Annotated in this window: 99 protein-coding genes, 1 tRNA gene and 1 pseudogene; 57 read left to right on the forward strand and 44 right to left on the reverse strand. The window is 58.3% G+C overall.

Annotated features, from left to right (window positions below):
* Both HUO12_RS09785 and lgt read right to left on the reverse strand, forming a co-directional pair.
* On the reverse strand, nucleotides 1-742 hold a 742-nt coding region (locus HUO12_RS09785), incomplete at its 3' end, for a hypothetical protein (protein WP_217905189.1).
* Complete coding sequence (gene lgt / locus HUO12_RS09790) at nucleotides 658-1,506, reverse strand: prolipoprotein diacylglyceryl transferase (RefSeq protein WP_232367361.1); 849 nt, start codon at nucleotides 1,504-1,506, stop codon at nucleotides 658-660. The genes HUO12_RS09785 and lgt, both read right to left, overlap by 85 nt.
* A gap of 169 nt (nucleotides 1,507-1,675) precedes the next feature.
* Between lgt and HUO12_RS09795 the strand changes: the two genes are divergently transcribed.
* From HUO12_RS09795 to HUO12_RS09805, 3 genes are all read left to right on the forward strand, one after another.
* On the forward strand, nucleotides 1,676-3,379 hold the full coding sequence (locus HUO12_RS09795; protein ID WP_176273375.1) for a class I adenylate-forming enzyme family protein: 1,704 nt from the start codon (nucleotides 1,676-1,678) through the stop codon (nucleotides 3,377-3,379).
* A complete protein-coding gene (locus HUO12_RS09800; RefSeq protein WP_176273376.1) occupies nucleotides 3,376-6,135 on the forward strand; it encodes a [protein-PII] uridylyltransferase in 2,760 nt (919 codons plus the stop codon). The genes HUO12_RS09795 and HUO12_RS09800 overlap by 4 nt, the downstream gene beginning before the upstream one ends.
* A 76-nt stretch (nucleotides 6,136-6,211) precedes the next feature.
* Nucleotides 6,212-8,563: a TonB-dependent receptor gene (locus HUO12_RS09805; RefSeq protein ID WP_176273377.1), complete on the forward strand. Its 2,352-nt coding sequence runs from the start codon at nucleotides 6,212-6,214 to the stop codon at nucleotides 8,561-8,563.
* Between the two features lie 88 nt (nucleotides 8,564-8,651).
* Here HUO12_RS09805 and HUO12_RS09810 read toward each other — a convergent pair whose 3' ends face one another.
* A complete protein-coding gene (locus HUO12_RS09810; RefSeq protein WP_176273378.1) occupies nucleotides 8,652-9,326 on the reverse strand; it encodes a YggS family pyridoxal phosphate-dependent enzyme in 675 nt (224 codons plus the stop codon).
* Nucleotides 9,327-9,348: 22 nt separating this feature from the next.
* On the opposite strand from HUO12_RS09810, the gene HUO12_RS09815 reads away from it, so the two are divergent.
* The 5 genes from HUO12_RS09815 to HUO12_RS09835 all read left to right on the forward strand — a co-directional run bounded on the left by HUO12_RS09815 (nucleotide 9,349) and on the right by HUO12_RS09835 (nucleotide 15,485).
* Complete coding sequence (locus HUO12_RS09815; RefSeq protein ID WP_176273379.1) at nucleotides 9,349-9,885, forward strand: thiamine phosphate synthase; 537 nt, start codon at nucleotides 9,349-9,351, stop codon at nucleotides 9,883-9,885.
* A gap of 106 nt (nucleotides 9,886-9,991) precedes the next feature.
* The gene (locus tag HUO12_RS09820; protein ID WP_176273381.1) at nucleotides 9,992-12,352 is read left to right on the forward strand and encodes an FtsK/SpoIIIE family DNA translocase; all 2,361 of its coding nucleotides are present in this window, start codon (nucleotides 9,992-9,994) and stop codon (nucleotides 12,350-12,352) included.
* Between the two features lie 170 nt (nucleotides 12,353-12,522).
* On the forward strand, nucleotides 12,523-13,458 hold the full coding sequence (locus HUO12_RS09825; RefSeq protein ID WP_176273382.1) for a hypothetical protein: 936 nt from the start codon (nucleotides 12,523-12,525) through the stop codon (nucleotides 13,456-13,458).
* A 208-nt stretch (nucleotides 13,459-13,666) separates the two neighbouring features.
* On the forward strand, nucleotides 13,667-14,503 hold the full coding sequence (locus HUO12_RS09830) for a 7TM domain-containing protein (RefSeq protein WP_176273384.1): 837 nt from the start codon (nucleotides 13,667-13,669) through the stop codon (nucleotides 14,501-14,503).
* Nucleotide 14,504: 1 nt separating this feature from the next.
* Nucleotides 14,505-15,485, forward strand: coding sequence for a sugar-transfer associated ATP-grasp domain-containing protein (locus tag HUO12_RS09835; protein ID WP_176273386.1), 981 nt, complete (start codon nucleotides 14,505-14,507; stop codon nucleotides 15,483-15,485).
* A gap of 13 nt (nucleotides 15,486-15,498) precedes the next feature.
* Here the strand turns inward: HUO12_RS09835 and HUO12_RS09840 are convergent, their stop codons facing one another.
* Genes HUO12_RS09840 through HUO12_RS09850 form a run of 3 tightly spaced genes read right to left on the reverse strand, consistent with a single transcriptional unit; the run spans nucleotide 15,499 to nucleotide 19,354 of the window.
* Entirely contained in the window at nucleotides 15,499-16,776 is a 1,278-nt protein-coding gene (locus HUO12_RS09840; protein ID WP_176273387.1) for an NADH:flavin oxidoreductase/NADH oxidase family protein, read from the reverse strand.
* Entirely contained in the window at nucleotides 16,773-17,180 is a 408-nt protein-coding gene (locus tag HUO12_RS09845) for an acyl-CoA thioesterase (RefSeq protein ID WP_176273389.1), read from the reverse strand. Before HUO12_RS09845 ends, HUO12_RS09840 begins: the two co-directional genes overlap by 4 nt.
* Entirely contained in the window at nucleotides 17,177-19,354 is a 2,178-nt protein-coding gene (locus tag HUO12_RS09850; RefSeq protein ID WP_176273391.1) for a S9 family peptidase, read from the reverse strand. Before HUO12_RS09850 ends, HUO12_RS09845 begins: the two co-directional genes overlap by 4 nt.
* A 128-nt stretch (nucleotides 19,355-19,482) precedes the next feature.
* Between HUO12_RS09850 and HUO12_RS09855 the strand changes: the two genes are divergently transcribed.
* The 6 genes from HUO12_RS09855 to HUO12_RS09880 all read left to right on the forward strand — a co-directional run bounded on the left by HUO12_RS09855 (nucleotide 19,483) and on the right by HUO12_RS09880 (nucleotide 25,249).
* Nucleotides 19,483-21,288: an aminopeptidase P family protein gene (locus HUO12_RS09855; protein ID WP_176273392.1), complete on the forward strand. Its 1,806-nt coding sequence runs from the start codon at nucleotides 19,483-19,485 to the stop codon at nucleotides 21,286-21,288.
* Nucleotides 21,289-21,371: 83 nt separating this feature from the next.
* Entirely contained in the window at nucleotides 21,372-21,752 is a 381-nt protein-coding gene (locus tag HUO12_RS09860; protein WP_176273394.1) for a VOC family protein, read from the forward strand.
* 1 nt (nucleotide 21,753) lies between these two features.
* A complete protein-coding gene (locus tag HUO12_RS09865; protein ID WP_176273397.1) occupies nucleotides 21,754-22,170 on the forward strand; it encodes a cupin domain-containing protein in 417 nt (138 codons plus the stop codon).
* Between the two features lie 179 nt (nucleotides 22,171-22,349).
* Nucleotides 22,350-23,015 (forward strand): EF-hand domain-containing protein, encoded by a 666-nt coding sequence (locus HUO12_RS09870; RefSeq protein ID WP_176273398.1) that lies wholly within the window; start codon nucleotides 22,350-22,352, stop codon nucleotides 23,013-23,015.
* A 90-nt stretch (nucleotides 23,016-23,105) separates the two neighbouring features.
* Nucleotides 23,106-23,852, forward strand: coding sequence for a response regulator (locus HUO12_RS09875; RefSeq protein WP_176273400.1), 747 nt, complete (start codon nucleotides 23,106-23,108; stop codon nucleotides 23,850-23,852).
* Entirely contained in the window at nucleotides 23,849-25,249 is a 1,401-nt protein-coding gene (locus HUO12_RS09880; RefSeq protein ID WP_232367362.1) for a sensor histidine kinase, read from the forward strand. Before HUO12_RS09875 ends, HUO12_RS09880 begins: the two co-directional genes overlap by 4 nt.
* A gap of 29 nt (nucleotides 25,250-25,278) precedes the next feature.
* Here the strand turns inward: HUO12_RS09880 and HUO12_RS09885 are convergent.
* Nucleotides 25,279-26,904: pseudogene (locus HUO12_RS09885) on the reverse strand (helicase HerA-like domain-containing protein); the annotation flags it as partial.
* Between the two features lie 53 nt (nucleotides 26,905-26,957).
* On the opposite strand from HUO12_RS09885, the gene pabB reads away from it, so the two are divergent.
* The 14 genes from pabB to HUO12_RS09955 all read left to right on the forward strand — a co-directional run bounded on the left by pabB (nucleotide 26,958) and on the right by HUO12_RS09955 (nucleotide 39,123).
* Entirely contained in the window at nucleotides 26,958-28,772 is a 1,815-nt protein-coding gene (gene pabB / locus HUO12_RS09890; RefSeq protein ID WP_176273402.1) for an aminodeoxychorismate synthase component I, read from the forward strand.
* Nucleotides 28,773-28,881: 109 nt separating this feature from the next.
* Nucleotides 28,882-29,604: an RluA family pseudouridine synthase gene (locus HUO12_RS09895; protein WP_176273404.1), complete on the forward strand. Its 723-nt coding sequence runs from the start codon at nucleotides 28,882-28,884 to the stop codon at nucleotides 29,602-29,604.
* Nucleotides 29,597-30,013, forward strand: coding sequence for an alternative ribosome rescue aminoacyl-tRNA hydrolase ArfB (gene arfB, locus HUO12_RS09900; RefSeq protein ID WP_176273406.1), 417 nt, complete (start codon nucleotides 29,597-29,599; stop codon nucleotides 30,011-30,013). The genes HUO12_RS09895 and arfB overlap by 8 nt, the downstream gene beginning before the upstream one ends.
* 157 nt (nucleotides 30,014-30,170) lie before the next feature.
* Nucleotides 30,171-30,338 (forward strand): 50S ribosomal protein L33, encoded by a 168-nt coding sequence (gene rpmG / locus HUO12_RS09905; protein ID WP_010233410.1) that lies wholly within the window; start codon nucleotides 30,171-30,173, stop codon nucleotides 30,336-30,338.
* A gap of 80 nt (nucleotides 30,339-30,418) precedes the next feature.
* Nucleotides 30,419-31,102 (forward strand): LolA family protein, encoded by a 684-nt coding sequence (locus HUO12_RS09910; RefSeq protein WP_232367363.1) that lies wholly within the window; start codon nucleotides 30,419-30,421, stop codon nucleotides 31,100-31,102.
* A gap of 274 nt (nucleotides 31,103-31,376) precedes the next feature.
* Entirely contained in the window at nucleotides 31,377-32,171 is a 795-nt protein-coding gene (locus HUO12_RS09915; RefSeq protein WP_176273408.1) for an exodeoxyribonuclease III, read from the forward strand.
* Nucleotides 32,120-33,250: a GTP cyclohydrolase II gene (ribA, locus tag HUO12_RS09920; protein WP_176274401.1), complete on the forward strand. Its 1,131-nt coding sequence runs from the start codon at nucleotides 32,120-32,122 to the stop codon at nucleotides 33,248-33,250. Before HUO12_RS09915 ends, ribA begins: the two co-directional genes overlap by 52 nt.
* Nucleotides 33,247-33,762, forward strand: a complete 516-nt coding sequence (locus HUO12_RS09925; protein WP_176273410.1) for a GNAT family N-acetyltransferase — start codon at nucleotides 33,247-33,249, stop codon at nucleotides 33,760-33,762. Before ribA ends, HUO12_RS09925 begins: the two co-directional genes overlap by 4 nt.
* Before the next feature lie 151 nt (nucleotides 33,763-33,913).
* Nucleotides 33,914-34,240, forward strand: a complete 327-nt coding sequence (locus HUO12_RS09930) for a hypothetical protein (protein WP_176273412.1) — start codon at nucleotides 33,914-33,916, stop codon at nucleotides 34,238-34,240.
* Nucleotides 34,241-34,244: 4 nt separating this feature from the next.
* Complete coding sequence (locus HUO12_RS09935; protein WP_176273413.1) at nucleotides 34,245-34,427, forward strand: hypothetical protein; 183 nt, start codon at nucleotides 34,245-34,247, stop codon at nucleotides 34,425-34,427.
* Nucleotides 34,428-34,508: 81 nt separating this feature from the next.
* Nucleotides 34,509-35,693: an acyl-CoA dehydrogenase family protein gene (locus HUO12_RS09940; RefSeq protein ID WP_232367365.1), complete on the forward strand. Its 1,185-nt coding sequence runs from the start codon at nucleotides 34,509-34,511 to the stop codon at nucleotides 35,691-35,693.
* Nucleotides 35,694-35,813: 120 nt separating this feature from the next.
* Nucleotides 35,814-37,058, forward strand: coding sequence for a CoA transferase (locus HUO12_RS09945; RefSeq protein WP_176273415.1), 1,245 nt, complete (start codon nucleotides 35,814-35,816; stop codon nucleotides 37,056-37,058).
* On the forward strand, nucleotides 37,055-38,281 hold the full coding sequence (locus HUO12_RS09950; RefSeq protein WP_176273417.1) for an acetyl-CoA C-acetyltransferase: 1,227 nt from the start codon (nucleotides 37,055-37,057) through the stop codon (nucleotides 38,279-38,281). The genes HUO12_RS09945 and HUO12_RS09950 overlap by 4 nt, the downstream gene beginning before the upstream one ends.
* Nucleotides 38,278-39,123: an FAS1-like dehydratase domain-containing protein gene (locus HUO12_RS09955; RefSeq protein ID WP_176273418.1), complete on the forward strand. Its 846-nt coding sequence runs from the start codon at nucleotides 38,278-38,280 to the stop codon at nucleotides 39,121-39,123. Before HUO12_RS09950 ends, HUO12_RS09955 begins: the two co-directional genes overlap by 4 nt.
* Nucleotides 39,124-39,145: 22 nt before the next feature.
* Here the strand turns inward: HUO12_RS09955 and ppk2 are convergent, their stop codons facing one another.
* Nucleotides 39,146-39,943: a polyphosphate kinase 2 gene (gene ppk2, locus HUO12_RS09960; protein WP_176273420.1), complete on the reverse strand. Its 798-nt coding sequence runs from the start codon at nucleotides 39,941-39,943 to the stop codon at nucleotides 39,146-39,148.
* A gap of 56 nt (nucleotides 39,944-39,999) precedes the next feature.
* Here ppk2 and phhA point away from each other — a divergent pair, with 56 nt between their 5' ends.
* Nucleotides 40,000-40,941, forward strand: coding sequence for a phenylalanine 4-monooxygenase (phhA, locus tag HUO12_RS09965; RefSeq protein ID WP_176273422.1), 942 nt, complete (start codon nucleotides 40,000-40,002; stop codon nucleotides 40,939-40,941).
* Nucleotides 40,942-40,945: 4 nt separating this feature from the next.
* On the opposite strand, the gene HUO12_RS09970 is transcribed toward phhA, so the two are convergent.
* From HUO12_RS09970 to HUO12_RS09985, 4 genes are all read right to left on the reverse strand, one after another.
* Nucleotides 40,946-41,203 (reverse strand): hypothetical protein, encoded by a 258-nt coding sequence (locus HUO12_RS09970; RefSeq protein WP_176273424.1) that lies wholly within the window; start codon nucleotides 41,201-41,203, stop codon nucleotides 40,946-40,948.
* An 82-nt stretch (nucleotides 41,204-41,285) separates the two neighbouring features.
* Entirely contained in the window at nucleotides 41,286-42,080 is a 795-nt protein-coding gene (locus tag HUO12_RS09975) for an undecaprenyl-diphosphate phosphatase (RefSeq protein WP_176273426.1), read from the reverse strand.
* 206 nt (nucleotides 42,081-42,286) lie between these two features.
* The gene (locus HUO12_RS09980; RefSeq protein WP_332310398.1) at nucleotides 42,287-44,500 is read right to left on the reverse strand and encodes a M13 family metallopeptidase; all 2,214 of its coding nucleotides are present in this window, start codon (nucleotides 44,498-44,500) and stop codon (nucleotides 42,287-42,289) included.
* Nucleotides 44,501-44,653: 153 nt separating this feature from the next.
* On the reverse strand, nucleotides 44,654-46,384 hold the full coding sequence (locus tag HUO12_RS09985) for an ABC transporter transmembrane domain-containing protein (protein WP_176274404.1): 1,731 nt from the start codon (nucleotides 46,382-46,384) through the stop codon (nucleotides 44,654-44,656).
* A gap of 390 nt (nucleotides 46,385-46,774) precedes the next feature.
* Between HUO12_RS09985 and HUO12_RS09990 the strand changes: the two genes are divergently transcribed.
* Nucleotides 46,775-48,031, forward strand: a complete 1,257-nt coding sequence (locus HUO12_RS09990; protein ID WP_176273428.1) for a polyhydroxyalkanoate depolymerase — start codon at nucleotides 46,775-46,777, stop codon at nucleotides 48,029-48,031.
* Nucleotides 48,032-48,520: 489 nt separating this feature from the next.
* Here the strand turns inward: HUO12_RS09990 and HUO12_RS09995 are convergent, their stop codons facing one another.
* The 4 genes from HUO12_RS09995 to HUO12_RS10010 all read right to left on the reverse strand — a co-directional run bounded on the left by HUO12_RS09995 (nucleotide 48,521) and on the right by HUO12_RS10010 (nucleotide 52,252).
* Entirely contained in the window at nucleotides 48,521-49,405 is an 885-nt protein-coding gene (locus tag HUO12_RS09995; protein ID WP_176273430.1) for a phytanoyl-CoA dioxygenase family protein, read from the reverse strand.
* 368 nt (nucleotides 49,406-49,773) lie between these two features.
* On the reverse strand, nucleotides 49,774-50,373 hold the full coding sequence (locus tag HUO12_RS10000) for a DUF4126 domain-containing protein (protein WP_176274405.1): 600 nt from the start codon (nucleotides 50,371-50,373) through the stop codon (nucleotides 49,774-49,776).
* A 173-nt stretch (nucleotides 50,374-50,546) separates the two neighbouring features.
* Nucleotides 50,547-51,728 (reverse strand): acetyl-CoA C-acyltransferase, encoded by a 1,182-nt coding sequence (locus HUO12_RS10005; protein WP_176273432.1) that lies wholly within the window; start codon nucleotides 51,726-51,728, stop codon nucleotides 50,547-50,549.
* A 74-nt stretch (nucleotides 51,729-51,802) separates the two neighbouring features.
* Nucleotides 51,803-52,252: a MaoC family dehydratase gene (locus HUO12_RS10010; RefSeq protein ID WP_176273433.1), complete on the reverse strand. Its 450-nt coding sequence runs from the start codon at nucleotides 52,250-52,252 to the stop codon at nucleotides 51,803-51,805.
* 441 nt (nucleotides 52,253-52,693) lie between these two features.
* Between HUO12_RS10010 and gltB the strand changes: the two genes are divergently transcribed.
* Together gltB and HUO12_RS10020 are read left to right on the forward strand one after the other, a co-directional pair.
* Entirely contained in the window at nucleotides 52,694-57,346 is a 4,653-nt protein-coding gene (gltB, locus tag HUO12_RS10015; protein WP_176273435.1) for a glutamate synthase large subunit, read from the forward strand.
* Between the two features lie 21 nt (nucleotides 57,347-57,367).
* Nucleotides 57,368-58,804: a glutamate synthase subunit beta gene (locus HUO12_RS10020; RefSeq protein WP_176273437.1), complete on the forward strand. Its 1,437-nt coding sequence runs from the start codon at nucleotides 57,368-57,370 to the stop codon at nucleotides 58,802-58,804.
* 32 nt (nucleotides 58,805-58,836) lie between these two features.
* On the opposite strand, the gene HUO12_RS10025 is transcribed toward HUO12_RS10020, so the two are convergent.
* The 3 genes from HUO12_RS10025 to ung all read right to left on the reverse strand — a co-directional run bounded on the left by HUO12_RS10025 (nucleotide 58,837) and on the right by ung (nucleotide 60,625).
* Nucleotides 58,837-59,190 (reverse strand): helix-turn-helix domain-containing protein, encoded by a 354-nt coding sequence (locus HUO12_RS10025; RefSeq protein WP_269748045.1) that lies wholly within the window; start codon nucleotides 59,188-59,190, stop codon nucleotides 58,837-58,839.
* Nucleotides 59,191-59,379: 189 nt separating this feature from the next.
* The gene (locus HUO12_RS10030; RefSeq protein ID WP_176273441.1) at nucleotides 59,380-59,706 is read right to left on the reverse strand and encodes a TraR/DksA family transcriptional regulator; all 327 of its coding nucleotides are present in this window, start codon (nucleotides 59,704-59,706) and stop codon (nucleotides 59,380-59,382) included.
* Nucleotides 59,707-59,938: 232 nt separating this feature from the next.
* On the reverse strand, nucleotides 59,939-60,625 hold the full coding sequence (gene ung, locus HUO12_RS10035; RefSeq protein WP_176273442.1) for a uracil-DNA glycosylase: 687 nt from the start codon (nucleotides 60,623-60,625) through the stop codon (nucleotides 59,939-59,941).
* Between the two features lie 80 nt (nucleotides 60,626-60,705).
* Here ung and HUO12_RS10040 point away from each other — a divergent pair, with 80 nt between their 5' ends.
* The 3 genes from HUO12_RS10040 to HUO12_RS10050 are packed head-to-tail and all read left to right on the forward strand — an operon-like array spanning nucleotide 60,706 to nucleotide 62,619.
* Nucleotides 60,706-61,326, forward strand: a complete 621-nt coding sequence (locus HUO12_RS10040) for a ribonuclease D (RefSeq protein ID WP_176273444.1) — start codon at nucleotides 60,706-60,708, stop codon at nucleotides 61,324-61,326.
* A gap of 34 nt (nucleotides 61,327-61,360) precedes the next feature.
* Entirely contained in the window at nucleotides 61,361-62,026 is a 666-nt protein-coding gene (gene lptC, locus HUO12_RS10045; protein ID WP_176273446.1) for an LPS export ABC transporter periplasmic protein LptC, read from the forward strand.
* Between the two features lie 14 nt (nucleotides 62,027-62,040).
* Entirely contained in the window at nucleotides 62,041-62,619 is a 579-nt protein-coding gene (locus tag HUO12_RS10050; RefSeq protein ID WP_176273447.1) for an LptA/OstA family protein, read from the forward strand.
* 16 nt (nucleotides 62,620-62,635) lie between these two features.
* Here the strand turns inward: HUO12_RS10050 and HUO12_RS10055 are convergent, their stop codons facing one another.
* From HUO12_RS10055 to HUO12_RS10075, 5 genes are all read right to left on the reverse strand, one after another.
* The gene (locus HUO12_RS10055) at nucleotides 62,636-64,039 is read right to left on the reverse strand and encodes a sugar transferase (RefSeq protein ID WP_232367366.1); all 1,404 of its coding nucleotides are present in this window, start codon (nucleotides 64,037-64,039) and stop codon (nucleotides 62,636-62,638) included.
* Nucleotides 64,040-64,106: 67 nt separating this feature from the next.
* The gene (holA, locus tag HUO12_RS10060; RefSeq protein WP_176273449.1) at nucleotides 64,107-65,150 is read right to left on the reverse strand and encodes a DNA polymerase III subunit delta; all 1,044 of its coding nucleotides are present in this window, start codon (nucleotides 65,148-65,150) and stop codon (nucleotides 64,107-64,109) included.
* A 10-nt stretch (nucleotides 65,151-65,160) separates the two neighbouring features.
* Nucleotides 65,161-65,661, reverse strand: a complete 501-nt coding sequence (gene lptE / locus HUO12_RS10065) for an LPS assembly lipoprotein LptE (protein ID WP_176273450.1) — start codon at nucleotides 65,659-65,661, stop codon at nucleotides 65,161-65,163.
* Entirely contained in the window at nucleotides 65,658-68,180 is a 2,523-nt protein-coding gene (gene leuS, locus HUO12_RS10070) for a leucine--tRNA ligase (protein ID WP_176273452.1), read from the reverse strand. The genes lptE and leuS overlap by 4 nt, the downstream gene beginning before the upstream one ends.
* Before the next feature lie 25 nt (nucleotides 68,181-68,205).
* Nucleotides 68,206-68,658: a DUF3576 domain-containing protein gene (locus tag HUO12_RS10075; RefSeq protein WP_176273454.1), complete on the reverse strand. Its 453-nt coding sequence runs from the start codon at nucleotides 68,656-68,658 to the stop codon at nucleotides 68,206-68,208.
* A gap of 39 nt (nucleotides 68,659-68,697) precedes the next feature.
* Here HUO12_RS10075 and HUO12_RS14625 point away from each other — a divergent pair, with 39 nt between their 5' ends.
* From HUO12_RS14625 to phbB, 3 genes are all read left to right on the forward strand, one after another.
* Nucleotides 68,698-68,823 carry a hypothetical protein gene (locus tag HUO12_RS14625; protein WP_269748046.1) on the forward strand — a complete coding sequence of 42 codons (126 nt, stop codon included), beginning with the start codon at nucleotides 68,698-68,700 and terminating at the stop codon, nucleotides 68,821-68,823.
* A gap of 282 nt (nucleotides 68,824-69,105) precedes the next feature.
* Entirely contained in the window at nucleotides 69,106-69,825 is a 720-nt protein-coding gene (locus HUO12_RS10080; protein ID WP_232367367.1) for a hypothetical protein, read from the forward strand.
* 206 nt (nucleotides 69,826-70,031) lie between these two features.
* The gene (phbB, locus tag HUO12_RS10085; RefSeq protein WP_176273458.1) at nucleotides 70,032-70,754 is read left to right on the forward strand and encodes an acetoacetyl-CoA reductase; all 723 of its coding nucleotides are present in this window, start codon (nucleotides 70,032-70,034) and stop codon (nucleotides 70,752-70,754) included.
* An 86-nt stretch (nucleotides 70,755-70,840) separates the two neighbouring features.
* Here phbB and HUO12_RS10090 read toward each other — a convergent pair whose 3' ends face one another.
* Nucleotides 70,841-71,737, reverse strand: coding sequence for an OmpA family protein (locus HUO12_RS10090; RefSeq protein ID WP_176273460.1), 897 nt, complete (start codon nucleotides 71,735-71,737; stop codon nucleotides 70,841-70,843).
* Between the two features lie 459 nt (nucleotides 71,738-72,196).
* Nucleotides 72,197-73,006, reverse strand: a complete 810-nt coding sequence (locus HUO12_RS10095; protein WP_176273461.1) for a DUF4019 domain-containing protein — start codon at nucleotides 73,004-73,006, stop codon at nucleotides 72,197-72,199.
* Nucleotides 73,007-73,055: 49 nt separating this feature from the next.
* On the opposite strand from HUO12_RS10095, the gene HUO12_RS10100 reads away from it, so the two are divergent.
* Nucleotides 73,056-73,280 (forward strand): ribbon-helix-helix domain-containing protein, encoded by a 225-nt coding sequence (locus HUO12_RS10100; RefSeq protein ID WP_176273462.1) that lies wholly within the window; start codon nucleotides 73,056-73,058, stop codon nucleotides 73,278-73,280.
* A gap of 11 nt (nucleotides 73,281-73,291) precedes the next feature.
* On the opposite strand, the gene murA is transcribed toward HUO12_RS10100, so the two are convergent.
* Nucleotides 73,292-74,575, reverse strand: a complete 1,284-nt coding sequence (gene murA, locus HUO12_RS10105) for a UDP-N-acetylglucosamine 1-carboxyvinyltransferase (RefSeq protein ID WP_176273464.1) — start codon at nucleotides 74,573-74,575, stop codon at nucleotides 73,292-73,294.
* 102 nt (nucleotides 74,576-74,677) lie between these two features.
* Here murA and galU point away from each other — a divergent pair, with 102 nt between their 5' ends.
* Nucleotides 74,678-75,559: a UTP--glucose-1-phosphate uridylyltransferase GalU gene (gene galU / locus HUO12_RS10110; protein WP_176273465.1), complete on the forward strand. Its 882-nt coding sequence runs from the start codon at nucleotides 74,678-74,680 to the stop codon at nucleotides 75,557-75,559.
* 126 nt (nucleotides 75,560-75,685) lie between these two features.
* Here the strand turns inward: galU and HUO12_RS10115 are convergent, their stop codons facing one another.
* From HUO12_RS10115 to HUO12_RS10150, 8 genes are all read right to left on the reverse strand, one after another.
* A complete protein-coding gene (locus HUO12_RS10115) occupies nucleotides 75,686-77,431 on the reverse strand; it encodes a flotillin family protein (RefSeq protein WP_176273467.1) in 1,746 nt (581 codons plus the stop codon).
* Between the two features lie 36 nt (nucleotides 77,432-77,467).
* Entirely contained in the window at nucleotides 77,468-78,109 is a 642-nt protein-coding gene (locus HUO12_RS10120) for a YqiJ family protein (protein ID WP_176273469.1), read from the reverse strand.
* Between the two features lie 133 nt (nucleotides 78,110-78,242).
* The gene (locus tag HUO12_RS10125) at nucleotides 78,243-79,538 is read right to left on the reverse strand and encodes a cytochrome P450 (RefSeq protein ID WP_176273471.1); all 1,296 of its coding nucleotides are present in this window, start codon (nucleotides 79,536-79,538) and stop codon (nucleotides 78,243-78,245) included.
* A gap of 5 nt (nucleotides 79,539-79,543) precedes the next feature.
* Nucleotides 79,544-81,076: an acyl-CoA synthetase gene (locus tag HUO12_RS10130; RefSeq protein ID WP_176273473.1), complete on the reverse strand. Its 1,533-nt coding sequence runs from the start codon at nucleotides 81,074-81,076 to the stop codon at nucleotides 79,544-79,546.
* Nucleotides 81,077-81,291: 215 nt separating this feature from the next.
* A complete protein-coding gene (locus HUO12_RS10135) occupies nucleotides 81,292-82,020 on the reverse strand; it encodes a M23 family metallopeptidase (protein WP_176273475.1) in 729 nt (242 codons plus the stop codon).
* 137 nt (nucleotides 82,021-82,157) lie between these two features.
* Nucleotides 82,158-82,949 carry a ferritin-like domain-containing protein gene (locus HUO12_RS10140; RefSeq protein WP_176273476.1) on the reverse strand — a complete coding sequence of 264 codons (792 nt, stop codon included), beginning with the start codon at nucleotides 82,947-82,949 and terminating at the stop codon, nucleotides 82,158-82,160.
* A gap of 83 nt (nucleotides 82,950-83,032) precedes the next feature.
* Nucleotides 83,033-83,506: a peroxiredoxin gene (locus HUO12_RS10145; protein WP_176273478.1), complete on the reverse strand. Its 474-nt coding sequence runs from the start codon at nucleotides 83,504-83,506 to the stop codon at nucleotides 83,033-83,035.
* Nucleotides 83,503-86,217, reverse strand: coding sequence for a bifunctional [glutamine synthetase] adenylyltransferase/[glutamine synthetase]-adenylyl-L-tyrosine phosphorylase (locus HUO12_RS10150; protein ID WP_176273480.1), 2,715 nt, complete (start codon nucleotides 86,215-86,217; stop codon nucleotides 83,503-83,505). Before HUO12_RS10150 ends, HUO12_RS10145 begins: the two co-directional genes overlap by 4 nt.
* Nucleotides 86,218-86,338: 121 nt before the next feature.
* Between HUO12_RS10150 and HUO12_RS10155 the strand changes: the two genes are divergently transcribed.
* The 3 genes from HUO12_RS10155 to HUO12_RS10165 all read left to right on the forward strand — a co-directional run bounded on the left by HUO12_RS10155 (nucleotide 86,339) and on the right by HUO12_RS10165 (nucleotide 88,401).
* Nucleotides 86,339-87,325 carry an agmatine deiminase family protein gene (locus tag HUO12_RS10155; RefSeq protein ID WP_232367368.1) on the forward strand — a complete coding sequence of 329 codons (987 nt, stop codon included), beginning with the start codon at nucleotides 86,339-86,341 and terminating at the stop codon, nucleotides 87,323-87,325.
* Between the two features lie 36 nt (nucleotides 87,326-87,361).
* Nucleotides 87,362-87,502 (forward strand): hypothetical protein, encoded by a 141-nt coding sequence (locus HUO12_RS10160; protein WP_176273482.1) that lies wholly within the window; start codon nucleotides 87,362-87,364, stop codon nucleotides 87,500-87,502.
* A 146-nt stretch (nucleotides 87,503-87,648) separates the two neighbouring features.
* Nucleotides 87,649-88,401 carry a DUF1223 domain-containing protein gene (locus HUO12_RS10165; RefSeq protein ID WP_176273484.1) on the forward strand — a complete coding sequence of 251 codons (753 nt, stop codon included), beginning with the start codon at nucleotides 87,649-87,651 and terminating at the stop codon, nucleotides 88,399-88,401.
* On the opposite strand, the gene HUO12_RS10170 is transcribed toward HUO12_RS10165, so the two are convergent.
* Nucleotides 88,402-89,157 carry a sulfite exporter TauE/SafE family protein gene (locus HUO12_RS10170; protein ID WP_176273486.1) on the reverse strand — a complete coding sequence of 252 codons (756 nt, stop codon included), beginning with the start codon at nucleotides 89,155-89,157 and terminating at the stop codon, nucleotides 88,402-88,404. It lies immediately after the preceding gene.
* A 3-nt stretch (nucleotides 89,158-89,160) separates the two neighbouring features.
* Nucleotides 89,161-91,176, reverse strand: a complete 2,016-nt coding sequence (thrS, locus tag HUO12_RS10175; protein ID WP_176273487.1) for a threonine--tRNA ligase — start codon at nucleotides 91,174-91,176, stop codon at nucleotides 89,161-89,163.
* Nucleotides 91,177-91,604: 428 nt separating this feature from the next.
* Between thrS and HUO12_RS10180 the strand changes: the two genes are divergently transcribed.
* Genes HUO12_RS10180 through HUO12_RS10200 form a run of 5 tightly spaced genes read left to right on the forward strand, consistent with a single transcriptional unit; the run spans nucleotide 91,605 to nucleotide 93,862 of the window.
* Nucleotides 91,605-91,781: a hypothetical protein gene (locus HUO12_RS10180; protein WP_176273489.1), complete on the forward strand. Its 177-nt coding sequence runs from the start codon at nucleotides 91,605-91,607 to the stop codon at nucleotides 91,779-91,781.
* Nucleotides 91,778-92,380 (forward strand): hypothetical protein, encoded by a 603-nt coding sequence (locus tag HUO12_RS10185; RefSeq protein ID WP_176273491.1) that lies wholly within the window; start codon nucleotides 91,778-91,780, stop codon nucleotides 92,378-92,380. The genes HUO12_RS10180 and HUO12_RS10185 overlap by 4 nt, the downstream gene beginning before the upstream one ends.
* Nucleotides 92,377-92,796 (forward strand): hypothetical protein, encoded by a 420-nt coding sequence (locus HUO12_RS10190; RefSeq protein ID WP_176273493.1) that lies wholly within the window; start codon nucleotides 92,377-92,379, stop codon nucleotides 92,794-92,796. The genes HUO12_RS10185 and HUO12_RS10190 overlap by 4 nt, the downstream gene beginning before the upstream one ends.
* Entirely contained in the window at nucleotides 92,793-92,996 is a 204-nt protein-coding gene (locus HUO12_RS10195) for a helix-turn-helix transcriptional regulator (RefSeq protein WP_176273495.1), read from the forward strand. Before HUO12_RS10190 ends, HUO12_RS10195 begins: the two co-directional genes overlap by 4 nt.
* The gene (locus tag HUO12_RS10200) at nucleotides 92,993-93,862 is read left to right on the forward strand and encodes an alpha/beta fold hydrolase (RefSeq protein ID WP_176273497.1); all 870 of its coding nucleotides are present in this window, start codon (nucleotides 92,993-92,995) and stop codon (nucleotides 93,860-93,862) included. The genes HUO12_RS10195 and HUO12_RS10200 overlap by 4 nt, the downstream gene beginning before the upstream one ends.
* A 10-nt stretch (nucleotides 93,863-93,872) precedes the next feature.
* Here HUO12_RS10200 and HUO12_RS10205 read toward each other — a convergent pair whose 3' ends face one another.
* Nucleotides 93,873-95,546 carry an alkaline phosphatase D family protein gene (locus HUO12_RS10205; protein WP_176273499.1) on the reverse strand — a complete coding sequence of 558 codons (1,674 nt, stop codon included), beginning with the start codon at nucleotides 95,544-95,546 and terminating at the stop codon, nucleotides 93,873-93,875.
* A gap of 113 nt (nucleotides 95,547-95,659) precedes the next feature.
* Here HUO12_RS10205 and HUO12_RS10210 point away from each other — a divergent pair, with 113 nt between their 5' ends.
* The 5 genes from HUO12_RS10210 (at nucleotide 95,660) to HUO12_RS10230 (ending at nucleotide 104,798) form a co-directional block, all read left to right on the forward strand.
* On the forward strand, nucleotides 95,660-96,424 hold the full coding sequence (locus HUO12_RS10210) for an alpha/beta fold hydrolase (protein WP_176273500.1): 765 nt from the start codon (nucleotides 95,660-95,662) through the stop codon (nucleotides 96,422-96,424).
* A gap of 23 nt (nucleotides 96,425-96,447) precedes the next feature.
* The gene (locus HUO12_RS10215) at nucleotides 96,448-97,293 is read left to right on the forward strand and encodes a tetratricopeptide repeat protein (protein WP_176273502.1); all 846 of its coding nucleotides are present in this window, start codon (nucleotides 96,448-96,450) and stop codon (nucleotides 97,291-97,293) included.
* A gap of 331 nt (nucleotides 97,294-97,624) precedes the next feature.
* Complete coding sequence (locus HUO12_RS10220; protein WP_176273504.1) at nucleotides 97,625-102,322, forward strand: NAD-glutamate dehydrogenase; 4,698 nt, start codon at nucleotides 97,625-97,627, stop codon at nucleotides 102,320-102,322.
* A 60-nt stretch (nucleotides 102,323-102,382) separates the two neighbouring features.
* Nucleotides 102,383-103,627 carry an NAD(P)/FAD-dependent oxidoreductase gene (locus HUO12_RS10225; RefSeq protein ID WP_176273506.1) on the forward strand — a complete coding sequence of 415 codons (1,245 nt, stop codon included), beginning with the start codon at nucleotides 102,383-102,385 and terminating at the stop codon, nucleotides 103,625-103,627.
* 16 nt (nucleotides 103,628-103,643) lie between these two features.
* Nucleotides 103,644-104,798, forward strand: coding sequence for a CaiB/BaiF CoA transferase family protein (locus tag HUO12_RS10230; protein WP_176273508.1), 1,155 nt, complete (start codon nucleotides 103,644-103,646; stop codon nucleotides 104,796-104,798).
* Here the strand turns inward: HUO12_RS10230 and queG are convergent.
* Nucleotides 104,795-105,865 (reverse strand): tRNA epoxyqueuosine(34) reductase QueG, encoded by a 1,071-nt coding sequence (gene queG / locus HUO12_RS10235; protein WP_176273510.1) that lies wholly within the window; start codon nucleotides 105,863-105,865, stop codon nucleotides 104,795-104,797. The two genes, HUO12_RS10230 and queG, sit on opposite strands and share 4 nt — an antisense overlap.
* A 45-nt stretch (nucleotides 105,866-105,910) precedes the next feature.
* On the opposite strand from queG, the gene HUO12_RS10240 reads away from it, so the two are divergent.
* From HUO12_RS10240 to msrB, 4 genes are all read left to right on the forward strand, one after another.
* Nucleotides 105,911-106,915, forward strand: coding sequence for an ABC transporter ATP-binding protein (locus HUO12_RS10240; RefSeq protein WP_176273512.1), 1,005 nt, complete (start codon nucleotides 105,911-105,913; stop codon nucleotides 106,913-106,915).
* Complete coding sequence (locus HUO12_RS10245) at nucleotides 106,915-108,213, forward strand: ABC transporter permease (RefSeq protein WP_176273513.1); 1,299 nt, start codon at nucleotides 106,915-106,917, stop codon at nucleotides 108,211-108,213. The genes HUO12_RS10240 and HUO12_RS10245 overlap by 1 nt, the downstream gene beginning before the upstream one ends.
* 143 nt (nucleotides 108,214-108,356) lie before the next feature.
* Nucleotides 108,357-109,694, forward strand: coding sequence for a cytochrome P450 (locus HUO12_RS10250; RefSeq protein WP_176273514.1), 1,338 nt, complete (start codon nucleotides 108,357-108,359; stop codon nucleotides 109,692-109,694).
* 59 nt (nucleotides 109,695-109,753) lie between these two features.
* Nucleotides 109,754-110,260 (forward strand): peptide-methionine (R)-S-oxide reductase MsrB, encoded by a 507-nt coding sequence (msrB, locus tag HUO12_RS10255; RefSeq protein WP_176273515.1) that lies wholly within the window; start codon nucleotides 109,754-109,756, stop codon nucleotides 110,258-110,260.
* 9 nt (nucleotides 110,261-110,269) lie between these two features.
* On the opposite strand, the gene HUO12_RS10260 is transcribed toward msrB, so the two are convergent.
* The 5 genes from HUO12_RS10260 to HUO12_RS10280 form a co-directional block, all read right to left on the reverse strand.
* The gene (locus HUO12_RS10260; RefSeq protein WP_176273516.1) at nucleotides 110,270-112,060 is read right to left on the reverse strand and encodes a hypothetical protein; all 1,791 of its coding nucleotides are present in this window, start codon (nucleotides 112,058-112,060) and stop codon (nucleotides 110,270-110,272) included.
* A 3-nt stretch (nucleotides 112,061-112,063) separates the two neighbouring features.
* Complete coding sequence (locus HUO12_RS10265; protein ID WP_332310399.1) at nucleotides 112,064-112,549, reverse strand: GtrA family protein; 486 nt, start codon at nucleotides 112,547-112,549, stop codon at nucleotides 112,064-112,066.
* 83 nt (nucleotides 112,550-112,632) lie between these two features.
* Nucleotides 112,633-114,246: an NAD(P)/FAD-dependent oxidoreductase gene (locus HUO12_RS10270; protein ID WP_332310400.1), complete on the reverse strand. Its 1,614-nt coding sequence runs from the start codon at nucleotides 114,244-114,246 to the stop codon at nucleotides 112,633-112,635.
* A gap of 86 nt (nucleotides 114,247-114,332) precedes the next feature.
* Complete coding sequence (locus tag HUO12_RS10275) at nucleotides 114,333-114,959, reverse strand: PilZ domain-containing protein (protein WP_176273517.1); 627 nt, start codon at nucleotides 114,957-114,959, stop codon at nucleotides 114,333-114,335.
* A gap of 165 nt (nucleotides 114,960-115,124) precedes the next feature.
* Nucleotides 115,125-115,211 (reverse strand) — tRNA-Leu (locus HUO12_RS10280).
* Nucleotides 115,212-115,343: the final 132 nt, after the last annotated feature.

The following is a 115,343-nucleotide window of genomic DNA, read 5'->3' on the forward strand; positions in this document are numbered from 1 at the left end:
GCTCCGGCTCGGGTTCAGGCTCCGGCTCGGGTTCAGGCTCCGGCTCGGGTTCAGGCTCCGGCTCGGGTTCAGGCTCCGGCTCGGGTTCAGGCTCCGGCTCGGGTTCAGGCTCCGGCTCGGGTTCAGGGTGCAATTCCGCCTGAATTTCTGCGTCAAGCGCTTGAAGCGCCTTTTCGTCCACAGGATCGGGCGGCGTCAGAATGATGGGGAGATCATCTTCCTCTTCCTCGACGGTATCCTCACCCTGAGTGACGTCTGCATCCACCTCTGTGTCGATCGCGTCGGTTTCTTCTGCGTCAGTATCGTCATCAAGCGGACCCTCCTCTTCCTCGCGGGTCGCTTGAGGTTCTGGCTCAGGTTCTGGCTCAGGTTCTGGCTCAGGTTCTGGCTCAGGTTCTGGCTCAGGTTCTGGCTCAGGTTCTGGCTCAGGTTCTGGCTCAGGTTCTGGCTCAGGTTCTGGCTCAGGTTCTGGCTCAGGTTCTGGCTCAGCCTTCAAGGGGGCATCATCTTCGAGGGCCGGCAAGTCAACCGGCTTTTTGCTGAGCGCAAACTCTACTTTGAAGTTGTCCGAATTGCCTACTGCATCGACCACGTCCGCAGGCGCATCCTCCGGATCGAGCAGCTTCAGACGCGGGCGCCAGACGCCCTCGCCATCCTCTAGGCTGTCTGTGCCTGCTGCTTGCGCGTCACGGCGTAAAGCGTGACAATCAACCCTATCAAGAACATCGGTAGTGTTAGCCATTGACCCATCGACAAGCCGGAACTCTCTGCGAAGGCGCTGAGATGTACATCAGGTTCCCGGAAAAATTCGTTAAAAAAGCGCGCTGCAGCCATGCCTAATATGAAGATACCGGTAAGCAAACCCGGCTTGTAGCGAGCATTGGTCTTCCAGAAGAGCAGCATGAGGATAATCAGCAAGGCAAGACCTTCGAGTCCCGCTTGATACAATTGGCTGGGATGGCGCGCTTGCGCGTCTGCGGCCGGAAACACCATGGCCCAAGGCACATCGGCAGGGCGCCCCCAAAGCTCGCCATTGTTGAAATTCGCCAGCCGCCCCAACAACATGCCCATGGGCACAGACACAGAGACATAGTCGCACACCCGCAGGAAATTGAGCTTGCCGCGCCAGCTGACCCAGATCATCGCCAGCGTGACGCCGATCAGTCCGCCGTGGAAGCTCATCCCGCCACCCCAGACCTTCAGCACTTCAATTGGCGTGAGCCAAAGCTCGGGCTTGTAGAAAGTGACATAGCCGATGCGTCCGCCGAGAATCACGCCAAGCGTGGCGTAGAAAAAGAGATCGTCGGCATGCCTCTGTGCCATCGGCGCGCCCGGCTGCTTGATCATCTTGGACACATGCCAATAAGCGAAGATCACGCCGATCAGGTAAGCGAGCGAGTAATATCTCAGCTCGAACCCGGCAATGCTGAACAGGGCAGGGCCCAGACTGTAGTCTTCCCAATAGAGCGGCTCCATCGCGCCCGTTGCAGCAAGTAGTGACAGCAAGTCGATATCCTTTTAGAGACGTCTCTACAGTCGCTTCCGGCGACCCATCGGGATCGGCCTTTTGGCATAGCAGGAGTTTGGGGGAAAGCCTGTGTCGCATGCCGTCACCATGCGCGTGGATTTCCGCGCGTTTTTTGCAAGGACCCTTGTGGAGAGGATCTGAAAAGATATGCCTACTGAACTCGACCGCGATATCGAGCGTTTTACCGCGGCCGTCACCGCCGAAGGCGCGATGTTTGAAACCACAACCGTGACCCGTCGCGGTGTGGAAATGCCGGCCTTCAAGAATGCCCCGCCAAGCCTCGCGCATTACTTCGCGCATTTCTGCAACGAGCATAATGACACGCCCTTCCTGGTCGACGGCGACATCCGCATGACCTTTGGCGAGGTCTATCACGCTGCAACGCATGTCGCGCATGGCCTCGTCACAAAGCAGGGCCTGAAGAAAGGCGACCGGGTCGGAATCGCTGCGCGCAATTCCGTCAACTGGATGCTCGCTTACATGGGCACACTCATGGCGGGTGGCTGTGCGACTTTGCTCAATGGCTGGTGGACCGGTGAAGAGCTCGCTTACGGCATTGATCTCTGCGAATGCTCACTGGTCCTTGCTGACGAGCAACGTGCGGCCCGCTTGGACGGGATCGACCACCCGGCCAAGATCGTGATCTTCGATCATGGCGATCCAGCAACCGGTCTCGCGCCGATCTGGGAAGCGGGTGACACTGCGATGAAAATGCTGGGCCAATTGGGCCCGGATGATCTCGCGACGATCTTGTATACTTCAGGCTCAACTGGCCATCCGAAGGGGGCATATAGCGATCATCTCGGGGTCATCTCCGGCACGATGAATTACGTCGCGCAGACCTTCATGATGCTGCAAATCCTGACCGAGCGCGGCGATGCGCCGACGGTTCAGCCAAGCGCATTGGTGGCAGTCCCGCTATTCCACGTGACCGGCGAAGTTCCCCTGTTTCTTCAAAGCTTTGCAATCGGGCGCAAGCTGGTGCTGATGCCCAAATGGGATGCCTATGAAGCGCTGAGATTGATGGATCAGGAAAAGATTACATACTTCGTTGGCGTGCCGCTGATGAGCTATGAAATGGCGATGCATCCCGAACGCGGCAACTTCGATCTGTCGCAATGCAAGAGCTTCGCCGCCGGCGGTTCTCCCCGTCCGCCTGAACACGTCAAGCGCATCAAAGATGCGTTTCCAGATGGCTTCCCGCTGCTCGGCTATGGCCTCACAGAAACGAATGCCGTGGGCTGCGGCAATGTAAACGAGAACTACATCGCCAAGCCCGGCTCAACCGGGCAAGCCTCCAAGCCATTGGTTGACCTCGCTATTCTTGATGATGACGGCAATCCACTGGATCAGGGCGATGTGGGTGAAGTATCAATCCGTTCGGTCTGCAACTTCCTCGGCTATTGGCGCAATGAAGAAGCCACTGCAGGCGCTTACACGGACGATGCTTACTTCCGCACCGGCGACTTGGGTTATGTCGATGAAGACGGATATCTGTTCATCGTCGATCGCAAGAAAGACATCATCATTCGCGGCGGCGAGAATATCTCCTGCATCGAAGTCGAGGAAGCGATCTACGCGCACCCTGATGTCGCGGAATGCTCTGTGTTCGGCATTGCAGATGAACGCATGGGCGAGATCCCTGCTGCCGTGTTCTATCTCAAGGAAGGATGCGGCAACCTCAGCGCAGAAGACCTGCGCAGCTTCCTGCTCGAGCATATCGCTCCGTTCAAGGTCCCGCTTGAGAAGCACATCGTGTGCTCCAACGAAGCTTTGCCGCGCTTAGGCACTCAGAAAGTTGACAAGCGCGCACTCAAGGCACGCTATGGCGAGGAGCTTGCGAGCGCTTGAACAGCCAGCGGATTTCGAACCAGCGTGCAATCATCGACCGGCGAAAGCTGGCCGGCGAGATTGCTGCGCTGGTCGAATCCAAAGGCGAGAAAGCGCGCGGTGAGATTGTCGCAAGCCTTCGCTCAGCACTCGAAGCGGGCAAAGCCGAGATCGCGAAACGGCTGACTGAAAAGCCGTCCGCCGGATATGAATGCACCGCCGCGCAGGCATTTCTGGTTGATCAATTACTGCGCATCATCCACGATCATGTGGTCGCGCATGTCTATCCGGTGGCCAATCGCAGCTCAGCAGAGCGGCTCGCGATCCTCGCTGTTGGTGGATATGGCCGAGCAGAGATGGCCCCGCATTCGGATGTAGATATCGCATTCATTACGCCGATGAAGCGCGCGCCGTGGTGCGAGCAAGTCATTGAGGCGATGCTCTATTTCCTATGGGATTTGGGCCTGAAAGTCGGTCATTCCAGTCGGACTGTCGAAGACACCTTGCGGATGGCGCGTGAAGATCTGACCATCCGCACGGCATTGCTCGAAAGCCGTTTCGTGTGGGGTGATGAGGGGCTTTACGAAGAGGCGCGCAATCGCTTCTGGAGTGATGTCGCTAAAGGTACAGAGCGCCAGTTCTTGTCGGAGAAACTGGTTGAACGTGAAGAACGGCACAAGCGGATGGGCGACAGTCGTTATGTCGTTGAGCCCAATGTTAAAGACGGCAAAGGCGGCTTGCGCGACCTTCAGACTCTTTATTGGATCGGCAAGTATATACACCAGGTCCGAAGCGGCTCAGAACTGGTCGATGTCGGATTGCTGACAAAGACAGAATATCGCAGCTTCCGACGCGCGGAAGGTTTTCTGCTGGCCGTCCGATGTCACTTGCACATGATCACCAACCGCGCGGAAGACCGGCTGACCTTCGATCTGCAACGCGAAGTTGCTGCGCGAATGAATTTTGCGGATCGTCCAGGCAAAAGCGCTGTCGAGCGCTTCATGCAGTTCTATTTCCTGCAAGTAAAGCGCGTCGGCAGCCTGACTGGCGTGTTCCTCGCGCATATCGACGAACAGCTCGCCAAGAAACGCGAACGCCGAGGGTTCTTTGCGACATGGAACCAGAAGCCTCGCATGGTCAAAGGCTATCGCGTTTTTGGCGGCAGGATCGAAGCGACGGGAGAAGACTGGTTCAAGCAGGATCCGGTCAGGCTGATCGAAATCTTCCAGATCGCTGAAGTCGAAGGGCTTGAAATCCACCCTGACACCATGCGCCAGATTGATCGCGAAAGCGCTTTGATCAAGCACGAGGTTCGCCATGATCCGCGCGCAAATGCCCTGTTTATCGACTTGCTTTCGGGTAGGCGCGATCCGGAGATGGTGCTGCGCTGGATGAATGAAGCCGGCGTCTTTGGCCGTTTTGTGCCGGACTTCGGCAAGGTCAACGCTCAAATGCAGTTCGATATGTATCACCACTATACGGTCGATGAGCACACCATCCGGGCAATTGGCCTGCTTAGCCAGATTGAGCGGGGCTTGCTCAAAGGCGACCATCCGCGCGCAAGCAAATACATCCATCATGTCGCCTCGCGCCGTGCACTTTATGTCGCTGTGTTGCTACACGATATCGCTAAAGGGCGCGGCGGCGATCATTCCGTGCTTGGTGCGGAAGTCGCGCATGAATTGTGTCCGCGTTTTGGCTTGGACGAGCAGGAAACCGAGCTCGTCGCATGGCTGGTGCTTCAGCATCTCCTGATGAGCTCGACCGCGCAGAAACGCGATTTGACCGACCCAAAAACCATCGAAGACTTCGTGGGCGAAGTCCAAAGCCTCGAACGCCTGCGCAACCTCGCCATCCTCACTTGCGTGGATATTCGCGCAGTCGGTCCGGGAACATGGAACAGCTGGAAAGGCCAGCTGCTTGGCGAATTGTTCGATGCAGCCGAAGAACGCTTGCGCCTGGGTCACATGAAACATGGCCGCAAGGAACGGGTCACTGCAAAGAAACAGCTGGTGTCCGAAAGGCTCGGCGAACGCGCTGACCTTGTCGGCAAGGTAGGGAAGCTGTTCGCTGACTCTTATTGGATTGCGGAAAGCGAGGATGTGATTGCGCTCAATCTCGTCCAATATGATGCTGCGCGGGAGCTGGATGAAAGCCTCTCGATCCACTGCCAATATGACGAGGAACGCGGCGCTACCTTCGTCAATGTAATCGCTGCCGACCATCCCGGATTATTCTATCGCATAGCCGGTGGGATCGCTTTGGCTGGCGCGAACATTATCGACGCCCGGATCCACACTGCCAGGAATGGCTGGGCCGTCGACAACTTCTTGGTCCAGGATCCGCATGGCCGACCGTTCAAGGAAGAGCGGCAGCTGGAGCGGCTCAAGACTGCCATTGCCGATGCTCTTGCCAATCGCGGAGAATTGGTCCCGAAATTGGCTGCGCGCCCTCTGCCGAAAAGTCGCGCAGGAGCTTTCAATATCGCGCCGAGGGTCAGCTTCGACAACAACGCCTCCGGACGATTCACTGTCATTGAAGTGAGCGCACGCGATCGCACCGCGCTGCTCAACCGCTTGGCAAGAGCGCTATTTGAAGCCAACCTCGTCGTGCAGTCCGCGCATATTACTCACTATGGCGAACGCGCTGCCGATACATTCTATGTGACTGATCTGATGGGACAGAAGATCACGTCGGATAAGCGCCTTAAGGAGATCACAGAGCGTCTCCTACAGGCGGCAAGTGATGAACTTCAGCAACAGCTCGAAGAAGCCTGATTGTCGTTTGTCCGGATTAGGTTGCATTTAAGAAACCTATTGATATGGGCGTCCTCCCCATTGAGAGGAGAAATCAATGACGTTCCCCCAATTCGCGCGCGGCAGCGCCGCTGCGCTTCTTGCAAGTTGCGCACTCGCACCGTTCACTGCTTACGCTCAAGATACTGCTGAGGAAGCAACCGCTGACCAAGAAGATGGCAGCGCGCTTGATGCGTTCAACACAATCGTTGTGACCGGCACGAAAACGCAGAATGCCGAAAACGTCCAGGACGTTCCTCTGGCTGTGACCGCGTTTAATGCGGAAAGCCTTGAAGCACTGAAGGTTCGCGACATTCAGTCTCTCAGCTATTCCGCACCTAACGTATCGCTCGACCAGATCGGTACGGCACGTGGTACTGCGAACTTCTCGATCCGTGGCTTGGGCATCAACAGTTCAATCCCGTCGATCGATCCGACCGTCGGCGTTTTCGTCGATGGCGTATATCTCGGCTTTAACGGCGGCGTCGTGTTCGACTTGTTCGATCTTGAGAGCGTGGAAATCCTGCGCGGCCCTCAAGGCGTTCTTTTCGGCCGCAACGTAACCGGCGGCGCAGTTGTCATCAACACCGGCAACCCGACTGACTACCTCACCGGCAAGTTCCGCGCATCTGTTGACGGCCCATGGCTCGATGGCGGTCGTGGTGGTTCAAACTACACCGTTTCCGGCGTCGTTTCCGGTCCGATCGTCGAAGACACGCTGCTTTTCAAGGTCGGCGCGTATTACAACGAGGATCAGGGTTACTTCACCAACCTGTTCGACAACTCGAACCACGGCGCAGCTGAAACGCTGATCCTGCGCGGCGCGTTGGAAGCTCGCCTTGGCGACGTCACCGTGACAGGTAAGCTCGACTATTTCGAAAGCGAAGGCGATGGACCATCGGCGCAAAACCGCGGCCAGTTCTCTCGTGACACTTTCGATTTCGCGATCGATTTTCCGGGCTTTTATGACAATGAAATCTGGACCAGCTCGATCACAACCGAGTGGGATGTCGGTCCGGGTACGCTGACGAACATCTTTGGCTACCGGACCTACGAAGCAACCACTGGCGGCGACATCGATGCGCTTCCAGTATTTGTATTCCACTCCGACACTGAAACCGATCAAGACCAGATTTCGAACGAAATCCGCTATGCTGTGTCGACCGACAACTTCGACCTGACTGTTGGCGGTTTCTATTTCGATCAGTCGATCGCCTACACTGAGATCCGCGACATCGCGAGCATCGCTCCGCTTGGTCTCGCATTCTATGGTGGCGGCGCTCAGGATCACGAAGTGCTTGGTGCATTCGCTTCAGGTCAGTACTATCTGACCGACGCAATCAGCCTCATTGCCGGTATCCGCTGGAGCCGCGAAGAGAAGGACGCAGCGATCACTTACGTTCGTCCACGCGATCCCTGCTCTGTCGTTGACGGTACTTGCCCAACTTCTGGCGTGAACCCGACCAGCGTTGCACTTGCCGGATCGCCGGTCTTCCCGGGTGGCGAAGAAAATAACGGCTTCACTGAAAAGGAAAGCTGGAAGAACCTATCACCAAAGCTTGGTGTCCAGGTCGAGTTCGACAACGGTCAGATCTACGCACACTGGTCACGCGGCTATCGTAGCGGCGGCTACAACTTCCGCATCACCAACGCGCTTGCATTTGAAGATGTTGTTGGCGTCAACGGACCATTCGCGTTCGATGAAGAGAAAGTCGACAACTACGAGCTTGGCGGCAAGTTCGAGAGCGATGACGGCAGCTTCACGCTGAACTCAGCGGTTTACCTGACGAAGATCTCGAACATGCAGCGTGAAATCAACCAGGCGTCTGAAAGCGCCGGTGTTGCACAATCGATCTTCAACACTGCTGATGCGACGATCCTCGGGTTTGAAGCGGAAGCTCGTTATCGCTTCTCTGATTCATTGCTGTTCACAGCCAATGTCGGTGTCATCGACGATGACTATGATGAAATCCTGTTCGACATCTCAGGCGACGGCGTAATCGATGGTACTGACTTGGATCTGCGCTTGCCACGTGTTCCGGAAGTGACCTGGGGCGTTGGCCTCATCCACGAGCTGGACCTTGGCTCCAGCGAGATCCTCACACGGATCAACTATCAGTATCGTGACGAGTTTGCGTATACCGACAACAACTTCGGCTTCATTCAGCAGGCTGACAATCTCGATGCGAACATCACTTGGAACACGCCTGTCGATGGTCTGAGCCTGTCGCTCTACGGCAAGAACCTGCTCGATCAGGTGCAGGCTGGCGGTGACACGCAACTGCCATTCGGAGGAGGCCCGTTCTCCAACGGTGTCAACGCACCGTTCGATCCTTCACCAAACGCGGGCACGTTCTCGCCATTGTCGAAGGGCCGTCAAATCGGTGTCGAAGCCGCATTTGAATTCTGATCCACAGGATCTATTCAGAACACATGAAAGGGCGTCTCTTCGGAGGCGCCCTTTTTTGTTCCGAGTTCTCAGAATACCAAGCGTCCCTCTAACTCCGCGCCCCAAACAGCGCAGTGCCGACCCGAACATGTGTCGCGCCGAGCATTACCGCAGTTGCATAATCACCGCTCATGCCCATTGAGAGCCCGGCAGCATCTCCTGAGAGACCGTTGTCTTGCGACAGCTTCGCCAGCAAAGCGAAGAATGGAGCCGCTTCGATATCAGCAGGGGGTAGGCACATCAGCCCTGCAATCGGAATATCCGCGCTTCGCACTTCGGACAGCAGTTCGGGCAAGGCCTCGATCGCGCACCCGCCTTTCTGCTCCTCACTGCCAATGTTGACCTGCACGAAGCACGGCACCCGCTTGTTCAGCCTGTCCATCGCTTTGCCGAGCGCTTTGACCAAGCTCGTCCGGTCGAGCGCATGAATGCAGTCGAACAATGCGACAGCATCTTCGGCTTTGTTGGATTGCAATTGACCAATCCCGTGGAGTTCTACGTCCGGGTAGCGCTCGCGCAATTGAGGCCATTTGTCCTGCGCTTCCTGAACACGGTTCTCGCCGAACACGCGGTGACTCGCTTCCAACAGTGGATCAATCCGCTCAATCGGATGCGTCTTGCTGACAGCGATGAGCGTGACATCTTGCGGCTTGCGGCGAGAGGCCTTGCAAGCCTTGGCGATCTCCGCATGTACAGCGTCGAGGCGTTCAAGTGGCGTTTCCATCGCGCGTCGCTATAGCGCTGTTATGGCGAAGCTCCAGCCCCTTCCCGATCTCTGGCTGTTGTCCGATGCGCGCAATAATGCTCGGCTTGAGTTGGCTCTGCGACGGCTGCCCCGTGGGTCCGCCTTCGTGTACCGACATTATCATTTGACCGATGCCGAGCGGTACACGCGATTTCGTGAGCTCCGACGCATCGCCCGATCAATGGCTCATTGGGTGATTCTTTCGGATAGCGCGCTTACGGCACGAGAATGGGGGGCAGACGGCATTTATGGCGCGCCCAAAGCGCTTTATCCGCGTCGGCGCGATATGATCCATGTCGCCACAGCCCATGATATGCGCGAAGTGGCGCAAGCGAACGCGAATGGCGCGGATTGCGTCATGATCTCTCCGGTCTTCGCAACGCGGAGCCATCCGGGAGCGGATATGCTTGGATCAACCCGATTTCGGACGCTCGCCGCACGTGCAAGAATGCCCGTGATTGCACTTGGAGGCATGACCGCGACCACCGCATGGCGCCTCTGCTGGTCCAGATGGGCCGCGATTGACGGGTTAAGCTGAATTCTTGAGCGGCGGCCAAGCCATCCGCCCCCTAACAATTGAACGAAAACAATTTGACCCCGAGTCCGTGAAGATTCATGGTGTGTTCCAACGAGGAGGACCCGCTGTGGCAAGCCGCGCGATCAACACGAAAAAGAAAGCTCCGACCGACTGGAGAGCGGCATTTCGGCGTTCGATGAGCCGTGCTGCGCAAATCACAGGCGCAGGTGTGCTGTTTGCGGGCATGATCTTCCTGGGGCTGGCGCTCGCCAGTTACACGCAAACCGACCCTTCAGGATCGACCGCAGCCTCTGGCGCAGACATCCAGAACTGGATGGGCGCGAGCGGCGCATGGGTTGCGGACAAAGTGCTGAGCGCATTCGGCCTGACCAGCATTTTGCTGCTGCCGCTGCTTTACATCGCATCGCGACGGCTTTGGCGCGATATTGAAGACGAAGATGCGCCTGAAACGCGGTGGTGGTCTCCATTCTTCATGCTGCTGCTTGCGATGATGCTGCTGTCGAGCGTCCTCGCGCTTGCCTTTGAAGGTGTGCAAGGCAGTCTGCCTGCACAGACCGGGGGCGTCTCCGGACTTCTGGGTGCATCAGCGATTGAAGCTATTGCCGCGCGCTTTGGTGAAGGGTCATCGGGATGGATCATCCTCGGTCTTGCTGCGCTATGCCTTGCTGGAGGTGTTGGTCTCCTAACGCGCATTTTCGCTATCGACTGGCGCGTCTTACTGACCCTGCCCAACTTTGCCGCCCGCTTGATCGCGCCACTGTTTGGCGAGCGCGTTATAGACGAAGATGAAGACGCAATGGCCGCTGCACCACGTGCCAAGCGCGTTCGCAAGAAAGAGGCTGCTGAGGCTCGGCCCGAACCAGCACCACGCCGCGCGCCTGAAATCACCGACCCGACAGCACCGCCCAAGCCTGCCAAGCAAGCCAAGCCAAAACAGCGCGACATGTTCGCGACTTTTGAACTGCCGACGCTCGAACTCCTGGCAGACCCGCCCGTCGACAAGGCTCCGAAACTCGACAAGATGGCATTGGAACGCAATGCGCGGCTGCTTGAGAACGTACTCGACGACTTCAACGTCAAAGGCGAGATCACTGCGGTTCGCACCGGCCCCGTCGTGACGATGTACGAGCTGGAGCCGGCGCCCGGTATCAAGGCGAGCCGGGTGGTGGGCCTTGCTGAAGACATTGCGCGCAACATGTCTGCCATTTCCGCCCGTGTCAGCCCGATCCCTGGCAAGACCGTTATGGGCATAGAATTGCCGAATACCGACCGGCAGATGGTATCTTACAAGGAGCTTGCCGCTTGCGAGGCCTTTGCTGCTTCCAAGGGCACGCTCCCGATTATTCTCGGCAAGGACATCGCGGGCGAACCAATTGTCGCTGACCTTGCCGCCATGCCGCACTTGCTGGTCGCGGGTACTACAGGATCGGGTAAGTCAGTTGGCCTCAACGCGATTTTGCTGTCGCTGCTCTATCGCTTCACGCCAGCGGAGTGTCGTCTGATCCTGATCGATCCTAAGGTGCTGGAATTAAAGAGTTATGACGATATTCCCCACCTTCTCGCTCAGGTGGTGACAGAGCCGCACAAGTCCGTGCGCGCGCTCAAATGGGCGGTCGAGGAAATGGAGCGACGCTATCGCATGATGTCGTCGATCAATTCGCGCAATATCGGCAGTTTCAATGACAAGGTGCGTGCGGCGGCTGCGAAGGGCAAACCGCTTGGAAGGCGCGTTTCCACCGGATTTGATCCCGATACTGGCGAAGAGCTCTACGAAGAAGAGCAGCTCGACTACGAACCACTACCGATGATCGTTCTGATCGTGGACGAGCTGGCTGACTTGATGGTGACGGTCGGCAAGGAAATCGAAGTCTTGATCCAGCGGCTTAGCCAGAAATCGCGCGCCGCGGGCATCCACCTGATCATGGCAACGCAGCGTCCATCGGTGGACGTCATTACAGGTGTGATCAAAGCCAACCTGCCCACGCGGATCAGCTTCAAAGTCACGAGCCGTATCGACAGCCGGACTATCCTGGGTGAGCAAGGCGCCGAGCAGCTGCTCGGCAAAGGCGACATGCTCTACAAACCCAACACTGGCGCGACTATTCGCGTCCACGGACCGTTTGTGTCCGATGATGAAGTCGAGCGCGTAGCCGACTTTTGGCGCGCGCAAGGCAAACCTGAATATATCGACGCGGTCACTGAAGAGCCGGAAGATGGCGGAGGCCTCTCTTTTGAAGATGAGCTCACCGCATCCGACAGCCCGGAAGAGCGCAAATATCGTCAGGCCTGTCAGATCGTTATCGAGAACCAGAAGGCTTCAGGTTCATGGCTCCAGCGACAAATGGGCGTCGGCTATAATACAGCAGCAAAATGGATCGAGCGCATGGAAAGCGAAGGCTTGGTTGGCCCCGCAAACCATGTCGGACGGCGTGAGATCTTCCGCGATCAGGACGGCAATCCGATTTAGTCGCGGTCGCTGTACAAATCTGCCTGCAAGACCCCGTGACCAAGTGGTAACTTCAGGGGTCGTTGCCCGCACATAAGATTCATCCAACGGCCAGATTATGTCCTGAAAAGCGTGGTTTAAATTCAGGGTTAGGAATTTCTAAATCCCCTTTGCGTATTCGTACGCGTGTTATGATTAACGCATTGTCCTTTGGCTGGTCGCGCCGAGGTATCGTGCACGCGTTAGCCGCTGGCTTCGCTGCACTTTTTTCCTCACCTGCCGCTGCGCAGCAGATCAGTACATGGTCGCTTCAACCCGATGCTCGGGTAGAAATCGGCGTGGTAAGCGCGGAAACTGCCACACGCGACGAGCAAATTGTCGTCAACGGCGATGCCCTCACATTTCGCGGCCAAGTTGGGCTCGATCTGGAGGACGAGAATACGCGTTTCCGCCTTGAAGCTGACCGGATTGAAGTGGTCCGCTTAGGCGAAGGGCGCCGCGACACAAATCGTGATCGTATCACAATGCTTGTCGACCAGGAATTCGGCGACGATTGGGAAGTGCAGGTTCGCGGGCGATACTACGACGATCTCGTTACCGCAGAATCGAGCGATACCGACGAGATCCAGGGCTCTGTCCGCGTGACGTATGAACCCGTACGCGCCCATCGCCTTCGTGTTCGTGGCACGTGGCGCGAACGCGAATACGACAATCGCGCTGATCCGCAGACGACTGGCAGCGGCCTCCGCGTGGATGTCGGTTATCGCCACCGGATCGACCGCTATCATTACATCAATTTCGACTTACGCGCTGAATCGATCGATTCAGCTGATCCTGAATGCGGATATTCCCGCGAGTCAGCGAAAGTCTCTTACACGCGGCCAATTACCCGCGATCTGCGGATAAGGCCGGCACTGGAGGTATTAGAAACACGGTTTGACGGGCGACTGACGCCTGACGGGGATCGGCGCAAGGATCGCTTGATCGTCCCCGAACTTGAATTGCATTGGTGGCCAAAGCGTTGGCGCGTGGAAGCTGAAGCGAAGTATATTTTCTCTGACAGCAACCTCGCAACCCGCCAGCGCGAAGGGTACCGCCTCACTTTGACGGTGGGGTATGTCTTCTGAGCTGATCAATAAGCTCAAACGCATACGGGAGCGCGCGACTCCACAAGTCAGGCGCCCCTTCTACATCGGACTTGTCGTTGGGCTCGCCCTGGCGATTCTTGTCGTGCTCGGCTTCTGGAACACCGGGAGCTTCTTCGCACTGCCCTCCACATTCGAGGGAACCGCCACTTCATACGCCATTTGGGGTCTCAAACCATCAAACCTCCTGATGGTACTGCCATTGGGCGCTTTCCTCGTCGTTCTAGTCCGCAGCTTTGTCGGCTTGAAAGCCTTCGGGCTGTTTACGCCGATGCTCATCGCGCTCGCCTTCCTTCAAATTGGCCCGGTGATGGGGCCGATCGTGCTTGGCACATCGGTCTTGGTCGGAATGATCCTGGCACCTAGCTTGCTTAAGCTGCGCATGACACGTGTGGGCTTCCTCGGCGTACTGATTTCACTGATCGTGTTGGTGCTTGTCGGCCTGCAGATCGCTCTCGACACTCAGCTGCAAGTCGATGCCTTCCCGGTTGTTGTTTGCGCATTGGTGGTCGAACGTTGGTGGAAGCAGTGGGAGAAGGACGGCCCGAAAGAGGCTGCGCATATCGCCTTCAACACGTTCATGATCGCGATCGTCATTCAGTTCGTAATGGTGTCGAACCTTGCCTTGGCCTTCATCGAAGCCTCGCCTTTGCTGATGCCGGCGTTCACCGCGATCGCCATCGCGGTTCTTGGGCGGTATCGCGGGCTGCGTCTCACAGAGCTCAAACGGTTTGCCCCGATATGGCTCGAGCGACGACGACTGGCCCGCGAAGACCAAGAGCTGGAAGATCAGGAGGTCGAGGATTTCCTTGCTGGACGAAGTACCACCGAACTCGCCAAGGAGCGTGCCCCACCGCTCGGCGGCATGTGGGTGATCGAAAAACCAGAGGATTTCGACCCGTCAGCAAAACGGCGCGTTCCTCAACCGAGAAACGCACGCGAGGCGCAAGATGCGGCTCGCATTGGCGCGTCTGAGCGCCCGGCAAAGCACAACGCCTGGATCATCCGTTCCAAGGAGGACGTCTGACATGCGGATCGATATTCGCAAGATCGTCGCTGAAAGCCAAGTCGAGCGCGGTGTGAGGCAGGAGATTGTCGCTCAAGCACCGCAGGAAATGCGTCGGCCCGGCGGAGCGCCGCCGCGCCCGCTTGATGAGATACTCGGCATCAATATGCGCAACGCGCTGATTGCTAAATACAATCCGCGCAAAGCGATTGAACGTGCACGCGACAAAGTGGCCGCCAAGGTCGCATTGGAGGCAGCAGGAATTGCTTGTACCGGCACTGTTGCCGTCATCGATGATCACCAGAAATTGATGGCTTTCAAACCAACTCGTGACATGCCTGACAGCTGGGCGATCAAGCCGGCGCGCGGCTCGCAAGGCGATGGCATTCTGCTCGCTGTGCGGCGCGAAGGTGACATCTGGTACAAAGGCTCAGGCATGCCGATGGATGAGGACTACGTCCTCAACCACATCCGCAAGGTTGTCGATGGCGGGTTTTCTGGTGACGCAACAGCAGAAGATGCGGCATTGATTGAGCCGCTCATTCGCGCTGACCCAGCTCTTGCAGACCTGGTGCCGGAAGGCTTGCCCGATCTGCGCGTGATCTGCCTGAAAGACGAGCCTCTCATGGCAATGGTTCGCCTTCCCACCAATGAGTCTGACGGCAAAGCCAATTTGCACCAGCGCGCGATTGGCGCCGGCGTTTCGCTTGAAACAGGGCGCATCACCCGCGCGCTAGTCAAAGGTACGCCCATCACGCATCATCCCGACACAGGCGTCAATCTGATCGGGTTTGAAATACCGGGCTGGGATCGCGTGCTGGAGCTCGCCAGCAAATGCGGTCCGGCAATCGGGCTTGGTTATTCCGGTTCAGATATCGTACTCGACGTCAATGACGGGCCGCTCATTATCGAAGTGAATGCACACCCGGGCATCGAAATCCAGAATATCAACCAGCTTGGCTTGAAGGCCCAGATGGAAGTTCTCGGTGAAGTGCTGAAATAGCCAGCGACGCAAATCAGCCAGCCGCGCGCCAAGCGCGGTAAGCCTTGGCTCGCTTGGCGGCGCGATACTGGTCCGCGACCAAAGCCAAGGTCGCTGAGCCGCCATCACCCGGCGTCTTTCCTTTCGCCATCCGCTCCAGCTGGGCTTTGGTCAGCGCCATCGTCGCAAGCCCCTTGAGCGTCGCGCTGGAGAAACCCGCCTCGGGCAAACCAACCTGCTGATTGAGCCCTTCCTGCCAGTGCTTCGTCAAATGCGGGTCGGCGGCCAGTGCGCGCGCAATGCCGAGAAGTTCGACACCAAAGCCGTTCACGTCTTTAGCAATCGCGGCCTCTGCCGTTTCGAACTTGGTAATGCCGCCTGTGACCATGATCGGCATATCAGCAACAGCCGCGATCTGGCGTGCAAAATCGATGAAATAGGCTTCGCGCTGAACTGTCGAACTGGCAGCGCCGCCGCTCGCATCGTCAGGATTGCCTTGCATGGCGGGGCTTTCATAGCTGCCACCTGATAGCTCGACGAAATCGAGCCCATGGCCGTTGAGCCATTCGACAACTTGCTTGGCATCCTCAAAGGCAAAACCGCCGCGCTGGAAGTCTGCCGAGTTCAGCTTGAGGCCAACGCCGAAGCTCAGTTTCACGCGCTGACGCACAGCCGTCACGATTTCCAGCAGGAAGCGCGCGCGGTTTTCTAGGCCCCCACCCCATTCATCATCGCGCTTGTTCGTAAGCGGGGAAAGAAACTGGCTGACAAGATAGCCATGCGCACCGTGAATCTGGACGCCATCAAAGCCTGCTTCCTGTGCCAGCTCTGCTGTATCTGCAAAGCGCGTGATGATTTTTCGGATTTCACCTTCATCGAGCGCGCGCACCGGCGCGAAGAGTTTGGAAAATTTGCCAAGGTTGAGTTCGACGCCGGATGGAGACACAGCTGTCTCGCCAAGGCTCTTGTAGAGCTGGCGCCCCGGATGGCTGATCTGAAGCCAGAATTGACCGCCGCTTGACTTGCCAATTTGCGCCCATTCGCGGAACGGCGTGAGGTCCGTGCCTTTCTCCAGCACCACTCCGCCGGGGCCAGTCAGCGCGGACGGATCGACCATGACATTGCCGGACAAGAGCAGCCCTGTGCCGCCCTCTGCCCATTGGCGATAGAGCGCAAAGAGCTTCTGCCCCGGATATTGGCCAGGCTGAACCGCGAGGTTTTCTTCCATCGCCGCTTTGCAGATGCGGTTGGGAAGCGTGCTGCCGTTTGGCAGCGCCAAAGGCTGGAACAGCGGGCTGGATGTGTTTGTCATTGAGGCTCTTGTAACTGGAACGGGGCGACCACTTCTGGCCGCACCCTTACAAGCCGCTGCGTTTCCTTGTCCAGCATCGCCCAAGTCGTGCGGGCAGAGACAATCACTTTGCCGCCCGCATGGCGGAAATCGACCCGGCGATCGGACTTTGCACCCTTTGGTGCGCCGTCGATCCAGGTCTCCGCCTTCACACTTTCACCCGCTACAATATTGCCGCGATAGTCGATCTCATGCCGGACGACGACCCAGATGAATTGTGCGACATCATCAGGTCTCGCCGCTGCATCCCAGTGCGCACCGGCGAGTTCCTGAATCCATTGCACCCACACCGCATTGTTGACGTGACCGAGCTCGTCAATGTGGTGCGGTTCAGCGGTGAAGGAGCGCGTGAAGCGTCCCGTCACTCGCCGTCCTGCGTGTCGGTCATGCCCATCTGCCAGAGAAAGAAAGTGAATTCTTCCGCTGTTTCATAAAGCGAGTTCCAACGGCCGGACTTGCCGCCATGGCCTGCACCCATATTGGTCTTGAGAAGCAGCGTATTGTCGTCAGTCTTCACATCGCGCAGCTTGGCGACCCATTTCGCTGGCTCCCAATAGGTGACGCGCGGATCATTAAGACCGGCAGTAACCAGCAGCGGCGGATAATCCTGCGCAGTCACCTGATCGTAAGGCGAGTAGCTGAGGATATAAGCAAAGGCCTGCTTGCTCTCGATTGGGTTGCCCCATTCCTGCCATTCGCCCGGAGTGAGCGGCAAGCTGTCATCGAGCATAGTGTTCAGCACATCGACAAAAGGCACATGCGATGCGACTGCGCCGAACAGCTTGGGGTCCTGATTGATGACGGCGCCCATCAGCTCGCCGCCAGCAGAACCGCCAGATGCCGTAACCTTGCCTTCAGCGGTGTAGCCTTTGGCAACGAGCCCGCGGCCGACATCGACGAAGTCGTTGAAGGTGTTGGTCCGCTCGTTCATTTTACCCTGCAGGTACCAGCGCCGGCCAAGATCATCGCCGCCGCGAATATGCGCGATGGCATAAGCAAAGCCGCGATCAATCAAGCTGAGGCGCGTGGTCGAGAAGCTCGGCGGTACAGCATAGCCATAAGCGCCATAGGCATAGAGATGCAGCGGTCCGCCCATTTCGCGGTCCTTGCGATAGACAACGCTGACCGGAACCATTGTGCCGTCGCGCGCTTCGATTTCCAGACGCTCGGTCGTGTAAAGCGATGCATCATAACCGCTCGGGATTTCCTGCTGCTTCAAGAGCTCGAGCGATCCGGTCGCGACGTCATAATCATAGACCGAATCCGGCGTGACCATGCTTTCATATGCGAGCCGCAGCTTGGCTTGGTCATACTCTGGATTGTTCGACAAGCCAGTGTTGTAGCTCGCTTCGGGGAAGGAAATGGGTTTGGCTTCCAGCGGCGCGTCATAGGAACGGATCTGGATCTGATCGAGACCGTTCAAACGCCCTTCGGTAACGAAGAAGTCCTTGAACAGCTCAAAACCGGTGAGATAAAACTCGTTCGAGCCTGCGAGCACTGTTTCCCATTCACTCGGATTATCGAGCGAGGCTTTAGCCAAGCGGAAGTTGATGTGATCGTCATTGGTCCAGATGAACAGCTCGTCACCGCGCACATCGACGGAATATTCCCGCCCTTTTTGGCGCGGGCTGATAAGGATTTGCTCGCCGGTCGGGTCATCAGCACGAACCAGCCGCACTTCAGTCGTCTCATTGTCGCCGGTCGCGATGATCAACCAGTCATCCTGCGCGGACAGTCCAGCCCGGACAGCAAAAGTAATATCGTCCTCTTTATAGATCTCGACATCTTGGTCGGAAGAGGTCCCAACCTTGTGCAAGCGGACATTGTCTACGCGCCAGTTGGCATTCGCCTTGCCGTAAACAAGCATGGTGTCGTTCGCGACCCAGTTAAGGCCGGACAATGTCTCTGGGATCACATCGTCAAGCAGTTCGCCCGTTTCCAGATCCTTGATCCGCGCTGTAAAGCGCTCTGAACCGTTATCGTCGTAAGAATAGGCGAGATAGCGACCGCTATCGCTCACAGACATCGCGCCCAAGCGGAAATATTCGAGACCTTCCGCAAGCTCGTTCTCGTCCAGCATCAACTGCGGTTCGCCGCCCGTCACTGGCTTGCGATAATGCTTGCGATATTGCGCGCCCTCTTCGAATTCGACCCAATAGAGGTAGTCGCCATCCTTTTGCGGCACTGAGCTGTCATCTTCCTTGATGCGCGCGCGCATCTCGGCAAACAGCTCATCCGTCAGCGCCTTGTGAGGTTCCATCTGCGCTTCAAACCAGGCGTTCTCGGCTTTGAGATAATCCAGCACATCTTCATCATCGATGGTCGGATAAGACTGGTCTTTCAGCCAGTTATACGGATCAGAGATCGTGATCCCGTGGTGAGTGTAACTGTGTTCGCGCTTTTCAGCGACGGGAGGTGCAGTCGGGGCCGTTTGGCTCACTGTTGTGTTGTCCTTGTGGTCATCCGCCAATGCCGGGCTCGCTGACAGGGCAGTAAGGCAAGCAGCAAGCGAAAGAGAGGTCAGTTTGACGGGTTTCATGGTTGAGGGTCCTCAAATTGGCGATAGCGCGCTGACTGGAAAGCCAGCCGCAAGCGGCCTATGTGTGTCTACATAAACATTCACCATCGCGCGGCAAGACACTGCGCGCCAAGGCAGGAATCGACAAGATGCTGATGCAAACCCATGAAGCGCGGCTGGATGCGCTCCGCAAGGAATTGAAGCGGCAAGAGCTTGATGGATTTGTCGTGCCGATCAGCGACGAACATGTAAGCGAATATGTCGGCGCTTATGCCCAGCGGCTCGCATGGCTAACCGGATTCGGCGGCAGCGCAGGAAACGCGGTGGTGCTGGCGGATACGGCCGCGATGTTCACTGACGGACGCTACACTGTTCAGGTGCGCGAGCAAGTGGATGGCAATCTCTATGAGTATCGTTCTGTCCCACAAGATACGGTCGGCGCTTGGCTGACTGACAAAGCGAGCGAAGGCGCGCGGATCGGCTATGATCCCTGGCTGCACACGCGCAAATGGGTTCGTGGGGTTGAAAAGCAGCTCGGCAATTCGGGCGTCACGCTGGTGCCAGTCGAAACCAATCCCATCGATGCGGTTTGGCAGGACCAACCCGCCCCCTCCGATGCAATCGCCTTTGTCCATGAAGACAAACATGCCGGACGTTCATCGGCTGAGAAGCGCGCACAGATAGCTGATGCGCTCAAAGCCCAAGGGCACGACACAGCCATTGTCTCGGCGCTCGACTCGATCGCATGGCTGCTCAACATTCGCGGCGCTGATGTAGACCATACGCCAGTCTCTTTGTCTTATGTTGTTGCGAAGGATGACGGCACGGCAGAGCTGTTCATTGCGCCTGAAAAGGTCACACCTGAACTCAAGCAGCATCTCGGGAATGCCATCACGATCCGCGACCGCAGTGAATTCTCAAGCGCGCTTGCTGAGCTTTCAGGCAAAACCGTGACGGTTGATCCCGACTACGGAGTCGCTGCCATCCCGCAGCTGCTGGAAAGTGCAGGCGCGACAGTGAGCTTCAATCGCTGCCCGACGATCCTGCCGAAAGCGATCAAGAATTCGGTCGAACAACAGGGCCACCGCGATGCGCAAGCGCGCGATGGCGCAGCGGTCACGCGCTTCCTGCATTGGCTTCAGCGCGAAGGCCCCTCTGGCGAAGTGGACGAACTGGCTGCCGCCGCGAAACTCAAGGCCTTCCGCGAAGAGCATGGCGATTTGCGCGATCTTTCTTTCGATACGATCTCTGCAGCAGGGCCACATGCCGCTTTGCCGCATTACCGCGTGGACGAAGACAGCAATATTCCGATTCCGCCTTCCAGCATCTATCTGGTCGATTCAGGCGGGCAATATGCTGACGGGACCACCGACATCACACGCACAGTCTGGATTGGTCCTGGCGAGCCGACTGCGGAGATGAAAGACCGCAATACGCGCGTGCTCAAAGGGCATATTGCGATTGCACAGGCGATCTTCCCGCGCGGCACTGCCGGCAGCCAGCTCGATAGCTTCGCACGGCAGTTCCTTTGGCAGGCAGGCGTAGACTTTGCCCACGGCACAGGCCACGGCGTCGGCAGCTTCCTCGCTGTGCATGAAGGTCCGCAGCGCATCTCGAAGCCTGCGGGCGGTCAAGCGGGCACGGATCAGGAGCTGATGGCGGGAATGATCCTCTCCAACGAACCGGGCTACTATAAGCAAGGCCATTTCGGCATCCGGATCGAGAACCTTGTTCTGATCGAGCCGCGCGCAATTGACGGCGCGGAAGACGATTACTTCGGTTTTGAAACGCTGACTTTCGTGCCGCTGGACCGTCGTTTGATCGAAAAAAGCCTCCTGACAGCGGACGAAATCGCATGGGTTGATAACTATCACGTTCAGGTACGCGAACTCCTGGCACCGCAACTTTCCGGCGATGATCTGGCGTGGCTCGAACAGGAATGTGCCCCGCTTTGAAGGACTTGCATGGCGCGCTTGTAGAACTCCGTATGTTCACGTAATGTTCCCGCTCGGCCCGAGTCGATAAAGGAGATTCTGCAATGATTGGTTACGTAACTTTGGGCACGAATGATTTGCCGCGTGCAGCCACTTTCTATGATGCGATCGCGAAGGAATTCGGCGTTGGCCGGATGATGGAATTCGATACGTTTATCGCCTGGGGTGCAATGGGCGGCGCACCCGGTGTCGCTGCAACCAAGCCGTTTGACGAACAGCCCGCAACCGTCGGCAACGGCACAATGGTTGCCTTGCAAGTAGGCAATCCAGAAAAGGTGCAAGCGGTTTATGATGTTGCGCTCGCTAACGGCGGTTCGGATGAAGGTGCTCCGGGCCCGCGCGGGGACGACGGCTTCTATGCAGGCTATTTCCGAGATCCGGATGGCAACAAGCTCAATGTTTTCTGCATGACAGGCGCTGGCTGACATGTCCGGTGTCCGGCGTCTTGAAGACAGTTTCATCCACTTGGGCCTTGGCGCACGCGCCATTCCCCTGCCCGAATTTGACGGCATGAACTGGTATGAGCGTTATGGCGCTGAACATGGCAAGGATGGAGCAGAAGGTAGACTGGTCTCGCTCCATTCGTTCAGCGAAGGTTGGTCAACCTGGGAAATGCATCCCAACGGTGAAGAGGTTGTGCTGTGTATCGAAGGTAGCATGACGCTGACTCAGGAATTTCCCGATGGCCGACGTGAGACCCTTCATCTCGCCGCTGGCGAATATGCGATCAACCCACCCAAGGTCTGGCACATCGCGGATGTCGATGCGCAGGCAACTGCGCTGTTCATTACATCGGGAGAAGGCACTGAGATGCGCGAACGAAGCGCATTTCCGGTCGATTAATAGGCATGTTAGCCTGATACAATTCGCGACAATTCATGAGCATCACGGCATAATCCTGCGACAGGCGATGCTTAGAACTTAGTTCCAAGAGCAGTGGCCCGCACCCGGGTCCCTCCAGTCCCCCTCACCCACTTGGGTCCGGCGCTGCTGCTCATTCGATACTCACTTGGAGCTAAGACATGAAGAAACGTACCCTTACTCTCTCTGTAGCCGCGCTGGCTTTGATCGGCGCAGGAGCTGCCGTTGCACACAATCACAGCATGCGCGGCAACCCTGATCTCGATGGCGATGGCGTTGTGACGCTTGAAGAAGCCTCGACCCATGGCGCCCGGATGTTCGACCGCATGGATGCCAACGGCGACGGCGTACTGAACGCTGAAGACCGCGAGGCCAAGCAGGCTGAACGCTTTGTCCAAATGGATGCCGACGGTAGCGGCGAAGTGACCCAAGCTGAAATGCAGTCAGCTCGTGAAGCACGCGAAGCCAAGCGGGCAGAGCGCCGCGAAGGCCGTGCAGAAGCGATGTTCGCACGGCTTGATACCGACGGCAGTGGCGGCATTTCCGAAGCCGAATTTGCCGCAGCGCGGGAAGCACGCGGCCAGCGCGGCGGGAAAGGCATGCGCGGCGGGCGCGGCGGACCGATGGCAATGCTGCGTCAGGCGGACACCAACGGTGATGAAGCGATCAGCCGCGCAGAGTTCGACGCCGCGATGGAAGCACGCTTTACCCGCATGGACACTGACGGTTCTGGCTCAATCACCGCCGATGAACGCGAAGCTGCCAAAGAGGCCCGCCAAAGCCGCCGCGGCGAGCGCCGGATGGAGCGTCGTGGGCAAGGCTCATAAGGCCACCAATTGATCCACCGATCAGCCTGTTGGGGCTCAAGCTCTCTCCCTGCTTGAGCCCCGCTTGGCATTACGGCACAACACATCGCGATGTCTGACACTCACACCGATACCATCCTGCTTGTTGATGATGAGCCCAGCTTGAGAGAACCGCTCGCAGAGTATCTCTCAGGTCAGGGCTTTGCCGTCCACGAAGCAGATAGCGCCGCGAAAGCGCGCGGTCTGCTGCTGGAGTTAAAGCCCGACCTCGTCCTTGCCGACATCATGATGCCAGGTGAAGATGGACTTTCGCTGACGCGCCACCTGGTTGAGACGCGTGACTTGCCGGTGATTCTCATCACTGCGCGTGGAGAATCCACCGACCGGATCGTAGGTCTTGAAATGGGGGCTGACGATTATGTCGTGAAGCCGTTCGAACCCCGCGAGCTTGTTGCCCGCATCCGCAGCGTATTGCGGCGCGCGCGGCGCGATGTGTCTGCCTCGCGTGTCGTGGAAGAGCACGCGCATTACCAGTTCGAAGGCTGGCGCCTTGATCCGCTCAAACAGCATCTAAGCGATCCCGAAGGTGTCTCTGTCCCGATCTCTACGGCTGAGTTTCGAATGCTTTGCGCCTTCCTTGATCATCCCAATCAAGTGCTCGACCGAGATCGCTTGCTGGATATGGTGCAGGGCCGCGAAGCTCATCTGTTCGACCGCGCAGTCGACAATCAGGTGAGCCGGTTGCGGCGCAAAATCGAAGCGGACACCAAGAACCCGCAATTGATCCTGACGGTGCGCGGAGGCGGCTATCGCTTTGCCGCTGACGTCACCCGCATTCGCCCGGATGCCTCGGCTTGAAACGACTGCTGCCTCAAAGCCTGCTTGGCCAGGTCATGCTCCTGCTCGCGCTTGGATTGCTGATCGCGCAGGTCATAACCGTCACCTTGCTGTTCAGGGCCAATGAAGAGCGCCGATCCGAAGCGCTGGTAAACGCGGTCGCCTTACGCGTCGTGATGGCCCGCGAGACACCGCGCGCAGACAGGCTTCGCGCCAGGCCAGAGGCACGACGTGCAGCCCGGGAACTGGCTGCTCAAGGTGGGCGCTTCCGCTTGCCAATCGAGCGTCGCGTGGATACGCCTTCTATTGCTCCCAATCGACGTCTGACTCGTTTTGAAGAGCCATTGCGCCAAGTCCTCGAAGAACAGGGCATTGCGCCAGGCATTATCGCAGTGACACGGGTGCGTGCGGCGGACGATGAATTCATCCGCGAACGTATCGCGCGCTTTCCTCGCTTCAGTATTGAGAACTGGCAAGATCGCCGACTGATCGTGGCTGCGATTGAACGACCCGAGCTTGGCCGTTGGCAAGTCATCCGAGTGCCAGAGCCGCGCCGCGATCACGGCGTCATAGGCGGGATCATAGTGCAGACACTGGTTATTTTCGCGATCCTGTTCGCAGCGCTCTATTTCGCATTGCGGCGGCTCACTCGCCCGCTTGCGCAGCTCACCACACGGGTTGACGACTTCGCGCAGCGTCCAGGTGACACGCAGATTCTTGCAGAGGAAGGTCCCGCCGACATGCGCCGACTCATTGCGGCGCATAATGCTATGGAAGAACGCATTTCATCCTTGCTCGATGAAAAGGACGTTATGCTGGGCGCCATTGGACATGACTTGAAGACACCGCTCGCCGCCCTGCGCGTGCGGATTGAGAGCGTACCTGACGAAGCACAACGGACGAAAATGGTGCAGAGTATTGAAGAGCTCACCACGTCGCTCGACGACATTCTCAACCTCGCCCGCGTCGGCCGCGCCAATGAGCCGGCTGAACCCACCGACTGCACGGCCCTCGCCGCATCATTGGTGGCCGAATATGAAGATTTGGGCCAGCCGGTGGCGCTCGCTGAGGGCGATCGCATTGTCGCATCTGTGCGCGTCACATGGCTCAGGCGAGCGCTCCGCAACCTAATCGGCAATGCCTTGCGCTATGCCGGCACGGCAGACGTAGAAGTCCTGCAAGGTGATGGCCGCGTGATCTTCCGGGTCGAAGACAATGGCCCCGGTATCGCCGAAGACCGGATTGAAAGCTTGCTTGAGCCATTTGCTCGCGGGGAAGAAAGCCGAAGCCGTGCCACCGGTGGTGCAGGGCTAGGGCTTACGCTAGCGCGTGCGGTGGCTGAGTTACACGGCGGTACGCTGTCTCTCTCAAACCGCGCTGAAGGCGGCTTGAGAGCGGACATCAGAATTCCGGCTTGAATCCGCGGCTCAAATGCTCGGCCGAGAGCCTAGCGCATTAAACCGCCGATCAAATTCCTGACAAAGCGTCCCGCAACTGGCCCTGCTAGATCGGTCGCAATGGAGCCTACCGCTGAAGTTACGCCTGACTTCATCGGGTTGGCGCGGCTTTTCTTGCCGAGCACAGCTGCCGCAGCCGCACCGGCCATGGAGCCAGCCGCCACCTTGGTGCCGCGCGACAAGGCCTTTTCCCACATGCTCTTGGTCTTGCGTGAACGCTTGCCGACTTCTTCTTCGCCTTTCTCAGCAACTTCCTCGGCCGTCTCGGCAGCATCTGCTGCTTTTTGAGCGAGAACTTCCTCTGCGCTCTCTCTATCAACGCGCTCGTCATATTTGCCTTCGACTGGGCTAATTGACTGAATAATAGCGCGTTCTTTCTTCGTGACAGGCCCAAGGCGTGAACGTGGCGGTTTGATCAGCGTGCGCTGGACAACAGTCGGCGCGCCATCGTCGTCCAGCGTCGAAACCAGCGCTTCACCGACCTTCAGCTCTGTGATCGCTTTTTCGACATCGAGGTCAGGATTGATGCGAAATGTCTCGGCTGCCGCCTTGATAGCGCGTTGATCTCGAGGGGTAAAAGCACGCAAAGCATGCTGTACGCGGTTGCCCAGTTGGCCCGCGACCTCTTCGGGAATATCAATCGGATTTTGTGTCACGAAGAACACGCCAACGCCCTTGGACCGGATCAGGCGAACGACCTGCTCGATCTTCTCTTCAAGCGCTTTGGGCGCATCATCAAACAGCAAGTGGGCTTCATCGAAGAAGAACACGAGCTTGGGCTTTTCCGGATCGCCCACTTCCGGCAGGCTTTCAAACAGCTCAGCCAGCAGCCACAAAAGGAACGTCGCATAGAGCTTGGGGCTACGCATGAGTTTGTCAGCCGCGAGCACATTGACGATGCCCCGCCCTTGCTCGTCTGACTTCAAGAAGTCATCGATTTCCAGCGCGGGCTCGCCGAAGAACAGGTTTGCGCCTTGCGACTCAAAGCTCAGCAGCTGGCGCTGGATTGCGCCAACCGATTGCTTGGAGACGTTGCCGTATTTGCCTGAGAGTTCCTTCGCATTCTCTGCTGCCCAGACCAAAACAGCTTGCAAGTCTTCAAAGTCGAGCAGCAACAGGCCGTTGTCGTCTGCGTGGCGGAAGACAATTTGCAGCACGCCTTCCTGCGTGTCGTTCAGATCGAGCAAACGCGCAAGCAGCAGCGGACCCATTTCCGACACCGTCGTACGGATCGGATGGCCTTGCTCACCATAAAGGTCCCAGAACACGACAGGATTGTCGGAATAGCCATAGTCATCCATGCCGAGTTCCTTGGCGCGTCCTTCAAGCTTGTCCGCATGCTTGAACGTCGGCGAACCGGGCATGCCAACACCGGACAGATCGCCTTTGACGTCTGCGACAAAGACCGGAACGCCATGCGCAGAGAAGCTTTCCGCCATACCCTGCAAGGTCACAGTCTTACCGGTGCCGGTCGCGCCTGCAATCAGGCCGTGCCGGTTGGCTCTGCCAAGGTCGAGATATTGCTTCTCGCCATTGCCGGCGAGGCCAAGGAAAATCTGGCTCATGGGTTTGATGTTCTCCGCCCTCTTAGTTGTTTTGCTTACTGAAACACACCGGGGAGGCGGTCAAGTTCTCGACTTGTGGCGCGAAGTGGCTAAGGCGGAAGCTTATGCGGAAGAACACGCCTTTTGTCCTGCTGGATGATGCGCGCCAAACCGGCGCTGCGGATGCGCAGCTCTTTACTGAGCCGAGCGCTGTATTCGTTGCGCGCAGAGCGGGCGAGGTGGAGACAGTGCTGGCAGCTGCAGACGCGGCGCGGCGTGAAAGGGGCGGATCACTCGCAGGCTATATCGCCTATGAAGCGGGGCTCGCGCTGGAACCCAAGCTAGCCGGGCTGGCTGACGAGCGCTCAGGCGCGGAAGGCCCACTGGTGTGGCTGGGGCTGTTTGATGCACCGCAAATCATTGCAGCAGGTGATGTCGGTAAATGGCTGGAAGAGCACGGTGGTGGCGAGGCTGCGAGCCTCGGGCCGATGACCCCGCAGCTTTCCACTGGCGGCTACGAAGCGGGCTTTGCTGCGCTGCAGGATGCGATCCGCGCCGGCGATATCTATCAGGTCAACTACACTTACCGGCTGGCAGGTTCCTACAAAGGCGATCCGCTGGCACTTTATGCAGCGCTCCGACCATCCGCGCAGGCCGGATATGGCGGCATGCTGTTCGATGGCTCTCACTGCCTGTTAAGCCTTTCGCCTGAGTTGTTTGTCTCGCTGCAAGCAAGCCAAGCGCGCGTTAAGCCGATGAAAGGTACGCGACCGCGCGGGCGCGATGCTGCCGAGGACGCGGCGCTGGCTGAAGACCTTGCTTCATCGGAGAAAGACAAAGCCGAAAATCTCATGATCGTTGACCTCATGCGCAACGATCTCAGCCGCGTCGCAGTGGCCGGCAGCGTAAATGTCGATGCGCCTTTTGCCGTCGAAAGCTATCCGACAGTCCATCAGATGGTTTCGACGGTCAGTGCGACACTGGCCGAAGGAAAAGGCGCGATGGATCTGTTGCGCGCGATCTTCCCTTGCGGCTCGATCACGGGTGCACCGAAAATTCGCGCTATGGAGCTCATCGCTGAGCACGAAAGCGCGGCGCGCGGCCCCTATTGCGGCGCGCTGGGACGGATTGATGCGAGCGGAAACGCGGCGCTAAATGTGGCGATCCGGACCTTGCGACTGACGCCGATTGAGAATGCGCAAGGCTCAGCGGTACTTGGAGTTGGTTCTGCTATCGTCGCAGACAGCGATGCACTTGCAGAACGGCGCGAGAGCGAAGTCAAAGCTGGTTTCGCTCGGCGTTCGTCACCCGATCACCGCGCGGCGCAATTCGATCTGATTGAGACCATGCGGTTCGATCCGGAAAACGGCATCGAACTGCTCGAGCTTCATCTGGAGCGGATTAAGGCAAGCGCTGCGACACTGGGCTTTGCATTTGACCGCCATGCGGCGCGCAATCAGATACAGGCGCTGTGCTTCGATCTCGAGGATGCGCGCAAAGTTCGGATGATGGTGTCGCGCCGGGGGGAGGTAGCGTTGGAAGCCTCGTCTTTGCCAAAGGCTGCCAGCGATCCGATCAAAGCCATCGCGCTGCCGCTACCGGTGGACGAAGGCGATTGGCGCCTGCGCCACAAGACCACTGACCGCGCTTTCTATGAAGAGGCGCTTGAAGCGGCCAAACAGCAAGGCGCCGGCGAAGCCATTCTGGTGCGGCCTGACGGGCTGGTGACAGAAGGCAGCTACACCAACATATTCGTGCGAAGTGAAAGCGGCATCCTGCTTACACCGCCAGCCTCTCTTGGCTTGCTCCCCGGCGTATTCCAGCGCTCACTCATCGAGAATGGCGAGGCACGCGAAGCTGAGCTGACATTGGATGACCTTGCGGATGGCTTCTTGCTCGGAAATGCCGTTAGAGGCCTCACGGAAGCCAAACTGATTTAATGCCGATGCCACCCGCGCCCTCCACCCTTCGACCCGGAGCCTACCGGGATACCATCCGGGTGGAAGGGTGGAGGGCGCGGGTGGCTCGGCCAACACGAGAACAACGACAATGACCATCGAGATTCTCTACGAAGACGGCGAAGCGCTTGTCATCAACAAGCCCGCTGGTCTTCCCGTCGATCGCCCCAAGCGCGGTGGCCCTGCGCTATGGGATCATATCGAAGAGCTGAAACTCGGCTTTCAACGTCCGCCCGTCGCGGTGCACAGGCTGGATACCGATACAAGCGGTTGCCTGATCCTCGCGCGCAATCCCAAGGCCTTGAAGCGTTTCAACAAGGCGTTCGAGGATCGGCTGGTCGGCAAGACTTATCTCGCCGTGATCGATCTAGAGCCTGCAGAACAATCAGGCACGATTTCACTCAATCTCTCGAAGATTAGTTCAGCTGAAAAGGGCTGGCGGATGATTGCAGCAAAGAAAGGCAAGCCTGCCGTTTCGCATTGGGAATTGCTGGAAACCATTGGAGAAGGAGATCGCAAACGCTCGCTGATCCGGTTCCGTCCTGAAACCGGCCGCACGCACCAGCTCCGGGTTCACGCGTTGCAAGGCCTCGGTGCACCACTGCTCGGCGATCCGGTATACGGCCCTGTACGCGGGCAAAACAAAGGCGCGCCGCGCACCATGCTGCATGCCGAAGCGATCCATATGGCCCGCCCCGGAAAGTCTCCTGTAAGCGCTTATGCGCCCTTCCCTGAAGACTTCGCGCGCACCGGACTCAGTGCCCCCGAACCCCCTGCACCGCCCGAACGCATACCCACTGAAGACAATGCATGAGGAACTGATCAGCCGCGCCAATGCGATTGCAGAGGAGAGCTTCCTTGCAGGCTCCGGGCCGGGTGGTCAGAATGCCAACAAGGTCGCCACAGAAGTCCAGCTGCGAGTTAATGTCTACCAACTGCGATTGCCACCGCCGGTCCTCGCACGGTTGCGGGCCATCGCTGGCAGCAAGCTGACTTCAGCGGGCGATTTGCTGATCACAGCGCGTGCCCATCGGACGCAGGACGCCAATCGGCAGGCTGCACGCGAGAAACTCGGCGACTTGCTGGAGGATGCCCACAAAGCGCCGAAGAAACGCGCAAAAACCCGCGTGAATCGGGTGGGCAAGATAAAGCGCTTGAAGTCCAAGAAAGCGCGCGGCGAAGTGAAAGCCAATCGCGGAAAGGTCAGCCGCTCGGATTGGTAAGGCGATTGCGTAGCCGGAAGTGACTCTCTCAGCTTGACTTTTCGCCGTGAATCGACCAGTTGCGCGCGCTGAAAGGCGGTACGCCAACTTCTGGCTGTACCGCTTGTTTATTTTTCAGGCTCACCATGAGCCCACCAAAAAGCATTAGGATACCGCCATGGCGAAGCCAGCAACCGTCAAGATCAAGCTCGTCTCGACCGCAGACACGGGCTTCTACTATGTGACGAAGAAGAACCCTCGCAACATCACGGAAAAGATGACTTTCCGTAAGTACGACCCTGTCGTGCGCAAGCATGTCGAGTTCAAGGAAGCCAAGATCAAGTGATCTTGCGCTCTACTGTTGTGAACAGTGGAGGCCTTTCGAATTCAGTTGCGGTTCAACGCTTCGCCGGTAAGGCTCGAAGCATGAAGAACAGCCTTAAAACCAAACGCGTGACGCTGACAGCTCTTGCTGGCGCAGGCCTTTGCATGGTTCCTGTCAGTGGCGCGCTGGACCAGGCGCACTCGGCAGCGGCTCAGGCGCAAACTGCGGATGCGCAGCAGCGCGATCTCGACCGTGCGGTCAACGCCTTGCGCGCGATCTCCACGATGAAGGCGGATTTCACGCAAACCGACCGGATGGGCAACTCGGTGACCGGAGAGCTGACTTTGAAGCGCCCGGGCAAGATCCGCTTTCAGTATCAGGAAGACACGCAGTTGCTGGTCGTGTCGAACGGCCGATCGCTTTACGTGCTCGATTACGAAGTAGGGCAACAGCAGCGCTGGCCGATCCGCAAATCTCCGCTCGGCGCGTTGCTCGATCCTGAGCGTGACATGAGCAGATATGGCAAGCTCGTACCGACCAACAATCCCGACGTTGTCAGCATCGAAGTGCGCGATCCCAAACGCGCAGAGTTCGGCACCATCACGATGATTTTTGTGCGCAGCGCCACTGCACCTGGCGGCCTACAGCTGACAAACTGGGTTGCGCTTGATGCGCAAAACAACCGGACGACTGTGCGGCTAAGGAATCACCGCTATGGAGTCGCGGTCAGCGATGACGCTTTCAAATTCCGCGATCCGCGCCGCTCATCTCGTCGCCCGCGGTAAACGCTTGAGCGGCAGCTTGTTGTAGGAATACGACAGAATTTGCGACATATTCATTTACGCGAAAGCCGTTTCAGCGTAATTTATGTCCACAAGTCAAAAGGAAAGCGGGTTTCCCCCCTGTTGCCCGTCATCCAAGTTCATGACTTGCTCAAGCGTGACGAACGCTCAAAAGAACCCTCGTTCCAATGCCCCCGGGACGAGGGTTTTTTAGTGAGTTGAATAGAGCAATAGCGACGGGTTGCCGCTCGCACGCAACCAACCTAAAGCCGCCATCATGGTTTCTATCGCTACCTGGAATATCAACTCCGCACGCTTGCGCCTCCCGATTATCGAGCGCTTTCTACAAGAAGAGCAGCCCGATGTGCTGTGCTTGCAGGAGATCAAATGCCAGGAGCAACAATTCCCTGCAGAAGCGCTGGCAAAGCTTGGATACGAACATCAGGCGATCCACGGGCAGAAGGGTTATCACGGTGTCGCGACAATCAGCCGCCTTCCGCTGAAGGAATTCAGCCGCCACGATTGGCAAGACAATGGCGAGGCACGCCACGTCGGTGTCGAGCTGCTCGGTCCCGGTCAGGGCATGGTGTTGGAAAATGTTTATGTCCCTGCGGGCGGCGATGAGCCGGACCGGACGAAAAATCCGAAGTTCGGCCAGAAGCTGGATTTCCTTGAGCGTATGACGCGCTGGGCTGATGCAATTGACCGCCCAACGATGATCGTCGGCGATTTCAATATCGCGCCGCTTGAAAGCGATGTGTGGAGCCACAAGCAGCTCTTGAAAGTTGTCAGCCACACACCGCTCGAAGTCGATACGCTGCAGCGATTCAAAGACGCGCATGGCTGGGTTGATCTGGGCCGCGAGTTCATCCGCGATCCGGAGCGCTATTTCAGCTGGTGGAGCTATCGCTCAAAAGACTGGAAAGTGAATGATCGCGGGCGCAGGCTTGATCATATGTGGGCCAGCCCTGATCTTGCAAAACAGGCCAAGAGCCACCGTCTGCGCGAAGATGCGCGCGACTGGGAAAAGCCAAGCGATCATATACCGCTGATCACGGAGTTCGATCTCTGAACCCGAGTTCGCCATCCCCCGCGCGCCGAGCGGCGCTGGCGGTAGATGCGCTCCGGCATGGCTGGCCGCTGCGCTTCCTCAACGAAGGTGGCGAGGCCATCACTTTGCTACCGGTTGAGACTGCAATTGCGACCGATGCCACAAGCGGTAATATGCTCATCTCTGCCGCGCGCGCCGCGACACTAAAGCTGGCGAACCAGATCGAAGCCGCGGTGCCGCATGCGCCTGTGCTTATTCGTGGCGGCGATCCTTTTTCACTCAGCGAAGCCTTACCAATCGCAGACCCAGCGCTGGATTTGAGGCACCCGTTCAAAGGCCCATTCCGCGCAGAAGCGCTCGATTGGGCTGATACTGCGCAGGCCGCATTAGAGCTTGCCCGAATAGCCGGTATTCTGCCAGCATTTCTCGTTGATCCGGACCAGGGCGGCGAAGCTCAGGAGTTACTCGCGGGCGATGTTGAGGCGCGCGCGGATACTGGCCTGTTAAAGATTGCATCGCGTGCAAGGCTTCCTGTCCACGCGACAGAGGAAGCGGAACTGGTTGCGTTTCGCAGCACCGAGGATATGCGCGAGCATGTTGCGCTCGTGATTGGCCGCAATGAGGGGTCGGGCACTCCACTGGTGCGGCTGCATTCCGAATGCCTTACTGGTGACGTACTCGGCAGCCTCAAATGCGATTGCGGACCGCAATTGGATGCGGCGCTGCATGCCATGGCCGAGGAGGCCAAGAAGGGTGGTTGGGGCGTGCTCCTTTACATGCGCCAGGAAGGGCGCGGCATCGGCCTCATCAACAAGATGCGCGCTTACAGCCTGCAGGATCAGGGCTTTGATACTGTCGAAGCCAATCAACGGCTGGGCCTGCCCGATGAAGCGCGCGATTTTCCAGTTGCTGCTCGGATGCTTGGACTTCTCGGTGTCGATACGATTCGGCTGATGACGAACAATCCGGCGAAGGTCGATGCGCTGGAAAACGCAGGCGTCAGTGTTGCTGAGCGTGTCCAACACCAACTGCCTGACAATCCCTTCAACGCCCGCTATCTCGCTACCAAACGCGATAAGTCAGGGCATTTGCTCAAATGACTGGGCCGCAGCATGCGATCACCATCCGCCCCGAAGCGGCGGGCGATGAACCCGTAATCCACTCCCTGACGGAAGCGGCATTTCGCGATATGCCCTTTTCCGATGGCGACGAGCCGGACTTGGTTGACCATTTGCGCGCGGCTGGCGATCTCACACTTTCGCTCGTGGCAGAGGATGCGGACCGGATTGTCGGACATATCGCTTTTTCGCCAGTGACGATCAGCGACGGAACGAAAGACTGGTTCGGAATTGGTCCGGTCTCGGTCCGGCCAGAACTGCACAGTCAAGGAATTGGCGGAGCGCTGATCCGGCGCGGGATTGCCGACATGCGCACAAGTGGCGCCAAGGGCATAATCTTGCTCGGAAGCCCTGAGTATTACAGCCGCTTTGGCTTCGAGCATGACCCGAAGCTCACCTATCCAGGCCCGCCACCGGAGTATTTCCAACGCTTGGTCTTGGATGGTCGCGAGCCGAGCGGCATCGTGCGTTATTCACCTGCCTTCGAGAACTGAGACACGGGATTGAGCCGGATTTCAGCCGAGCGGTGGCTCCGGCATGACGCTCGGCAAACGCTGCTCATTTGGCAGTTGGATTGAACTGCAGCCACGGCTACACTCATGAAGACCGCTCAATCGCGGCACGATATTTCAGGAGGACAATCCCATGAAGAAATTCACTCAATTCGCTGTCGTTTCAGGCGCAGCTCTGGCGCTCGCGGCCTGCGGCAGCTCAGACGATGCATCATCGGAAGCTGATGCTGAAAGCGTCGAAATGCCGGCTGAAGAGGCGATGGCGGATGTGACAGAAGAACCCGTAATGGACGAAGAGGCAGCGATGCCCGATGCGCCTGCGCCCGCTCCAGTGACGGAAGAAGAAGCCAACAGCGCAGCAGACGACGCTGAAGATGTCATCGCTGCAGCAGAAGCGGCGGCAGATGCTGCCGGCGATGCTGCAGATGCTGCTGAAGCAATGGCGGACGCAGTCGAGTAACAGCGTGATCCTTGACGACATCATAAGGGCGGGCCTTTGCGGGCTCGCCCTTTTGCTTGGTGCTTGCGGTGCAGAAAACACCTCGCCCCAACCACCTTCTGCGGAGGAAGAGCAAGCACTAGCGGAGGCTGAAGCGATGATCGAAGCTGGACGCCCGCCTGCCGACTTGCCAGCTGAGGAAGAATAGTTTCATCGCGCCACCCATTGCGCTCACTAGGTTTGCACGGCACAGATGCCGAACGCGATACAAGCAGGGAGAGCGAGCGCTATGACAGCTTCGGCTGAAGCCATAACCGATCGTCACGGGATGGACGCAGAGACCTTCGATCAGTTTCGCACCCAGCTTGACCGCTATGTGCACGAGCGCCTGATCCCTGCCGAGCCGCACGTGCTTGAGCAGAATGGCGTGCCGTCGGACATCCTTGATGAAATGCGCGCAATGGGCATGTTTGGCCTCACCACGCCGGAAGAATTCGGCGGCGCGGGTATGAACATCCCGCAATATGTCGAAGCGATCCGCACGCTTGCGCAGGCTCACCCGGCGTTTCGCTCGATCATCTCGATCAATCTCGGCATGGTCTGCAGCGCGATCAAGAATAGCGGGACTGAAGCCCAAAAGGCGCATTGGTTGCCGCGTATTGCCAGCGGAGAGATCGCGTGTTTCGGGCTAACGGAACCGGGCTCTGGCAGTGACAGTGCGGCAATGGCGACTACCGCCAAGCCTTCAGGCAATGGCTATGTCTTGAACGGTTCCAAGCGCTACATCACCAATGCCGGGCAAGCAAAGCTCGCCTTGATCATGGCGCGCACCAATGACAAGGCTTTACCGAAGAACGCGCATGTAAGCGCCTTCCTTGTGCCGATGGACGCTCAAGGAATTTCCGTCGGAAAGCCGGACAAGAAGATGGGTCAGGATGGCTCCAATATCTGCGACATTTACATGGACGATGTGCAAGTCGATGGCGATGCGCTGCTCGGCGGCGAGGAAGGCAGAGGCTTTGCGACCGCCATGCAGAGCTTGGATAACGGACGACTATCGGTAGCGGCAGCAAGCTGCGGCTATGCCAGCCGTATACTCAAGACAGCGACACGCTATGCGACAGAGCGCAAGGCGTTCGGCGAGCCGATTGCCAACTTCCAGCTGATTCAGGCGATGCTCGCTGACAGCCAGGCTGAGCTCTATGCGGCAGAATGCATGCTGCGCGATGCTGCGGCCAAGGCCAATGAAGGCAAAGCGATCATCGAATGCGCGAGCGCCAAGATGTTCGCGAGCGAGATGTGCGGACGGGTGGCCGACCGCTGTGTCCAGATCCATGGCGGCGCCGGGTATTTGGCCGAGTACGAAGCGGAGCGCTTCTATCGGGACTCCCGTATTTACCGCATCTATGAAGGCACGACGCAGATCATGCAGCTGGTGATTGCGAAGCAAATGCTGCGGAATTTTGAAGTTTGAATTTTGGTTAGTACCTAGCCACCCGCTTCCTCCACCCTTCCACCCGGAACCTACCGGGATAAAATCCGGGTGGAAGGGTGGAGGGAGCGGGTGGCAATGGCACAACAACAAAGGACCTAAATGTACCAGCTCCTTTCCAGCCTATCGCTGATCGAAGTATCAAGCTTTGTCGCCTCGCCCACTGTAGGCCTTTATTGCGCGCAAATGGGCGCTGAAGTGATCCGCGTCGACCACAAGGCTGGCGGGCTCGATTACGACCGCTTCATGCTGACAGAAGAGGGCCGCTCGCTAAGCTGGGAGAACCTCAATCGCGCGAAGAAATCTGTCGCGCTTGACTTGCGCTCAGCTGAGGGACGCGAGCTGTGCGTCGAGCTGGCCCGCAAGACCGGACAGCTGGTTACCAATCTGCCTGAGCAGAGCTTCCTCAAGCATTCCGTCCTGGAAGACGGTCGCCCGGACATGGTGAGCGTGCGGATCATGGGTTGGCATGACGGGCGCCAGGCAATGGACTTCACAGTCAACGCGGCGAGCGGATACCCCCTGATGACCGGACCTGAGGAATGGCCAGAGGGATTAGACTCGGAAACCGCACCGCCGATCAATCAGGTCATGCCCGCATGGGATTTCATCACCGGCGCGTACTCCGCTTTCGCGCTGCTCGCGGCATTGCGCCACCGCGATGCAACCGGTGAAGGCAGCGAAGTGCGCATACCTTTGGGCGATGTCGCTATCGGCACGCTCGCCAACTCCGGCGGCATGGCGGAGATGCTTTACCGAGGTGCGGACCGCGAGCGGCTCGGCAATGCAATCTGGGGCGCATTTGGAAGAGACTTCCGCGCCAAAGATGGCACCCGTTTCATGGTGGCAGCTCTGACACCCAAACAATGGAGCGGGCTCGTCGAAGCGTTCAAACTTGCTGACGAGATCGCAAAGCTCGAAGCTGAAATCGGGGTAGACTTCTCGTCCGGCGACGAGCCGCGCTTCACACATCGCGCCCGGTTGTTCGAGCTCTTCCAAACGGTCGCAGAGCAGCATGACTACTCTGAGCTGGCCAAACGCATGGCCGCTCAAGGCTGCACGTTCGAGCGCTATCGCACCGCATTTGAAGCGGCGAATGATCCTGAGCTGGTCGCAAACAATCCGCTTTTCGGTCCCTCGCCTGCCAACCCGTCTGGGTTCGAATATCCCGCGACACGCAGCTTTGCGAACATGCCGGCTCGCGAGGCAGGCGACCCCAAGCCAGCGCCTTATCTGGGTGAGCATAGCGAGGAAGTGCTCAGCGAAAGACTGGGCCTTTCCTCCGGCGCAATCGGCAAGCTGATCGATGCGGGGATTGTGGAACTGAGTGACAAGGACAAGAGATGACCAGAAGAGCCGCTATCGTATCGCCGATCCGCACGCCCGTCGGGCGTTTTCTTGGAACGCTCGCGCCACTGAATGCAGGCGAGCTTGGCGCGATCATCCTGAAAGCCCTGGTTGAGCGCAGCGGGATCGATCCCGAACGGGTCGACGATGTCGTTTTCAGTCAGGGATATGGCAATGCGGAAGCGCCCGCCATCGGTCACTGGAGCTGGCTCGCCGCAGGACTGCCTTTGGAAGTGCCCGGCTATCAATTGGATCGCCGCTGCGGCTCCGGGCTCCAAGCGGTCGCCAATGCCGCAATGATGGTCGAAACCGGAATGGCCGATGTTGTGGTCGCAGGCGGCTGTGAAAGCATGTCCAGTGTCGAGCATTACACAACCGACCTACGCAGAGGTGTGCGCATGGGCGACATGACGCTGCATGATCGTCTGTCGCGCGGCCGCTTGATGAGCCAGCCGATCGAGCGCTTTGGTGTCATCACCGGGATGATCGAGACCGCAGAGAACCTCGCGAAGGATTATCACATTAGCCGCGAACAGGCAGATGAATATGCGGTGCGCTCGCATCAAAACGCCGCAGCGGCATGGGATGCGGGCAAGTTTGATGCGCAGCTCGTTTCGGTCGAAGTCCCACAGCGACGCAAGGACCCGATCATCTTTGGGCGCGACGAAGGCTACCGCAGCGATGCGTCTATGGAGACGCTGGGGGCTCTGCGCCCGATTGACGGGAAGCGCGATCCGGAAGCGATCGTCACTGCCGGCAATGCAAGCCAGCAAAACGATGCGGCTGCGGCCTGCCTGGTGGTCGCGGAGGACAAGCTCGAAGAACTGTGCCTTGAACCCATGCTGTGGTTTGGCGGCTGGGCAGCGGCGGGCTGCGACCCCTCGCGCATGGGCATCGGGCCGGTTCCAGCCGTCGAGCGCTTGTTCGAGCGGCGCGGCGTCAGCTGGGACGATATCGGACTGGTTGAACTCAATGAGGCTTTCGCGCCGCAGGTGCTTGCCGTGCTGAAGGGTTGGGGCTGGTCGGACGATGACAGCCGCCGTGATATCCTCAATGTCAACGGCTCGGGCATCTCGCTGGGCCACCCGATTGGCGCGACCGGCGGCCGCATCCTCGCAGACATGGCGCATGAAATGCACCGCCGCGAGGTTCGTTACGGGCTTGAGACGATGTGCATTGGTGGCGGGCAAGGCATTGCAGCTGTATTCGAGCGCGCCACATGAGCGCATGGGACACGTGGATCGGGCGTGAAACTCGCTCAAGCGATGTTCTCACCGCCTCTTTGGCGGCGCGCTGGCTGGGCATGTTTGATTTGGATCCGTCTGAACCGCTTCCTCAGGGCATCCATCTCTGTCTTTGCGTGCCAGACGCGGCCCAAGCTGCATTGGGAGAAGATGGACATCCCGCGCGCGATGCTAGCGAAGCGAGCTTCTTCCCGCCGCTCCCGCTCCCGCGCCGGATGTGGGCGGCAAGCGAGATCGAATTCCTACACCCAACAAGCGTCGGGGCGCTGATCGGCAGGTCAAGCCGCATCGTTTCGGTTACGGAGAAGGAAGGCTCGACCGGCAAGCTCGGCTTTGTCGAGGTTGAACACGTGACAAGTGCAGACGGTGTTGAAGCCATACGCGAAGTGCAAACGCTGGTCTATCGCGATGCCGTGGCCGCTGATGCGCCCCTGTCGCCGCCCAAGCCAATTAGCGGAGCCTTTGATCCCACCGGCTGGGATGCTCACGAGACTCTGACCCCCGATCCGCGCTTGCTGTTTCGCTATTCCGCGCTGACCTTCAACACGCACCGCATTCATTATGATTTGCCTTATGCACGCGACGTCGAGCGCTATCGTGGTCTCGTCGTCCATGGCCCCTTGATGGCGAGCTTGCTGCTGCAAACGGCAGCGCGCGAATATGGCGAGAACAGCCTCAAGTCTTTCACTTTTCGAGCGGTCAGCCCGGCGATCGCGGACGAGCCGCTACACCTGGCTATGCGTGAAACCGGGGATGGCTTGGAGCTCGGCACATTCGCTTCCGACGGACGTCAGTGCGTGAAGGCCAGCGCGACGCTTTAGTTTTTCGGCCATCGCCACCCACTCAATCCATCGAATAGTTCGGGATAGGCCGAAGCACCCCATATTCTTCCTCAAACGGCTCATGGTCCAACTCGGGAAAATCCAGTTCCGGTGGATCGATATGCGTATCCGGCAGACGGTCGAGCAAATCGCGCACCAGCGTAAGCCGTCCCCGCTTCTGATCGTTGAAATCAACCAGCGTCCACGGCGCGTGATCAGTGTGGGTCGCCGCCAGCATCTCCTCGCGCGCGTCAGTGTAGGCCTGGTACTTGTCGCGCGCAGCCAGATCGATAGGTGAGAGTTTCCAGCGCTTCAGCGGGTCTTCCAGGCGTTCGCGCAGCCGCTCTTCCTGATTGTCCTGATCAGTCGTTAGCCAGTATTTGAACAGCAGGAATCCGTCATCGACGAGCTGTTTTTCAAATACCGGCGCCTGCTGGAGAAACGCCTCAACCTGTGCGTCGTCCGCAAACCCCATGACTTTCTCGACCCCGGCGCGGTTATACCAGCTGCGGTCGAACAGCACGATCTCGCCAGCGTTCGGCAGATGCTTGATATAGCGCTGGAAATACCACTGCGTTTGCTCATCCTCGGAAGGTTTGGAAAGCGCAACGATGTGACATTGACGCGGGTTCAAGCGCTGACTGACCGCGCGGATAGCGCCGCCTTTGCCCGCAGTATCCCGGCCTTCAAACAGGACAACGATGCGCACGCCCGTCGCTCTTGCCCACCGCGCCATCGCGACAAGCTCCAGCTCCAATGGCTCCAGCAGCTCTTCGTATTCCTTGCGCTTCAGTTTGCCTTTGCGGCCGCCATTCCCCATTCGCAATTCCTCTCTGGTCACTGAGCTTCACGCTTGGTATAGTTGCAACTGTAACTATGGCTACAATGACAACCGATACGCTGGATTACACAGTCCTGCCCGATTTGCCGGCGGATGTCTTTACTGCGCCGCTGCAAAAACCTGCGCATGTCAGCGATGACTGGCTTGAACCTGCACAAACGCAATATTCCTCTGAAGACGATGCAATCTGGAACGATTTGTTCGCACGCCAGATGGAAGTGTTGCCGGGCCGCGCGGCAAGTGCCTTCATGGCGGGGCTGGAAAAGCTGGATTTAGGGCGCGGCGGTGTGCCTGACTTTGGCAAAATGTCGGAAGAGCTCACCGCTCTGACCGGCTGGAGCGTGGTGCCGGTGCCGATGCTGATCCCGGACCACGTCTTCTTCTGGCACTTGGCCAATCGCCGCTTCCCTGCGGGCAATTTCATCCGCACGCGAGAAACCTTCGACTACATTCAGGAACCCGACGTCTTCCACGACGTGTTCGGCCATGTGCCCATGCTCACTGATCCGGTGTTTGCCGATTACATGCAGGAGTATGGCCGAGCGGGATGGAAAGCGATGCGTTACAACCGGCTGAAAGCGCTCGGCTCGCTCTATTGGTATACGGTCGAATTCGGGCTCATCGAAGAGGCCCCTGACGACATCCGCGCTTATGGCGCGGGCATTCTCTCAGGCCCCACTGAAGTTATCTTCGCCACCGAGGCCGAAAGCCCCAATCGCATCATGCTCAATGTCGATCGCGTCATGCGCACCGACTATGTCATCAGCGATCTGCAGCCGACCTATTTTGTCATCGAGAGCTTTGAGGATCTGTACCGTCAGACCGTCGAGCGGGACTTCGACCGACTTTATCGCAATCTCTCGCCGGCTTTCACTTACGCGAATTCAGCGGTTATCGACGTTGACAATGTCCTTCATCGCGGCACGCAAGAGTATCTACTGCGCGGCGGACGCGGATCAGGTGCGAAACCGGTTTGATCTTTTAGTCTGAAAGACGGCTCTGACGCAGGTACACGACACCTGCAAGTACAGCGCTGGCGCTGACAAGAGCGGCGATGCAGGCAAGAGCGCTCAGCCCGCCGATAAACGATCCGCTATTCGCAAGAATGCCGGAGATCACAGCAACGACCGCGCCGATACCGACATGCTTCAGCACACCGCCACGGTCTTCGATCCGCGCGATGATTGTCGCGATCCAACCGAGCAATGCGCCCAAAAATGTCAGCACGAGAAGTGCCATGCGATAATCGTCCTTGTGTGTCCTAATTTCGTAACACGCCGCGCTGCGGTTTGGTTCCGACAGAGTTGATCGCGCGTTTACTTTACATAAAGATCAGCAATCCTGCACCCAGCAAAACACGATAGATCACAAAGACCATCATCGAGGCTTTCTTGAGGAAATTCATAAGGAAAGCCATGGTAAGGAACGCGGAAACAAAGGTCAGACCGCCAGCGATCAAGGCATCGGCCTGCATCTGCGCGGAAGCCTCTGCCAGGTCGAACGCGATGAGAATACCTGCACCTGCAACCGCTGGCATCGACAAAAGGAACGAGAATCGCGCAGCCTCGACCCGCTGGTATCCAAGGAAGCGCGCCATCGTCATTGTCACACCCGACCGGCTGGTGCCCGGTATCAACGCCATCGCCTGTGCGAGACCGACGAGGACAGCATCGCGCAAAGTGAGTTGCTCGTAAGTCTTCTCTTGTTTGCCCAAGTGGTCTGCAACGCCCAGAAAAATGCCGAATACGATCAGATTAATGCCCACCAGTGTGGTTGATCGGAAACTGTCGAGCACATCGAGCGCATAGAATGCGCCGCCGAGCAGAACGGCAGGGATCGTCCCGATAACGATCCACCAGAACAGGCTCTTTTGATGCGGATCGTCGGCGAGACCAACATTGGAGAGTCCGCCACGCACGAGGCCCAGCGCGTCGCGCCAGAAATACATGATGATCGCAAGCAGCGATCCCACATGCACCGCCACATCGATTAGTGGACCTTGATCGCGGAATTCGGTCAGTTTCGGGATCAGGATCAGGTGCCCTGACGAAGAAATCGGCAGGAATTCCGTGATGCCTTGAACAATGGCGATGATGAGGAGCTGTAGCAGGTCCATGGCGCGCAGCCTGTCATGCTTGCAGGCGAGTAAGTCAATTCATAATTTGGACGACCTAGCCACCCGCGCCCTCCGCCCTTCCACCCGGAGCGTACCGGGATATCATCCGGGTGGAAGGGCGGAGGGCGCGGGCGACTGGGTTTGTGGCCAAAAAAGAAACGGGCCGCTCTCTCGAGCGACCCGCTGCTTTCATCCAAGCCTCAGTATTACCAGATCCGGATGCGTTCTTCCGGCGGCAGGTAAAGCTCGTGCTCCTCTGTCACATTGAACGCTTCATACCATGCATCCAGATGACGGACCGCATTGTTCACGCGGAATTCCCCGGGTGGATGGTTTGCAGTCATCACACGGTTGCGCAGACTCTCTTCACGCTCCATGCCGCGCCAGATCTGCCCAAAGCCGAGCAGGAAGCGCTGGTCGCCAGTTAGACCATCAATGACCGGTGCTTCTTCGCCATTCAGAGACAAGCGATAAGCCCGGTAGGCCATTTGCAGGCCGACCACGTCGCCGAGGGTTTCGCCCATGGATTGCGGGCCGCGCAAGCAGACCGGCCCTTCTACGCTGTCGACGGGGCAGTAGGCTTCGATGAATTCCGCCATGCGCGAAGCGAAGGCTTCAAACCCCTTGCGGTCTTCATCCTGCCACCAATTGCGCAGCGCACCTTTGGCATCAAAGCGCGAGCCTTGATCGTCATAGCCATGACCGATTTCATGGCCGATCACAGCACCGATCCCGCCATAATTGACCGCAGGGTCCGCGCTTGCATTGAAGAAAGGCGGCTGAAGGATCGCAGCCGGGAAGACAATGCGATTGGTCAGCGGCGAATAGTACGCGTTCACCGTTTGCGGCAACATGCCCCACTCGCTTGGATCAACCGGGGTGCCCAGCTTTGAGCGCGCATCTTCAAGCGCCCAACCGATCGTCGCCATGCGGTTGGCGAGCGGGTTTTCCGGTGTGATGTCCAAGCCTTCATAGGTCTCGAACTCGTCGGGATAGCCGATCATCGCGACAAACCCGTCGAGCTTATCTTTGGCTTCCGCCAGAGTGGCATCTGTCATCCACTCATTCTCTTCGAGCGATGCAGCCATCGCAACGCGGAGATTGGTGACAAGCTCGTCCATCTGCGCTTTGCTTGCCGGCGGGAAGTAGCGCTCGACATACAGCGCGCCCAATTGCTCGCCGAGTTGAGTTTCCACTTCGCCTATGCCGCGCTTCCATCGTTCACGCTGCTCTTCGCGCCCGGCAATAGTCCTCCCGGCAAACTCAAAATTCGCTGCATCGAGCTCGCTGGTCAGGACGTCCGCATTGCCTGAAAGGAAACGCGCCGCCATGTAGGCCTTGATCGTTGCAAGCGGAGTTTCCGTCAGCAGTTCCATCATTGCAGGCAAGCCACCGCCCATCATACCGAGCTGCTTTTCCGTAAGGCCAAGCTGCTCGATTTCCTCAGGCGTTGGCGGCAATTGTGGTGCGAGGAAGCGTTCTTGCGTATCAAACTTCCCTGAAGCGAGAACGCTTTCAATCGGGAAATCGCCTGCAAGTTCAACCAGCTCTTCCGGGCTCAGCACGTTGTAGCGCAGATCAGGGATGCGCATCATCTGACGCGCCCATTCCAGTTCAGCGACCTTGTGTTCAAAGGCGTAAACCGCTTCAGCGGCACTGCGCGGCTCCTCGTATCCCGCTGCGGTGAGGAGCGTCGTGAGATAGTCGAGATAGGCCGCGCGAATTTTGAGATTGTTTTCTGAGTCGACGAGATAATAATCGCGATCAGGCAGGCCCATGCCGCTGAACCCGATGGAAACGGCATGCTCGGTCGGGTTGCGTGCATCAATCGTGACGCCAGCGCTAATCAAAGCAGGATAGCCCGGTGCTGAAAACAATTCTGCAAGACGTGCGAGATCGGGCGCCGTAAAAATTTCAGTCAAGTATGGCCGGGCTGGCGCAAGGCCGGTCGCGTCAATCGCGTCCATATCGACATAGGCGTTATACGCGTCGACGATACGGCGCGCAGCTGTGCCTGGGGCAGGATCGGAAGCAACAAGATCAGAGATCAGCGTTTCAACGTCGACTACAGATTTCTCGCGCAACAGATCAAAGGCGCCAAAGCGCTGGCGATCAGCCGGGATTTCGTTAGCAGCAATCCACTTGCCATTGACGTAGGCATTGAAATCGTCGCCCGGCGCGACTGAGCCATCGATCATGTCGAGGCCCACACCCCAAGTGCCGAAATCCATCGTCGGCACTGCAGTCGCACCTGCCGCTTCCGTCTCCGATGCGCCGGCCTTGCTTTCAATCCAGCTTGCATCGCTGTGATCGTGGCTGTGTGCATGGCCATCACCATGATCCGGCCCAGCTGCGATAGCGGGGCTTGCAAGCATCAACGCAAGCGCGCTCGTGCAGGCAGAAAGAAGAGGTTTTTTCACAGTTGAAAGTCCCGTTGATTAAGTGGCTTGCAGCGCTGAAACGCTGTGCATGAGGCGCTGCTTAGCGCGAGCCGACGCAAAACGGCACCCCTTCGTCGGAAATTCCTGCAGTTCATCGATAAACCGGCGCTGAACGTCGCGCTTTCAGCCTTTTCAGGCAGCCTCGCTGGATGCGAACTGCAAAGAGGCAAGCCGCGCATAGAGCCCGCCAGCTTCGCTCAATTGCGCATGCGTGCCTTGCTCTACAATCGCGCCGTCCTCCAGCACGATAATCCGGTCAGCTTTGCGCACCGTGGCAAGCCGGTGCGCGATCACCAGCGTCGTGCGTTCTGTCATCAGCCGATCAAGCGCTTGCTGGACCAGCTGCTCGCTTTCCGCATCAAGCGCGCTGGTTGCTTCATCGAGCAGCAGGATGGGCGTGTCGCGCAAGAGAGCGCGCGCAATCGCGATACGTTGCTGCTGGCCGCCTGAAAGCCGCGTGCCGCTTTCGCCGAGATAGGTGTCGAGACCTTCCGGCAGGTCGCGCAGGAATGTTTCTGCATTGGCAGCGCGCGCTGCGTCCCAGATTTCCTCCTCGCTCGCATCCCATTTGCCGTAGCGCAGGTTGTCGCGCGCATTGGCGCTGAACAACAAGCCGTCTTGCGGCACGAATGCCATGCGGGCGCGGACTTCAGCGGGGTCCGCTTTTGTCAGCGGCACCCCATCCAAACGGATTGTGCCTGCCTGCGGATCGTAGAATCGCTCAGCCAGCTGGAAGATCGTCGACTTGCCTGCTCCTGAAGGCCCGACGATTGCGACGGTTTCGCCCGGCTCAATCTCCAGCGAGAAGTTCTTCAGCGCAGGCACTTCGGGCCGTGTCGGATAGCGGAACGTCACATTGCGAAATGACAGGCTGCCGCGCGGTGGGTGAGGCAATTTCTCAGGCCGCGGCGGGGCTGCAATCGTGGGCATTGCGCTTAACAGCTCGTCCAAACGGCTTGCCGCCCCCGCACCGCGCAACAGATCGCCATAAACTTCCGTCAGAGCGCCAAATGCTCCGGCGACCAAGCCGCCAGTGAGCACGAATGCAGCGATTGTACCGCCGGTTATTGTTCCTTCGCTGACTGCAATCGCACCGCGCCACATAACCAGCGTGATCCCGCCGAAGATCAGGAAAATCACAATCGACGTCATCGCAGCGCGCAGCAATATGCGCTTGCGAGCTGTCTCGAAGGTTGCTTCGACTGCATCGCCAAAGCGGCCAGCCTCACGGCTTTCCTGGTTGAAGCTCTGCACGATCTTCATGCCAGAAAGCACTTCTGTCACCATCGCGCCGACATCCGCCACCCGGTCCTGGCTTGAGCGCGAGACCGAGCGGATACGCCGCCCAAAGAATACAATCGGCAAGATGACAATCGGAATGCCGATCAAAAGACCCAGCGTCAGCGTTGGCGCGAGCACCAGCAGCATGATAGTGCCGCCAATCGCCATCAGCGTGTTGCGCAAGGCAATAGAGACCGTTGTGCCGACAACCTGCTCGATAATAGCCGTGTCCGACGTCATCCGGCTGGAGATTTCCTTGGGGCTGTTCTCTTCGTAGAAACCGGGGGCGAGCCGCAGAAGATTGGTCTGCACCTGGCGGCGGATATCGGCCACGACACGCTCGCCGATCCAGCTGACGAAATAGAACCGCAATGCAGTACTGATCCCCAGTACGACCACGATCATCAGCAGGTACTGAAACGCCTCCGCAATCTGTGCGGGGTCGGCCGAGCCGCCAAACGCATCATCGATGATCACTTTAAAGCGCCACGGAATCGCCAGCGTTGCGCCGGCGGTCACCAGCAATGCGGCAAAAGCGAGCATGATCTGCGTGGGATATTGCGCAGCTGCTGAAAAGATCATCTTCAGCGGACCAAGCGTCTTGGCCTTGGGAGCGTCATCCTCTTCACTGTCAATGGCGCTGTCCGGCTCATCATCGCCAGTAAGCAGGTTCACGGCATCTGCCGCGCCTTTAAGAGCTTCCTCGCCAGTGAGCGACGGATTGCTTTCCGCCTCGTTTTGCCCATGCGCCCCGACCATTTTATCCGATTTCCCGTCCATTGCTTAACGGACCTAGCGATTTGCCCAGCGAATTACACCTGCAAAATCAGCAACAGATATGCATCACCTTTGTGCTGTTTTGGCCCATATTCAGCTATTGTGCATTGCAACATAAGCATAAAAGGGCCACGTAAGATCAGAAATCGCCCGCAATGAGGCGCAAGAACGGGAAAAACAGCAGGGGAATTCGCATTGCTTTACCACGCCTATGAACTCCAGCGCAGCTGGCTCAACTCCGCGAGCGCCTGGGCCTCTATCAGTGCAGAGGTGCTAAGCAATCCGGCCAATCCCTGGGGTTATACCGGCATTGGACCCATGGCAGCGAGCGCGCTCGACGTCTTCGCGCATGCAACGGCCAACTACGAAAAGCCGGCTTTCGGCATTACAGAAGTCGAAGTTGACGGCCAATTGCTCCCTGTCATCGAATCGACTGTGCTCAACCGCCCCTTTGGCGATTTGAAGCGTTTCAAAGTCGATGGCGTAGACGTGGTCGACGGGCAACGCACCCATGCACGTCCGAAACTCCTGATCGTTGCGCCAATGAGCGGCCACTATGCGACACTGCTGCGCGGAACGGTCCGCCGCATGCTTCAAAGCGCGGAAGTCTACATTACCGACTGGGCCGATGCGAAGACCGTGCCGGTCCATGAAGGGCATTTCGATCTCGATGACTATATCGATTACCTGATCGAGTTCCTGCAACATATCGAAGCGCAAGACCCCGGCAGTCGTCCGCATATGATGGCGGTGTGCCAGCCTTCAGTGCCAGCCTTTGCCGCAACCGCGCTGATGAACCTGCACAAGGATCCGGCAACGCCGCTAACTCTCACAATGATGGGCGGCCCTATCGACACGCGCGAGAGCCCGACGACGGTCAATAACCTCGCGATGGAGCGTCCCATTGAATGGTTCCGCCAATCCGTCATCGCAACCGTGCCGATGAACCATCGCGGCGCAGGCCGCAAAGTCTATCCCGGATTCCTGCAGCTTTCAGGTTTCATGAGCATGAATCTCGGCAGCCACATGATGAGCCATTATGAGATGTTCAAGCATCTCAATGCGGGCGATGAGGAAAGCGCACAGGCGACCAAGGATTTCTACGACGAATATCGCGCGGTTTGCGACATGACAGCAGAGTTCTATCTCCAAACGGTCGAAGAAGTGTTCCAGACGCACTCGATCCCTAATGGCGAATTCCGCCACAAAGGCGAGCTGGTCGACATCACGAAGATCACCGATACCGCGCTGCTTGCGATTGAAGGCGAGCGCGACGATATTTCAGGCCTCGGCCAGACCAAGGCCGCGCTTGATCTGTGCCCTAAGCTGAAGGCTTCGCAAAAACGCTATTACATGGCGGAAGGCGCAGGCCATTACGGCATCTTCAACGGCAGCAAATGGCGGAGCAAAGTCGCACCGGTCGTCGAAGAATGGATGGCGAAGCACGGTTGAGTGCGTCCAAGTTGAAAGGTCAGCTAGCGACTCATTTGCGGACATTGACGCGAAGTCGCCTTTTGGCGATCAAGCGGCATGTATATCGACAAAGCCTACGACCAACGTGAGGAACTATCAGACCGTGATCTTGAGAGGCTTCTGGCTGCCTTGCGGGATGAAGTGGAGCGCTATCGATACGCTATACGTAACTACCCGCCTGATCGCATGGAGAAGCACGGTAAACCGTTTCTCGCGAAGCTAGAAAAGCGAGTGGCCATAGTGCAAAGAGTTGTCAAAAGCCGAGGCTTGCAATCCTGAAGGCTCAATTGGCCGACCGTCCGCTTTCCACCCAGAAACGGACGTTCGACTGACGACCCAGTTGCAGACTTAGCGAAGCGGTTACCGAAGAGCTGAAAGCAGCCATCATTACGTATTTGACCTCAGAGAAAGCGTGCTGCATCTCCGCAATCCGAATTCTTCAGTAATCTATAGCGCTGACTATCCAGCCTAGCCGTCAATTCGCTCGGCGACTTCCGCTCGCGGAAATCTGCATGTTGGCATCATCCGTGCTTTATTTGACGAATTCGGTGCCGGGGTGTGCAGTAAGCGCAAATCCATGAGGTATACGTCGCCGACACAACCTGTCAGTTCAATTACTTTCAGTTCGACTTCTCCCACTCGTCCCGCCGTCTCCGCTAGGTCAGTCATCGCAGGGGTCTCAGAGTGAAAGAGCCTAGCGAAGAACCCTTCTTGCCGGAGATGGTCCTTCACCTGTTTGGAAGACAAGACAGAGTGCTCGCTCAACAATCGGTGTGAACCCTCGACCACAAGCGTCGCTCCGCCTTGCGGTTCGACATCGTCGAGGAAAGTAAATGCTTGTAATCCAGGTGTAGTTCGCTCTGCGAACTTGGGTAGGTCGGTGTGCCACACATCGCTTGGGATCGACCAACCCTCATGGCTTGGTAATGAGAAAAGAAGTTGTTGTCCTGGCGGCAATGGCGTCACTCGCGCACCAATCAGCTCTTCTATTATCGACGTGAGGCGATCACCGACCAACTCGGGAAATTCGTTCGATCTGTTCAGCTTGTTTAGCGCTTTGCGAAATGTTTTCGGCACGCCAAATTTGCCAGGCGCTTTGACCCACCCCTCAGCGGAGTAGAGGCTGTGTTCTTCAGCCAGCTCCAGCACCATGCTGTGGGCAATTTGAGCCTGCTCAGGTGCAACTAGCCCCTCAAGCTTTGCTATGCCCTTCTGTCGAAGTGCACTTCGTATTTGATGCAAATTCTCCATCAAAAGTAACCTACTATCGAGCTCGCATCTTCGCCAACAAGAAGGACAAATCAACGCCGTGACGTTCTGAAATGCAAAATCGAAAGGCTGAATTACAGCCATGTCCGCTTTCCACCCCATAATCCGTCATCCTGAACTTGTTTCAGGATAACAGCTTCAACGGCCAGGGTTATACTGAAACGAGTTCAGCATGACGACAGTTACAACCGCTCCGCATCCACCAACATTTCCTACATTGGCACTGCGCGCTAACCCGGCGCAGCTCTTTGAAACTGTCGATCTCCCTCTCGCGCTAGCCGAAAACCGCTCCTAGAACTGCCTCGCGAGTTTTGCAAAAATAGGAAAAGTGTCAACTTTGTTGGAAGGACCAAAAACGGCAGAATACTGGGGGTTTGAGGCCGATTTGACAAAGTTGACAGGTGTCAACTTCGTCAACTTTGTTGGAAATGCTTTTCGCCGCAAAAATCCGGCTAAGGCTCTGCTTTAGGCGTTCGGAAGAACAATCGCTTGATCACACGCCGCGCCCACATGAGCAGCAAAACCACCAGCACCAGCAGAACCAGCGCAATCCCGCCCGCTACGACCGGATATTCGTACGCTAAGTAAAGCAAGCCAATCGTCGCGACATCCTCCACGCTAGACATTGCGACATTGCTGACCGGCTCTGGCGAGGTGTTCACGACTGCACGCGCGCTCGCTTTGCCGCCATGTGCAAGGAAGCTCGCCCCGCCGCCTAGCAGGAACGCGATAACCTGCATCGCCGGATCGGATGGATCGACAATGGCGAGGGCTAGCAATGCGCCGCCAACCGGCCGCACCAGTGTGTGCACCGTGTCCCACGCGCTGTCGAGCCACATGACTTTGTCTGCGAAGAACTCCGCCAATGCTCCTATCGCTGCAATGCCGATGACCCAGGGATTGCCGAGGACAGCAAGGCTCTCCAGATGTTCGGGCAAAGGCAGGACGTCCGCCCGCATCGCGACACCGGTTGCAAAGATGCACAAATAGAGCCGCCAGCCGCTCAACAAGCTGACACTTCCTGCGATCCCGATGATTTCCATGATCCCCATGGCTGAGAGTGTAGCCACAAACGCTCGCAAAGAAAAAGGCGGCGCAAGAATCCTCCCGCACCGCCTTTGAATTCTTGATAACGGCAGTCAAAGCGCGACTGCGCGTCGGCCGTTAGGCCGCCCCCGCGGAGGTGGCGCGCCCTGCGCGCCTACCGCGAGCGCAAAAGACTCAATCAAAACACCTCGAACAGGCCTGCTGCGCCCATGCCGCCACCGACACACATGGTGACAACAACGTATTTCGCGCCGCGACGCTTGCCTTCGATCAGCGCATGGCCGGTGCAGCGCGCGCCCGTCATGCCATAAGGGTGGCCGATTGAGATCGAACCGCCATTGACGTTGAGGATGTCGTTATCGATGCCGAGCTTGTCGCGACAGTAGAGGACCTGCACAGCAAACGCTTCATTCAGTTCCCACAGGCCAATATCGTCCATCTTCAGACCGGTCTGCTTCAGTAATTTGGGAATAGCGAAGACCGGGCCGATGCCCATTTCGTCGGGCTCTGTCCCAGCGACGGCCATGCCGACATAACGGCCCAGCGGCTGCAGACCCTTTTGCTCAGCGAGCTTGGCTTCCATGACAACGGAGGCCGAAGAACCGTCCGACAACTGCGACGCGTTACCGGCAGTGATGACTTTGTCCGGGCCCATCACGGGGTTGAGACTCTGCAATCCTTCGAGCGTCGTCGACGGACGGTTGCCTTCATCCTTGGTGATCGTCGTCTCGACCTGGCTGATCTCGCCGCTTTCCTTGTCCTTCACCATCATAGTGGTGGTCACCGGCACGATCTCGTCGTCGAACTTGCCAGCTTCCTGAGCAGCGGCAGTGCGCTGCTGCGACTGAAGTGCATACTCGTCCTGCGCTTCGCGGCTGATATTGTAGCGTGCAGCAACCGTCTCTGCCGTGCCGAGCATCGGCATGTAAACGTCTTTGTGCATCGCGATCAGCGAAGGATCGGGCGCGACGCGCATTTCAGGCGTCTGGACCATCGAGATCGAGTCCTGACCGCCGCCAACAACGATATCCATATTGTCGACGATGACCTGCTTGGCTGCCGTCGCAATCGCCATCAGGCCGGATGAGCACTGACGGTCAATTGTCTGTGCAGCCACGCTTACCGGAGCTCCGCCGCGCAGAGCGACCTGGCGGCCAATATTGCCCGCTTGCGTGCCTTGTGTGAGGACTGCGCCCCAGACGACATCGTCGATTTCGGCTGCGTCAATACCAGCACGCTCGACAGCGGGTGCGAAAGAGAGCGCACCCAGCGTTGCGCCAGGAGTTGCGTTGAAACCGCCTTTGTAAGCGCGCCCAATGGGCGTGCGAGCGGTGGAGACGATGACTGCGTCACGTGACATGTTGGTGTCCTTTCAAGGGTAATACGATCCAGCCCCGCCGAGCGGAGCAGTGTAAATGTGATTTGCGACAGAACTTAGACGAAGAACTGCGTGATCCACTCGCAGATCAGAGCCGGCTTGTCCTCGCCTTCGATTTCGATGGTGATTTCGCAAGTCTGCTGCCACTGGCCGGGGCGCTTCTCGACCATTTCGGTAAGCTTCCAATGACCGCGAATACGCTTGCCAACTCGCACAGGCGAAATGAACCGCGTTTTGTTGCCGCCATAGTTGACCGCCATCTTGATGCCCTCGAGGCGCGGCATGTCGCTGTTGGCAGACAGGTAAGGGATCATAGACAGCGTCATAAAGCCGTGGACGATGGTTCCGCCGAACGGTGTCATCTTGGCTTTTTCTTCGTCAATATGGATGAACTGGTGATCGCCGGTCGCATCAGCGAACATGTTGACCTTGTCCTGAGTCATTTCGACCCATTCGCTGGTGCCGATAACTTCGCCGGTTTTCGCTGCGATCTCTTGGGGGGTCATGGGTTTGTCTCCTCTCAAACTTGCGATGCCGCATCATTGCTGCAGTTGCGAAGCTTCATGGCCTATGGCGTCAGGCAAGGCAATGCGCGAGATGGCGCCGCTACGGCATGCTGGCGTTTACGTAAGCGGAAACTGATCCTATATGCCTATCGAGACGCGATTTGGTGCTCATCACGCGATGATTCGCAGTTTGCTGCTGGAACCACTCGGCTTCAGACGCATAACAACAGGCGGAGTGCATAGTGCATAGCTATGCCTTCCCCGTGTGAAAGATTGCTTCGCGCTCAGGCATTGCAAAATTGCGTTTGTGTCGCCATGAGAGCGGTCCGCGATGCAATTTGCTGCGTTTGCGAACGCATAACAGAGCACGCGCACACATGCCGGCCGAGCCGCTCAGCGGTGGTCGCAAACGGTCGGCACCTGACAGGATGGATTGGATATATGGGATACCCAGCGCCCACGGGCTTGTATGACCCTCGCAATGAACATGACGCCTGTGGCGTCGGTTTTGTCGCGCATATCAAAGGCGCGAAAAGCCACACGATTGTCACACAGGCGCTGGAGATTCTGGAAAATATCGATCACCGCGGCGCGGTTGGCGCTGACCCTCTGCTGGGCGATGGTGCTGGAATCCTTCTGCAAATTCCTGATCCGCTGATCCGCGACTGGGCGACAGAGAAGGGCTACGACCTGCCTCAACCCGGTGATTATGCGGTCGCAATGTGCTTTATGCCACAGGACGAAGCAGCACGCGCTTTTGTAACAGAGCAGCTGGAGAAATTCGTCGCGAAGGAAGGGCAGCGCCTGATCGGCTGGCGCGAGGTACCCGTAACACTGGATGGGCTCGGCAAGGCTGTCATCGAATCGATGCCGGTCATGCAGCAAGCCATTATCGCGCGCGGAGAAAACTGCGCTGATGAAGACGCATTTGAGCGCAAGCTCGTCGTCATTCGCAAGCAAACGCTCAATCCTTTGAAAAAGCTTGCTGAGAAACACAATCTGCCGGGTCTCACTCAGACTTATATGCCGAGCTTCTCGTGCCGAACGATCGTCTACAAGGGCCTGCTTCTGGCAAACCAGGTAGGTAGTTTCTACGATGACCTGCGCGATGAACGCTGCGTCTCCGCACTCGGCCTCGTGCACCAACGCTTCTCTACCAACACTTTCCCAAGCTGGCGGCTTGCCCACCCTTATCGCCTGATCGCGCATAATGGCGAGATCAACACAGTTCGTGGCAATGTAAACTGGATGAATGCGCGTCGCCGCACAATGGAATCGGACCTGCTTGGTCCCGATCTCGATAAGATGTGGCCGCTTATCCCGCATGGCCAATCCGATACCGCATGCTTGGATAATGCGCTCGAGCTGTTGCTCGCAGGCGGATACAGCCTCGCTCACGCGATGATGATGCTGATCCCTGAAGCGTGGTCGAAGAACGAGCTGATGGATCCCGCCCGCCGTGCGTTCTACGAATATCATGCAGCGCTTATGGAGCCATGGGATGGCCCGGCAGCGGTAGCGTTCACTGACGGCCGCCAGATCGGCGCGACGCTCGACCGCAATGGTCTACGCCCTGCGCGCTTCGTGGTGACCAAAGACGATATCGTGTGCTTGGCTTCGGAAAGCGGCGTGCTGCCTTTCCCCGAAGAAGACATCGTGCGCAAATGGCGTCTGCAGCCCGGCAAGATGCTGCTGATCGATTTCGAACAGGGCCGCATCATTGAAGATGAGGAACTGAAGAAAGACCTCGCTGAAGCGCAACCTTACGCCAAGTGGCTGGAGCAAGCGCAGTTCAAGCTCGACGACATCGAAGAGATTGATCCTGAATTTGCTGAGCTTCCGCAAGACGAGAATCAGGAAACGCCAACTCTGCTGCAAGCACAGCAAGCCTTTGGTTACACGCAGGAGGACATCGTAAAGTTCCTGGAGCCGATGGCGGTGAAGGGCGATGATCCGATCGGGTCCATGGGAACGGACACGCCGATTGCTGTGCTCTCCAATCGCTCGCGTCTGCTGTATGACTATTTCAAGCAGAACTTTGCCCAGGTAACAAACCCGCCGATTGACCCGATCCGCGAAGAGCTGGTGATGAGCTTGCTTTCCATGATCGGTCCGCGCCCCAACCTGCTTGGACGCGATGCAGGCACGCACAAGCGTCTTGAAGTGATCCAGCCTATCCTCACCAATGATGATGTCGCGAAGATCCGCTCCGTGCAGACCGCTTTGGATGGCGCCTTCCATACTGAAACCATCGACATCACCTGGGATGCGGAAAGCGGCGTTGAAGGGATTGAACTTGCGCTCAAAGAGATGTGCTGGGCGGCGACAGAAGCCGTGCTTGGCGATGCCAACATCCTGATCCTGTCGGATCGCGCGCAGGGGCCAGACCGTATCGCGATTCCTGCGTTGCTGGCGACTGCAGCGGTGCATCACCACTTGGTCCGCCAAGGGCTGCGCATGCAGACCGGCCTGGTTGTAGAGACCGGTGAAGCGCGCGAAGTGCATCACTATTGCGTGCTTGCAGGCTACGGGGCGGAAGCGATCAATCCCTATGTCGCCTTTGAGACGCTGGAGGATGTGCGCGCCAAGAAGCATCCTGAACTGACCGCAGAGCAAGTCCAGCAGAATTACATCAAAGCGGTTGGCAAAGGCATCCGAAAGGTCATGTCCAAAATGGGCATCTCGACCTATCAATCCTATTGCGGCGCGCAGATTTTCGACGCGGTGGGACTGAAGACGGACTTTATCGAGAAGTATTTCACTGGCACTGCGACGACCATCGAAGGCATTGGTCTGGAGCAGGTCGCAGAAGAGGCTGTGCGCCGTCACGCGCAGGCCTATGGCGATAACCCACTCTACAAGAATATGCTCGATGTTGGCGGCATCTATCAGTACCGCCTTCGCGGTGAAGAACATGCTTGGACGCCGGAAAATGTCGCACAATTGCAGCACGCTGTGCGCGGCGACAAGCATGCGGACTATGACGCATTTGCGAAGTCGGTGAACGAACAGTCCGAGCGTCTGCTCACTATCCGCGGACTGATGGAATTCAAGACAGCGGATGAACCCGTTCCGCTTGAGGAAGTTGAACCGGCCGCGGAAATCGTAAAGCGTTTCAGCACGGGCGCGATGAGCTTAGGCTCGATCAGCCACGAAGCGCATTCGACCATGGCTATCGCCATGAACCGCATTGGCGGCCGCTCCAACACAGGCGAAGGCGGCGAAGAACCGTTCCGCTTCAAGCCGATGGAAAACGGCGATTCCATGCGCAGCCGGATCAAGCAGGTCGCAAGTGGCCGCTTCGGTGTGACGGCGGAATATCTTGCGAACTCCGACGATATCCAGATCAAGATGGCGCAAGGCGCAAAGCCAGGCGAAGGCGGTCAGTTGCCAGGCCACAAGGTCGACAAGCGGATTGGCGCAGTGCGTCATTCGACGCCGGGTGTTGGTCTAATCTCGCCTCCACCACACCATGATATCTATTCGATCGAGGACTTGGCGCAGTTGATCCATGACTTGAAGAACGTGCAGCCGGAAAGTCGGATTTCCGTAAAGCTGGTGTCCGAAGTCGGGGTCGGTACGGTTGCGGCTGGTGTATCCAAGGCGCGCGCAGACCATGTCACTATCTCCGGCTATGAAGGCGGAACGGGCGCATCACCGCTGACCAGCCTCACCCATGCTGGTTCTCCATGGGAAATCGGCTTGGCTGAGACTCAGCAAACGCTGCTGCTCAACGATCTGCGCAGCAGGATTGCCGTTCAGGTCGATGGCGGGCTTCGCACAGGCCGCGATGTGGCGGTTGGCGCGCTGCTCGGCGCGGACGAGTTCGGTTTCTCGACCGCTCCACTGATTGCAGCTGGCTGCATAATGATGCGCAAGTGTCACTTGAATACTTGCCCGGTTGGCGTCGCAACGCAGGACCCGGTCCTTCGCGCGCGTTTCACCGGTCAGCCAGAGCATGTCATCAATTACTTCTTCTTCGTCGCTGAAGAGCTCCGCCAGATCATGGCGGAGATGGGCTTCCGCACAATGGACGAAATGATTGGCCGGACTGACCGGATCGACATGCGCCGCGTGCACCGCCACTGGAAAGCGGATGGTGTGGACCTGTCGCGCTTGCTGCATACCGTGGAAATCCCCGAGGGCGCTGCCCGCTACCGTACAGAAGCGCAAGACCACGGCCTTGGCGGCGCGCTCGATAATGAGCTGATTGCGGCTTGCAAGGACGCGATTGCTGAAGGCAAGCCGGTCCAGCTCGACCGAGAAATCCGCAATGTGAACCGCACTGTCGGAACGATGCTGTCGGGGCGTATTGCAGAAGCGCATGGTCATGCTGGTCTCCCCGCTGACACGATCCGCATTAACCTCACAGGCGTTGCGGGCCAAAGCTTCGGCGCATGGCTCGCCCATGGTGTGACACTCGACCTTACCGGCGATGCGAATGACTATGTCGGCAAGGGCCTGTCAGGTGGCCGGATCATCGTGCGTCAGCCGGAAGACGTCTCGCGCGATCCGCTCAACAACATCATCGTCGGCAACACTGTGCTTTACGGCGCGATTGCAGGCGAGGCCTATTTCTCAGGCGTGGCAGGCGAACGTTTTGCAGTCCGCAATTCCGGTGCCATCGCAGTGGTAGAAGGCACTGGCGATCATGGCTGCGAGTACATGACAGGCGGCGTTGTGGTTGTGCTCGGCGAAACCGGCCGCAACTTTGCTGCCGGCATGAGCGGCGGTCTTGCATACGTTTATGATCCGGAAGGCAAGTTCAGTCGGCTCGTCAATCACGAGCAGGTTGATCTTGTACCGATCTCTACAGAACCGGATGCTGACGAAGGGACCGGGCGTCCGAGCCAGCGCGGCACCTCGGTCAACGATTTCGGCATGGGTGACATGCTGCGTCACGATGCCGAGCGGCTCCGGATCCTCGTCGAACGTCACAAGCTGCACACCGGCTCTGCCCGGGCCAGCGAACTGCTCGACAATTGGGAAGAAGCCTTGAGCAAATTCGTGAAGGTCATGCCGCGCGATTACAAACGCGCGCTGGAACAACTCGAGGCTGAGCGCCTTGAAGCAGAAGCCGTAGCAGCGGAATAAGGGACACAAGAGCAAACGATCATGGGCAAGGACACAGGCTTCCTCGAACTCGACCGACGGGAACGCGACTATCTCGATCCCAAGGAGCGGCTGAACAATTATCGCGAATTCATCGTCCAGCCGGACGATGAAACGCTGAAAAGCCAGGCGAGCCGCTGCATGGATTGCGGTATTCCGTACTGTCACAATGGCTGTCCGGTGAACAATATCATCCCGGACTGGAACCATCTGGTCTATGAAGGCGATTGGAAGAATGCGCTCGACGTGCTGCATTCGACCAACAACTTCCCTGAATTTACCGGCCGCATTTGCCCAGCGCCTTGCGAAGCCAGTTGTACGCTCAACATCATCGACCAGCCCGTGACGATCAAATCGATCGAATGCGCGATTGTCGATCGCGGCTGGAAAGAAGGCTGGGTTACGCCGCAAGTGCCGGAAAAGCGAACCGGCAAATCGGTCGCCGTGGTCGGCTCTGGCCCGGCAGGCATGGCATGCGCACAGCAGCTCGCGCGTGCAGGTCACGCTGTCACCGTATTTGAAAAGAGCGACCGGATCGGCGGATTGCTGCGCTACGGTATTCCTGATTTCAAGATGGAAAAGCATCTCATCAATCGCCGCGCGCAGCAGATGGAAGCGGAAGGCGTGACCTTCAAGACGTCGAAGGAAGTCGGCGTTGATGTCTCCATGAAATCGCTCGATGAGAATTTCGATGCGATTGTCCTTGCCGGCGGGGCGGAGGACGCGCGCCAGCTCACCATCCCGGGGGCGGAAATGCCTGGTGTGCGGCTCGCGATGGAATTTCTCACTCAACAGAACAAGCGCAATGCGGGCGATGATGAATTGCGCGCAGCACCGCGTGGCTCGCTGACCGCAACCGGCAAGAATGTTGTTGTGATCGGAGGCGGCGACACCGGCTCTGACTGTGTCGGCACCTCCAACCGCCAAGGCGCAAAGAGCGTTACTCAGCTTGAGATCATGCCGAAGCCGCCAGAAAAGGAAGACAAAGCGCTAACGTGGCCGGACTGGCCATTGAAACTGCGCACATCCTCCAGTCACGAGGAAGGCGTCGAGCGCGACTGGGCGGTCCTCACCAAGCGCGTTGTCGGCGATGGCGAGAAAGTCACCGGCTTGGAATGCGTGCGGGTCGAATGGAAAGATGGCCAGATGCAGGAAGTCGAAGGCAGTGAATTCACCATCGAAGCCGATCTGATCCTGCTCGCCATGGGCTTTGTCGGTCCGATTAAGGCCGGCCTGCTCTCACAAGCCGAAGTTGAGTTGACGGAGCGCGGCAATGTGTCAGCGGACACAGAAACCTATGCGACCAGCGTCGACAAAGTGTTCGCTTGTGGCGACATGCGTCGCGGGCAAAGCCTCGTCGTCTGGGCAATCCGCGAAGGCCGGCAATGCGCGCGCAGCGTGGATGAAGCTTTGATGGGTATGAGCGAGCTGCCGCGCTGAAGAACGTGGCACTCGCGATGCGCGGCTAGCTGTTAGAACAGGCTCATTGTGCGAAGCATGTTTGCAAAGCGGCCGCGCGGGCGCTGCGGCGCGGCTTCTGCTGGGACAGCATCGTTTTCAGGCGCATTCTGATCAAGCTTGACGCGGAGCGCTTCTGAGATTTCACCATCGTCAAGCGCGACAGCTTTTGCGAATGCACGCGCAAAACCGAAAGTGTGCACACGGCTTGGCAAGCGATGAAAAGCTTCGCTTTCGAGAGCTTTCAGATAATGGCAGGAAACCTTCGTGCGTTCAGCCACATCGGCGACGCTCAGACCCGCGTCGCGCCTGGCCATAGCAAGCCGCTCGCCGACACAGTCGAGTGCTAAACCGCTCGAATGATTCATACCCTAGTCCCCGTGGATATGTTGTACCCAAGTGCAGCGAGTCGCGTTTCTGGACCCCTCCAAACGAATCACTACAGCAAGAGATTTACCAAACCTTATCCACAAGGTCGAATCATGTGTCGTTTCCGTACAAATCTGGCCGCGAGCATAAGGCGGGCTGTCGAAATATAGAGGAAAAGGTCTTGCTCGTTAGCCTGTACAGCCGACGCAAGTCGCAACGCTCGGATCGTGCCGCAGGCGTTTCTCCGCAATTTCCTCGCCGCAGGTCACGCACCAGCCCCACTCGTCCTCATCGAGCCGCTTAAGCGCAGCTGCAATCCGCGCTTTCTCGGCGGTCCGGCGCCGCTCCTGTGCTTGAGCCATTGCTTGCTGCTGCATAGCATCCATCCGGCTGAGGCGCCCGACACTATCCTGTTGCAGCTCGACCGTATCGCGCGAATCCGCATTAGAGCTTGCTTCCGCTTCAAGCGCCTCGCGGCGCGCGAGCAAAGCAGTTCGGGCTTCGGCTTCCGTCATGTTTTGTCCATACTTGCCAGCGACTTTCCTACCGCAAGCCTCGTAAGGCAAGCCATGGCAAATGAGATATGCCACTTCATTCAGGCAACCGTATACGCCGTTGAACCCCGATCGCGCAAAGTCACACTTTTTGCGCGCCATTGGAAGATTACGCTCTGTTTTTCAGGCAGTTGACGGGGTGGCAGCTTTTTCGAAAAGCGCAGTGAGCGTATCGCCCGGGCGCATCATCCGTTCAGGCCGACCAGTCAACCACGCCGCGACCATGCCGTTCCAAAAACGCATTCGCCTGGCTGAAAGGGCGCGTCCCAAAAAAGCCACTATGCGCGGAAAGAGGGCTGGGATGCGCGCTCGTCAGCACAAGATGATGTTCGCCAGCGCCAAGACCCTTCACCCGGCTCGCTTTCTTGCGCGCATGGCTGCCCCACAGGATGAAAACCGTTGGATCACCGCGATCGACAACCGCTTGCACGACTGCATCGGTGATCGCGTCCCAGCCGCGTCCGGCATGGCTGCCTGCTTGCCCGGCTTCGACTGTCAGCGTGTTGTTCAGAAGGAGCACGCCCTGTTCGGCCCAGCCCGACAAATCGCCGTGATCGCGGCGCGGAATACCGCAATCACTCTCCAGCTCCTTGTAGATGTTGACCAGCGATGGCGGCGTTTTGACCCCGTGCGCAACGGAAAAGCACAGCCCGTGCGCTTGCCCCGCTCCGTGATACGGGTCTTGCCCGAGGATCACGACGCGCACCTGGTTGAGCGGCGTCATCGCGAGCGCGGCAAGGCGTTGGCCGCGTGGAGGGTAAATGACCTTTCCGGCCTCCTCTTCTGCGCGCAGCCATCCGCCCAGCTTTCGCGCTTCCGGCGTTGCCAACACAGGCTCCAGCGCGTCCTTCCAGCTTTCAGGGATACTCTCAGCGGACATGGCTCAAGAATAGGCCTCTGCCGCCGCAACCTCCACCACCCCTTTCCCTCTTTCCCCAATCGGCCTAATGGACTGAGACAATGACCGTACATTTTCATGAAGAAGACCTGCCAGCGGGCGTCCTTGAAGGCGACGCGCCGCTCGCTGTGGATACAGAAACCATGGGCCTCATCACGCATCGCGACCGGCTTTGCGTGGTCCAGATAAGCGATGGCACAGGCGATGAGCATCTGGTGCGCTTTGGCCCGGAGAGCCACTATGCCGCGCCCAATCTGAAAGCCATTCTGGCAGACCCAAACAGGATCAAGCTCTATCATTTTGGCAGGTTCGATCTCGCGGCAATCGAGTACTATCTTGGCGTGATGGCGGCGCCGGTGTTCTGCACGAAGATCGCGAGCAAGCTGGTGCGCACCTATACAGATCGTCACGGTCTGAAGAATCTTGTCGAGGAATTGCTGGGTGAGAACCTCTCCAAGCAGCAGCAATCGTCTGACTGGGGCGGACCGGAATTGAACGATGCGCAGCGCGAATATGCAGCAAGCGATGTTCGCTATCTCCACCGTATGCGCGAAGAGCTGATCAAACGCCTGGAGCGCGAAGGGCGTATGGAGATCGCGCAGGCCTGCTTTGACTTCCTGCCTACCCGCGCACGGCTCGACATTGCAGGATGGGCAGACCACGACATTTTCAGCCATTCATGATGGCGTGAGCTTCAAGGAACTATAGTACAAAACCATGGTTACTCAGCGGCGAATTGAAACCAGCGAAGCGAAGGAACTGCGCAGCCAGCGCCAGCACTTTGCCGCGCCTGGTGGTTCGCATGACAAGTTGGTGCGCTTCCTGGGCAAGGCACTGCCTGTCGGCGTGGGTATCTTGGCCGCATTCATGGTTATCACGCCGCTCAGTCCGCGCGGCGAAGTCAGTTTCCTGCTCGACCGGAATAAGGTGGCGATGATTGATGAGCGACTGTCGGTCGACAACGCAATGTATCGTGGTCAGGACAATCAAGGGCGTCCGTTTGCGCTGACCGCCGGCGAAGCAGTGCAACGCTCGAGCGCGGAAGGCATCGTCCGCATGAAAGATCTGGTCGCCCGATTGACGCTGGCGGACGGCCCGGCAAGTCTTACAGCCGATGCAGGCGCTTATGATATCGACGCGGAGCGCGTCGATGTGATTGGCCCCGTACGGCTGACCGCAGCGGACGGTTACTCCATGATGGCACGAGGTGTGACCGTCGATCTCGAATCGCGCATTATGGAAGGGACAGACGGCGTAGATGGGGTCGTCCCTGCAGGCAGCTTTTCGGCCCGACAGATCCGAACGGATATCGATGCGCGGACGGTAACATTGACCGGTGACGCACGGCTGACCATGGTCCCAGGCGAACTGCAGATGCCTTAGGAAAGACGAGACGCATGACCAATACCGCTTCCAACCTTCCTTCGCTCAAGCAAGCGAGCCAGCTGATGCTGGCGGGTTTTGCAGCGACGGCATTGCTGTTCGCTGGAATTGAACTGCAAGCGCAGGCGATTGCTGGCCACAATTCGAGCGCTCCGGTGACCTACTCAGCCGATCGCATTGAACTGCAGGATCGACAGAACCGCGTCGTGCTCTCTGGCGATGTGAGGATCGAGCAAGCAGGTCTTACCGTTCGCGCCGCGCGCACCTTGGTAAATTATTCCGACTCTGGTGAGCTCAGCATTCAGCGCATCACAGCTGTCGGCGGGGTGGTGGTTACGCGGGGCAATGAAACAGCTCGCGGCGACACGGCGATCTATGACTTCAATCGCCGCATCATCACAATGGCTGGCAATGTGCGCATCAATCGCGGTGGCGATACGCTGAATGGCGGTCGCCTCGTGATTGATCTGGCTTCAGGGCTTTCAAGCGTGGATGGCCGCGGTGCACGCTCGTCGCCCGGTGCCGGAGGCGAGAATTCTAGCGGAAGAGTAAGCGGCCGCTTCGCTGTCCCGCAAAATACCGACAGCGAATAAATGAACGAGCCAGCGCCTAATAAGCGTTGGTGTGTGTGAGCACGCGCAAAGTTTGCAGTACGATCTGGGCATCGCGCGGTAGCGACCAATTGTTGAGATACTCGAGATCTGCTTGCAAGCGATCAGTCAGATCTTTCTCTTCCTCTGTGCTGCCGCGATGTCCACGAACCTGCGCCAATCCGGTAAGGCCCGGTTTCAAAGCATGACGCCGCCAGTAGCGGACATCGACTTCCCAGAAGAGCTTATTGTTGGCCCGGCTACCCAGTGCATGCGGACGCGGGCCGACGATAGACATCTCGCCTCGCAGGACATTGATGAGCTGAGGCAGTTCATCAAGACTAGTCGATCGCAACCAACGGCCAAGACGCGTCACGCGTGTATCTTCACGCGCAGTTGAAGCAGCACCATCGTGGTCCAAGCTCTCTTCACGCATCGTGCGGAACTTGAGCATGTTGAAGAACGTATTGCCTCGGCCAAGTCTACGCTGGACGAACAACACCTTGCCGCCATCTTCGAGTTTTACAAACAGCGCGACCAACGCCAGCAGCGGAGCGAGCATTATTAACGCAGAACCTGCGACAACCACGTCGAAGCCCCGCTTCATGATTCTTGCTCGCATCCCCAGAGGCCCTGTCGAAACCACAAGAGAGCTGCGATCTTGCTGCGGGTAACGCATCACACCAAGCGCACCCAGATCATGCACAGGTTCGCTAATGATCTCGCCCTGGATGCCGGTGGACTTTAGCAAGTACGCCCAGTCTTCGCGCCGCTCTTTAGGGCACGAAACAACAACCTTATCCTGATTACGCATGACCTTGCCGAGGCGATCGCGCATGAAGGGATCGTGACGCTCAGGTGAGAGACCGGCTTCAGCGGTCGCGACAACTTGCGCGCGGGGTAGCCAAAAGCTTGGTCCGCCGTCATCGATAACCAACTCGTTTCGCACCTTTCCGCCCCATGCCCGCTGAAGGAACAAGGACAAGGCTTTACGAGACGCGATGATCATGACGCCGCTAAGCATCAGACCAAGAGTAAAGGTCACACGAGAAAAGCTCGTATTGGTCTTCAGATAGAAGGCGATGAAGTTCAGCAATGCAGCCCCAATCACTAAAGCGACTAATGCTTGCCGGACTGCAAAGCGCCAGTTTTCAAGCGCTCGGGTAGAATACGCCGCGTTATAAAACGCAATCGTATAAAATATGGGCAGGAGCAGCTGCGCTTGCATCATTGCACGCGCTTCCCACCACACGCCGTTGTAAGCAAAACCTGCTATCGCGTAGCCCAACAGAATAAGGCCCAGATCCGTGACGAGCATGGCGATATACGCTCGCAAACGACGCCGCTCTAACGAAGGCGCTGAGCGGATCTCTGCATGACTCTTCGCAGTCTCGGGAGGGAGATGAGAGAATGGCTTGTTCATCAGATTGGCCCCACCCGCTTGTCTTGCGACAACTATCGTGGATTAACAAGCGCCTGAAGTGCGCTATTTACGAGCGCTTAGCGGCGTAACGAGTGATTTCCACGAGTTCTTGAGCCAAAAGTGTCTCAGCGAACTGGCTATTGGCAAGCAAATCGCGGTGAATAGACGTTAACCGTTGAACGAGGCGATCCAGTTTGAATCGCGGCCAGTGTTTCAATTGAGCCCGAATATCGCGTGCATCGCGCCAAAAAATACCCAGCCTCGCCTGTTGTCCGCGATCCAAGCGATCGATTGAGCCACCGGGGCCGAGCGCTGCTACGATCTTGACGAGCTGCACTGCGCGGCGCTCAACTGCAAGGAGCAAGCCGACAGGGTTGATCCGCAATTCGCGCATTCGCGCAAGCTCACTATCCAACCGCGTCAAATCGCCGCTCAACACAGCATTGACGAGCGGCATGAAGCCATCTTCTTCGGTCGTTGCCCCGATGGCGTCCAAATCCTCGGCCTGCACCTGTTTGGGCGTTTGCGGCGCAGCATCGAGATAAAGAGCGAGCTTGTCGACTTCGGATTGAGCTAGCCGAACATCCAGACTTGCCCCGCGCGCGATCCGTTCAGCCAAATGCCCAGGCAGGCTCAGTCCCGCAGCATCGCCCATCCCGCGAACGCTTGCGGATACATTCGCAATGTCCGGCGGGTAAAACATCGCGACACACGCGTCCTTACGCTTCTCTAGCAATTTAGCGGTGCGCGACTTGTCCGTGGCGGATGTTGCGACGATAACCACCGGACAAGCCTCGCCCGCATTTGCTTCGCTTGTTTCGATTAGGGCTTTGACAGCGTCATGTGCTTCATCACCCGTTGCGCGCACCCACAGATGCCGCTTGTCGCCGAAAAGAGATGTGGTTCGCGCCTCATCGCCGAGCAGTGCCGGATCGGCTCTCAAAGCAGAGCCAGACAGCTCGATTTTCTCGCCTGCCTGCGGAATGTGGTCGACAATCTTGCGCGCCGCGGCAGAAGCGCCAGCTTCATCAGGACCGCAAAAGAAGAAAATGCCGCAAGCTTGAGCCGCGTTCTGTGCTTGTGAATTGAAGTTCTTTTGAGTGAGCTTCATCGAGTGCAGATCACTCAGCTTGTTCGGCTTCGCGGAGCGTCAACGAAACCTGCGTAACAATCCGGTCAGCAACTTCGACAGCGAGATTTTCCAGCGCCGTTTGCTCCGCAGCGATAGTCGCATATTCGCTGGAGACGACGTCAATTCCAGCATCCGCCCCTGATGTCGCATCAAGCATGATCTCGCCAGTGCTCGTATCGATCAGCTGATAACGAGCACGCAGAATGCGCCGCTCGCGACTGATCGTATCATCGTTGAGAACCCCAAGCGCTTCCAAGGAGTCGTCGAGCCTCACATCCAATCGATATCGGTTGGAGGTATCACCCGCTGCACCGAAACGATCCTGCAGAGCATTGCGCATCAACCAACCGGCACGCCCAGGTATGGGCGGAACATCGACAGCAGCAAGACCTCGCGCGACAGATGCATCGCTCCCGCCTGCATACATAGGCTGGAGCCCGCAAGCAGCGAGCGCAAAGACGGCAGGTATCAAGGCGAGTGCGCGGATCATCCGGTCACAATATTGACGAGCCTATCGGGCACGACAATCACTTTTCGCACTGCGGCGCCATCAATCGAGCGCTGAACCTTCTCACTCGCAAGCGCAAGCGCTTCAAGATCGTCCTTTGATGCTCCCTTGGGTGCAGTGAGCGTATCGCGCAATTTGCCCATGTGCTGGACAGCGATGGTGACCTCGTCTTCCACGAGCAGAGCCGGATCAACTTCTGGCCATGGCGCATCGGCAATCAGTCCATGCTCGCCGAAACGCGACCATAGCTCTTCCGCCAGATGCGGCATCATCGGCGCAGCCATGAGCAATAGGTCGCGCATCGCCGCACTGCGAGATGCGGAGGTTTGCGCCTTCTCGACAGCGCTAGTGAGCTCGTAAAGCCGCGCGACCGCCTTGTTGAAACTAAGAGCTTCAATATCATCCGCGACTGCTGCGATGGTCTGGTGCGTCTTGCGCGCGAGTGCTTTGTCTTCGCCTTCAGCGCTTTCGTCATATTGCGCGAGCAAACGCCAAAGCCGCTGTACGAAACGGCTACAACCTTCGATCCCTGCAGCCGACCAAGGCAGGTCGCGCTCTGGCGGGCTGTCTGACAGCATGAACCAACGCACAGCGTCTGCACCATATTCCGCGATGATGTCATCGGGATCGACAACATTCTTCTTGGACTTCGACATCTTGATGACGCGGCCAATATCGACCGGCTTGCCATCGGATTGGAGTGTCGCGCCTTTGCTGTCGCGATCCACTTCGGCGGGGGTGAAGTAGACTTCGCGCCCGTCCTCCTTGCGCGAATACGTCTCATGCGTGACCATGCCTTGTGTAAAGAGCGACGCGAAAGGCTCAGCAAAATCGAGCTTGCCGACATGCTGCAAAGCGCGCGTCCAGAACCGCGCATAAAGCAAGTGCAGGATCGCATGCTCAATGCCGCCAATATACTGGTTTACCGGGAGCCACTTCGCGACTTCAATTGCATCAAACGGCTTGTCCGCCGGCTGACTTGCAAAGCGCAGGAAATACCAGCTGGAATTGATGAATGTGTCGAGCGTATCAGTCTCGCGCATTGCAGGTGCACCGCAAGACGGGCATTCGACGTGCTTCCAGGTCGGATGACGCTCCAAGGGATTGCCGGGTGTCGAGAAGTCTACGTCTTCCGGCAGCTCGACTGGAAGCTGATCCTTGGGCACTGGCAAAACACCGCAAGCATTGCAGTGGATGAAAGGGATTGGCGTCCCCCAATAGCGCTGACGGCTCGCCCCCCAATCGCGCAAGCGCCAGACAGTTGTGCCTTTGCCCCAACCGCCTCGTTCAGCGCGCGCGATAACATCTGACTTGGCGTCCTCGACGCTCATGCCGTCAAGGAAGTCCGAATTGACGATCACGCCATCGCCCGACTCAGCCTCACCTTCGAATGGCTTTGAAGCTTCAGCAACTGACGATGCGACCACGCGTGGGATCGGCAAATTGTACTTCGTTGCGAATTCGAAATCGCGTTGGTCGTGTCCCGGGACAGCCATGATCGCGCCCGTGCCGTAATCCATTAGCACGAAGTTCGCGATGTAAACGGGCAAGTCAGCGCCAGTGAACGGGTGCTTCGCAGTGAGGCCGGTGTCGAGGCCCAGCTTTTCAGCAGTCTCGAGCTCGGCAGCGGTCGTGCCGCCTTTCTTGCAAAGCTCGATGAATTTCTGCGTATTCGGATTACCGATTGAAATGCTCTGGGAGACCGGGTGGTCCGCTGCGACCGCAACAAAGCTAGCCCCGAAGATCGTGTCCGGGCGTGTGGTGTAGACAGGAAGCTGGTCGCCATTGGAGAGCTCGAACGAGAACTCAAGGCCTGATGATTTACCGATCCAGTTTTCCTGCATCAGCTTTACCTTGTCCGGCCAATCCTCGAGCTCGTTCAGACCTTCCAGCAGATCCTCGGCGAACTGCGTAATCTTTAGAAACCACTGATTGAGCTTGCGCTTTTCAACCGGCGCGCCTGATCGCCAGCCGCAACCATCAATGACTTGCTCATTCGCGAGCACCGTCATGTCTACGGGGTCCCAATTGACCTCACTTTCCTTACGATAGAGCAGGCCTGCTTCGTAAAGATCGATGAAGAGCGCTTGCTCGTGCCCATAATATTCCGGATCACAGGTGGCGAACTCGCGCGTCCAGTCAAGCGCGAAGCCCAACCGCTTCAACTGCGCTTTCATGTTCGCAATGTTCTCGCGCGTCCAACCGCCAGGATGCACGCCCTTTTCCATTGCCGCGTTTTCTGCAGGCATGCCGAATGCATCCCACCCCATCGGGTGGAGCACTTCGTGTCCGGTCATCTTCTTGTAGCGCGCAAGCACATCGCCCATCGTGTAATTGCGCACATGGCCAATATGGATGCGCCCGGACGGGTAAGGGAACATCTCAAGGATGTAGCTCTTGGGCTTGGGTGAGTTGCTGTCAGCAGCAAAGGTTGCAGCCTCGTCCCAGGCACACTGCCAGCGCCCGTCTGCGCTGGACGGATCGAAACGCGTATCAGTCATTAGAACCCCGTTAGGGCGGATTGTGTCAGGAAGCTACGGCTTTGCGGCGCAGATCGCGCGCTTTAGTGAGGATTATATCCTCGAGTTTCTGGACGGTCGCCGCCTGAACTGGAGCATCAACCCAGCCCGTGCCTTGCGAAACCTGACGGCTAGCCGCAACACGGAGTGCGTCGGCGCGCAAATCCTGGTCTAGGATCGTGACGGTAACCTTCACGCGCTCGTTGGGGTTGCTCGGATTGGCATACCAGTCCGTCACGATAACGCCGCCCGCGCTATCAGCCTGAAGCAATGGCGCAAATGCTACCGTATCGAGCGCCGCGCGCCAGAGATAGGAATTCACGCCAATCGTGTTTACTTGCGATGCGGCAAGATCAGCTTGAGGGCGCTCAGATCCGCCGCAGGCAGCAACCCCGAGACAGGCAGCACCGATCAAAAATGGGCGTGCAATTCGGCTTGCGTTTGTCATCTTCGCACTCATGGCTCGTCTTTATTCCTCAATTGTTCGCCAGCGGCTCTGTTGATGCTCTATACCGAGCCTGACAGCGGCGACAAGGCATCGCGCGCCAGCCAGATGGCTCAGGGCCGATTGTTCCCCGCTTATGCCGAGATATGGCCTGTATTGAAGGTGAATGAGCCAATGTGAGATTGGTTGTTGTGGAGAGTATGCAACAGATTGAGTCCCGCATATGCACTTTGCCTGAGAATCGGTTGCATTCGAAAGCAACATAATTCTACCATCATCCGGTCATACGCTTCTGCATGTGTGAGTCGTCGGCTGGTGATCAAAGTCAGCTTCAGTTCATAGAAGTGCGTCTTGGAAGCGTAGTGCACAGGTCTGATTTCTATTGTGCGGCACCTTGCCGTTGAAGTCGGATCCGGCAGATTTGAAGGGAAATCGATGCCACAGCGAGTTGCATTTAGCGGAATGAAGAGGCGTAACCTGCCTCTTATTGCCGCTGCCTGCGCGCTGGCATTTGGTGTTCCAAATTCGGGCATGGCGGTGGCTTCGCTGGCCGATGGCGCAGTCGCTAGCGATACGGGCGAGTTCCCTATCTTCACACCAGCCTCGGTTGATCCCGCGCTCGCTTTGCGGGTTGCAGAGCGGGCTGGTCAGGACGGAATGCGCTTTACCCCGGCTGAAACATCCTCGCGTGATCGCACAGTTACCGTGGCCGTGCGTGTCGATGACAATACAGCTCGTGCGATCAGCCTGCGTAAGGCGATTGATAACGTGCCAAGTGCGAGTGATCGCATCGCCGCGATTACGCCAACGCGCTACAATCTGGGTATTTCTCGCGGGTATCAGAGCTTTGCTAAACCGGTCGCGCTGCCAAATGTTGTGCGCAACGTCGATATGCCGGACTTGGCAGAATACAGCCCTTCAGCTCCAACAGCCGAGGATAAGCCAAGCCGGTTCCAACCGCGCATCGCGTTGGAAGGTAATAGCAAGGTTGGCCGCTCGGTCGGTACATTTGAAGCGCTTGGCAATCAGTCGGTTGATCTAGGCGGCGCCTATTCGATTACGCGCAATCTGGACGTTACCGCTGGCGTGCGACTCAGCCAAGAACGTGATCGCCTCGCTCCGCTGACCGATTCAGCGCAGGATAGTCAGGCTGTCTATGTCGGAACACAGTTCCGCTTCTGATGCATCCACGCGGTCGATGGCGCGCTTCACTTAACAGTCCATTTGGCCAGTTTCTCGGCCAGCTCACACGGTCATTCGTATTCAATGGCCAGGGTGTGCGTGAAACCCTTCCCTCTCTCATACCATTTGCTAACTTGGCCAAGAATGATGCCTTGCTCCAAGGCGTTGATGGACGAGCGCTCAATTCGGCTCGGAAGGGGTAACTTATGGCTAGAGTGGCGATTGTAACAGGCGGAACCCGCGGCATCGGCCGCGCAATCTGCGAGAAATTGCAGCAGGACGGCTTCACGGTTGTCGCAAACTATGCTGGCAATGACGCAGCAGCCAACCAGCTCAAAGCAGACACCGGCATCCAAAGCTATAAATGGGATGTAGGCGATCACGAAGCATGTCTGAAAGGCTGTGCCAAAGTAGCTGAGGAAGTTGGCCAAGTTGATGTGGTGGTCAATAATGCCGGGATCACACGTGATGGCACGCTTCACAAAATGAGCTTCGAAGACTGGAACGAGGTGATGCGCATCAATCTCGGAGGCTGTTTCAATATGGCCAAAGCGTGCTTCCCGGGAATGCGCGAACGCAATTGGGGGCGCATCGTGAATATCGGGTCAATCAACGGTCAGGCCGGGCAATACGGCCAGGTCAATTACGCTGCTGCGAAATCAGGTATTCACGGCTTTACCAAAGCGCTTGCGCAAGAAGGCGCAAAGTTTGGCGTGACCGTCAATGCAATCGCGCCTGGATATATCGACACGGATATGGTTGCCGCAGTGCCAGAGCCAGTACTGGAGAAAATTGTCGCAAAGATCCCGGTGGGGCGTCTTGGGCACGCAGACGAGATCGCTCGCGGTGTAAGTTTCCTGTGCGCTGAAGAAGGCGGCTTCGTCACAGGCTCAACCATGAGCATTAATGGCGGTCAGCATATGTATTGATCCGCAGCCGTCACTTCCAACAATTGCAAAAAAAGGGGCGAGCCGCGAGGCCCGCCCCTTTTGTCATTTTGTGCAAGACTTAAATCTTAGCTCTCGTCGACAGCCTTGCTGACGAGGATGTTTACGGAAACACGGCGGTTCTGCGCGCGACCTTCCGGAGTGCTGTTGTCCGCCATCGGATCTGATTCAGCCATGCCGGTCGGCGTCAGCATACGCCATGGAGCCCATGAACACTTCTGCTGCAGATAGTTGACCACACGGCCTGCACGACGCTCGCTCAGGACCTGGTTGTAGTCTTCATCGCCAACCGAATCGGTGTAGCCGACGACGAGCAACAGAGCATTGTCCATTGAACCGGCGTTGGCAGCAGCTTCGCACAACTCTGCTTCGGCTGCTGGCGACAGCTTCCACTTGCCAGTGTCGAAATAGACGTTGGTGGTGCCTTTGATGTTGTACTGGTCGATATTAGCGACACGGCCGCGCAGCGCTTCGGTTGCTGCAGCATTCTCAGAGATCGCTGATTCGTTCTGCGAGAAACGCTGATTTGTGCCGGTACGGATCATCTCGGCTGTCTTCAGGTCTTTGTTGCTGACAGCAACTTTCGTCGCAACCAAGCCGTTGTTCCAGCGCACAGTGTCAACCGTGACCGGAAGACCGTTGAGCAGTGCTTCAGATGACAAGCTATCACGGCTCAGGCCAAGGAACCCGCCCTTGGCGCGGATCTCAGTGCCGGAACTCAGTGTGACAACGGTGTTGGTGCCACCAGCGCTGGTCACCTGCATCTTGTCCGCGTTGCGGGCAGAAATGAAACCTTCAATTTCTGGACCCTCAGGAAGACCCTCGAGGTCCGCAGGTGCAGACCCTGTTACTGTAGTGAGAATATCACCTTCAGCCGCTTCTTGCGCCGCCAGGTTGGCTGACATCGGCATGGCCAGCATAGCGGCCAGGACGAAAGCGCCTGACGTTTTGGAAATGGTACGCATTATTTACTCCTTCAAATACTCGATTCCCGAATCCGTATGATCGCGGTGTGGCATCCGACCGCGCGTTTCATGGCGTGTCCGGTGTTCATTTTCTTTCAATGATATTGATATCTGCGCAGCGGGGGGCTGCAGGTGGACGCCATTGACGGGCTGAGTGTTCGCCTTAACCTTTCTGGCAGATGAACAAGCCTGTGAACAACCGCGTGAGGGAGGTTAGTTTGACAGCGCCTTGCGGCGAACCGTTGTGATTGCTTCGCGTCATGACGCCACGAACAGCATACGGAAGTCGACGAACGCACCCGCAATATCCTGCGAGCGGATGGAATCGATGCGCGGTATATCAAGTCGCAGAGTTCCCCTCGCCGATGCGGATTGCATCACGAAGAGGGCAACTCTGCATAGAACCAAAAGTAGGAGGCTGTCAGCGCCGGTTAGAATCCCTGCAGCGCCAAAGGCAGGTTAACTGATGAAGTACCCTACCACCTTCCATGAAGCGCCTTCACGTTCCAGAGTCACGGTTTCGATAGCCTCTTGCCGGTTCTCGAAGTCAGTGCGGAAACGGACGATCTCGAAGCCGTTTGGTGGTGCATTCACCGATGTGACTTCGATCATTTCGCGTCTATGTGCATTGCCAAGAGGAACGCGTGCCTGCTCAGAGGCGGAACGCCATGTCTCAAGCGTATTGGGTTCCTGAAAGGACTTGCCGGCGGCATCAAAACTGGCTTGCCAGTCCCCGGCATCGACCAGCAAGAGCCAGGATCGCGCAGCACCTTCTTTGGAGGCGTCAGATTCAGCAATCGCATCGGGTGCTTTCGATGTGAATGTGTTTTGGTCTGGCTGAGCCCCAATAATGGCGAGGCTTAGGGCCGATAAGACAACAAGCATGAATACGAATCCTCCAATGGCGATAGGTGGGAACAGGCTTTTCCTGTTCCCGGCAGCCGACACGGCATCGGCCGCAAACCCGTTGTCGATCGGATTGGAAGAAATGGCATCCCCTAAAGGCTTGTATGCAGATTGTTTGGCAATCTCCTGATCGCGCTCGGCCAGTATGCGCGCTGCTTCGCGGCTGCTGGTAACACCAAGCTTGCGACGGGCCGCTCGCAATCGCTCGTTTATCGTGTGGACAGAAAGCTCCAGATGGTTCGCCATAGACTTAGCGTCGTGGCCGCGCAGCATCAGTCGAAGCGTGTCCTTCTCCTTTGTAGTAAGCGCATCAAAGCCGTCCTGCATATTCCAGTTATGGTAAGTTGCGCGGAGGGCGACCACCCCAAAAAATTCGTATCACGCGATGATCGCCTGCTCTAAGGATGCGCGCATGCCTCCACGCTACCATCCACCCGTAAAGCGCTCGATCGAGATTGCTGGTCACAAGACGTCGATCAGCCTCGAGCCCGTTTTCTGGGACATGTTGCGTGCCGCATCCGAGGCCGAAGCCGTGCCAATCAACGCATTGGTTGCGCGCATCGACGAAGAGCGAATTCAGGCTGAAACGCCCCCAGGCCTTGCCAGCGCAATCCGAGTCTGGCTCGTTAGCCGATAAAGACTCCGTGGTTAGTCGTCGCCCACGCGCTCGATATCTGCACCAAGCATCTGAAGCTTCTCTTCAAGCCGCTCATAACCACGATCCAGATGGTATAGCCGGCGCACAGTCGTCTCGCCTTCTGCAGCAAGTCCAGCAATCACAAGGCTCATTGAAGCACGCAGGTCAGTGGCCATCACTTCCGCACCCGTTAGCTCAGCTGGCCCCTTCACAATCGCTGTGCGCCCTTCAGTTGCAATATCAGCGCCCATTCGGCCAAGCTCCGGCACATGCATAAAGCGATTCTCGAAGATTGTCTCTTTCAGGACGCTTGTGCCGTCAGCTTTGGTGAGCAAGCTCATCAACTGAGCCTGCATGTCAGTAGCCAGACCGGGGAATGGCGCGGTCGTTAGGTTCGTGGGCTTTAGAGCCCCGTTGGCACGAACAGTAATGCCCTTCTTGTCTTCTTCAATCTCGACGCCAATCGATTGCAATGCATGGATCGTCGAAGCCATGTCATGCGCGTTGGCGCCTTCCAAACGTGCTTCGCCGCCAGTGATCGCAACCGCACAAGCATAGGAGCCTGCCTCAATCCTATCCGCCATAACCTTATAGGTCGCACCGTTGAGGCGCTTGACGCCATGGATCGTCAGGTCGGACGAACCGATCCCTTCAATCTCTGCGCCCATCGCCGCCAGTAGATTGCACAGATCGACGATCTCCGGTTCGCGTGCAGCGTTGAACAAACGACTTGTCCCGTTCGCCAATACAGCTGCCATGAGCGCGTTCTCGGTTGCTCCCACCGAGACCACAGGGAAATCCAAGTCTCCTCCAGGCAAGCCACCATCTGGCGCCACCGCTTTCACATAACCTCGTGCCAGCTCGATCTCTGCCCCGAAAGCCTCGAGCGCCTTCAAGTGTAGATCGATCGGGCGGTTTCCGATTGCACACCCACCGGGCATGGAAACAGTTGCTTCGCCCATGCGCGCAAGCATGGGACCAAGGACGAGGATTGATGCACGCATTTTGCGAACCAGGTCATACGGGGCAACCGTAGAGGTGATCCGCGGCGCCTCATAAGTCACTACTCGCCCGTAATCCTCAGGTCGAGAGCCCGCGATACTCACAGTCACACCGAACTGTGTCATCAAGTGCTGAAAGCCGTCGATATCAGCCAGTCGCGGCAGATTTCGCAGCGTCAGCGGTTCTTCGGTCAAAAGTGCGCAAGGAATGAGCGTCAACGCTGCATTCTTAGCGCCTGAAATCGGGAGTGTGCCAGAAAGGCGCTTGCCGCCTTTAATTACCAATTTGTCCATGAAATGCCTTTAAACGATCCACCAACACCCGCAACCGTCATCGCTTGGCCACAATGGCCTGGCAGTTGACGGCGTTAGAAACTCAATCTTATCGGACACTTCATGAACACGCGCAAACCGATCAAGAAAGCCGTATTTCCTGTCGCAGGTCTCGGCACCCGTTTCCTTCCGGCTACGAAGGCTATCCCCAAGGAACTGTTGCCGATCGTTGATCGCCCGCTGATCCAGTACGCAGTCGATGAAGCGCGCGAGGCTGGCATTGAGCAGATGATCTTCGTGACAGGACGAGGCAAGACCGCAATTGTCGAGCACTTCGACATGGCGTTCGAGCTTGAAACCACCATGAGCGAGCGCGGCAAGGACATGGGCGTTCTGGAGGCAACTAGGGCAACGCCCGGCGACATCATCACTGTACGCCAGCAAGTACCGATGGGCCTCGGCCATGCGATCTGGTGCGCGCGCGCGATCGTCGGTGATGAACCTTTTGCGATCTTTCTCCCCGACGAGCTGATGATCGGCAAGAAAGGTGGCACTGGCTGCATGAAGCAGATGGTCGATGCCTATGAACAGGTCGGCGGCAATCTGATCAGCGTGCTCGAAGTGCCTCATGAAGAGGTCTCAAGCTACGGCGTAATCGATCCGGGCGCAGCCGACGGGGCGCTAACCGAGGTCAAAGGACTGGTTGAGAAGCCCCCGGTTGCGGAAGCGCCTTCGAACAAGATCATTTCCGGTCGCTACATCTTGCAACCCGAAGTCATGCGCACGCTGGAAAATCAGGGCAAAGGCGCTGGCGGAGAAATCCAGCTAACGGACGCGATGGCACGGATGATCGGTGACCAGCCCTTCCACGCGGTCACGTTTGACGGGGCTCGTTATGATTGCGGGAGCAAGACAGGCTTTGTTGAAGCGACGCTGGCGCTAGCGCTAGAGCGCGAAGACATGGGCGCAGAAGTGCGCGCAATTGCGCGGCGCCTTCTAGGATAAGTGAAACAGCAAACGGGCTGATGATAGCCTCACTTCTAGTGAGTCCAAGTCCCTGCCTTGATAATAATAAGACCTCCCGAACACCTGAGTGCTCGGGAGGCCTTTTTGTTTCATGAAAGCAGTCCGCTATTCGGCGGCTTGCTCCAGCTCATCACCTGAGCCATCACTGCCCGAAGCGCGCGGTTTCTCTGGCAGCTCGATTGGGGCTGCAGCGGGAGATGCGTCTTCGGTTTCCTTCGCTGCACCTTGCACAAGCGCGCCTAGCGAAGATCCATCAAGACCGAGCTCTTTCATCAGCCCGTCAAGCACCGGTGCCTGTGCACGGTAAGCCAGCGCTGCCGACACTGCGTCGGTCGCCAGATTTCCTGAGCCATTACCCGCGCCTTTGCCAGCGGGCGCTCCGGAATCTGCCCCTTTGCTGCCACCATTGGTGAGGCCGTCAACCTGCACAATCTTGATCGAGTCGATCGCTTCCATCGGCTTAGCGCTCTCGCGCACAACTTCAGGCAGCACTTCCAGCAAAGCGAGCTTGGTTTTGAGGCTGATCTGGTCGAGCGACAGGATATTCGCCGCTTCGTTGATCGCCTGCTGACCGGCGGCTTCGACTTCGAAGCGGATGCGCGCAGCTTCCGCACGAAGCTTTTCAGCTTCCGCTTCACCCTCTGCTTCGCGGCGCAAGGCTTCTGCACGGTTGGCGGCTGCATCACGTTCTGCTTCGGCTTCTACCTTGACGCCGATCGCTTCACGCTCTGCTTGTTTCGACGCTTCGATCAGTTCGATACGCTTGAGGCGATCCGCAATCTCGGTTTCCCGAGAAGTCGTGACTTGCTCTTCTGCAGCCACAGCTTTGGCGCGGGCGGCATCGGCTTCGGCTTTCGCCTGGCTTTCTTCCCGACTCTTGTTCTGAACCGCGATCTGCTGCTCCTGGCGAGCAATCTCTAGCGCCCGGGTCTGATCGATCCGAGCTTCTTCGACTAAGCGGTCAGCTTCGATCTGCTGCGCATCGACTTGCTTCTTGGCTTCGATCCGCGCGGCCTCGGCTTCCTGATTTCGCTCTGCCTGCTGACGGGCGATCTCTGACATCTGCGCAGCACGCCGCACTTCAACTTCGCGTTCCTGCTCAAGCTGAGCAAACTCATTGTCGCGCCCAATCTCGTAGCTACGCTTGTCCGCTTCGAGATTCTTCGTCTCCATCTGGACGCGCGTGTCCTGCTCGATATCGTTGCGCAGCTTCTTGCGCGCCTCGATCTGTTCAGTGAGCTTCGTTAGACCTTCCGCGTCAAATGCGTTGTTCGCATTGAAGTGCTCGATCGAGGTCTGGTCCAAGCCGGTCAGCGAGACCGATTCCAGCTCAAGGCCGTTCATGGCCAAGTCGTTTGACGAAACCTGCTGCACCTTCTGGACGAAGTCCGCACGTTGTTCATGCAGCTCGTTCATGCTCATGCCTGCCGCCACGGAGCGCAAGGCATCGACGAACTTGCCTTCGACGAGGTCTTTCAAAGCTTCCGGATGCATGGTGCGTTGACCAAGTGTCTGTGCAGCCATCGCGATTGCGGTCGCATCAGGGCGGACGCGGACGTAGAATTCCGCCTTCACATCAATCCGCAAGCGGTCGAGCGTTATAAGCGCATCCTGATTTTTGCGCTCCACTGCCAGGCGCACGGTGTTCATGTTCACCGGCATGGTCTCGTGGAACACTGGCAGCACCAACGCACCGCCATTCATAATGACTTTCTCTCCGCCGACACCTGTTCGTACGAACGCAACTTCCTTGGACGCTCGACGATACAGCCGGGTGATTGTGAAGAGGATGATGAGGAAGGCAAGAAATCCGCCTCCGCCGATTACTGCGATATCAATAAAATTTTCCATTGCTTCTCCTTGGTTGTTGAACTGTGTGATGACGCACTATCGCGACGTAATGACTGTGCCTTGCGCCGGTGCGGCATAGAACTGGCCGCCTTCCTTGCGCAGGAGCAGGACCTGCTGGCCAGCTGGGAAAGATTGCGATGCATCGTCCGGCTCCACCATGACCAGATGCGACTGGCCATGCTGATCAAAGACCTTCGCCCTTGCTGGCGAGCCAGCCCGAGCTGTCCCATCGGTGATGACGGCCTCACGCCCGAGCAGTGTGTCGACACTGACCGCTGTTGTCTTGTCCTTGGGCAAGATCGCCCCCAATGGGCGCACGAGGACGCCTGTCACTGGTAGAGCGAGCCCAGCGGTAATCAGCGCGGCAAGCCAGCGCTCGAATGGCGCGCCCAAGAGGCTGTCTGCAAGCGCTTGGATACCCATCCCGGCTCCGGCAAAGATGAACAGATACACCGCCAGCCACGCCATGAGCGGGACACGACCGAGGCCCAATAGGCTCGCAGCACCGCCGGCGAAGCCTGCGCCCTTTCCGCCCATTTCAGCATCGAAATCGGCATCAAGATCCGCATCCGCACCGTCCAGAATGTCTCCCAGACCAGTCCCTTGCAGGATAGCCAGGAACAGCATCAGAACGAGCGCCGCGGCAAACGGCATGTTATACGGCTCAAGCAGCGTCATTTGCGCGCTCCAGCGAGGCTGGACGCCTTGTTTTCTCTACGTTTTCTCATAGTGTTCATGTAGCAGAAAGGTGCGCATTTGGGTAGCAAAATCGGACAAGACCTTGCCGATTTTCGAAACATGATTGCGCGTATCAGTTCGCATCAAAGCGAATTGGCAATGATTTTAATCCGCCGACAAAGGTGGAGGTTGCGCGTTTTGGCTCTCCGGCAAGCTCAATCGTCTCAATCCGGTCAAGCAACGTCTCGAACAGGATGCGCATTTCGAGCCGCGCCAGATGAAGTCCAAGACACTGATGGGCCCCTGCACCGAACGCCAGATGTCGGTTGGGGCTGCGCGCCGCGTCAAACCGGCGCGGATCATCAAATTGTGCAGGATCGTGATTGGCTGCGACATAGTTCATCATCAGCCAATCGCCTTTCCTGATCTGCTGGCCGCTAAGCTCAACATCTTCCGCTGCCGTGCGCATGAAGTGCTGTACAGGCGTAGTCCAGCGGATCGCCTCTTCAACGATGCCGCCAAGCAGCGACCTATCAGCTTTCACACGCGCCCATTGCTCCGGATCCTGAGCCAGAGCCATCATCGCGCCCGCTGTGGAGGCGCTCGTCGTGTCATGTCCAGCGGTTGCAACGATGATGTAGTAGCCCGCCATGTCTCGCGGTGGCAAAGGCTCGCCATCGACTGTCGCATTGGCGATCACGCTCGCCACATCGTCCGTCGGATTGGCGCGGCGATCGTCAGCCATCGCCGCAAAGTAATCCTCAAACGTGCTGACTGCGCCAGCGACCAATTGAACCACTTGTTCCGGCGTCATCTTTTCCATGCCTGTCCCGGACAGGTCCTTGTCCTGACCGCCAAAGAGCTGCTGGGTAAGCATCTGCATGCGCGGCTCGTCCTCTTCAGGCACGCCGAGGATCTGCATCACCACATGCAGCGGATAGGGGCCTGCAACCGATTTCACGAAATCGACTTCCGGGCCAGCCGCGACCATCGCATCGACAGTCCGCTCTGCTATCGAACGAATCTCTCCTTCGATGCGCGCCAGGTTACGCGGCATGAACCAGTCTTGCGTGAGCTTGCGATATTTGGGGTGGATAGGGGCGTCGAAGACTACCAGCGAATCAACCAACATATCGCTGCCGGTTGCAGCCCTGCTGAACTCAATCGCTTGCCGGAAGCTGAAAACGACAGGCCGGGGGTTGTTGAGGAAGGTCGCATTGTCCTTCGACATCCGCATCACGTCTTCATAGCGGGTTACCAGCCAGAACGGATCAAACAGCTCACCATCATCTGCTTCGACAAGCGCGACAGGCGTGCTCGAACGAATATGATCGAACGTATCAAGCAGACTGTCCCATTGAGCATAGGCATGCGGATCAATCACCGCGCGGGCGAGATCGGGCGAAAGCTGAGCGGGCTTGTCTGCCATTGGCGTCAGGCTTCTGCCTGCGTTGCGAATTCGTCGCGTAATTCGCGTTTATAGAGCTTGCCATTGGCTTCGCGCGGCAGGTCCGGGCGGAAGTCGAACAGCTTGGGCATCTTGATCCGCGCAAGCTGCGGCTCAAGATAGTTGCGCAGCTCCTGCTCCAGCGCATCGCCAGCTTCGCTCATATCGAGCGGCTGCACCACGGCTACGACTTTCTCACCCAGGTCCGGATCTGGCGCGCCGATCACGGCTGCATCCATGATCTTCTCATGGCTTACGAGCAAGTTCTCGACCTCCTGCGGGTATATATTGACGCCGCCTGAGATGATCATGTGGCTCTTGCGGTCAGTGAGGTAGACAAACCCGTCCTCATCGACATGGCCGATATCGCCGATAGTCATCCAGCCCTTAGGGTGCATCGCCTCGTTCGTCTTGTCCGGGTCGTTGTGATAAGACGGCATCAGATTATTTTCGAAGTAAAGCAGTCCGTCTTCGCCGGGCGGCAATTCCTCACCATCAGGCCCGCAGACATGCAATGTGCCATAGATCGCGCGGCCCACACTGCCCGGATGTTCGAGCCAGTCCTTCGCATGGATCATGGTCATCCCCACGCCTTCGGAACCGGCGTAATACTCATTTACGATGGGGCCCCACCATTCGATCATCTCTTGCTTGATCGGAACCGGGCAAGGAGCGGCAGCATGAAGCGCACGTTGATGACTGGAGAGGTCATATTTCGTACGGATCGCCGGATCGAGCTTTAGCATACGAACGAAGTGTGTTGGTACCCACTGGCTGTCTGTAATCTTGTACTTCTCGATTGCAGCAAGCGCAGCCTCGGGGTCGAACTTCTCCATAACGACCAGTGTTCCACCAAGCCGCTGCGCGGCAGAGCACCAGGCTAGCGGCGCCGCGTGATAAAGCGGAGCAGGCGACAAATAGATCATGCTGCCGTCAGCAGGCATGCCTGCCCCCATGGTCGCCAAGCCGATAAAAGGGATCATCGCTTGCGGATCGGGATCCTCAGGCGGCGCAGGCCGAATGCCCTTAGGCCTGCCAGTCGTGCCTGAAGAATACAGCATGGTGAGACCCGCCCGTTGATCAGGGATAGGCTCTGAAGGATGGGAAGCAATTACCGCTTCAAAGTCTTCTTCGCCTTCGCCGCCAACAACGAGGAAGTCGAGATCTGGGCACTCAGCGCGGACTTTCTCCATGACACCATCGAACATCCGCGAAGTGATCAGCAGCCTAGATCCGCTGTCCTGCAAGATATAGGCGATTTCAGGCGCTGTAAGACGTGTCGAAATAGGGACCAGCATGGTTCCTGCCCGCTGCGAGCCCCATACAAGCGTGAAGTAATGATGCGTATTTTCCAGTAGCACTGCGAAAGCTTCGTCTGGCTTGAAGCCTTTCGCGCGGAGCAATTGGGCGAAGCGGTTTGCCGCCTCATCCATCTCGCCATAAGTCACAGTGTGACCACTGGCCGCCATGATAATTGCTGGGTGGTCAGGGCGCGATAGCGCGTGCTGAATCGGGTGCATCGGTTTAATCTCTCCAGGTCCGGCTTTGATTTAATGGGGCGCCGGTTGCAGGACAAAACCTACTCAGAGAGCGCGGGCTGACAAGCGAAATCGGCTCGCCACGCTGCCTGAGCGCAAGAAAAAAGGCGGCGGGGAAACCCCCGCCGCCCATATCTCCGGACATCCTCTCCTATGTCCGAACCCGCTTCCAGGCGGGAAACTCTTGGGAGTGCAGCTTACTCGCCGCCTTGGCCTTCTTCTTCCTCAGTGTCAGAGACATCGAGAGCTTCAGCCGTTGCATCGTTGATCGCCATCTGTGTTTCAGATTCGACCAGATAGGGCATTGGGTCGACAGCCACACCGTCAATCCGGACTTCATAGTGAAGGTGTGGCCCGGTTGAACGACCGGTGGAGCCCACATAACCGATCAACTCACCTTTTTCGACATACTCGCCGGCTTCGACTGCCAGCTTGGAAAGGTGAGCATAGCGGGTTTCGAGATCTGCGCTGTGATCGATGCTGATGTAAAGACCGTAGCTTGAGAACCACTTGGCTTTAGTGACTACACCATCTGCAGTTGCGTAGACGGGTGTACCGGTCGGCGCCGCCAGATCGATGCCCTTGTGTGCTTTGCGACGACCCAAAACCGGATGGGTGCGCATGCCGTAACCGCTGCTCAAACGATAGTTAGCATCCAAGGGATTACGCGAAGGGATTGAAATGGCAGGCTGTACGGTGCCTTCCGTCTCAGGCGCGTCCAAAGCTTCCCAGCTCGCAAAGAGCTGACGAAAACGCGTATCGCCAGAATTGAGCGAGCTTTCCTGCGCGCGGTTCGCGGCATCGCTCACATCAACTGCGGTCGATGCTGCATTGTTCGCCAAGACCGGTGAGGCTGCAATCGTGGCGATCCCTGCGAGAGCGACAAACGCCCCCTTAATCGCTTTGAATGGTGCAGTCGGTTTCATATTTGACCCGTATTCTGCGGCGCTTCCGCGCCGAAATGATTCTCTCTAACCTGGGCCAAAACCCCGACCAGAACATGGCGAGCACACAAAATTGCGCGCAAGCCGCGTGGTTGATTTTCAGTTATCGGCCAAAAAGTTTACGAAGCAATACCGCCGTAATAGTCGAGCGATAGACCGGCTGCTTGCCGCGCTGAGTCGTTGAATGGTGGCTTAATACGCCCTCGGAAATGCTTCTCGACTAGCGATTGCCAGAGCTTCGGAGCGGATTCGCCGCTTTTCTGCGCCGAATCGGAAAAATGCTTGGTCCCGATCGCGACATGGCGGATTTCATCGTCAAGGATTCGCTGCAACATCTTCGCGCCATTGGCATCGCCTTGCGACTTAACCCTCTGTAATGTCGAGGGAGTTACGTCCAAGCCCCGGGCTTCCAGAACCATCGGGACAATCGCGAGGCGCGCGCGCACGTCATGCCGGGTTTCATATGCCGCCTCCCATAAGCCGGCATGAGCGGGCAATGCGCCATAAAAGCTGCCAAGGCTTTCCAGCTTCCGCGCAAGTAAAGCGAAGTGCATCGCCTCGTCCGCTGCAACACTCAGAAAATCCTCGACAAATTTGCGCCCCATGTCCTCGCCAAAGCGTCCGGCCATGTCCAGCGCCAAGTCAATTGCGACGAATTCGATGTGCGCGAGCGAGTGCCATAACGCGATTCGGCCACGTTCTGACCCGCCTTTGCCGCGCTTGGGCATTTTGTTAGGCGTGAGCAGTTCCGGCCGCTCTGGCCAAGCAGGCTTATCCGGCATCTCAACTTCGAAATCCCACGATAACAGACCCTTACGCCAGTTGCGGACGAGCTGGCGCGTCGCAGATACCTTCGCCCGAGGCTCCGCAGTTAGGAGCGCAGACCGGATCGCAAAAGCGAGAGATGTCATGAGATGACCCCTAGATACCCCCAAGATGTCCTAAGACCGGTCTCGCAAGAGTCGAGATAAATCGAGACCCTCAAACCAACCCCCTACAAGGCCTTCGCAGCCCCCAAGACTTCCTCCGCATGTCCCTTTACCTTGACCTTGTTCCAGGCCCGCGCAATCGTGCCATCGGCATCGACCAGATAGGTTGAGCGCACCATGCCCATATAGGTCTTTCCGTACATCTGCTTCTCGGTCCAAATGCCGAGCGCATCCGACAAGCCGCCCTCTTCTGCATCGGTCGCAAGCGGTGTCGTGAGATCATGCTTGGCGATGAAGTTCTGGTGCTTCTTCGGCGAATCCTTGCTGACACCCAAGAGCGCGACACCGGCTTTCTCGAAGTCACTCTGCAAAGCCGAGAAATCCTTCGCTTCGGTCGTACAGCCAGGCGTGTTGTCTTTCGGATAAAAGAAGATCACCAGCTTCTTCCCCTTAAAGTCCGATGGCTTCACACTGCCGCCATCAGGCGTTTCCATCGCAATATCCGGCATTGGCTGGCCAGCTTCAGCAAATCCGCTCATGTGTCGTACTCCAATTCTTCGTCAAATACAGTCAGCCAGACTTTGGCGATCTCATGACGACCAGCGCGAAACTGGTCCAAGAGTTCCTCGAAATCTTTGCACTGGCAGGATTTGGCCAGAGCCCTTGCAGCAGCAGGAGGCGGCTCGGCAGAATCGGGCGCGAGCAGCCGAGCAGACACCAGCAGCCGGGTCATTAGATCATGCGCAGCCTGGAGCGCCTCAGGTAGCAGACCCGCTGCAACAAGCTCCGCCAGAGCATCGGAAAGATCGGGCTTCAGGCCGATGCCATCGCGAAGCTGCAAGAAGTGCACGATGAATTCCAGATCGACGAGCCCGCCGCGCATCAGCTTCACATCGAGCGCGCCTTTGGCAGGCTTATGCGTCGCCATTTCATTGCGCATGGTGAGCAAATCCTCGCGCAGCTTGTTAGGTTCGCGCTGCCGCTTGAGGATTTCATCGACAATGCCATCGAGTTCGATGCGCGCTTCCGCTGAACCTGTCAAAGCCCGCGCCCGCGTCAAAGCCATATGCTCCCAGGTCCAGGCATCTTCGCGCTGATACCGGGCAAAGCTCTCCAGCGTCACAGCGAGCGGCCCTTGCGCCCCTTGTGGCCTCAGTCGCGTATCGACTTCGTATAAAGCGCCTTCCGCAGTCGGCACGGAAAGCGCTGCGCTGACCCGCTGCGCGAAGCGGTTGAAATACAAAGTCGCACCCAAAGGACGCTCACCATCGGATTCCGCGCTGCTGTCTCCTGTAAAGAGATAGATGATATCCAGGTCCGAGGCATGCGTAAGCACGCCTCCGCCCAGCCGCCCCAATCCCAGCACTAGCAGCTCGCTGCCAGCGATCCTGCCATGAACGCGCTCGAACTCGCGCGTGGCCGCGCGCTGAGCCACCGCAATCGCCGCTTCGGCTGTCCGCGATAAAGCCGCTGCAATATCGAGCGGATCATGGATCCCCTCGACCAATTGCAAGCCAAGCACGAAGCGCACTTCGCCTGTGATGATCCGGATCCGGTCCAGCGCGCGCTCATAATTCTCTGCCGCATCGCCCGCTTCCATGCGCGCAGCGAGCGCGTCGACATCGCCAGGTAGATCAAGCGCGGTCCGGTCAATCAGCGTGTCGAGCAATTCTGGGCGGCGACCCAATTCGCCTGCCAATGTCGGCGCCAGACCAAGGATCGCAACCAATTGATCGAGCAAAGCCGGGCGCGCTTCCAGCAGGCGGAACAGATTGATCGCTGTGCTTGCTGAAGCCAGCACTTCTTCCCAATGCAGCAATGCGCGCGACGGTGCATCGCCTTGAGAAAGCGCTTCCAGCAAATCCGGCAGCACGGCGTCGAACGCATCGAGCGCAGCAGTGGAACGCAGCGCGCGATAGCGCCCATCGCGCCAGCCCATGATCCGGCGCGCGAGGCTGGAAGGCTCGTCAAAGCCAAGCTCTGTAAGGCGCGCTTTCAAAGCATCAGGCGCCGCCGCAATCGCTGACTGCGACCGCTCGCCATCATCGATCAGTGTGTCGTAGAGCTGCCCGACGCGCTCTGTAATCTCGCTGAGTTCTTCGACGAGAGCAGCGCCATCTGTCAGGCCCTCGAGCCGCGCGACGGAATCAAGCGCTGCCCCTTTCGGCAAGCTATGTGTCTGGCGGTCCTCGACCATTTGCAGACGGTGTTCGATCACTCGCAAGCGGTCATAGGATTCGCCCAGAACCCTGGCATCGTCGCTCGCGATACAGCCCGCTGCGGCGAGCGCATCCAAAGCCGCACGTGTCCCGCGCACTCGCAGCGAAGGATCGCGACCGCCATGGATCAGCTGATGCGTTTGCGCGAAGAATTCCACTTCGCGAATGCCGCCGCGCCCGGTCTTGAGGTTGAAGCCGGGGCCGGGAGTGCGCAGACCGGAGTGATGATCGCGAATGCGCTGAGTCAGCCGCCGGATCTCGTGGATCGCATTGTAATCGAGGCTTGAGCGCCACACGAAAGGCCGGATCGCTGCAAGGAATTGCTTGCCCGCTTCAATGTCACCGGCGGCTGCTCTCGACCGGATGAAGGCCGCACGCTCCCAAGCGAGCGCGGAGCTTTCATAATGGGTGAGCGCTGCATTGCAGGAAATCGCAAGCGGGCTGACTTCGCTCGCTGGCCGCAAGCGCAGATCGACGCGGAATACATATCCTTCTGCGGTTTGCTCGCTCAACAAGCTGACCAGCTCGCGCGCATAGCGCTGCGCGGCCTCGCCCGGCTCATCGCTGTTCCGGCGCGGCAAAGCGTCAGGATCATACAGCAGGATTGGGTCAATGTCGGAGGAATAATTGAGCTCACCCGCACCGTGCTTGCCGAGCGCAAGCGCAATCATTCCGGCAGGCTGCGCGTCCTCCACCCGGCGCTGGATCACATGCGTTATCGCGCGGTCGAGCGCGCGGTCAGCCAGCGAGGACAGCTCCTCCATCACTCTCGTGACAGGGAAGGCTCCAGCAAGATCGCCAATCGCCAGCGCCGTTGCAAAACCCAGTCGCTCGCGCCGCAAACCGGCGCTGATCGAAGTGGAAGCTGCGCCTGCTTCGCGCGCCCATTTGAGAGCTTCTTCGCCTTGGCCTTCTGCCAACAAAGTCGTCAAGTCCGGCTGCCGCTCAAGCGAGCGCGCCAGAAACGGCGCTTCAGCGCGAGCGCGATCCAGCGCGCCCGTCCAGTCTGCTTGTGCGTGGAGCTCAGCCATCGCGTCTCCCTGCCGCTGCAGGGCTGGCGACGCAAGGGCATGCATGCTGCGACTTGCTCAATCGGAAGCCAGACGGCACAAGCCGCATCCACCTTCACCGATGGAAAAGAGACGCCAGACAATGAACCCTGCTGTGATGCCTCCGGAATGGGCGCCGCAACGCTGGCTGTGGATCGGCTTCCCGCATCTGGCGGAGGAATGGCCGGGCTATCTTGAGGCCGCGCAGGAACAGATCGCTGGCTGCGCTAATGCTGTCGCACAAAGCGGGCAGGAGGTGCGGTTGCTTGTGCGCGATGACGTCAATGCGGCGAGGGCGCGCGAACTAGTATCGGCAAAAGTCACGCTCGAGCAGCGCGTCTACGGCGATGTCTGGCTGCGCGATACCGGCCCGCTGGTGCGCCAAGACGGCTCGGCCTTGCGGTGCCGCTTCAACGGCTGGGGCGGGAAGTATCTGATGGATGGCGACCAGACAATCGGCGCAGAGCTCGCACGTGATGCAGGCTTGCCAGTGGTGGAAAGCGACTGGGTGCTGGAAGGCGGCGCGGTCGATGGCGATGGCACGGGAACAATCCTGACGACCGAGCAATGCCTGCTCAATCCCAATCGCAATCCGGACCTGTCACGCGCAGAGATCGAAGCGCGGCTCACTCGCGATCTCGGCGCTACCCGCGTGGTGTGGCTTGGTGACGGGCTCATCAATGACCACACAGACGGCCATGTCGACAATCTGGCGCGGTTTGTAGCGCCCGGCGAAGTCGTGCTGCCGCGCGCGACTGGACCTGATGATCCCAACGCTGCGATTTATGGTAATGCCAAGGCGCGGCTCTTGGATGCGGGCCTCACAGTGCATGACATTCCCTCGCCGGGCCGGATCGAGCGCGAGGGCACAATTGAGCCGGCAAGCTATGTCAATTTCGCGATCACCACGCATCTGGTGGTGGTGCCGACTTTCAGGTCTGTGCATGATGCGGACGGTGTTGCAGCCATCGCAGAGCTATTCCCGGACCGCGCGACCGTGGGCTTGCCGGGCGATGCTGTTCTAGCAGGCGGAGGAGGCTTTCACTGTGCGAGCCAGCAAATGCCGGATTTGAGCCAGGACAGCTCTTAACGGCCCGTTAGGATTTGGCGCGCACTATGCGTATCAATGTCCAACCCCATTTCAAAAACGCGCGCGGCTGAGCTCACACAAAAGGTCGCCAATGCCAAAGCGGAAATCCTGCGCACCACGCTGGTGTGCAGCTGCGCGATGGCATTGATACTGGCAGGCCGCGCGCTTCCTTTTTGATTGTGGTGCGAGCGCGGAGCACTGGCTCCAGAATCGCTCGCCCGGACATTTTTTTCGAACGCTGATTTTTCGCTGTAACCAAACCGTTCGTGCGTGCGAATTCCTTCATGCGAGCAGCTGTGACGCTGCTTGTAAGAAAGGATGCCATGCGCCAACTCTTGATCACCCTCATGTGTGGCATCGCCTCCCTGGGCGCTGCAGCTTTCGCCTTCTCCCCCCGTGATGAAAGCGCAGCGCCCATACCCCTTGCGGGCGACGAACCCGTTCTCTTGGAGCTTTTCACCAGCCAGGGGTGCTCCTCCTGCCCCCCTGCTGACCGACTGGCCGCACGCCTCGATCAGGAGACTGGTCTGGTTGTTGTGTCGCGGCCAGTCACCTATTGGGACCGGCTGGGCTGGAAAGACACTCTCGCGCGCGAAGAGAATACCGCGCTGCAACGCCAGTATGCACGCGCAGGGCTCTCGGGTCGCAATGGCGTCTACACGCCGCAGTTGGTGATTGACGGCGCGATTGGCGTGGTTGGCTCGCAGGAGCGCGCCATCCGCCAGAGCATCAACGCCGCGCGTAAAGGCGACACCGCCGCTATCCGCATTCGAGAGAATGAAGATGGCGGGTACTCAATCGGATTGGGTGGCCGGACCGAGGAAACGGCTGAGCTTGCCCTGCTTGGTATCGCAAGTCGTGCGCAAGTCGCTATCGGACGCGGCGAGAATTCCGGCCGCGAAATCACGTACGTCAATGTCTTGCGCAGCGAGCGTGTGATTGCGGAGTGGACCGGCGGCGCGAAACATATCGCGCTCGCATCTAGCGCGCTCAAGGATGCAAGCGCAGACCGCTATGCTCTAGTCCTGCGCGAACCGGGCGGCGGCAAAGTGCTCGCAGCCAGCTGGCTTAAATAGTCACAACAGCCGCGCCAAGGCGGCGGCGGCAGCGCTAGCCAGCACAACACCCACCGCTATTCGCCACACACGGTCACTGACCTTGCCGAAGGCCAGGCTGCCAATCCAGTTGCCCAGCAGCACCAGCGGAAACAGCGCGAGACCCAGAACGATCACTTTCGCTTCCAGAACGCCGAGGGCCATGCCCGAGCCAACACCTGCAAAGGCCGATACGCCAAATATTCCGATCATTGACGCTTTGGCAGTCGTGCGCGCAATATCGCGCCCGACATAATAGGGCACGACCGGCGGACCGGGCATGGCGGCAAAGCCTGTGAGCACGCCTGCGGACAAGCCCACGGCAGACGTTGTCGCAAGGCCCGGCTGTGTCGCGCTGCGCTTCGGCAACAGGATTGCAAAGAATGCTGACAGCGCGATCAGGGCTATCAGAAGTCTCGCGAGCGGCTCAGAGATCGCTGCAAGCACCATCAGGCCAGGCGGCGTTCCGAGCACCACCAATGCGCTGATCAGCGCCGCGCTCTTTTCCGCTTCACGCAGGATCATGCGGATCTCTGTTAACGCCAGCAATCCCGCCATGATGTTGATCGCGAGCACAGCTTCGACAGGGGTTAATGCAAGAGCAAGGATCGGCACCAACAAAATGCCGAAGCCAAATCCTGTTAGCCCGCGAATGAATGCCGCGCCAAGCGTCGCAATGACCGCGACAGCGATCTGCAATCCGGTAAAGCCAGTGAGGAAGCCCTCGAGAATGCCCAAAACCTAGCCGCGCAAATCTGGCGGCGTTGCTTCAGCAGTCAGCATCGCAATGGCCTCGTCGAGTGACATCACGCGCTGCTCCTTCTCGCCAAGCGTGCGGATCGCAACAGTGCCTTCCTCCGCTTCGCGCATGCCGACAACCAGCAGATGCGGAACTTTCGCCAGAGAATGTTCGCGCACCTTGTAATTTATCTTCTCATTGCGGAAGTCGGTTTCAACCCGAATGCCAGCGGCTTCCAGCTTTGCCGCCACTTCCTGTCCGTAAGGGTCAGCGTCCGATACGATCGTCGCGACCACCGATTGCACCGGCGCGAGCCAGACTGGCAGACGTCCGGCGAAATGCTCGATCAGAATACCAATGAAGCGCTCGTAAGAACCGAAGATCGCGCGATGCAACATGACCGGACGGTGTCGTCCGCCATCCTCGCCAATATAGGTTGCATCGAGCCGCTCAGGCAAAACACGGTCGCCCTGGATCGTGCCGACCTGCCAGGTCCGTCCAATCGCATCAGTCAAATGCCATTCGAGCTTAGGCGCATAGAACGCGCCTTCGCCGGGAAGTTCTTCCCAGCCAAACTCCTCGTTCATCATGCCCGCCTCTAAGACGGCATCGCGCAATTCCTGCTCGGCCTTGTCCCAATCGGCATCGCTGCCGAGCCGCTTTTCCGGACGCAGCGCCAGCTTGATCGCAAACTTGAAACCAAAGTCGGAATAGACTTCGGCTGCGAGCTTACAGAAAGCGCGGACCTCTTCGACCACCTGCTCTTCGGTGCAGAAGATATGCGCATCATCTTGCGTGAACTGACGCACACGCATCAGGCCATGGAGCGCGCCGTGCGGTTCATTGCGGTGGCAGCAGCCCATTTCGCCAAGCCGGATCGGCAGCTCTTTATAGCTGGTAATGCCTTGCTTGAAGACGAGCACATGCGCCGGACAATTCATCGGCTTGATCGCCATCCAATCCGCATCTTTTGCGACATTAGGCGCTGCCGCCGCTTCGCCTTCTTCGTCCACTTCAGGCACGATGTCAGGCACGGCGAACATGTTCTCGGCATATTTACCCCAGTGGCCTGAAGCAGTCCATTGGCGCACATCCATCAGCTGCGGCGTCTTGATCTCGCGATAGCCAGAGCCGTCCATCTTGCGGCGCATATACGCCTCAAGCTCGCGCCAGATCCGGTAACCCTTGGGATGCCAGAAGACAGAGCCATGCGCTTCTTCCTGCAAGTGGAACAGGTCCATCTCGCGCCCCAGCTTGCGGTGGTCACGCTTCGCGGCTTCCTCCAGCCGGTGAAGATGCGCGTTCAATTGCTTCTTGTTGAGCCAGCCGGTCCCGTAAATGCGAGTAAGCTGGGCGTTGCGCTGATCGCCGCGCCAATAGGCACCGGCAACGCGCATCAGCTTGAAGGCTTGCGGGTCAAGCTTGCCGGTCGAGGCCAGATGCGGCCCGCGGCACATGTCGAGCCAATCGTCGCCCGACCAATAGACCGTCAGTTCTTCGTTCTCAGGAAGCTCCTTGGCCCACTCGGCCTTGAACGCTTCGCCTTCGCTTTCCCACTTCTCGATCAGCTGCTGGCGTGACCATACCTCGCGGCGCAGCGGCTTGTCCGCCTTGATGATCTCGCGCATCTTTTCTTCGATCGCAGGCAGATCATCCATGCCGAACGGTTCGCGTGAAGCAGGCGCCATCACGTCATAGTAAAACCCGTCATCAGTCGCTGGGCCGAAAGTGATCTGAGTGCCGGGATAGAGCGCTTGCACCGCTTCGGCGAGCACATGCGCGAAGTCGTGGCGAGCCAGCTCGAGCGCGTCTTCTTCATCCTTCGACGTGATGAGTGCAAGCTCGGCATCGCCTTCAAACGGGCGGTTGAGATCGCGCACCTCGCCATCCACGCGCGCCGCCAAGGCAGCCTTGGCAAGGCCAGGGCCGATCGCTGCTGCAACGTCAGCGGGCGTGGAGCCTGGTTCCATCTCGCGCACAGTGCCATCGGGCAGGCTGATCTTCAGAAGTTCGGTCATGGGTATCTCTGGCAATCTCGTTTGTGGGCGCCATGGCACAAAGCCACGTGCGCTTGAAGAGCGGTGTAAGGCTTATTTTCCGATTTCAGGAGGACACCGCGCCACCCGAAACCCAAAGTCCGGGGCGCGGCAGTGTGCTGGATCAGACCAACAGCCACCGCCCCCGGGTATCCGAGGTGGTAGTTGTCGAGGTCGTGATGGTCAGCTCGCGTGCCATGCCGGAGCATATAATAACGACCTGTTGCGATGTCATTACTCAAGTGCAGCAGCCCGCTCGCGACCCTTTCGTTCGGGAAACACAAACGTAACCGGCAATCTCGCTCCAAGCAGCTTTTAGGAAAGCTCTCGCTCCATTTTGGAAAGGTTACTTGACATCAAGGCGAATCAATGACAAACACCCTTTACATATTTGAAAGGGAGCTTTCCTTATGACCACTCGAAGCAAGGCCATCATCTGGGCCTCAATCATTATCTCGGCATCGCTCATCTGCGTTGGCATGGGCCTCAACGACGGCGCATCGTTTGGAGTTGTTGCGGGCCTGTCCAGCGCAGCCTGGGCATCCCTCAGTTGCGGCAAAGGCTGCAGGCTTGGAGGCATGCAATGAGCGATAACAAAGCATCGCCCGCGACCAGACTGTGTCTGGGCGCTGCCGCTTCATCGGTCCTCAGCGCGCTCGGCCTGATGATCTTGTGGAAGTCAGACGCGCTCGCGCCCACGACAAGTTACATCCTTGCGATCATCCCGGTCGGCCTATTGGTGTTCGCCTTTGTCAAAGGCCTTTCACTGACGAAGGACAATGCCCGCGCCGCACACCGCTATCTGCTGCGCATGGCGCTGACCATGGCATTCTACCTTATCACTTTGGCTGTGGCAGAACACTTTATCGACGGTCGCGGTTTGACAGGACCACTCGCAGCCTTCCTCGCTTTCCTACCCGGGCTATCCTTCGCAGGCGTGGTGTGGGTCTTTGGCGGCTTGATCGTTGAGGAGCAGGATGAATTCTACCGCATGCTCTACGTACGCCAGGGCCTGATCGCCACCGGCATCTCCTTCACGCTCGCGGCAATCTGGGGCTTTCTGGAGACTTACCGCATCGTTGATCCGGTTGCGGCTTTCTGGTGGCCCACGATCTGGTGCTTCGGCCTGGGAGTCGGTGCGATTTTCAACAAGATCAAATACGGCACTTATGGAGAGATTCGATGACCAAGGCGTCGCCCGCAATGAAGCGCTACATGAAGCGGCTCACTATCTTCATGCTCATCTACATCGTGCTGATCTTCTCAGTCGGTTACTGGTTCCGCCTCGCTCCTCCAGAAGGCGCGCTGTCATGGATCGCAGCGATCCTGCCAGCATTACCGATCCTCGGTGTGTTCTGGGCCATCTTCCGCTTGCTTACAGAAGAAACCGACGAGTTCATGCGGATGATGCTGGTGCGTCAAACGCTCATCGCCACCGGCTTCTGCCTGGCGGTCATGACAGTGTGGGAATTCCTCCAGAACTACGATGTCGTGCCAGATGGCACAAACGGGTTCGGAACAGCATTCGTCTGGTTTGTCGGGCTCGGCATTGGCGCGGTCTGGAATGCCATGGCGCTCCGGCGCGAGGCAGGTGAGGAATGAACAATCGCTTGAAAGTCCTCCGGGCTGAACGCGACTGGAGCCAGCAAGACCTTGCCGACAGGCTGGGGGTCTCGCGCCAGAGCGTCAACGCCATCGAGAAGGGACGTTACGATCCTTCTCTCCCTCTCGCCTTCAACATCGCAGAAGTCTTCGGCCTCGCGATCGAAGAGATCTTCTCCAAGGACAGCGAAGCAGCATGAAAACTCTACCCTCTTTGATGGCCAGCCTTGCCTTGCTCATCAGCAGCCCCGCTCTCGCGCAGGACAATCCCCAAGCCTGCGCCCCATATGAGAGCATCGGGAGCGGACCCGACCTGATCCTCACCCCGGGTCTGGGCTCCGCTCCCGAAGTGTGGGACGGCGTGAAGGATAGTCTCAGTGAGAATTACACTGTGCACCTTGTCCATGTTGCAGGCTTTGCCGGACGCGCGGCACAAGGCGACCCTGAGACAATCCTCGACAATGCGAGCGCTGAAATCATCGCCTACATGAACTGCAAGGGCATTGAGACAGCGCGCTATGCCGGCCATTCCATGGGCGGCTTTCTCGGCCTCAAGCTGGCGGCAGAAGAGCCCTCCCGGATCGACCGGCTGGTCATCGTGGATTCGCTGCCATTCTTCCCGCTCATCTTTTCGCCGCAAGCGAGTGTCGCGGCGGTTGTTCCGCAGGCTGATGGCATGCGCACGCAGATACTCGGCCAAACAGACGAGCAATTCGCACAAAGCCAGCAAACAGGCGTTCGCTCGCTTGTTCAAAACGCAGACTTCCATGAGACAGTGGTCGGCTGGTCCCTCGCGAGCGATCGGACAACATTTGCCAATGCTCTGCATACGCTGATGACAACCGATCTGCGGCCAGAGCTGGCGAATGTCATGGCTCCGACAACTGTCATCGCGGCATCAAACGCTTTCGCTCCGCGCGAACGCGTGGAAGCGCTTTACGCGGGGGCCTATGACGGTCTGGAAGGCGCCCAAGTGGCAATCGTCGAAGACAGTTTCCACTTCATCATGTTCGATCAGCCCGAAGCGTTTGCCTCAGCGCTCGAAGCTGCGCTCGCCAGCGAATGAGCGCTTCGGCCTAAAGCGAAAAAGTGTGCGATCCGGCGCTGGTTTCCAGCCGCCGGGTCGCCACCAGTTTGGCAGAGCGCGAACGCACGCTCTCGGTAAAGCGATGCTCCGTCACAGCCTTGTCGCGCGACAGCTCGACCATCGCATAGCCGCGCTGCGCAGTATCAGCCCAGACCAGCTCTTCATTGCGCTCAAGCGCGGCACGGGCGAAATCGGCTGGCGCAATTGCGCGCAAATTGTTCTCCAGTCCGGGCGAGCTAACCGACGTCACACCGATCTCGACGCCGACTTTTTCTGCGCCATGCGCAAGCTCGAAGCCCCACGCATTATGCGTGTCGCCTGTCAGCACGATGAGGTTTGCATCCGCACTGAGCGCCGCTTCGAACACGCGGTCGCGCGCGGCGGGATAGCCATCCCACGCATCCATATTAGCAGGCAGGCCCGCTTCGCTCGACATGGCTGCAGCAAGTGTTCGCCGCCGGACGAAGCTTGGTGCATCATCAGTCAATCCATCAACAATCGATGGCGGCGTGTAGAGCTTGCCCATCAGCACTTGCTGCACCAGCACTTGCCAGATTTTGCCCTCGCCTTTCGATGCTGCAAGCCCTTCAGCCAACCACGTCTCTTGCGGTTTGCCGAGCAATTGCCGGTCAGCCTCAGTCCATTGTCCTTCGCGGAACGCAGCGAGCGCCTGCATCGCGGCTTGCGGATTCTCGGCCGCTTCGATCAGCCCGCGTAAGTCAAACTGCTCTTCGCGCCCTTCCAGCCGTGTATCGAGCCGAAACAGCGTTGCAAGATCGCCGACATCATAACGCGCATAGGGTTCATCGGAGACCGGCATCCATTCGCGGTAGACGCGTTTGGTGATTTCCTTGCGCACCTGCCAATCGCCTTCTGTCTCTGGCTGGTGGTTCTGCGCGCCGTCCATCCAGCTGTCATTGGTGCTTTCATGGTCATCCCACACGCTGATCATCGGGACCATTTGATGCAGCCGCCGCAAATCCGGGTCCGCGCGATAAGTGGCATAGCGAAGCCGATAGTCCGCAAGCGTCACGGTTTCATGGACAGGCCAAAGCCCGCGCTCGGGATGCGCTTGGCGAAGCGACGGATACGCGCCGCGCTGATATTCGTAGATATAGTCGCCCAGATGCAGCGCGAGGTCGACATCGTTCGCGTCAGCCGCATGAGCATAGGCGTTGAAGTATCCGAAGCCGAGATTGGAACAGCTGAACACAGCCATGCGGAACGCGCTGACGCCGGCCTCTGGCAAAGTCCGCGTGCGCCCGACGTCCGAGATCGAACCGTCCGGCGCGACAAAGCGATAAAAGTACCAGCGATCCGGCTCCAAACCGCTCGCGGTGGCTTTGGCGCAGAAGTCGCGGCTTGAGCTCGCGAGTGCCTCGCCTTGCGCAACAGGTCGCGAGAAGTCCTGCGAAGCACTCACTTCCCATGTGAGCTTGGTGTCTTCTTCACCAACATAGCGGGTCCAGAGCAAGACACTCGACTGGCTCGGCTCGCCACTCGCAACGCTATGCGTGAAACCGCTGCCAAAGCCGCGTGCGGCGAGAGGCGAAGTAGCCAACATCGCGCTTGCAGCGCTTAAGCGAAACAGATTACGGCGGCTAATCGCAGACTGCGTCAGCGAAGTCTGCTCAGGCGTTGGAGGCGGCGTGGATGCGATCATGGCGAACCTTTGTGTTGTATGCCCCCGCTCTAACGCAGGCACATGTCCAGATGATGACTGGCGCTGCACGCTAGGCTTGCTTTGGCCAGCCATGCAAGGGCAAGAAGCTCCGGATGAGTGACACACAACTCCACACAGCGGAAAATGGCGTCAGGATCGCCTTCCGCCAGACTGCCGGTCAAGGGCCGATGCTGGTCTTCTTGCCGGGCTACATGTCAGACATGGCAGGCGGCAAAGCGACCGCTCTGTTCGACTGGGCTCGGGCTCAAGGACGGGCTGCATTGCTGCTCGATTATTCCGGCTGCGGCGAGAGCGACGGCGACTTTGCCGATGGCACACTCAGTGGGTGGCGGGATGAAGTGCTGGAGCTGATCCACCATTATGGCGGCAAACACAAAGCTCTTCTGATCGGGTCATCGATGGGTGGCTGGCTTAACCTGATGGTGGGCGAGAAACTTGGGGCGAGGCTCGCAGGCTTGGTCGGGATCGCATCCGCGCCGGACTTTACTGAATGGGGTCGCAGCGAAGCGGACAAGGCCAAGCTCGCCGCTGGTGAGACAGTCTATGACCCAAATCCTTACGGACCAGAGCCGACCCCGATGCATGCGAGCTTCTGGGCCGATGGACAAGCAAACCGGCTACTGGACCGCACAATCGAGATCGACGCGCCCGTTCGCCTTCTGCACGGCCAAGGCGATGCAGATGTCCCATGGGAAATCAGCTTGAGGCTCGCCGCTGCTTTGCGTTCAGACAATGTGCAGACGCTCTTCATCAAAGACGGCGATCACCGATTGTCGCGCGATGCAGACATTGCGCAGCTGATCAAAACCTGCGCGCAGCTATGCGCTGAGATTGAAACCGCTCTCTTGAAAGATTGAATGTGCCTGCCGCTTTTTCTGTGATGCTGCCGCTTATGCTGATGCAAGTCGGCCCCAATCCTGCCCAAGGCGGGCTGGTCGATTACTCAGCGGAGATCCAAGACCGCCCACCGCGTGAGGCGCCAGCAAATGATCCTGCAGGGCTCGCTACGAGCGCTGACAATAGCTGGCTGAAGAACTGCCTGGACCTCGTCGAAACCGCGCCATCACGTGCGCATGTCCAAGCGCAATTACGCCGCACAGAAAGCGAAGGCCGCGATCAGGTCGTCGCCAATTACTGCCTTGGCATGGCCTCGACCAGTCTTGAGCTGTGGAGCGATGCGATGAGCGCCTTCATCGCCGCGCGCGATGGAAGCGATGGCAGCGAGCAACGCCTGAAGGCCCGCTTTGGCGTGATGGCTGGCAATGCTGCTATCGCCGCGACCGACTATGCCAATGCGCTTACGATATTGGCGCGCGCACAGCGCGATGCTGAAGGCGCGGGCTTCGGTCCGATGGCCTCCATCGCCGCGATCGATCAAGCGCGAATTTTCGTCGCACAAGGCGAGACCGAGCCAGCCGTTGCAGCGCTCGGCAATGCGCGCAGGCTTGACCCGAACTCAGGCGATGCGTGGCTTTTGTCTGCCACTCTTATGCGCAGGCTCGAACGGCTGGATGAAGCGCAAAGCATGATTGAACGCGCAAGCGAGCTTGCTCCGGTCGATGCTCGTGTCGCCTTAGAGGCCGGCCTGATCGCAGCACTTGGCGGACGCGATGATGCAGCGCGCGAAAGCTGGAATTCCGTGATCAGCCTCGCTCCGATAAGTGCGGAAGCCGATAACGCGCGCGATTACCTTGCGCAGCTAGGCGATGCTGTTCCCACGCCGTAGCGCGGAGAGCCTTCTCGCCTTCCCCTTAGACCGGGTCTGCTGATACGCACTGGCAAGGGGGGCCATGACAGCGTTGACCAACAGACCCGGCTGGGTTGTGACCGTGGGCGTAAGACCCGTCACGACCGAGGACCGCGCGCCATGCGGCGTTGCCGGAAGGGAAAGAGCCAATCCGCACAGCGCCTTTCCGTTTTAGACAGTGCGCAGCAAAAGCGGGCGTTCGCTCAAAAAAATCGCGCTTGCGGGCGATGAAGGGTAAGCGTATTTACGAATTATTCGTGCGACCAAAGACAATATAATTGCGCGCACCCAGCAGGGGCAGGAGCAGGACATGGCCTCCAAGACCAATCAGGACCAACACGTCGATGCTTTGGCGCGCGCGATGCGCGCTTCGCTATTGCCGGGCGATACGCCGTTTAGCGGCAAGCCGCTCAAAGAAGCTGCGCGATTTGTGCTGGATACAGCCGCCACGCGCGATGCCGATCGCAGCGCACTCAGCATTGCAAGCGCGAGCGATGAGCGCCGCTTCGGCCGCGTCGCGGTCGTCAATGACGACATGCCGTTCCTGGTTGATTCTGTTGCGGCCGCGATTGCCTCGCAGGGATTGGCGATCGACCGGCTGGTGCATCCGATTATTGCGGCTCAGCGCGGACCGAAGGGGCGGCTGACTCAGCTGTCGGGCCTCGGCAATGGCGCGACTGACAAGAGCGCTCGCGAGTCGATGATCTACATCGAAACCGAGCGGGTCGATGCACGCGAGCGGCGCGCTTTGGAAAAAGAACTGCGGCAAACGCTGGCTGATGTGCGCGCGGCCGTTGCGGACTGGCCAAAGCTGCAAGAAGCGATGCGCGAAGACGCAGAGCTCGTAAGCGATGACGAGCAAGCCTCGCTGCTTCAGTGGTTCAATTCAGGCATGCTAACGCAATTGGGCCATGTCACGCGCAAGCGCGACGGCAGCCATGCCAAAGTGCTGGGCGTATGCCGCAAGAGTGCGAAGAACCTGCTGTCCGATGACAGCTATAAGCGCGCCTTCGCTTGGTTCGATGACAGCAGCGCAAAATCGCCGCGAGAGCTGCTTGTCGTCAAAGCCAATCAGGTATCGCGCGTCCACCGCCGCGTCCCGCTCGACCTGTTCATTGTCCCCCTGCGCGAAAAAGGCAAAGTCACTGCACTTTCCGTCCACGCCGGTGTCTGGACCAGCGCTGCGCTCGCGACACCGCCAGCCGAAGTCCCGCTGTTGCGCGCGACTTTGGACCAATTGACCAGCACGCTCGGCTTTGCTGCGACCAGCCATGACGGCAAGGCTCTGGTCCACGCGCTGACCACTTTGCCGCATGATTTGCTGGTCGGCTTTTCCGCCAAGGATGTGGCGCGCGTCGCGACCACCATGATGGGGCTGGTCGACCGTCCAAGACCGCGTCTGACGCTCGTCGAAGCTCCGCTCGCACGGCACGTGTTTGCGTTCGTCTGGATGCCGCGCGACATGCTGGCCACACAAGTGCGTCATCAGATCCAGGACATGCTGACAGAGAGCCAAGGCGTCGACCTGCTCGATTGGAGCCTCGAAGTCGAAGGCGGCAATCTTGCGATGCTGCGCTTCGTGTTGGACATTCGCGCGAGCCGCTCTTCGTCCGGCAAAACCCCGCTCGACGGGAGCGCGCTGGAAGCGCGGTTGCAAGACATGCTGCGCGGCTGGAGCGAAGCGGTTGAACGCCATTTGGCCGAGACCGAAGAGGCAGGCCGCGCCGCAGCGATCGCCACGCGCTATGCCAGCGCTTTGCCGAGCAATTATCGCAGCGAATATGGTCCGGCTGAAGCCGCGGTCGATATCCAGCGCTTGCGGGGTCTCAGCGGTTCTGATGGCGCGAAACGCGATTGCAGGCTCTACCATCTCGATGGCGATCCGGATGATGAGCTGCGCTTGAAAGTCTATCTGCAGGAGGGCGCTCTCGCGCTGTCTGATGCAGTGCCCGCGCTTGAGAATTTTGGCTTCCGCGTGCTGACCGAACTGCCGACGCAGCTTGAAGGAGACACGCTCGGCACGATCCACGATTTCCGTCTGGCTTTGCCGGATGGCGATGAAGCAAGGCCGCTGCTCGAACGGGCAGAGACGATCGAGCAAGCCATCACATGCGTTCTCAATGGCGAAGCGGAAGACGATCCGTTCAATCGGCTGGTGGTAGGCACCGGCCTTTCCTCTAAAGAAGCGGACTGGATGCGCGCTTTCTATCGCTATTTGCGCCAAGCCGGGATCAGCTTCACGATCTACACAGTGGTAGATGCGTTGAGCGGTGCGCAGGCCGTCACACGCGCAATGGTCGACTTGCTCCGCGCGCTTCATGAGCCCGGCTTCAAAGGTGATCGCGATGCAGCAGCGAGTGAAGCGAAAGACATGATCAGGCGCGGCCTCGCAAGAGTTCATGCTATCAATGATGACCGTTTGCTGAGGCTCTATGAGGCATTGATCGGCGCGATCCTGCGCACAAATATCTTTTCGCCAGCTGCAAGCGAAGCGCTCGCTTTCAAGATCGATTCCAGCCTGGTCCCCAACCTGCCCAAGCCCATCCCCTGGCGCGAGATCTTTGTCTATTCGCGCCGCGTGGAAGGCATTCATTTGCGCGCAGGGCCTATCGCACGCGGGGGCTTGCGTTGGTCAGACCGGCGCGATGACTTCCGCACGGAAATCCTTGGCCTGATGAAAGCGCAGCGGGTCAAGAACGCTGTAATCGTACCAACGGGTGCAAAAGGCGGCTTCTACCCCAAGCAATTGCCCTCGCCATCGCGTGATCGTGAAGCCTGGGCCGCTGAAGGCCAGGCAAGCTACGAAGTCTTCATCCGCACGCTGCTGTCCGTCACGGACAATCTTAAAGGCAACAAGGTCATCCATCCGGACCGGGTGGTTATCCGCGATGGTGAAGATCCGTATTTCGTCGTTGCTGCAGACAAAGGCACCGCGCGCTTTTCTGACGTTGCCAATGGTATTGCCGAAAAAGCCGACTTCTGGCTCGGCGATGCGTTCGCGAGCGGCGGCTCGAATGGCTATGACCACAAGGCCATGGGCATCACCGCGCGCGGGGCATGGGTCAGCGTGCAGCGCCACTTCCTTGAGCAAGGCGTGGATGTCCAGGAAGACAGCGTGCGCGTCGCTGGCTGCGGCGACATGTCAGGCGATGTGTTCGGCAACGGTATGCTGCTTTCGAAAGCGATCAAGCTGGTCGCGGCCTTCGACCACCGGCATATCTTCATCGATCCCGATCCTGATCCGGCAAAGAGCTGGAAAGAGCGCAAGCGCATGTTCGAGCTCTCCGGATCGAGCTGGGACGATTACAACAAGGACCTCATTTCCAAAGGCGGCGGCGTATTCCCGCGCGATGCGAAAACGATCAAGCTGTCAAAGCAAGCGCAGCAAGCGCTCGATGTGGATCAAAAGGAATGGGAACCTGAAGCGCTCATTAGCGCAGTCCTGAGGAGCCCGGTCGACCTGATCTGGTTTGGCGGGATTGGAACTTACATCAAGTCTTCTTCCGAGAACAATGCGAGCGTTGGCGATCCCGGCAATGACCCATTGCGCGTGGACGCAACAGAGCTTCGCGCGAAAGTGATCGGCGAAGGCGCCAATCTTGGCATTACGCAAGCCGGCCGGATAGAATTCAGCAAAGCCGGCGGACGCTGCAATACCGACTTCATCGACAATTCGGCGGGAGTCGATTGCTCGGACAATGAAGTGAACATCAAGATCGCGCTCGCGGATGCGCGCAGGTCCGGCAAGCTCACGGAAAAACGCCGCATCGCCTTGCTGGAAGAAATGACAGACGATGTCGCGGACATCGTGCTGGAGGATAACCGCTTGCAAGCGCTCTCTTTATCGGTGGCTGAAGCAGGCGGCGCGCGCGCGATGGATTCGCAAATCCAGCTGATCGAAGCGTTGGAACGTCGCGGCGTGCTGGATCGCAAGACAGAAGGGCTTGCAGACAATCAGACTCTGAGCCGCCGGGCAGCAGACGGCCTGGGCCTGACCAGACCAGAGCTTGCTGTGCTGTTGTCGTCCACTAAACTCGTCTTGCAGGACGCGATTGAAGACAGCCGCTTGCCCGGGGCAAAGACCCTCCAGTCAACTCTAGTCGAGGGCTTCCCTGCGCCCATGCGCGAGGATTTTGCGAAGCAGATTGAGAACCACCAGCTGCGCAGCGAGATCATTGCGACCAAGCTTGCGAACCGCATCATCAACCGGCTCGGCATCATTCACCCGTTCGAGCTGGCTGAAGAAGAAGGCGTTGACCTTTCGCAAGTCGCAGCAAGCTTCGTTGCGGTGGAAACGCTGTTCGATCTGCCAGACATGTGGGCCGCGATTGAAGAGCAGGACATGCCGGAAGTGGCACGGCTACGCTTGCTCGATCGCTTGGCGGCAGCAAGCGCCAACCTCATGTCAGACGTGCTGCGCACGACCGGCGGCAAGATCGAGATTGAAGAGCTCGCACGTGATCTTGGCTCTGGCATTCGGACCTTGTCCGGCGCAACTGACCGCTTGATTTCAGGGGCAGCGCGCAAACAGTCCATCGCTCTATGCGAGGAATTGCAGGAAGCGGGCGCTCCGGCAAAGCTCGCCAGTGCAGTTGCGACACTGTTCGATATGGATGGTTCGACCGGTCTTGCTCACCTCGCATTTGAAGCAAAGATTGATCCGGAAGAGCTCACCTCGGCCTTCACGAACGCCGGCGAGAAGCTGGGCCTTGGCTGGGCGCAAAGCACGGCTGCAATGATGAACCCGTCCGATATTTGGGAGCGGCCGCTTGTCAGCGGGCTAGCGCGCGATTTCCAGCAGATGCGGCTTGAATTCCTGCGACGCGTCTTGCGTAAGAAATCGAACAAGAACGACCCCCAAGCTGCAGTGGACAAATGGGCAGAGCAAAACGAGGACGCTATCGCGCAGTTCCGCACAATGATTTCGCGCGCTCAGGATCAGTCGCCGGTGTCGCCGGTTGCACTCGCACAGATCGCCAGCCAGGCGCGCAATCTGCTGGAGCGGTAGGGGCTGCAAGAGCGCGTGCAGGGCTTGACCTCGCGCGCATTTGCGACGACGCAAGCGCGCATGGATCACGCTGATGTAGTCATTGTGGGGACCGGCCATGGCGGGGCGCAAGCGGCAATTGCGCTGCGCCAGCAAGGGCATGAAGGCTCAATCATCATGCTCGGCCGCGAGAGCGAGCCGCCTTACGAGCGTCCGCCGTTGTCCAAGGAATATCTTGCCGGCGACAAGCCGTTCGAACGCATTCTCATCCGGCCTGAAAAGTTCTGGGCAGACAAGGATGTCGATCTGCGGCTCAGCAGCCCGGTCGCGGAGATCGACCGGCTTGGACACGCGGTTGTGCTCTCCGATGGCAACCGCATCGGCTATCGCAAGCTGATCTGGGCGGGCGGCGGCGATGCACGGCGCCTCTCCTGCTCGGGTGCGAACCTCAAGAGCGTCCACTGCGTGCGCAGCCGTCGCGATGTCGATGCGATCGTGCAGGCGCTGTCTGACGGCCCTAAGAAAGTCGTTGTGATTGGCGGCGGCTATATCGGATTGGAAGCTGCCGCGGTGCTGCGCAAGCTCGATTGCGACGTCACTTTGCTGGAGGCGCTACCGCGTGTGTTGGCGCGCGTGGCAGGCGAAGAATTGAGCCGCTTTTATGAAGAAGAGCACCGCAATCACGGTGTGGATGTGCGGCTGGATACACAGGTCGAAGCGCTCGAAGGCACAGACGATCATGTCTCAAGCGTAAGGCTTGCGGATGGCACCTCAATTCCTTGCGACATGGTAATCGTGGGGATCGGGATCGTGCCTTCGGTCGGCCCGCTGATTGCAGCTGGAGCGGCGGGCTCCAATGGTGTGGATGTCGACGAGTTCTGCCGCACGACGCTCGATGATGTCTATGCGATTGGCGACTGCGCAGCCCATGCGAACGATTTTGCCGATCGCGCTGTGATCCGCTTGGAATCGGTCCAGAACGCCATTGACATGGCGAATTGCGTCGCGCGCGCGATCATGGGCGAGAAAGAGCCCTATCACGCATTGCCGTGGTTCTGGTCAAACCAGTATGACCTGAAGCTGCAGACGGCCGGACTGAGCCTCGACCATGACCAGACTGTGCTGAGAGGCGATCCGGCCAGCCGCAAATTCACGCTGGTCTATCTTAAAGAAGGCAGGCCCGTCGCGTTTGACTGCGTCAACACCGTCAAAGACTATGTCCAAGGCCGCAGGCTTCTCGAAAGCGGCCCGCAGGAAATCGACCCGGAGCTGCTCGCCAATCCCGAGGTCCCGCTCAAAGAGCTGATCTACATCAAGTCAGAGTGAAGGGCTGCATTGCGTAATGGAAGCTGGTGACGGCAAGCCGATGCTCGACGGGCTCAAGGTGCTGGACCTGACGACTGTCGTTTTCGGCCCATACTGCACGCAAATCCTCGCAGATTTCGGCGCGGAAGTGATCAAGGTCGAAGCGCCCGGCGGCGACGTGCTGCGGCATTCAGCGCGGCCCGCAAGAACGAAAGGCATGGCGCCAGCCTATCTCGCCTTTAATCGCGGCAAGCGCTCGCTTGTGCTCGATTTGAAGGACGAAGCAGACAAGAAGCGCTTTGCCGAGCTTCTGGCTGAAGCCGATGTCTTCATTCACAATGTACGCGAGGAAGCGATCACGCGGCTTGGCTTTGACTATGCCAGCGCGAAAGCGGCTAATCCTGAAATCGTCTATGTCCACTGCGTCGGATTCGGATTAGGCGGGCCTTACGAAGGGCTTCAGGCCTATGATGACGTGATCCAGGCCGCAAGCGGATCCGCCAGTCTGCTCCCGCGGGTCGATGGCAATCCCGCGCCGCGTTATCTGCCTTCGCTTATCGCGGACAAGGTCGCCGGGCTGCACGCCGCCTATGCGAGCATGGCCGCACTCATTCACAAGCTGCGCACCGGCAAAGGCCAGTTACTCGAAGTGCCGATGTTCGAGGCATTTTCCGGCTTCATGATGAAAGAGCATATGGGCGGCACGATGTTCGATCCGCCCGTCGGCGACGCGTGTTATGCGCGGCAAGTCGATCCCGACCGCCAGCCTTTCCCGACACAGGATGGCTACGTCTCAATCGTGCCCTACCAATTGCCGCATTTCCTCAAAGTCATTGCGATTCTCGGCGCTCCGGAATTTGCGCAGCAAGAGCGCTTCGAAACGCCGCAAGGGATTATAGCAGCAAGCGCGGAACTCTATCGCAAGATCGGCGAACTGACCGCGAGTAAAGTTACCGACGAAGTGATCGCCATCATGCGCGAGCATTCCATTCCCGCGATGCCCGTGCGCGATATGGCGGAGATGTATAGCGACCCGCATTTGTGCAGCTCCGGCTTTCTCCAGCGCCGCACACATCCAAGCGAAGGGGCCATGTTCGAGCTGCGCGAGCCGACGCGGTTTTCCGGTTGGGAGCCTGACGAGCCACGCGGCGCACCTGGCCTCGGCTCACACACAGGCGGGTTCGAAAACTAAGCCGGCTGCGCAGAGGCTTGCAGCCGGTCCAGCGCCCATCGAGCGGCCTCTGCCACGACTGGATCAGCATCGCCGAGCAAGCCTTCCACCGACGCAAGCAGCCGCAAATCCGCGCTGTTCCCCGCTGCGTACAGGCAATTGCGCACGAACCGGTCGCGGCCGATCCGCTTGATCGGGGAGCCTGCAAACAGCTTGCGAAAGCCCGCATCATCAAGCGCGAGCAAATGCGAAAGCCTCGGCGCGACCAGTTCAGCCCGCGGCAGAAAATCGCGATGCCGTGCGGCTGTCTCAGCAAACTTGTTCCACGGACACACGGCGAGACAATCATCGCAGCCATAGATCCGGTTGCCGAGCCCTTCGCGCAGTTCCTCGTCAATCGGGCCTTTATGCTCGATCGTGAGATAGGAAATGCAGCGCCGCGCATCGAGTCTGTAAGGCGCAGGAAACGCATCCGTCGGACAAGCGACCTGGCACGCATCGCATGAGCCGCAGCGGTCTGTGTGCGGCGCATCGGCCTCAAGGTTCAGAGTCGTATAAATCGCGCCGAGAAACAGCCAGCTGCCATGTTCGCGGCTGACCAGATTGGTATGCTTACCCTGCCAGCCAAGCCCTGCCATCTGCCCCAACGGTTTCTCCATCACCGGGGCTGTGTCGACAAAGACTTTAAGCTCGCTATCGGGCGCTTGGTCGATCAGCCAGCGCGCCAACGCTTTCAGCCGCTTCTTGACGGTGTCGTGATAGTCCTTCCCTTGCGCATAGACGGAAATGCGCGCGCGCTCCGGATGGTCTTCCAGTGCCATTGGATCAAGCGCGGGTGCATAGCTCATCCCGAGCGCGACAACGCTTTGCGCTTCGGGCCAAAGTCCCTGCGGCGACCGGCGATGGACCTCGCGCTCTTCCATCCAGCCCATCGATCCGTGATAGCCCGCTTCAAGCCAGCTCGTCAGCCTCGCCGCTCGAACGGGGTCCTCAGCGGCGCTTGTCACTCCGAAAGCGACAAAACCCAGCCGCTCGGCCTCAGCTTCAAGCTGAGATTTCAAGTCAACATTTAGCGCGGCGTTAACCATGCTTGGGGTTGCTCCCGTTTAGTCCGCAGGGTTAATCAGCGCGGCATGGACCTTGCGGTAAGCCAACAAAACGAATCAGGCAATTCGCCCGATGTCGCTCAGCCCGAAGACGGCAGACCCATCGCGATTGAAGCGCGCGGGCTCGTCAAACGCTTTGACGGAACGCTCGCGGTGGACGGCGTCGACCTGGAAGTGCGCCAAGGCGCGATCTACGGCGTGCTGGGCCCTAATGGCGCGGGCAAGACCACGACCTTGCGCATGCTGCTCGGCATTATCGACCCGGATGCAGGCGTGCGCCGCATTTTCGGGCATGATCATCCGCATGATATTGCCCGCCTGATCGGCTATCTGCCGGAAGAGCGCGGGCTGTATCCGACGATGAAAGCCATCGATGCGATTGCCTTTATGGGCGCGCTTCGCGGCCTGCCGCTTGATGAAGGCAAGAAGCGCGGGCGCGAATTGCTGGAGCGCCATGATCTCGCGCATGCGGCAGAGCGCACCATTCGCCAGCTATCCAAAGGCATGGCGCAAACCGTGCAATTGCTCGGCACACTGGTGCATCAGCCGCGCCTTGTTGTGCTCGACGAGCCGTTCAGCGGCCTCGATGCAATCAATCAGGGCAAGCTGGAGACAATGATCCGCGCGCTGGCTGACGATGGCGTGACAGTCATTTTCTCAACGCATGTGATCCATCACGCAGAACGCTTGTGCGAAGGGGTCGCGATTATTGCAGGCGGCAAAGTCCCTTATGCTGGTAGCGTAGAAGCAGCGCGCGACCGCATTCCTGCGCAAGTCCGCCTGGAAACACGCGCCCGCGAGGGCGGATGGATGGAAGCCTTGCCAAGCGACACGCGCCGCGAAGGCGACTTCTTCTATTTCCCGCTGCCTGAAAGCGGCATCGAACCATTGCTGCGCACGCTGATCGAGGGCGATGCGGGCATTCTCTCGCTTTCTATCGAGCGCGCAGGTCTGCACGATGCTTTCGTCCATATTGCGGGTGAAGCGGCAGCACGTGCGATGGAAGCGGACATTATGGCGGAGGCAAGCTGATGACTGACGCCGTTCATATCGATCCAAGCGAAAAGTCGCGTCTGTCCAGGCTCGAGGCGGCCTGGGTGATCGCCCGTCGCGATTTTCTAGCCATCCTGTTCAGCCGCAGCTTCCTGTTCTTTCTGCTTGGCCCCCTGTTCCCGGCTGTCGTGTTCGCAATGTCCGGCGGAATTGGCGCGGCCGCCGTGGAGCGCGGCAATGAAACGCGCATCGCGCTGCAAATGCCGAGCGAAGACATCAAACAATTGATCGACGCGCACGAGCGGCTTGAGAAGGAGGTGGGATATTATGCACTCCCGCATTTCACGATTTATGATCCTGCAAAAGGCGCGGATCCGATAGACATTGAAGCCTTGCTGGCTGACCCAAGCGGCAAGACCGGAGCGACCCTTACAGGTACATTGGAGAACCCTGTCCTCACTGGCACGCAGGCGCGGGTGGATGCGTGGCGAGGGATCCTCGCTGTGCAGCTATCCATGGCGCGCAATGAGACGACAGTTGACTATCCATCGCTGCAGACGGCGATCAACAATGTCAGCGGCGCGAAGACCAAAACCCAGCGCCGCAACACAGCTCAGATCGCGATCACTTTGCTGTTCCTGTTGACCATGCTGCTGGCAGGCATGGTGCTTTCCAATCTCGTTGAAGAGAAAGCCAACAAGATCATTGAAATCCTCGCGGCGGCTTTGCCCATGCAAGCGGTCTTCTTCGGCAAGCTGTTCGCCATGCTTGCGGTCTCGCTTGTCGGGATCGCAGTCTGGGCGTCAGCGCTAGGCGTCGTGATCCTGTTTGCAGGTGATTTTGGCGGGATCAAACAGCTCATCATGGGGCTTGCTGAACCTGGCGTTGGATGGCCGCTTTTCATCCTGTTGTTCATCCTCAATTTCTCGATGGGCTATCTGCTGATCGGGTCGATCTTCCTCGCGATCGGCGCACTCGCATCAACGGTGCGCGAAGTGCAGACCCTTTCCATGCCGGTGACAATGCTGCAGCTGTTCATCTTCTTCTTTACGCAAATCGCCATCGTGGGCGGGTGGTCGCTGCTGGAGATGATTGCGATCCTGTTCCCGTTCAGCTCGCCTTATGCGATGACAGCCATGGCAGCGCGGAGCGATCTGATCTGGCCGCATTTTGCGGCACTGGTCTATCAGGCAATCTGGGTCGCGCTGTTCATCAAATTGGGCTCTACGCTGTTCCGCAAGCGCGTGCTTAAATCGGGCGGCGGTGGCCATGCGAAAGTGAAAAAGAGCTGGCGCGAACGCTTGCTTCCCAAGCGGACCGTGCAGCCAGCCGAATAGGTCCTGCTTGCTCACGAAAACGTCGTAAACGTACAAATAGGTTCGCTTTGGCAACTGATATTGACAAGGCTGTCAATAACGCAGAGACTACCTCCCGAGTGAGATCGTGCGACCGCGGAGTCGCCACCACGGGAGAGAAGAGAATGGCCACCCTTGCCCCGCAGCGCCCAGAATGCCGTACTTCGCCGACCGCCTATGAAGCGCTGAAGGAATACTTCGCGAAGCATCCCGAAGAACGGCCCGAGCACACGCACAAGTGGGATGTGAGCCGCAGCGATATCTATTACGAGAACACGTGGCAGCCGATCTTCAAGGAAATGCGCGAGGCAGGACCGCTGCATTATATACCGGACAGCCCGTTCGGCCCTTACTGGGCAGTGGTCGGCCACAAGGCGATCCAGCATATCGAAGCGCTTCCGGATACCTTCTCTTCCAGCTGGGAACATGGCGGGATCACAATCCTCAACCGTTTGAGCGAAGAAGAAATCGCAGAAAGCGGTGTCGATCGCCGTGAGCTGCCGATGTTCATCGCTATGGACCGGCCGCAACATACCGGCCAGCGCCGGACAGTTGCTCCCAAATTCACTCCGAGCGGCATGGCCGAAATGGAAGGCGAGATCCGCCAGCGCACAGGCGAGCTGCTAGACACATTGCCGCGCGGAGAAGTGTTCGACTGGGTCGACAAGGTCTCCATCGAGCTAACCACGGGCATGCTCGCAATCCTGTTCGGCTTCCCGTGGGAAGATCGCCGACTGCTGACTTTCTGGTCTGACTGGTCAGGCGATACCGAACTCGCGACAGTGCGCGAACTTGATGAAATGCGCTGGGGCATGCTCCATGAAATGGCGGCCTATTTCCAGTCGCTGTGGGTCGAGCGCACGCATGACAAGGAGCCGGGCGATGATCTCATTTCGATGATGATCCATTCCGATGCGATGAACCAGATGCGTCCTGAAGAATTCATGGGCAATCTGGTCCTCCTGATTGTCGGCGGCAATGACACCACTCGCAATTCGATGAGCGGCATCATCTACCAGCTCGACAAGAACCCCGATCAGCGCAAATTATTCGAGCAAAAGCCCGAGCTCATTCCGAATGCCGTGCAGGAAATCCTGCGCATGCAGACGCCGCTCGCGCATATGCGCCGGACCTGCACAGAAGACACCGAAGTGTTCGGTCAGACAATCAAGGCGGGCGACAAAGTCGTGCTTTGGTACCTCTCAGCGAACCGGGACGAAGAGGTCTTCGAAAACCCGGACAAGCTCGATATCGAGCGGGAGAATGCCCGACGTCACATCGCATTTGGATACGGCATCCACCGCTGCGTCGGCGCGCGGCTTGCTGAGCTGCAATTGCGCGTCCTGCTCGAAGAACTGCACAAGCGCCGCATGCGCGTGCATGTCGCGGGCGACATCGAGCGGGTGCGCGCGAATTTCGTGCATGGCTTCCGCAAGCTGGAAGTCGAAATCACTGAATTCTGAGCGACCGGGCTGCCAGTGCGAAGTGAAACCTTTCGCGGTTTTGCGACGTATATAGGGATATGGAACACAAAAACTCTTGGACTGTAGGCCGGCGCAGTGTGCTGGCTGGCCTGGGTCTCACTGCATCGCTACCGGTGCTTGCATCGTGCGGCGTATCGGAAGCGCAAGCGAAGACTTTTCCCGTGTCGCTCAGCGATGCGGAATGGCGCAAGCGTCTCACGCGTTCCGAATACCGTATCCTGCGCGAAGCGGGCACAGAGCCGCCCTACACCTCGCCACTGAATGACGAGAAACGGGCTGGCACATTCGTGTGTGCAGGCTGCGGGAATGCGCTCTATTCATCGAAAACCAAATATGACAGCGGCACTGGCTGGCCGAGCTTCTGGGAGCCGATCGACAAAGGCGCAGTCGCGACAAGCACCGATTACAAGATCGGTTATCCGCGCACGGAAGTGCATTGCGCGGACTGCGGCGGGCATTTGGGCCATATCTTCGGCGATGGACCGAAGCCAACGGGCAAGCGCCATTGCATCAACGGATTGGCGCTCGACTTCCGACCAGCCTAACGCGGCGCCTTAGTCTGTGCGGACGCGCCAAACCTTGAGGCTCGTCTCGCCTTCAAGCGCAATCGGCTCGAGCCATTGCGGAGCCTCATTATCGCGCAATTGTGCCATGAAACCATCCGGACTTGCGCTGATATACACATTCGGCTCGGCCAGGTCCGGGCATAGTGCAACATAGGCTGTACCGCGCTCCGCCAAGATCTGGCGCGCGGAATGCTCGTCACCCATCGCTACTTCGATCACTGTCCGCATGCCTTCGGCTCCGCGGTGGTGACCTGTGGCAATGACGCTATGCGGAGTGTCGAGCAAAAGCCGCGGGCCGATATCGAGCGGCGCATAAATCTCGCCTGCTGGCAGTACAGCCAGCTCCTTGGCGCTTTGAGCAATCCGGCAGGACGAAGATTTCGTATTGCCCGAACCCAAAGGCTTTCCGACAAGTGCGGCATGCGCGGGCATAGCGAGCGCGAGGACAGTCACCGGCAGGGTTGGCAGCAACGCACAGGCAACAGCGGCCAATGCTGCGGCCTTTTTTCCAGCACGATCAATGTGCCGGATTTGCCGCAGCCATTGATTGATCTGCCAGCCAAGTGGCGCGGCGGCTAGCGCGCTCGCCAGCGCTCCGGCGCGCGCGACCAGAAGCGCCATGATGAAAGCGGCAACGAGCAGGATCGTATAATCCCACCACCATTCGCGCAGCCAGTCGCGCGATTGCGCCGTCAATTGGATTGACGCGAGAATGCCCAGCAAAGGCAGCACGGTAATCTGTACAGCGGTGCGCAAATCCTGATGCCAGATCGGCAGGCCTTCTCCGATCTGGGAATGCCATAAACTGCGCAGTATGGCGTCCATGCCAAGCGGGCCGCTAAGTGCGCATTGCGCCGTGCCCCAAGCGACAATGCCCAATCCACCGCCAGTCGCGACTAGGAATCCGGCCAGAACGCCCGCGCGCGGGATCGGCTCTGCCTTTGCTAGCACAGTCGTCACGAGAGCAACAAAGCCCATCGCGGCCAGATGCGCTGAACCAATCGCGTCGCAAGGCGTCTCTAGCCCGGGCATGCCTCGCGTGATCAGAAACAGTCCCGCAGAGCTTACAAACAAAGACCTTGTGAGATGGACAAGCCAGTCTTTGCCTGCGCGATTACGAAGCCAACGCAAGCCCACCAACGCGAGCAAAGCGGCCGCTAAAGGCGCGCCTTCGATCGAAATGGACAGCCAAGTCGCGATCGCAAATCCTGCGAGCCATCCGCCAGTGCTCGCTTGCCGCGCCATCAGCGCGTTCACCGCCACCAAAGCGCACACGATCTGCCAGCCATGATGGTCAATCCGCAGCGGGCCAAACTGAAACAGCAACGGCATGGACAGCGCCATGGCAATGCAAGCAAAGCTCGCCTCTGCCTCGCCGGTTAGGCGCCAGGCGATCCGCGCTGTCAGCAGCATTGCGATGAAAAGCGTCAGAAGCGGAACGACGATGAGCGCGGTGAGCTCTGCACCGCTTTGCCCGAGGACAGGTGCCAGTACAAAGATTACAGCAGCCAGCGGAAGATCGACCAGCCGCGACCAATGCGTGACCACGCCGCCAGAAGCTGAATCAACGCGGTATTGCGTCATGTCGAACCAGCTCTGCTCGCCAAGCAAATCGCGCACTTGAACAAGCCGCATGATATCATCGGGATCGGGATACAACCGCCCGGAAATCTCAGCGATATTGTTGAGCAAAGCGAGCACTGCAACGAGCGCCCAGATCAGACTGACACGGATGAGCAGTTCAGGCGACAGCGCGGAACGGCGACGTTCTCGCAGCATGGCTCAGCTGCCTTCCAGCTGGTCTTTTGGGACCGCGTCCTTAGGCTCGCGAAACACGATCTGAGCGCGCAGCAGCCACGTTGCAGTAAAGCTGACGGCGATGGCGGCAAGCTTGGCCAGGCGTGGATCGAACCCCGCTGCATCACCGAGGCCCACGATAGCGGTCGTTAGACCAAGACCTACCAGAGCGGAGAGTACGAAGAGCGTCTTTTGCCAGGTGCGCGCGCCACGTTCTTGCGCAACGGTTTCGTGAAACACAGCGCGGCTTGAGAACAGCCAATGGACGATAATGCCGATCGAATATCCGATCGCGGAAGCAGGCGCTGCCGCCATGCCCATTGCGAGAAGCCCGAGAAATGCGCCGACATCAGCAGCCAGCGCGCCGACGCTTGCCAGCACATAGCGAACAAAGCGTACATCACGCAGTTTGGCGAGCCACATGTTCACCGGCAGAAAATCCCCTTTGCGCGCAAGGATGACTGCGCGCACTTCGCTTCAAACGAAACTATGACAGAACACGGTTAAGAAACTGCCAATTCGCCATGCGTAGAGCGAGCCCGTGCAAGCGTCTGTTATGCCTGCTTTTTGATGCGCTCGGGTACTTCTCGAACAGAGGCAAGTGCCGCTTGCTGATCCGGGTTAGGACGCGGATTGTCTTCGCTGGGACGCGGCGCTCTTTCCGGCAGAGTAGCCTCTGCACCTTCATTGCCCGCCTCGTGATACTCTGCATCTTCATTGACGCACCAGATGTCGTAAACACGCTCGCCGGCGAGAATATTCTCCACCGTGAGCATCGCTGTCATCATCGCGTGATCCTGATTGTTGTAGCGGTGCATGCCATTGCGACCGACTAGGTGCAGCGTCGGATATTTTGCTTCCAGCTCGCGGCGCATCGCATCGACATTCGCTTCGTAATCATCGTCATAGACCGGATAGGCCTTCTCCTGACGGACAACCGCGCCGCCCGTAACCTTGGCAGGGTCGCACAGGCCGAGCACTTCCATTTCGCGCGTCGCTTGCGCGATGAGGTTCTCGTCCGAAGATGACCACAGGCCATCTCCTTTGAAGCAGAAATACTCAAGCCCGACACAGGCCATGTCCTCGTCCGGGATCATTTCCGGCGACCAGCTGCGGAAGTTCTGCACGCGTCCGACCTGCACCCGCTCGTCATGGATGTAGATCCAGTTGTCAGGGAAGAGGTCTTCCGATTTCACCATCAGGGCGACGGTCAGGAAGTCGCGATATTTGAGCTCGCTTGCCTGTAAAGTTGTATCGGGCAGCGGGTGCAAGCGCTTGGAGAGCTCGCGCATCGGGGCGGAGCTGATCGCGTGCTTCGCTCGGATGACGACTTCGCCGCTCTTGCTAGAAGCGCTCATCCGCCAGCCGCCCTGGCCATCGCTTGAAAGCTGCTTGAGGCCGTGCCCCATGAATAGCTGGCCTTTACCGGTTGCGAGCATCTTGTCGCGCGCGGCATCCCACATCATGCCGGGTCCAAGCCGCGGGTAGCGGAAGGTCTCAAGCAGGGTCTTGGTTTCCATGCCGTCATTGGGCTTCTTGTTGAGGCCGAGTGAGCGCTTGAGCCCGTCAATGACTGCGCTCCACAAGGACAGACCCTTGATGCGCTGTGCCGCCCAATCCGCGCTCATTTCATCGCACGGCATGCCCCACACCTTCTCGGTGTAGGTCTTGAAGAAGATCGAATAGAGCTTGTAGCCGAACTGGTTAGTAGTCCAGTCCTCGAAGCTCTTCACCTCTTTGATCGGGAAGAGCTTGTAACGCAGATAGCTGAGCATGCAGGCGGTCGAGCGCAGGATGCCAAGATTGCGAAGCGCTTCAAATGCGCGCAGCGGGTATGAGTAGAACTTGCCTTCGTAGTAGATGCGGCTCATCCGCGGACGCTGGATGAAATCATCGGGCAGGATCTCGTTCCACAGGTCCACGACCTCTTGCGACTTCGAGAAAAACCGGTGTCCGCCAATATCAAACCGGTAGCCTTCGTGCTCGACCGTACGGCTGATGCCGCCGACATAGGTCTCATCCTGCTCGATGATTGCAACGCTCTTGCCTTGCTTGGTCAGCAGATAGCCAGCGGTCAGGCCCGCCGGGCCAGCGCCGATGATCGCGACATCGACGTCGACGGTTTGATCCTTACCAATTGCGTCCGTGTCAGATGGAAATTGTGGCACGGGTCCCCCTATGTGTATCGCGCCACCGGGAGTGAAGGAAATTGGTTACTGGCTCGTAAACATCTGAGAAAATTGCGTGCGGAGCTTTATTCGCTCAGTAGCGCTGGTGCTTGTAGCTGTGCCGCAAGCTGGGCGAACTGAGAGAGGCTGAAAGTGTCATCGAATACAACGCCATATTGCCCTTGGCTGCGCCACCGCACTTTCGCGCGCACTTTGTCTAGCCCTTCGCCAGACAGCGTCAGGGACTGATCGATCGCAAACATGCCATCGCATGCAATCCGGGCACCTTGTTGGGAGATGTTCTCCACCATCGCTTCAAATCTTTCGCCGCGCGATGTCACATCAAGGGGGAATGCAATCCCGAACCGAAGTCCGCGCTTGGGGAATTCGCCCACTTCACTGATGAAGCGATCAACCGCAACGTCCTGCTCGAATTCGAAGCCGGCTTCGCCGGGTTCTTCCCAGACGCGCTTGATCGCGAATTGCTCGCCGCTCTGCAGCTCCAGCGCTAGCGCCCCGCTCCGCGGCAAACGGTGAAACAATCGCATGCTGACACCGGTGTTCGAGACATCACGGATCACGCCGACAAATTCGCCTTGGTGGGCAATGATCTTGGCGGCGCGAATAAGCAGAGTGAAGCGCGGCGCAGTGCGCTGCTCGGCACCATCGGCCGTGTCTTCCGGACTTGCCGGCTCGATCGCTGCAAACTTCATTCTTGCCAACCCTAGACCAGCCGCAGTCGTTGATGTGCTGCAGCTTTACTCTATGCGCGATACGCTTACTTTCAGCGCCATACAGCGCTACGTATTACAGCGGGAGCGCGCGCTAAGGATTAGCGATAAGGGTTAAGCGATGGCCCTGAGAACGTAACGATTTCATGGTGCGGGTGGCGAGACTCGAACTCGCACGATCTATAGGATCAGGGGATTTTAAGTCCCCGGCGTCTACCATTCCGCCACACCCGCATCACGCGCTGACGAAGACTGCCAGCGGCAGGCCTCCACTAGCGAGCCGCACAGGAACCCGCAATCGCGCAAAGAACCGTAAGACGCATTTCCTGCGGTAACGGAGCGGATTATTTGGTGTCAGCGAAGTGA

Origin of the sequence: Altererythrobacter lutimaris (assembly GCF_013371495.1) — a bacterium.
Lineage (GTDB): Bacteria > Pseudomonadota > Alphaproteobacteria > Sphingomonadales > Sphingomonadaceae > Erythrobacter > Erythrobacter lutimaris_A.

What these genes read in the sequence shown, in the direction of transcription:
- HUO12_RS09925 (WP_176273410.1), top strand. Translation starts at nt 33,247, where the DNA reads ATGACTGGGCCGCAGCATGCGATCACCATCCGCCCCGAAGCGGCGGGC.
- HUO12_RS10075 (WP_176273454.1), bottom strand. Translation starts at nt 68,658, where the DNA reads ATGAGTGCGAAGATGACAAACGCAAGCCGAATTGCACGCCCATTTTTG.
- HUO12_RS09815 (WP_176273379.1), top strand. Translation starts at nt 9,349, where the DNA reads ATGGCGAAGCTCCAGCCCCTTCCCGATCTCTGGCTGTTGTCCGATGCG.
- HUO12_RS09795 (WP_176273375.1), top strand. Translation starts at nt 1,676, where the DNA reads ATGCCTACTGAACTCGACCGCGATATCGAGCGTTTTACCGCGGCCGTC.
- HUO12_RS09930 (WP_176273412.1), top strand. Translation starts at nt 33,914, where the DNA reads ATGAAGAAATTCACTCAATTCGCTGTCGTTTCAGGCGCAGCTCTGGCG.
- HUO12_RS09805 (WP_176273377.1), top strand. Translation starts at nt 6,212, where the DNA reads ATGACGTTCCCCCAATTCGCGCGCGGCAGCGCCGCTGCGCTTCTTGCA.
- HUO12_RS10090 (WP_176273460.1), bottom strand. Translation starts at nt 71,737, where the DNA reads ATGCGTACCATTTCCAAAACGTCAGGCGCTTTCGTCCTGGCCGCTATG.
- HUO12_RS10115 (WP_176273467.1), bottom strand. Translation starts at nt 77,431, where the DNA reads ATGGAAAATTTTATTGATATCGCAGTAATCGGCGGAGGCGGATTTCTT.
- arfB (WP_176273406.1), top strand. Translation starts at nt 29,597, where the DNA reads ATGCATGAGGAACTGATCAGCCGCGCCAATGCGATTGCAGAGGAGAGC.
- ung (WP_176273442.1), bottom strand. Translation starts at nt 60,625, where the DNA reads ATGTCCGCTGAGAGTATCCCTGAAAGCTGGAAGGACGCGCTGGAGCCT.
- HUO12_RS10185 (WP_176273491.1), top strand. Translation starts at nt 91,778, where the DNA reads ATGAGCGATAACAAAGCATCGCCCGCGACCAGACTGTGTCTGGGCGCT.
- HUO12_RS10165 (WP_176273484.1), top strand. Translation starts at nt 87,649, where the DNA reads ATGCGCCAACTCTTGATCACCCTCATGTGTGGCATCGCCTCCCTGGGC.
- HUO12_RS10005 (WP_176273432.1), bottom strand. Translation starts at nt 51,728, where the DNA reads ATGTCACGTGACGCAGTCATCGTCTCCACCGCTCGCACGCCCATTGGG.
- lptE (WP_176273450.1), bottom strand. Translation starts at nt 65,661, where the DNA reads ATGATCCGCGCACTCGCCTTGATACCTGCCGTCTTTGCGCTCGCTGCT.
- HUO12_RS10190 (WP_176273493.1), top strand. Translation starts at nt 92,377, where the DNA reads ATGACCAAGGCGTCGCCCGCAATGAAGCGCTACATGAAGCGGCTCACT.
- HUO12_RS09975 (WP_176273426.1), bottom strand. Translation starts at nt 42,080, where the DNA reads ATGGACCTGCTACAGCTCCTCATCATCGCCATTGTTCAAGGCATCACG.
- HUO12_RS10195 (WP_176273495.1), top strand. Translation starts at nt 92,793, where the DNA reads ATGAACAATCGCTTGAAAGTCCTCCGGGCTGAACGCGACTGGAGCCAG.
- HUO12_RS10160 (WP_176273482.1), top strand. Translation starts at nt 87,362, where the DNA reads ATGTCCAACCCCATTTCAAAAACGCGCGCGGCTGAGCTCACACAAAAG.
- ppk2 (WP_176273420.1), bottom strand. Translation starts at nt 39,943, where the DNA reads ATGGGGAATGGCGGCCGCAAAGGCAAACTGAAGCGCAAGGAATACGAA.
- holA (WP_176273449.1), bottom strand. Translation starts at nt 65,150, where the DNA reads ATGAAGCTCACTCAAAAGAACTTCAATTCACAAGCACAGAACGCGGCT.
- HUO12_RS09875 (WP_176273400.1), top strand. Translation starts at nt 23,106, where the DNA reads ATGTCTGACACTCACACCGATACCATCCTGCTTGTTGATGATGAGCCC.
- pabB (WP_176273402.1), top strand. Translation starts at nt 26,958, where the DNA reads ATGCGGAAGAACACGCCTTTTGTCCTGCTGGATGATGCGCGCCAAACC.
- HUO12_RS09860 (WP_176273394.1), top strand. Translation starts at nt 21,372, where the DNA reads ATGATTGGTTACGTAACTTTGGGCACGAATGATTTGCCGCGTGCAGCC.
- msrB (WP_176273515.1), top strand. Translation starts at nt 109,754, where the DNA reads ATGGAACACAAAAACTCTTGGACTGTAGGCCGGCGCAGTGTGCTGGCT.
- HUO12_RS10180 (WP_176273489.1), top strand. Translation starts at nt 91,605, where the DNA reads ATGACCACTCGAAGCAAGGCCATCATCTGGGCCTCAATCATTATCTCG.
- phhA (WP_176273422.1), top strand. Translation starts at nt 40,000, where the DNA reads ATGGCTACAATGACAACCGATACGCTGGATTACACAGTCCTGCCCGAT.
- murA (WP_176273464.1), bottom strand. Translation starts at nt 74,575, where the DNA reads ATGGACAAATTGGTAATTAAAGGCGGCAAGCGCCTTTCTGGCACACTC.
- HUO12_RS10100 (WP_176273462.1), top strand. Translation starts at nt 73,056, where the DNA reads ATGCCTCCACGCTACCATCCACCCGTAAAGCGCTCGATCGAGATTGCT.
- gltB (WP_176273435.1), top strand. Translation starts at nt 52,694, where the DNA reads ATGGGATACCCAGCGCCCACGGGCTTGTATGACCCTCGCAATGAACAT.
- HUO12_RS10275 (WP_176273517.1), bottom strand. Translation starts at nt 114,959, where the DNA reads ATGAAGTTTGCAGCGATCGAGCCGGCAAGTCCGGAAGACACGGCCGAT.
- HUO12_RS09970 (WP_176273424.1), bottom strand. Translation starts at nt 41,203, where the DNA reads ATGGCACTTCTCGTGCTGACATTTTTGGGCGCATTGCTCGGTTGGATC.
- HUO12_RS10050 (WP_176273447.1), top strand. Translation starts at nt 62,041, where the DNA reads ATGACCAATACCGCTTCCAACCTTCCTTCGCTCAAGCAAGCGAGCCAG.
- phbB (WP_176273458.1), top strand. Translation starts at nt 70,032, where the DNA reads ATGGCTAGAGTGGCGATTGTAACAGGCGGAACCCGCGGCATCGGCCGC.
- HUO12_RS10120 (WP_176273469.1), bottom strand. Translation starts at nt 78,109, where the DNA reads ATGACGCTGCTTGAGCCGTATAACATGCCGTTTGCCGCGGCGCTCGTT.
- HUO12_RS10040 (WP_176273444.1), top strand. Translation starts at nt 60,706, where the DNA reads ATGACCGTACATTTTCATGAAGAAGACCTGCCAGCGGGCGTCCTTGAA.
- leuS (WP_176273452.1), bottom strand. Translation starts at nt 68,180, where the DNA reads ATGACTGATACGCGTTTCGATCCGTCCAGCGCAGACGGGCGCTGGCAG.
- HUO12_RS09995 (WP_176273430.1), bottom strand. Translation starts at nt 49,405, where the DNA reads ATGGCTGTAATTCAGCCTTTCGATTTTGCATTTCAGAACGTCACGGCG.
- HUO12_RS09895 (WP_176273404.1), top strand. Translation starts at nt 28,882, where the DNA reads ATGACCATCGAGATTCTCTACGAAGACGGCGAAGCGCTTGTCATCAAC.
- HUO12_RS10030 (WP_176273441.1), bottom strand. Translation starts at nt 59,706, where the DNA reads ATGACGGAAGCCGAAGCCCGAACTGCTTTGCTCGCGCGCCGCGAGGCG.
- HUO12_RS09840 (WP_176273387.1), bottom strand. Translation starts at nt 16,776, where the DNA reads ATGACAAACACATCCAGCCCGCTGTTCCAGCCTTTGGCGCTGCCAAAC.
- HUO12_RS10025 (WP_269748045.1), bottom strand. Translation starts at nt 59,190, where the DNA reads ATGAATCATTCGAGCGGTTTAGCACTCGACTGTGTCGGCGAGCGGCTT.
- HUO12_RS10230 (WP_176273508.1), top strand. Translation starts at nt 103,644, where the DNA reads ATGGAAGCTGGTGACGGCAAGCCGATGCTCGACGGGCTCAAGGTGCTG.
- HUO12_RS10055 (WP_232367366.1), bottom strand. Translation starts at nt 64,039, where the DNA reads ATGAACAAGCCATTCTCTCATCTCCCTCCCGAGACTGCGAAGAGTCAT.
- HUO12_RS10150 (WP_176273480.1), bottom strand. Translation starts at nt 86,217, where the DNA reads ATGGCTGAGCTCCACGCACAAGCAGACTGGACGGGCGCGCTGGATCGC.
- HUO12_RS10130 (WP_176273473.1), bottom strand. Translation starts at nt 81,076, where the DNA reads ATGCACCCGATTCAGCACGCGCTATCGCGCCCTGACCACCCAGCAATT.
- HUO12_RS10220 (WP_176273504.1), top strand. Translation starts at nt 97,625, where the DNA reads ATGGCCTCCAAGACCAATCAGGACCAACACGTCGATGCTTTGGCGCGC.
- rpmG (WP_010233410.1), top strand. Translation starts at nt 30,171, where the DNA reads ATGGCGAAGCCAGCAACCGTCAAGATCAAGCTCGTCTCGACCGCAGAC.
- HUO12_RS09850 (WP_176273391.1), bottom strand. Translation starts at nt 19,354, where the DNA reads ATGAAACCCGTCAAACTGACCTCTCTTTCGCTTGCTGCTTGCCTTACT.
- HUO12_RS09955 (WP_176273418.1), top strand. Translation starts at nt 38,278, where the DNA reads ATGAGCGCATGGGACACGTGGATCGGGCGTGAAACTCGCTCAAGCGAT.
- HUO12_RS10000 (WP_176274405.1), bottom strand. Translation starts at nt 50,373, where the DNA reads ATGGGGATCATGGAAATCATCGGGATCGCAGGAAGTGTCAGCTTGTTG.
- thrS (WP_176273487.1), bottom strand. Translation starts at nt 91,176, where the DNA reads ATGACCGAACTTCTGAAGATCAGCCTGCCCGATGGCACTGTGCGCGAG.
- HUO12_RS10245 (WP_176273513.1), top strand. Translation starts at nt 106,915, where the DNA reads ATGACTGACGCCGTTCATATCGATCCAAGCGAAAAGTCGCGTCTGTCC.
- galU (WP_176273465.1), top strand. Translation starts at nt 74,678, where the DNA reads ATGAACACGCGCAAACCGATCAAGAAAGCCGTATTTCCTGTCGCAGGT.
- HUO12_RS09985 (WP_176274404.1), bottom strand. Translation starts at nt 46,384, where the DNA reads ATGATCTTTTCAGCAGCTGCGCAATATCCCACGCAGATCATGCTCGCT.
- HUO12_RS09855 (WP_176273392.1), top strand. Translation starts at nt 19,483, where the DNA reads ATGCTGATGCAAACCCATGAAGCGCGGCTGGATGCGCTCCGCAAGGAA.
- HUO12_RS09950 (WP_176273417.1), top strand. Translation starts at nt 37,055, where the DNA reads ATGACCAGAAGAGCCGCTATCGTATCGCCGATCCGCACGCCCGTCGGG.
- HUO12_RS09835 (WP_176273386.1), top strand. Translation starts at nt 14,505, where the DNA reads ATGCGGATCGATATTCGCAAGATCGTCGCTGAAAGCCAAGTCGAGCGC.
- HUO12_RS10155 (WP_232367368.1), top strand. Translation starts at nt 86,339, where the DNA reads ATGAACCCTGCTGTGATGCCTCCGGAATGGGCGCCGCAACGCTGGCTG.
- HUO12_RS10010 (WP_176273433.1), bottom strand. Translation starts at nt 52,252, where the DNA reads ATGACCCCCCAAGAGATCGCAGCGAAAACCGGCGAAGTTATCGGCACC.
- HUO12_RS10205 (WP_176273499.1), bottom strand. Translation starts at nt 95,546, where the DNA reads ATGATCGCATCCACGCCGCCTCCAACGCCTGAGCAGACTTCGCTGACG.
- HUO12_RS10250 (WP_176273514.1), top strand. Translation starts at nt 108,357, where the DNA reads ATGGCCACCCTTGCCCCGCAGCGCCCAGAATGCCGTACTTCGCCGACC.
- HUO12_RS09810 (WP_176273378.1), bottom strand. Translation starts at nt 9,326, where the DNA reads ATGGAAACGCCACTTGAACGCCTCGACGCTGTACATGCGGAGATCGCC.
- HUO12_RS09910 (WP_232367363.1), top strand. Translation starts at nt 30,419, where the DNA reads ATGAAGAACAGCCTTAAAACCAAACGCGTGACGCTGACAGCTCTTGCT.
- HUO12_RS10140 (WP_176273476.1), bottom strand. Translation starts at nt 82,949, where the DNA reads ATGACATCTCTCGCTTTTGCGATCCGGTCTGCGCTCCTAACTGCGGAG.
- HUO12_RS09915 (WP_176273408.1), top strand. Translation starts at nt 31,377, where the DNA reads ATGGTTTCTATCGCTACCTGGAATATCAACTCCGCACGCTTGCGCCTC.
- HUO12_RS09825 (WP_176273382.1), top strand. Translation starts at nt 12,523, where the DNA reads ATGATTAACGCATTGTCCTTTGGCTGGTCGCGCCGAGGTATCGTGCAC.
- HUO12_RS09865 (WP_176273397.1), top strand. Translation starts at nt 21,754, where the DNA reads ATGTCCGGTGTCCGGCGTCTTGAAGACAGTTTCATCCACTTGGGCCTT.
- HUO12_RS10200 (WP_176273497.1), top strand. Translation starts at nt 92,993, where the DNA reads ATGAAAACTCTACCCTCTTTGATGGCCAGCCTTGCCTTGCTCATCAGC.
- queG (WP_176273510.1), bottom strand. Translation starts at nt 105,865, where the DNA reads ATGGTTAACGCCGCGCTAAATGTTGACTTGAAATCTCAGCTTGAAGCT.
- HUO12_RS10210 (WP_176273500.1), top strand. Translation starts at nt 95,660, where the DNA reads ATGAGTGACACACAACTCCACACAGCGGAAAATGGCGTCAGGATCGCC.
- lptC (WP_176273446.1), top strand. Translation starts at nt 61,361, where the DNA reads ATGGTTACTCAGCGGCGAATTGAAACCAGCGAAGCGAAGGAACTGCGC.
- HUO12_RS09940 (WP_232367365.1), top strand. Translation starts at nt 34,509, where the DNA reads ATGACAGCTTCGGCTGAAGCCATAACCGATCGTCACGGGATGGACGCA.
- HUO12_RS09870 (WP_176273398.1), top strand. Translation starts at nt 22,350, where the DNA reads ATGAAGAAACGTACCCTTACTCTCTCTGTAGCCGCGCTGGCTTTGATC.
- HUO12_RS10260 (WP_176273516.1), bottom strand. Translation starts at nt 112,060, where the DNA reads ATGCTGCGAGAACGTCGCCGTTCCGCGCTGTCGCCTGAACTGCTCATC.
- HUO12_RS09945 (WP_176273415.1), top strand. Translation starts at nt 35,814, where the DNA reads ATGTACCAGCTCCTTTCCAGCCTATCGCTGATCGAAGTATCAAGCTTT.
- HUO12_RS10240 (WP_176273512.1), top strand. Translation starts at nt 105,911, where the DNA reads ATGGACCTTGCGGTAAGCCAACAAAACGAATCAGGCAATTCGCCCGAT.
- HUO12_RS10145 (WP_176273478.1), bottom strand. Translation starts at nt 83,506, where the DNA reads ATGAGCGGATTTGCTGAAGCTGGCCAGCCAATGCCGGATATTGCGATG.
- HUO12_RS10080 (WP_232367367.1), top strand. Translation starts at nt 69,106, where the DNA reads ATGAAGAGGCGTAACCTGCCTCTTATTGCCGCTGCCTGCGCGCTGGCA.
- HUO12_RS10215 (WP_176273502.1), top strand. Translation starts at nt 96,448, where the DNA reads ATGCTGCCGCTTATGCTGATGCAAGTCGGCCCCAATCCTGCCCAAGGC.
- HUO12_RS10225 (WP_176273506.1), top strand. Translation starts at nt 102,383, where the DNA reads ATGGATCACGCTGATGTAGTCATTGTGGGGACCGGCCATGGCGGGGCG.
- HUO12_RS10125 (WP_176273471.1), bottom strand. Translation starts at nt 79,538, where the DNA reads ATGGCAGACAAGCCCGCTCAGCTTTCGCCCGATCTCGCCCGCGCGGTG.
- HUO12_RS10135 (WP_176273475.1), bottom strand. Translation starts at nt 82,020, where the DNA reads ATGAAACCGACTGCACCATTCAAAGCGATTAAGGGGGCGTTTGTCGCT.
- HUO12_RS10020 (WP_176273437.1), top strand. Translation starts at nt 57,368, where the DNA reads ATGGGCAAGGACACAGGCTTCCTCGAACTCGACCGACGGGAACGCGAC.
- HUO12_RS09830 (WP_176273384.1), top strand. Translation starts at nt 13,667, where the DNA reads ATGGTACTGCCATTGGGCGCTTTCCTCGTCGTTCTAGTCCGCAGCTTT.